The following is a 105,865-nucleotide window of genomic DNA, read 5'->3' as shown; positions in this document are numbered from 1 at the left end:
TATTGAGTTCTCAAACATCATCCGCACACCCGTCACATCGAATTCATCTATTCTCTGCTCTGAGCGGCTGGCGTTCATACTCTAGCTAACAAGTTTATCCCTTGTCAACTAGGAGTTAATCTCCGTGTCACCAGCGTCTCGCGGCGACTTCGATAAATATACGCACAGCCCCAAGCTTCAACAAATCGCCTGGTTAACAGCACTTTCCTTAACCTCCGGCGGCCGGTGCAGATACTCTGTCCCAGAAACGACGAATCCCGCCGCACAAGGCGACGGGATTCGCATGCAGTCATCTAGCGAAGTCGAGAGCTCTAATTAGTTCAGCTTGGCACCGGCAAAGTTCTTCTTACCGCGACGAAGCACCAGCCACTTACCGTGAAGCAAGTCTTCGTCCGCCGGCTCCCAGTCATCGGCTTCAATACGCTGGTTATTGACGTAGGCGCCACCTTCCTTGATGGTGCGTCGAGCCGCGCCCTTGGACTCTGCCAGACCAGAAGCAACCAACAGATCAACGATGGAGCGCGGTTCACCGGCAGCCACCTCGGCCACGGTGGTTTCAGAAAGCGCACCCGCCAGCGTCTGCTCATCAAGGTCAGCAAGCTCTGCTTTACCGAACAGCGCTTGAGCAGCAAGTTCGACAGCCTTGGTGGCTTCCGCGCCGTGGACCAGCGTGGTCATCTCCTGGGCGAGACGGCGTTGTGCCTCGCGACGGAAAGGTTCATTAGCAACCTTCTCCTCGTATTCAGCGATCTCTTCCTTCGACAGGAAGCTAAACCACCGGAGGTAGTCAATAACCACGGAGTCACCGGCATTGAGGAAGTACTGGTACCACGAGTAAGGCGACGTCTTTTCCGGATCGAGCCAGAGCTTTCCGCCGCCGGTAGACTTGCCAAACTTTTGCCCCTGGGCATCCGTCACCAACGGGACGGTGAGTCCGTGAACCTTGACGCCCTTAACGCGGCGATTGAGGTCGACGCCAGACACGATGTTGCCCCACTGATCGCCACCGCCAATCTGCAGGACGCAGTCGTACTCCTCGTTGAGGTGAACGTAGTCATTGGACTGGAGGAGCATGTAGGAGAACTCGGTGTAGGAAATACCGTCGGACTCCAAGCGGCGCTTGACGGTATCACGGTCCAACATGGTATTCAGCGAGAAATTCTTGCCGACATCACGCAGGAAATCAATGACGGTCATCTGCGAGGTCCAGTCAGCATTGTTGACCATGGTGGCTGCGTTCTCGCCCTCAAAGTCAATAAACTGGCGCAGCTGCTTCTTGATAGCCACCATGTTCTCGTTGATGGTCTCCTGCGACAGCATGGTGCGCTCCCCTACGTCGCGTGGGTCACCGATTTGGCCCGTCGCGCCACCGGCCAAAGCAATCGGGTGGTGGCCAGCTTTTTGGAAGCGGCGCAGCATAATCATCGGAACGAGGTGACCAGCATGGAGGGAGTCACCGGTTGGATCAAAACCGCAGTACAAGGTAATGGGCTCTTCGCAAGCCTCGCGCAGTGCGTCAAGGTCGGTGGACTGGTTAATGAGGCCGCGCCACTGCAGCTCATCGATGATGTTCATGAATGCTCCTTGGAAAGTCGATTCGGTGCTGTGAGAATTAGTTCTGGGGTGGCCACGGTACTGCGTGGTCTACCAGCATGACGGGAATGTCGTTCTCAATGGGATAGGCCACGCCGAGGCGTTCGTTGACCAAAACCTGTTCTTCGGCCAGATAGTTCAGCGGACCTTTATCCTGCGGACATACCAAGATGTCGAGCAGCTTCGAATCGAGACTCATAACCGCTAACCCTACACCTCCTTGGATTCGATGGATGGAAGGGTCCCGCCGTATTCGAGTTTGAGAGCCATGGAATGGTTGCGCAGGTTGCGTACTGAGTTTTGGGCAATGGCGTCTCGAATCTCGCCCATCTCTCGGCCTAGGATCCCCAGCGATTCGCTCATTTCCTCGACAGCCACTGGATTCTTCAAGTCCGTGACGTCGAGGTAAGAATTCACCAGCTCCTTAGAGTGTTCTTCAATCATGTCCCGCACGAGGGCTTGCTGGTGTGGGGCATCGTCGAGGCGGTGCCAATTGTCTAGGACCCACACGGCCGAGTCATCGAACGAGTCCCACGCTTTCTTAACAGGTCCGGGCACTTTGGACTGCTTCAGGTTGTATCGGACGCCCTCCAATGAGCTAATCAGTTGACCTGCACCCGAGGTGGGGGCCTCAATAGCTTTCTCCTGCTTTGGCGGCGTCACGAATCCCGCAGCCGCACCTGTGCAGACCGCGACCAGTGGCCACAAGAAACCTAAACCGCCACCAGTCAACACGTGAAGGACGATAACGAGCGCCGTTACCGCAACGCCGACGACGATCTTCCGCGAGTTCAGTGTGTTCATAAGGTGTAGGTCCTCCTGGGGATAGGTGGAGATTTTTACTGGTAAGCGCGGATTTCCTCGAAGGCCGCGGCGAGGTCACCGTTGAGCGCATCGAATGTCTTGCCGCCCGTGAGCTGAGCAAGCTCCTCCATCTCTTGAATGTTGGCTTCACCATACAAGATGACAAAGACCGGGATCTCCTTTTTCTCTGGGGGAAGCTGCTCATAGGCCTCCTTAAATTGTGCAAAAGTACGCCCACGCGTCACTTCGCCATCAGTCATGAGCACCACGGTCCCAATCTCGCCGCTGCTGGTGTCTACCTCGTTGAAGGCATTGAGCACAGCCTCGAACGTCGCCGTATCGCCATCCGCCACGAGTCGATCTACGCGATCAGCAAGCTCTTTTGTGGTTGCCGGGTTCTGCAAATCGACTCGCGCGCGAGTCGGCTGCTGCGGCTCAGAAGAATATGGGATGAGCTTGATCTGCTCACGGTTACGGAAGGCTACCTGGCCTTCGCCGTCTGGAGAGCCGTCAGCTGAGCCGTCGATCAGCGGGCGCAGACTATTCTTGAGCAAATCAATGCGCTCGCCCTCCATGGAGCCCGAGGTATCCAAGACCAGCGCCGTGTTGCCAGGGTTACGCAGCTCGTGAGCAAAGGCATCCTCCAGTGCGCTTACGGTTTGTTCATTGGCCGGGTACGGCAGCTCGAAGATGGTCCCGGGCATGTCAGAATCGTCCACACGCAGGTGGTAGCTCCTCAGCTTCTCTGGGTGTTCAGCAAACCATTCGGCAAGTGCCTGCACCTTACCTTCAGCCTCCTGGTCCGGGGAGCTGGCGAGAGCCGACAAAGGGTAGTCCGCCGAAATCACGCCGTCGGAGGGGATGACCACCTCAAGATCGACGCCCTCATCCTTGAGCTGGTACAGCACTGATTCATAGTTAAGGATGGCGTCGGCCTGCTCCGGATGCTCGCGGAACCTATCAGCCAGCCAACCCGACGATCCCGACGTTAAAGTCTGGTTACTGAAGAGTTTCTGGACCTTGCCCGTGGCCTGGCGGATATCCTTCTCCGTAAGCGCGCGCCCGGTGTCCGCGAAAGCAGTGGTCGCAGCCGATAGCGCGGAGAAGCCCGAGTTTGAGGTCGAAGGATCGGTCATACCGAAGGTAATCCCCGAGTCAGCAATCTCCTGCCACGTTGGTTGCTTCGTGGTCCAGCCCTTTTCCTTAGCCACGGAAGGCTGCACACCGAGTACTACGGGGGATCGCGCCACACTGTGTTCTTTGCGCAGCTTCTCATCGGCACCAATGATGCGCGCATAACGATTGGTGGCAAACCACGTGGCATCATAGGATCCGTCGAAACCGCCTTGTTTCAGGCTGCGGGAATTCGCCAGCGTCCCATCCTCGGTGGTCATGGTGATATCGAAGCCGAGGTCCTGGGAGGCGTCGTCAAGCACCGGCGCCAGAGGCTTAAGCTCCGTGGCCGCCACAATGTTGAGGCCACCGCTGAAGGACGAGCCGGAACCCGGCATATCCACATCATCGAACAAGTCACCTGCCGAACAAGCCGTCAGCGCCATGGCGCTCAGCATGACGAGCAGGACTTTTAAAGACCGAAACATTCCCTTGTACCTTCCTGATGCTTTCCTTGCGGGGCCTTAGCCAACCACTCGCAAAATCTCTTCATAATCCGCCCACCGCAGTGGGGTGGTATCGCCACCATCCACCGGGATCTGGTAGTTATCTGAAGGCTCAATTTTGGCAATGAAGTCCGAATTCTGCGAGCCCAAACCTAAGCTCTCCGCGACCGCTGGGATTGCGTCATTCATTGCTGTGACGAACAATGCGCCCTCCTCAGTGAGTGGAAGAACGATGCTGCTTAGTTTCGTCGCCGGTTTCAACGCCAACAGCGTATAGCCGGATAGGTCCTTGCCCGCACGTTCTAGGTACACGTACTGCTCCGCGGTGGTCAATACCATAGGCATTTCGCCCTTATCCACACGGAGGAAAGCATCGAGGATGCCCTGATCAGTGGTTTCGCCATACCCCTGATCAGCAACGAGGCGGCGCATGATGTCATCCGCCTGCGCGTTGATCTTCTCCTTGTTATCGCTGCCCAGGTCCTTTTCCGCATAGTTCGCGGCCGCGGTGTGTACGACCCGGGCATAGCGCAGTGCGGCAAAGGACTGGTCCACCTGTGGCACGGCCACATCCACCACGCGCGGCGAGCTGAAGGACGGACTGATGTCCCGCCAGCGAGTGTCTTTCTGGGACATCTCCACCAGCGTCTCCATGTCCAAAGCCGCCTGGTTGTCGTATCCCGCAACCAAGCCGTGGTCCCTCATGTCCTCGACAAGCTCGCTATGTACCAGCACCAACAGCGGCTTACCAAAAAACATCGGGGATAGGTCATCCCTTCCGGCTAGTTCCGGATGGGCATCGCGCACATCGGAGGTCCATGTAGCGCCGTTAGGATCCGCGAGCACAAAGTCATAATCTTTGTCCAAGCTACTGCTTCCTTCAACGAAGTTCCGTGCCGGCAGGATATCGAGCTCGAGTTCGATATTGTGCTTTTCCATCGCCTTCGTTGTGGCCGGGTCCTTAAAAACAGCCTCCAGCTCCGGGCTAATGGCGCCCTTAACGTGGTGCGTAGTTGTGGAAAAGCCAAAGCTCGGAAGGGAACTACCTCCGCGACCTATCACGACGGATACCACAGCGAGCGCAAGGAAAACCGCGGCGATCACGAAGGACTTGGTGCGCTTCTTCGATGATGAGCTGCTCATGTTCTAAATCATAAAGTGATTTTCTTCTCACCGCTGGATTCGCGGCGGGGTAAGGGGAGAAACAGGCTCCCCCCTTTCCGTGCGCTCTGGTTAAAGAAGAGAAGGTACGTTCGCGACCAACGAGAAAAGGTCCTTCGGGTCGTCGGGGTTCGCGATGATGTCGATTTCGGATTCCAAATCTGTACCCTTGACGGAATCACGCAGGTAGCGCAGTGCAGAAAAATCATTGATGGCAAATCCGACATCATCGAAGAGCGTAATCTGCTCATCATTATCGCGCCCGGTGGCCTGGCCGGTGAGTACCTGATAGAACTCGACAACCGGGAAGTCCTCCGGCTTCTGCTGAATCTCTCCTTCGATGCGTGTCTGCTCTGGGAATTCAACAAAGACCTTGGATTTATCCAGGATGGAGCTTTCGAGCTCGGTCTTGCCCGGGCAATCACCACCGACGGCATTGAGGTGCACGCCCGGTGCAACGTGGCGCTCGGCCAGAATCTGGTTTTGAGCCTTGTCCGCAGTGCAGGTGGTAATGATATCCGCGCCCACAACGACCTCGTCAACGCTCGAAACGGCCGTAATGTTGAAGCCCAGCGGTTCCAGATTGCGTCGGAATTTCTCTACGGCCTCAGGGTCAATATCGTAGATGGCAATGTCATCGATTCCCATCACTCCGCGGAAGGCAAGGGCCTGGAACTCGGACTGGGAGCCGGCACCCACCATGGCCATGCGCTTAGAATCCTTGCGGGCTAGGTACTTGGCCACCATGGCGGAGGTCGCGGCCGTGCGTAGTGCAGTAAGAAGCGTCATTTCAGCTTCGAAGGTGGGGTATCCATTGTCGACGTCTGCCAACACGCCGAAGGCAGTAACCGTTTGAAAGCCGCGGGCGGGGTTGGACGGGTGACCGTTAACGTATTTGAAGGAGTACTCCTTGCCATTGGAGGTCGGCATGAGCTCGATAACACCAAAGGGGGTGTGGGAGGCAACGCGCGCAACCTTGTCGAAGCGCTCCCATTCGCGGTAGTCGGCTTCAAGGTAGTCCACCATCCCGGTGATGATGTTCTCGACGCCTTCGCGCTGAATCCAGCGCGCCATATTCTCTACATCAACAAACTTAACTACAGGCTTCATCAAAGTCTCCATTCTTAGTTCTTGTCTTGGTTCTTGCTGTTCTGTGCGTTTCGGTTCCTGGGGTGAAGGTCCGTTTGCGGTGCGGCCGGGAAGCGCGAGGTCGGCAGGTGCTTGGCCTTCCTCTCCGCCGCAATCGCGTAGATCCGCTCACGCCAGGCAAACCACATTGCCGCAAACACTGGGATGAGAAGTAGCGTTGAGGCCAAAGCGAAGGTTCCGATGGGGTAATCGAAAGCCATGAGGATGATGACCACGCCGATGAAAGCGAGAACGGACCAGTCACCAGCTTGGCCGAATGGCGAGCGGTAGTTCGGGCGGGTATAGCGCCCCTTCTTGGCCAGCTGCACGAACTTGATGTGTGACAAGGCCACTGCAGCCCACGACGCCAGTGTGCCCAGCGCCGCCAAGTTCAGCACGATTTCGAAGGCCATTTCAGGCACAACATAGTTGAGGAACACACCGGCAAGGCCGACGAAGGCGGCCATCACGATGCCACCATAGGGCACACCGGACTTGGACATACGCGCGCCGAACTTCGGCCCGGAGCCGGCAGTAGACATGTTGTACATGATGCGGCCCGTCGAATACAGTCCAGCGTTCAGCGAGGAAATTGCCGCGGTGATGACAACCAGCTGGAAGATCGGTGCGGCATAACCAACGCCGAGGGATTCGAAGAAGGTCACGAACGGCGATACTTCCGCAACGTAGCTGGTGTACGGCAGCACCAGGGTCAGCAGCAGCACACTACCGAAGTAGAAGACCACGATGCGGAACAGGACGCTGTTGACCGCGCGTGGGATGTGCTTCTCCACGTCCTTGGTCTCACCGGAGGTGGTGCCCACCAGCTCGATACCGGCGTAAGCGAAGACCACACCCTGGATGACGATGACTGCGGGAAGCAGGCCATTGGGCAGCCAGCCACCGGCATCGGATATCAGGCTAAAGCCCGTCGGGTCACCATTCGGGTGACCCATAATCACCACGCCGATAGCCACGACCATGAAAATCAACAGCGCGATGATCTTGATCATGGAGAACCAATACTCCAGTTCACCGAAGATCTTCACCGACAACATGTTGAACAACAGGATGCTGCACACCACGCCGAGAGCGAGCAACCACTGCGGGACAGCGTCGAGCCAGGAAGTGTACTGGCCAAACCACTTGATGTAGATGGCCACGGCTGTGCCGTCGGCCACCAAGGTCGCAGCCCAGTTGCCCCAGTAGAGCCATCCGGTAACGAAGGCAGTCTTCTCGCCGTAAAACTCACGCGCATAGGACACGAAAGAACCCGAACTTGGGCGGTAGACAATGAGCTCTCCGAGCGAGCGCAAGATAATGTAACCGAAGAAACCGCAGACCAAATACAAAACTGCGAGAAATGGTCCAGCGGTTTGCAAACGGCTGCCGGTACCGAGCAACAAACCGGTACCGATCGCAGAGCCGATGGCAATCATCTGGAGCTGGCGATTGCCCATCCCCTTCTGAAGTCCGTGGTCTTCCGAAGCATAGACCGCTTTCTCCTTCTCGTGAGACTCCGTGTTGGGCGGGCGAAGTGTATCAGCCATTAGGAAGGTAGTCCTTTCAAAGTTGCGAACGTGCCTTTCTTCACATTCCCTAAGAAAACGTTATAACAACCTAATGAGACTTCCGTCACTTCAACACCCCCACAGTGCAACCCAGCACATCGCTGCCCAGTAGTAATAGGTTCGTTTTCTACCCCCACACACAAAAGAACCGCATGGCCTGAAAAGACCATGCGGTTACTCATTCTCTGTGCGGACTAGCGCAGGGAAGTTTTGGCCCACTCCCGCGCGGCGCCAGCGCGCTCGCGAACCTTTTCGCGCTGCTCCACCACGCGAACGCCAGCGGTGCCACCCTTGGTTGAGCGGGATGCCACTGCCCCATCAATGGTCAGCACCTCACGAACTTCCGGAAGCAGGCGCTTGTCGACGCCCGCCAGTTCCTCGTCCGTGAGATCCACCAGATCCACACCGCGAGACTCCGCGATCTGCACGCAGGCACCGGAAGCCTCATGCGCCTCACGGAACGGCACACCCTGGCGCACCATCCATTCGGCCAGGTCGGTGGCCAAAGTAAAGCCACGCGGGGCCAGCTCACGCATGCGGTCTTCATGGAAGGTCAGGGTTTCCACCAGCCCAGTCATGGCAGGCAGCAAGAGGTTCAGCTGCGCCACCGAGTCGACGATGGGCTCCTTATCCTCCTGCAGGTCACGGTTATAGGCCAAAGGCTGCGCCTTGAGCGTTGCCAACAGGCCGGTGAGGTTACCGATGAGTCGGCCGGTCTTACCGCGGGTCAGCTCCGGAACGTCCGGGTTCTTCTTCTGCGGCATGATCGAGGAACCAGTCGACCAGGCATCATCCAGGGTGACGTAGCCGTACTCCGGGGTGCACCAGTAGATGATCTCTTCCGACAGCCGGGACATGTCCACCGCGATCTGGGTGAGCACGAAGGCCGTCTCGGAGGCAAAGTCACGCGCCGCCGTACCATCCAGCGAGTTCTCCGCGGAAGAATCGAAGCCCAGCTCCTCGGCAATCGCCTCCGGATCCAGGTGCAGCGAGGAGCCCGCGAGCGCACCAGAACCATAAGGGGACACCGCCAAGCGCTTATCCAGATCTTGCAGGCGCTCGATATCGCGCAGCAGCGGCTGGGCATGAGCGAGCAGCTCGTGTGCCAGCAGCACCGGCTGCGCCGCCTGGGAGTGGGTCTTGCCCGGCATAATGGCATCCGGGTGGGCCTCGGCCTGGCTAGCCAGAGCCTCCACCAAATCCGTGACCTGAAGTGCGATATCGCGAATGGCATCGCGAATCCACATCCGGAACAGCGTTGCCACCTGGTCATTGCGGGAGCGCCCAGCGCGCAGGCGGCCGCCGACCTCAGGTCCTACGATGTCGATAAGCCCTCGCTCCATCGCACCGTGGACGTCTTCATCCGTCGGCAGCGGGGTGAATTCACCAGAAGCGACCTTCTCCCCCAGTTCACTCAGGCCGTTAAGCATGGTGTCCAAGTCAGCGTCAGATAGCAATCCGGCCTTGTGCAGGACCTTGGCGTGAGCCTTGGAGGCCAGCACGTCATAGGGGGCGAGGACCCAGTCGAAGTGGGTGGATACGGACAGGGCAAACATCGCCTCGGAGGGGCCGCCCGAAAAGCGGCCACCCCACAGCGCACCCTCGTTAGTCTTATGCATCGATTCCTTACCTTGACCTTGGCTGTGCTGGTTTACTTACCGGTGGGGAAACCGCCGTCGCGGTCACGCTGGTTCGAGATCTGCGTCGACAGACCGTGCAGCTGGACAAAGCCCTTGGCCGCGGTTTGATCGAAGGTATCGCCGGTGTCGTAGGTAGCCAGGTCGAAGGAGTACAGCGACTGGCCAGAGCGACGGCCATTGACGGTGGCGGTGCCAGCATGCAGAACCATGCGGATATCGCCGGTGACGTTCTCCTGGGTGGACTCGGTGAAAGCATCCAGGGAGCGCTTCAGCGGCGAGAACCAGAGGCCATCGTAGACCTCCTCGGACCAGCGAGCGTCCGTGAGGCGCTTGTAACGGGCCAGCTCGCGTTCCACGGTGACGTCTTCCAGCGCCTCGTGAGCCTTGATGAGCACCATGGCACCAGGGGCCTCGTAGACCTCGCGAGACTTGATGCCTACCAAGCGGTCCTCCACCATGTCGAGGCGGCCAATGCCCTGGGCACCAGCGCGGCGGTTAAGCTCCTCGATAGCCTGGAGGACGGTCACCGGCTTGCCGTCAATAGCAGTGGGAACACCCTTGTCAAAAGTGATGGTCACCTCGTCCGGGGCATTGCCCAGGTCCGGCTGCTCGGTGTAGGCGTACAGGTCCTTTGTCGGCGGGTTCCACAGGTCCTCTAGGAAGCCGGTCTCTACCGCGCGGCCCCAGACGTTCTGGTCAATGGAGAACGGGGATGCTGCGGACTGCTCAATCGGCAGGTTAATTTCCTCAGCGAAGGCAATGGCCTTATCGCGGGTCCAGGCGTAGTCACGCGCCGGGGCGATGATCTCCAGAGCCGGATCCAACGCGCGGAAAGAGACCTCAAAGCGCACCTGATCGTTACCCTTGCCGGTGCAACCGTGGGAGACGTGGGTGCCGCCGTGTGTCTGAGCAGCCTCAACGAGGTGCTTGACAATGAGCGGGCGGGAGATGGCCGATACCAGCGGGTACTGCTTCATGTACATGCCGTTTGCCTTGATGGTGGGCAGACAGTACTCCTCTGCGAACTCATCCTTGGCATCAACGACGATGGACTCGACCGCACCGCAGTCGAGGGCGCGCTGGCGCACGGACTCCATGTCCTCGCCACCCTGGCCGAGGTCAAGAGAGACGGCGATGACTTCGCCGCCGGTCATCTTGGCCAGGTAAGGAATGGCGACAGAGGTATCGAGACCGCCAGAGTAGGCAAGCACAACGCGTGCAGTCATAGTAATTTGCTCCTTTAAGACAAACAGGTGCTAAAAAATCGAACTTATTTATATTATACAGACTTACGTATAAATGTTAAATGCTGCGGTTGGTGAGTTTCTCACCAAGCTCGCGGCCGGTCAACCCTTCGCGCGCGAGGACGAAGATCGTGTCATCGCCCGCGATACAGCCGACCACGTCTGGAAGTCCCACGCGGTCGATGAAGGAGGCCAAGTACTGCGCAGCGCCCGCCGGGGTGCGCAGCATGGCGATGTTGCCAGAGAAGTCATGGGACACCACCAGTTCATCAAGCATGCGCCGGAGCTTCTCTCGCGGGCCGTTGAGCTGATCTTCGAATTGCTCCAACTCACCGCCCACCACGTAGAAGGACCGCCCGCCATCGCGCTTGACCTTCTTGGCTCCCAGCTCATCGAGATCACGCGACAACGTAGCCTGCGTGATATCAATCCCCTCATCGAGCAGGAGCTCTGAGAGCTGAACTTGGCTGGTGACCCGGGTGCGATCCAAGATCTCCAAGATCTTGGCTTGGCGGGCGTTGCGTGTAGTTGGGGTCGTAGTCATTCGTTTAGTTCTCCTTTTGAGCCGCAAGGAGCCAGACCAGCAGCGCCTTCTGCGCATGGAGGCGGTTTTCTGCCTCGTCGAAAACGCGCGACTGGGGCCCATCAATTACCTCAGCAGTTACTTCGTTGCCGCGGTAGGCCGGCAAACAGTGCAGGAAGATTGCCTCGTCCTTAGCGCGGGACATCACATCCGCGGTCACCTGATAGGGCAAGAACGGTGTGCGGCGGTCCTTGCCGTCATCCTCCTGGCCCATGGACACCCACGTGTCTGTAATGACAACATCAGCGCCGTCCACGCCGTCAAGGGAATCGGTCACCGTCACCGTACCGCGCTTTCGGGCACGCTCAACAAACTCCGCCTGCGGCTGGAAACCCTCCGGGGCAACAATGGTCATCTCCATGCCAGCGGTAGCAAACCCCAGCATGTAGGAATTTGCCATGTTGTTGTTGCCATCCCCTAGGTAGACGGCCTTCAGTCTAGTAAGGTCCCCGAAGTTCTCACGGCAGGTCACCAAGTCCGCCAAGATCTGGCAGGGATGGAGGTCATCGGACAAGGCGTTGACAATTGGTACCGTCGCAGTCTCCGCCATGTCCAGAAGGTTTTGATGCGCATATGTGCGCCACACGATCGCCTCAACGAAACGGGAGAGCACCGCTGCGGTGTCCTGGTAGGTCTCCCCTTTGCCCATCTGCGTCGACTTAGTTTCCGTCACGATGGCGTGGCCGCCCAGGTGAGCAATTCCCGCCTCAAAGGAGAAACGCGTGCGCGTCGACGTCTTGTCAAAGAGCACCGCCACCGACTTCGGCCCCTCTAACGGGCGCTCGGAGAAGGGATCCTTCTTGAGCCTTAGAGCCAGGTCGAGAACCTCGGCTTGCTCCTGCGGCGTGAGGTCATCATCGGCCAAGAAATGGCGCACACTCATGCAACTTCCTCCAGTACCTTATGCAGGCGTTCCACCGCCTGGGTGAGTTCTTCATCGGTGATCACCAGCGGCGGGGTCAAGCGTACGACCTCGCTACTTGGGGCGTTGAGGATTAGTCCATGCTGCAAACCTGCAGCCACGACTTCCTTGGCCACCGACTTATTTAATACAACACCTAGCATAAGCCCTCGGCCCCTCACCGACTGCACCGCAGGGGATTTTCCAATCTCCTGCCGCAACCACTCGCCCTTGCGGGTGACTTCGGCGAGGAAGGGGACGTCGACAAGCTCCAGCACCGTTGACGCCGCCGCACACGAGACAGGATTGCCGCCAAACGTCGTGCCGTGGGAGCCCGGAGTGAAAAGGTCTGCGGCCTGACCACGCGCAATGGTGGCACCGATAGGCATGCCAGCACCCAGCCCCTTCGCCATGGTGATGACATCCGGGAGGATGCCTTCATGCTGGAAGGCGAAGAAGTCACCGGTACGCCCCACACCCGTTTGCACCTCATCCACGACCATGAGGATGCCGTGCTTGGTGCAGAGCTCACGCACCGCCGTCAGGAAACCTTCAGGTGCCGGGATGACACCCGTCTCCCCCTGGATGGGCTCCAAGATAATGGCGGCGGTGTCCTCCGGATCTTGCTCCACCAAAGCGGTCAGGTAGTCGATGTCGCCATAGGTATAAAACTCCACTCCGCCCGGGAAAGGTTCAAAGGCTTTGCGTTTGCTGGGCTGCCCAGTCATGGCCAAAGAACCCATTGTCCGGCCATGGAAACCATGGTGCGCCGCAAGGATGCGGCGGCGGCCGGTCAGACGAGCCAGTTTAAAGGCCGCCTCATTCGCTTCCGCGCCGGAGTTAGAGAAGAAGACGCGAGCCTCGCTATCTCCCACCTTGTCCAGGAGTTTCCCGGCGGCTTCAACCACGGGCTCGCTGGCAAAAAGATTGGACACGTGGCCTACGGTGGCCACCTGGGCGCTCACCGCTTCGACGATCGCCGGGTGGGCGTAGCCCAGCGAGTTCACCGCGATACCGGCGAGCATGTCGATGTAGTCTTTACCGTCTTCATCGGTCACCGTGGCCCCCTTACCGGACACGATGGCAACGGGTGGGGTTCCATAGGTGTTGCTGAGCACCTGACCCCAACGCTCTGTCAACTTGGTCTGCGCGGTCACTTGTTATCGTCCTTCCTGAAGACCGTTCCCTCCGGGTAGTCCTCGCGGTTATAGTCATTGGGCAGCACCATCGTGCCGATTCCTCCCATAGTCAACAGCTCCAGCAGCACGGCGTGGGCGATGCGCCCGTCGATGACGTGCGCGGCACTGACTCCGCCTTCCACGGCCATGAGGCAGGACTCCATCTTCGGGATCATTCCGGAATCCAGGCCTGGGAGGAGCGCGCTGAGCTTGTCAATCTCGATCTTCGACACCAAGGAGTCGCGGTTCGGCCAATCGGTGTACAGGCCCTCCACATTTGTGAGAATCACCAAGCGCTCGGCGCCCAACGCTCGCGCCAAGGCCCCGGCCGCGATATCTGCGTTGATGTTGTACACCTCGCCTTCATCACCGGGCGCGATAGTAGACACAACCGGGATACGCCCGGCCTCAATAATGTCCATGACGGCGGTGGGATCGACGCTGACGATCTCTCCCACCATGCCGATATCAGTCGGCTCACCATCGACCTGGACGAGCCGCTTGCGCGCCTTAAACAACCCAGCGTCCTCACCCGAGGTACCCACGGCATACGGGCCATGTGAATTAATGAGGTTGACCAAGCCACGCCCCACCTGACCAAAGAGGACCATGCGAACCACGTCCATGATCTCCGGAGTGGTCACACGGAAACCGCCCTTGAATTCGCCTTCAATTCCCAGCTTGCCCAGCATGTCGTTGATCTGCGGCCCACCGCCATGGACCACCACGGGCTTGGCGCCCACGGTGCGCAGAAAAACCATATCGGCAGCGAAGGCGGCCTTAAGGGAATCATCCACCATCGCATTGCCGCCATATTTTACGACCACAATCTTGTCGCGGTAGTGCTGCAGCCATGGCAAGGCCTCCGCGAGCACAGTGGCGCGGTCAGCATTACTTAGTCCCTGAAGCATTGTTCCTCCTCGCGCGTTCTTAAGAGCTGTACGCGGAGTTAATCTCCACGTAGTCATGAGACAGGTCGGTGGTGCGGACAAAAGCTGTGCCGGTTCCCCCGGTGCCCAAGTCCACGCGCACATCAATGTCGGCACCGGAAAGATCAACGTCGCGCGCGCCGGGCGCGCCAGTGGAACCGACGCACACTGCTTGGTCATTGAAGAACACGGAGATGTTGTCCGGATCCATCTCGGCATCCGCCATTCCGACAGCGGCGAGGACGCGGCCCCAGTTGGGGTCCGATCCGAACATGGCGCACTTGAACAGGTTGTCGCGGCCCAAAGTGCGCGCGGCGTTGAGCGCCTGCTCATCGGTAGCGGTGCCTTCCACGATGATCTTCACGCGCTTGGTCACGCCCTCGGCGTCGGCTTGAAGCTGATCCGCGATATCGGCGCACACCGCGAGAACCGCAGCATCCAACTCCTCCTGGCTAGGTTCTTTCCCGGAAGCACCGGAAGCCATGATAATGACCGTGTCATTCGTCGATGTGGAGCCGTCCACATCGAGCGTATTGAAAGTCTGAGCACTCGCTGCCTGCAGCGCCGAGTGCAAGGCTTCGGAGGAGGCAACAGCGTCGGTGGTGATGCACACCAACATGGTGGCCAGTGACGGCGCCATCATGCCTACGCCCTTGCCCATCGCACCCATGCTCCAGCCCTCGGCCTCAATGAGTGCTTCTTTAGCTACGGTATCGGTGGTCATGATGGCCTCCGCCGCGGACTTACCGTGAGCTGCATCCGCGCCAAGGTCTCCGGCAACCACTTCGACGCCAGCCAATGCCTTATCCATGGGAAGGAGCTCTCCAATAAGTCCCGTCGAGCACGCCGCGATGTTGGCGGCAGGGATACCCGTGTGCTCAGCGGTGGCTTCCACAATCGCCGCGGCATCCTTGTCTCCTTGTTCGCCGTTGCAGGCATTCGCGTTGCCGGAGTTATAAATGACGGCCTGAACAGTGCCGTCCGCAACTGCTTCGCGGGAAAGCTTTACGGGTGCGGCCACCACGCGGTTGCGCGTGAAGACCGCAGCGGCGTCGAAATTAGGACCCTGGTTAACCACGAGGGCCATGTCGGGTTTTCCGGAGGGCTTGATTCCGGCTGTCGTGGCGCCAGCCAGGAATCCTGCAGGGGCGGTAATCATGTCGAGTTTCTCCTAGTTCGTGTGGAAGTGAGTTGAGGAAGGCGGCGCGGAACGCTTGGGAAAGTAGGGGTGCCCCTTAAGGGGCAACTGCTGCCTGTGGAAGGCCCAGGGTTTCTTCCCATCCGAAAGTCAGGTTCATGCACTGGACAGCAGCGCCGGCGGTGCCCTTGCACAGGTTGTCCAGAGCCGCGGTAATCACGAGACGGCGGGCGCGCTCATCCACGTGTGCTTGGATATGGACCATGTTGCTGCCCACCACGTTTTGCGTTTCTGGCTGTTGGCCCTCAGGCAGGACGAGGCAGAATGGTTCATCAGCATAAAAGTCACGGAAGGCCTCGGCGACTGTGCGCTTGTCGACGCCCCCCTTCAACGGCGCCGTAATCGTCGCCAGAATGCCACGAGGCAGCGGCGCCAGCACCGGAGTGAAACTCACAGACACCGGTTGCTGCGTAAAAGGCTGTAGGTTTTGCAGGACCTCCGGGGTATGCCGGTGTGTCCCGCCTGGCTTATAGGCTTTGAGGTTGCCCATAGTTTCCGCACCTAGCTGTGCCACGGAGGCCTTCTTGCCTGCCCCGGACACCCCGGTGATTGCTATCACCGACAGATCTGGCTCAATCAGATCCTGCGCCACGGCCGGCAGCGCACCCAGGGTAATCGTGGTGGGAAAACAACCAGGAACGGCAACGCGGTTGCTGCCTTTAAGCTGCTCACGGTTGCCGGGAACCTCCGGAATTCCATAAGGCCAAGCACCGGCGTACTCACCACCATAAAACTCGTCCCAGTCATCCTTGCTGCGTAGGCGGAAGTCAGCCGCACAGTCAATCACCGTGACGGACTCCCCCAGCTGGCGGCCGATCTCCGCGGAGTGCCCGTGCGGCAAACCGAGGAACACGATGTCATGGCCAGCTAGAATCTCCGGCGTGGTGTCCTCGATGACGCGGTCCGCCAACTGCGGCAGGTGCGGCATGAGCTCAGATACTCGCTGACCTGCGTTGGAGTGCCCGGTGAGCGCGCCGATGCGCAACTCACCCGAGAGGTATGCTGGGTGCGACAGTAGGAGGCGGAGGATTTCGCCGCCTGCATAGCCCGTAGCTCCGGCGATCGCTACTGAGATAGTCATGCGGCCACTTTAGCAGATAATGCAGTCAGCCGTATGTTATTCAGAAAAAATGCGCCGAAGAGCTCGGCGCACAGATGAGGAAAGTAGGGTTCAGGAAGGTTTACATGACGCGGGACGAGACGTTCCCCAGTCCCTCCGCACCCGATACGGCGGTCTTTCCTGCATAGCCTAGGTAGCCATGCGGGCCGACGAAGTGGATACCGCCCTGGGCATCCGCGATGGCTACAACCTCATTGAACTGGTGAACCTGGCCGGGCTGCAGGCGCTTGAAGCTCGTGGTTGTCAGCCCCTGGTTGAAGCAGTCAGCCTTGGAGCGACCTGCGTGGTAGATAAAGCGCGGCGCCAACTGGCCTGGCGGGTTGCACTGCGGGCTAGTGGCACGTGCCCCTTCGGACAGGCACGCGACGTAGGTTCCTTCGATGTTCGAAGCTTCACAGTTGACGGTGCCATCGGCGTTGGAGAAACCTTGGGACAAGTCAGCGGAGGCGTGTGGGGCGATGGTCAATGCGCCGACAACGGCGGCGGTGGCTGTGAGACGAGAAATAAGACGCATGGTGTGAACAATCCTTTCGGTGTGGCTTGGTCTGGAAACTCAGCACCCTTGCTGCACCCTCGAGGTTATGAGGCAGAGCACACCCCTTCCAGCGCTAGGGGATCTCTCCCCACATCAGCACCTGCCCCAACGCGCGCAAACCCGGCAAAACAAAAGCCCGGCTAACCTCCCACAGGGCTAACCGGGCTTGGAGCACTAACGAAGCACTAGCGAAGCAACAGAGTCTTAGGCGCGCATCTGTGCGCCAAGGCGCTGCTTGGCCAACTCCGCAGCGGCGAGGCGGTGCTCGTTGGCCTCTTCATCAGTCAGAGTGCGGTCACCAGCACGGAAGAGAAGCTGGAAGGCTAGGGACTTCTTTCCTTCGCCGAGCTGCTCGCCACGGAAGACATCGAAAAGCTCCACGGACTCGAGGAGATCACCAGCACCCTCCTCGACCACACGGCGAACCATCTCCGCCGGGGTTTCCTCGTCCACCACCAAAGCGATGTCCTGGTGCAAAGCCGGGAAGGAAGACAGCACGGGTGCGGGGAACTTCTCATCCAGCGGCAGGGCTGACACATCGAGCTCCATCGCACACGTGCGTGCTGGCAGCTCCAAGGCCTCAAGGACCTGCGGGTGCAGCTCACCCGCATAGCCGACGACCGTCTCCTCATCGCTTGCGAGAACGATTGCAGCACAGCGGCCCGGGTGCCACGGTAGCTGCTCAGCTGCCTTCACTGCGATGTCCACGCCAGCGGAACGAGCAACCTGGCGCGCAGACTCAATAGCATCCGCGTAGCTGTAGGCGCGGCCCGCTCCCCACGGCCCTTCGTGTTCAATGTTTCCTGTGGCCACCGTGGCTACGTGCAACGGCTGCAGCGGCAAAGAATCCAACAAGTCGGTGACCACGGAGTCCTCCGGGCGCGACTCCACCGACGGCATGGGAGAAGAATCAGCGCGCTTGAAGGCCACCTGCTGGAGGCCGAACAGGGCCAGATCACTGCGGCCACGGGCAACGTTGCGGGCGATAGCCTCAAGGAGATTGGGCAGCAACGTCGTGGACAGGATCGCCTTGTCTGACTCGAGCGGATTCTGCACGGCCACGGTCTGGCGGCGCGCATCCTCCTTGTCCAAGCCCCAGGTATCAAAGGTGTCGTTCGCGATGAATGGCGACGGGAGAACCTCGGCGTAGCCCGCATAGGCCAACCCATGTCCGATCGCACGGCGACGCTTCTGCGCCGGAGTTAGGCCGCGACCGCCCACCGGGGTGGGCAGGATGGTCGGAATGTCTTCCAGCCCTTCCAGGCGCAGGATCTCCTCAATGAGATCAACGTCCATTTCGATGTCCGTGCGCCAGGAGGCGGGGATGACGGAGAGCTCCTCCTCACCGGAGACCTCGCAGCCGACCTCCGTGAGGCGCTTCACCACGGTCTCCTGGGAGTAGTCCACGCCGGCGTACTCGCTGGGCTTGGCAGCGCGCAGGGAGATGGACTCGCGCTTGGCGACGTCTCCCACGAGCGTCCGCCCAGCCTCGATCGTGCCGCCAGCAATCTGCTGAAGCAGCACGCACGCCACGTCCAGCGCTACCTCAACGATGGCCGGATCTACTCCGCGCTCGAAACGGCGAGAAGCCTCCGAGGAGAGCTTGTGGCGGCGGGATGTGCGGGCCACGGTGATCGGATCCCAAATGGCCGACTCGAAGTAGACATCAGTCGTCTCGTCAGAAATTTCGGAGGTGGTGCCACCCATGACGCCCGCCAAGGATTGGATACCGTTGTCATCGCAGATGACCACGTCGCCCTCCGAAAGCTCCCGCTTGACGTGGTCGAGGGTCTCGAACTTCTCGCCCTCGTTGGCATTGCGCACAACGAGGTTGCCCTTGATCACGTCGGCGTCAAAGGCGTGCATCGGCGCGCCCAGAAGCAGCATGACGTAGTTCGTGACGTCGGTAGCCACGTTGACGGCGCGCTGACCGGAGAGCATGAGCTCGCGCTCCATCCAGAACGGGGTACGCGCTGCCGGGTCAATACCGGTCACCTTGCGCAGACCAAATCGCTGCGCCTTGGTTTCCTCCCTCAGGTCAACGTCGATAAGCGTGCCCTCCGGAGCCGGCACGACGGAGGTGTCGATGCCAGCCACGCTCGGATCCTGCGCCACGTCGGGGAAAGTGAGATCAAATGCGGAGGCAATTTCACGCGTCAGGCCACGCGCAGACAAGGCATAGCCACGATCCGGGGTGATGTTGACGTCGAAGACGGTATCGGACAGCCCAATAAGGGGGCGGGCGTCCTCACCAATCTTGTCGGCAACCTCCTCCCCTAGCACGATGATGCCGTCTGCCTTGGGGCCGAAGCCCAGCTCAGCTGCGGAGCACATCATTCCGTTGGAGATATGGTCGTAGGTCTCGCGGGCGGCAATCTTGAATCCTCCCGGCAGCTCAGCACCCGGAAGGGAGACCACGACGTAGTCGTTGAGGCGGAAGTTGCGGGCGCCGCAGATAATGCCCTGCAGCTCCCCCGTCCCATTGGCCTGGCCAACGTTGACCTGGCAATAGCGAATTGGTTTCTTGAACTGGGTGAGCTCTTCGATCTCTACAACCTGACCGATAACCAGCGGGCCCGTGGTTTCCGGAAGGGCCTCGTAGCCCTCGGTTTCAAAACCTACGCGGACAAAGCCAGAGTCCAGTTCCTCAGAGGACACGGTCCAGCCGGAATTAGCGTTGCCCAGAATTCGGGTAACCCAGTCTTGGGAAATAAGCATTTTTCTTTCTATCCTTTCTCTGGGTTCCTATGCCTGCACGCCAAATGGCAGGGTGAAGCGGACATCGCCTTCGACCATGTCGCGCATATCGGTCAGACCATTGCGGAACTGCAGGGTGCGCTCGAGGCCCATGCCGAAAGCGAAACCGGTGTATTCCTCGGGGTCAATGCCTACCGCACGCAGGACGTTGGGGTTGACCATGCCGCAGCCTCCCCACTCGATCCAGCCGGCGCCGCCCTTCTTGTTGGGGAACCAGACATCGACCTCAGCGGAGGGCTCGGTAAACGGGAAGTAGTTCACGCGCATGCGGGTGGTAGTCTCCGGGCCGAAGAGAACCTTGGCCAAGTGCTCCAAGGTGCCGCGAAGATGAGCCATGGTCAGCCCCTTGTCCACGGCAAGGCCTTCCACCTGGTGGAAGACAGGAGTGTGGGTGGCATCGAGCTCATCGGTACGGAAAACACGGCCCGGGCAGGCAATGTAGAGCGGGACATCGCGGTCGAGCATCGTGCGCACCTGCACCGGGGATGTATGGGTACGCAGCACCTGCTTGGAACCTTCCTTGCCCACGTGGAACGTGTCCTGCAAGGTGCGGGCTGGGTGGTCGGGCTTGAAGTTCAGAGCGTCGAAGTTAAAGTACTCCGCCTCTACCTCTGGTCCTTCGGCGATTTCCCATCCCATGCCCACAAAGATGTCCGCGATGCGCTCCGACAGCGCTGTGATGGGGTGCAGGGCACCGGTCTGCGCGCGGGTGGTAGGGACGGTGACATCGACCTTCTCCGCCTTCAGCTGCGCGGCGCGGGCCTCCTGCTCCAGCACTTCACGAATCTGGGCAAAGCGCTTTTCCACCTTGCCGCGGGCCATGTTCACTGCGCGTCCAGCATCCTTGCGCTGATTCTTCGGCAGCTGTCCGAGCGATTGGCGGGCCTGCGGGATATAGCCGCTATCACCAAGGTGCTCGCGACGGGCGGAGGTGAGCTCGTCGAGGCTGGTTGCAGCTTCGAAGGCGGCGATGGCCTTCTGCGCGGCGGCCTCGAGGGCCTCTTCGGTCAATTCGATCTGAGGTGTATCGGACACGTGCCTTGATTACCTTCTTCTCGCACAAAAACTAACGCGAGCTATCTTACCGTGCCGCCTGACTTCTGTGGCCACCAACCCTGGCACGTCGGCGGCGCTAGCTGCTCTGCTGCTTCGCAGACTCATAGAGGCAAATGCTGGCGGCCGTAGCAAGGTTCAGAGATTCCGCTCGGCCAAGAATCGGGATGCGCACACGCATGTCCGCCTCATCCTGCAAATCACCCAGGCCGTGCGCCTCATTGCCAAAAAGCCACGCGGTGGGCTGGGACAGGTCCGCATCGGCGAGGTCCACCTCGCCGTCGGCTGCCGTAGCCAACACTTGCAGACCAGAGGAGCGCAGCTTGCCCAGTACATCCTTGATGTTGGGGTCTCGGGCTACGGGCACATGGAAAAGCGATCCGGCCGACGCGCGCGCCACCTTACAGCCCAAGGGATCCACGGTTTCCCCGGCAAAGATGACGCCATCGGCGCCCATGGCATCCGAGGTCCTGATCAGTGTTCCCGCGTTGCCCGGCTCCGCCGTCAAGACAGGAACCGACACCAGCTTCGGCTTGCCGGCCAAAATCTTCCCGGCGGTCCACAACACTGGGCGGCACACGGCAAAGAGCCCGGTGCTCGTGGCGGTGTCAGACAGGTGCTTTGCCGCCTTATCCGTAATGGGATGCACATACACGTCCATGTAGCCGCAGGCTTGAACAATGTGTGCAAAGCGCTCGGCGGCCTTCTCCGTCACGAAAACATCCGTAGCGGCACCGGTGGACACGGCCGCGTCCACGGCGTTTTCGCCCTCAATGATGAAACGCTCCGCCTTTCGGCGGCTGGCCGCCCGGTGCAATTTGGCGGCATTAACCACGCGCGGCGTGCGTTCAGTAAAGGCAGAGGAAAAATCCAGATTCATGCATTTGACGGTACCCACCGAACCAGACATTGAAAAGTCCCGCTCCCCCAGCAAGTTTGAGTGGGTAGCGGGACGGTTGGTCTCCACGTCATCTACGCGGATACGGGTGGGCTTTATTTCTTTAGCGGAACTCCGTCGGCGTCCTTATCAAAGCCAGATAAACCACCGGCGATGAATACGAGCTCGACCCACTTCCAGATCACTAAGGCACCGATGAGGATAAAGCCAATGAGGATAAAAGAGGTAACGAATCCTACGATTGCAAGGCCCAACTGCCACATGCCGCGCTGCGTGCGACCAATATAGAAGTTATGAACCCCCAATTCGCCCAAGAAGAAGCACAGGAGCAGCGCTACCAACCATGACTTCTGCTCGCCGCCCGGGTGTGGCTGCTGGCCATAGTTTGACTGGTATGCATCCTGCTGTGCGGGCAGATTCTGGGACTGCTGCGAACCGCCATACGGAGCCGAGCTGTAACCGTACTGATCACTGGATGATCCGAAGGGGTTCGACTGCTGCGACTGTCCGCCATAAGAGCCACCGCCATAAGCATCGCCATTGGGCTGATACGCGCTATTCGGGTTGGTCATAACTATCTCTCCTTCGCACCATGTGCCCCTAGGGCAGGCCCAGAAGCCAACGGCTACCTTGATTTACACAACAACGAGCAATGTAACACAAACCACAAAGAGGAGCAGTACGCCCGCCGACCTAGCGGGTGCTACTCCCCACAACAAGAAACCCACCGGTCCTCCATAAGAGGGCGGTGGGTTCGTGACGTTTCTACGCTCGACGCTTACGCAGCCTTCGGTGCGTTAACGTCCTCCGGCAGTGCGGCCTTGGCGGCCTCGCACAGTGCGGAGAAAGCCTCGAAGTCGTTGACGGCAAGTTCAGCGAGAATCTTGCGGTCGACCTCGATCTCAGCCAGGCGCAGGCCGTGGATGAGGCGGTTGTAGGTGATGTCGTTCATACGAGCGGCAGCATTGATGCGCTGGATCCACAACTTGCGGAATTCAGACTTACGGGCGCGACGGTCGCGGTAAGCGTAAGTCATGGAGTGCAGCCACTGCTCCTTGGCCTTACGGTAGAGGCGGGAGCGCTGGCCGCGGTAGCCCTTAGCGGACTTCAGGATCGCGCGACGCTTCTTCTTGGCGTTAACTGAGCGCTTTACTCGTGCCACAGTAATACTTCCTTATCTTGATTGTGAGTGTGTGGGGATGGGAGTTTCGGCGCTGACTATGCGCGGCCGAGAAGGCGTTTGACGCGCTTGGTGTCTGCCTTGGCGACGTCCTCGGTGCCCTTCAGGCGACGGGTGCGCTTGGAAGGCTTGCCTTCCAGGAGGTGGCGGCGGTTAGCCTGCTCGCGACGCAGCTTGCCGGAGCCGGTCACCTTGATGCGCTTGGCGGTGCCCTTGTGAGTCTTCTGCTTCATGAGAATTAAATCCTTAAATCCTAAGTGGAGCGTGGTCTACTTCTTGCCTTTGCGGACGGGCCCAAGGACCATGGTCATATTGCGACCATCCTGCTTGGGGCGCGACTCCACGACGCCGACCTCTGCGACATCGTCAGCCAAACGCTCCAGCAGGCGGAAACCCAGCTCCGGACGCGATTGCTCGCGGCCACGGAACATGATGGTCACCTTGACCTTGGAGCCCTTCTCCAGGAAGCGCACCACGTTGCCCTTTTTGGTCTCGTAATCGTGATCATCAATCTTCGGACGGAGCTTCTGCTCCTTCACCACGGTTTGCTGCTGGTTCTTACGGGACTCGCGGGCCTTCTGAGCCTGTTCGTACTTAAACTTGCCGTAATCCATGATCTTGGCTACGGGCGGCTTAGCGTTCGGGGCAACCTCGACCAGGTCAAGATCGGCTTCGTACGCAAGCTTGCGAGCATCGTCTGTACGGACAATGCCCACCTGTTCACCACCGGGGCCAACAAGACGGACCTCGGGTACTCGGATGCGCTCATTAATGCGAGCTTCAGCGCTGATTGTGGTTCTCCTCGATTGTGGGGGCTAGTAGTGTGCCTACCGTGACCACAAACGAATAAATCCCGGTGCCAAAGGCATCCGGGAGTTTCTTTTCAAGCACGCGCCAACGTATGGCGCCTACTCTTAACCTTTATCCTGCGGCGGAACTAGTGTCCGGCGCGGCTTCGGGTGGGAGAAACTCCGCTTGCGGCCCAAGTACCTCCTGGAGGAGGCGCTACGGGCGGTAGTGCGCACTACTTTAACACCTGATTTTTCAGGAACCAAATCGGCGTGCCGATGTCGTTCCTGCAGTCTGCGTTGCCGTGGGCGGTGCGCAGGCCTCCACCGGTTTAAGCGCGCCAGCCTCCAAGGCCTCAGTTACGACTCGGTCCACTCCAGCAGCAAGAACGTTGAGCGCAGGAATTGCTTCTTCGGCATACTCACCCGGCATGGTGACTTCAATGGCCAATCCCACCGTGGACTCTTTACTCGAGCCCGATGGGGTGGTTTCCCGCACACCAATTTGGCGGTGGGTATAACCGTCGTCGTACTCGGATAGTCCCCACCCGCCCTTGGCGCGGGTGTTCGGGAGCTTGTCCAATCCGTTGTCTTGCCACTCCACAATGTCATCCATTGCGTCATAGACCTGTTCTGCTTCCGGAATACACGGTAAGTGTGCGCCAAACTCTGCCTGGTCTTCCAGCAGCCACGTGGAGTAGCCAAAAGGTTCCTCGAACTCGCCGGTCGAACCATACTCTTCCAAGAGCGCCGTTACTGCGCTCCCAGCATCGCCCTCAGTCCATCGCACGTGGGACCACAACGCGTAGGCAGCATCATTGTCGGATTCCTTAATCGCAAGGTCGACGAGCTCCGGGCTAGCGCCGTCGCGCAGCGCGGCAATCGCGATAGGAACCTTCACCGTCGACCACGCAGGCTCTTCACCGCGTAATCCGGCGTTGACAGTCCCTTCCCTATCCGCCACCGCCACGCCGGCGCGGACATTGAACTCCTTCTCAACTTCAGAGACGACATCGCGTAATTCGGCGCGCACGTCATAGCTGGCGGGTGCTTCCACGCCTGGTGATTCTTCGGGAGCCGGCGGCGATGTGTCTTCCGCTGGGCCGGAACACCCCGTCATGGTGGCTGTCGCAGCAATGCTGATGGCTAGTGCTGCCGTGCGGGTACTTCTGTGGCCCAACATCACACCAGCTCCTTGAGGAACCCTCCCGTATAGGAGCCTTCCACCTGCGCCACGTCTTCTGGCGTGCCTTGGGCCACGACGGTGCCGCCGCCCGAGCCGCCTTCCGGGCCCATGTCCACGATCCAATCGGCGGCCTTAATGACGTCGAGGTTGTGCTCGATGATGATCACCGAGTTGCCCTTATCAACCAGGCCTTGAATGACGAGCATGAGCTTTCGGATGTCCTCGAAATGCAGTCCGGTCGTCGGCTCATCCAAGATGTAGACCGTGCGCCCATTCGTGCGCTTTTGGAGTTCGGAGGCCAGCTTCACGCGCTGCGCCTCACCACCGGAAAGCGTCGTGGCGGCCTGACCCAAGCGGACATATCCCAGGCCCACCTCCACCAAGGTGTTGAGGTAGCGGTGGATCGACGTGATGGGTTCGAAGAACTCGGCTGCCTCCGAGATCGGCATGTCGAGAACCTCGGCAATGTTCTTTCCCTTATAGAGGACCTCCAGGGTCTCGCGGTTATAACGGGCACCGTCGCAGACCTCGCACGGCACGTAAACATCGGGCAGGAAGTTCATCTCGATCTTGATGGTGCCGTCACCCTGGCACGCCTCACAGCGTCCGCCCTTGACGTTGAAGGAGAACCGGCCCGGCTTGTAGCCGCGAACCTTGGCCTCCTGGGTTTCAGCGAAGAGGTTGCGGATTTTGTCGAAGACCCCTGTGTAGGTTGCCGGATTCGAGCGCGGGGTGCGCCCGATGGGGCTCTGATCGACCTGCACCAGCTTGTCCAGGTGTTCCACGCCCTCCACGCGCTTGGCGCGACCGGGTACTTGACGGGCTCGGTTGAGTTTGTTGGCCAAGGTCTTGGCCAGGATTTGGTTGACCACGGTGGACTTACCGGAGCCGGACACACCAGTGACGCAGACGAGGACGCCCAGCGGAATCTCCACGTCAATGCCCTTGAGATTATTCTCGCGCGCGCCGACCACCTTGAGCATGCGCTCAGGGTCAATCTCACGGCGCGTATCCGGGACCGCAAGCTTCTTCTTTCCTGACAGATACTGCCCCGTCAGGGACTCCTCCACAGATTCGATGCCGGCGGGCTCGCCCTGATAGACCACCGTTCCTCCGAATTCGCCGGCGCGCGGTCCAACGTCGACAAGCCAGTCCGCCTCCCGGATGGTGTCCTCATCATGTTCCACCACAATCAAGGTGTTTCCGATATCGCGCAGGCGCTTCAACGTGGCGATGAGGCGCTGGTTATCGCGCTGGTGCAGACCAATGGAGGGCTCATCCAGCACGTAGAGGACTCCCGCCAGGCCGGAGCCAATCTGGGTGGCGAGGCGAATACGCTGTGCTTCGCCGCCAGACAACGTGGAGGCGCCGCGGTCAAGGGTGAGGTAGTTCAGGCCGACGTCGAGAAGGAAGCGCAGGCGGGCCTGGATCTCCTTGAGCACAGCACCAGCAATGATCTCCTCGCGGTGGCCCAACACGAGAGAGTCGAGGAACTCCGCCGCCTCCTCGATGGACAGTGCCGTCAAGCCAGCGATGGACTGCTCGCCATGCGCGGTAGAGGCCAAACGCACCGCCAAGATTTCCGGCTTCAGGCGGGTACCGCCACAAGCGTTACACGGCACACGGCGGGTGTACTGAAGAAGACGGTCCTTCTGCGACTCGGAATCCGCCTGATCGAGCTTGCGCTCCAAAAAGCCGATAGCTCCCTCGAACGGCGCGGACCAGTTACGCTGGCGGCCATAGCGGTTCTTGTAGCGCACACTGACTTCCACATCTGTGCCATAGATCAAGGCGTGGCGCTGCTCCTCGGTGAGCTCGGAAACCGGGGTGCGCGGATCAAAGTCCAGGGCTTTCGCCAGGCCTTCGACCAGCTTGACAAAGTACCGCGCATTGGGGCTCGACGTCCATGGTTGGATGGCCTCAACGGCCGGGGCATCCGGGTCCGGGATCAACAGATCCACATCCACCTCAAGGCGCGTGCCCAAGCCATCACACACCGGGCAGGAACCGAAAGGCGCGTTGAACGAGAACGCGCGGGGCTCGTATTCCTCAATGGTCAGCGTGTGGCCGTTAGGGCAGGCAGCCTTTTCCGAGTAGGTGTGCGTGAGCTCTTCGCGGTCTACGAAATCCAGGGTGACTAGGCCGTCTGCCAAGCGTAGCGCCGTCTCGACAGAATCCGTCAGCCGCTGCTTTTGGGAAGCTTTCACCTGCAGGCGGTCCACGACGACATCGATGTCGTGCTTGATCTGCTTCTTCAGCTTCGGCGGGTCACTGAGCTGGTAAAGCTCCCCATCTACCCGAACACGGGAGTAACCCTGGGCCGCGAGGTCAGCAAAGAGGTCAACGAACTCGCCCTTACGTCGGCGAACGACCGGTGCGAGGACCTGGAATTTCAGCTTCTCCTCGTGGCTTAAGACTTCATCAACAATCTGCTGCGGGGTTTGGCGCTCAATGACGGCGTCACACTCAGGACAGTGCGGCGTGCCCGCGCGGGAGAAGAGCAAGCGCAGGTAGTCATAGATTTCGGTGATGGTTCCCACCGTCGAGCGGGGGTTGTGGTTCGTGGACTTTTGGTCAATGGACACCGCTGGGGATAGACCGTCGATGAACTCGACGTCCGGCTTATCCATTTGGCCAAGGAACATGCGCGCATAGGAGCTCAAAGACTCCACGTAGCGCCGCTGGCCCTCGGCGAAGATGGTGTCAAAGGCGAGTGAGGACTTGCCTGAGCCCGATAGGCCGGTAAACACCACCAGGTTATCGCGCGGAATATCGATATCCACGCCCTTGAGGTTGTGCTCACGCGCACCACGTACGACCAAACGATCAGCCACTAGTTGCTGCCTTCCTACACAAATGAATGTGCGTTCAGAGAGTTCTCAATCAGAATGTACCCGTATGGTTGGACTTATGAACAACGCCCTCAAGCTTCAGAAAATTTCCGTGTCCGAGATGGACAACAATTGCTATCTGCTGTGCGCGGGTGACGAGGCGCTGCTTATCGACGCCTCCGCTGACGCCCCTGCACTGCTCTCCTTGGCCGCCGACCACGGAGTAAAGATCACCGCGGTGCTGACCACACACCGCCACTGGGATCACGTACGTGCACTCAAGGAAGTCTTGAATGAAACCGGTGCCGTTCACTATTCCTCTTTCCTGGACGCCCCTGCTTTGCCCGCGCCCGTCGACGTGGAGCTGGAGCACGGCGATACGCTGTCTTTCGCTGGCCACGACTTCCCGGTCATCATCCTGCGCGGGCACACCCCGGGCGGTGCAGCCATTGCAGCAGACATCGACGGGGTGACCAACCTTTTCGTCGGCGATTCCCTCTTCCCCGGTGGTGTGGGCAAGACCACCTCAGAGGGTGATTTCGTACGCCTCTACAAGGATGTCACACAGCGGCTCTTTGATGTCTATCCGGACGAAGCCATTGTCCGCCCCGGGCACGGTGCCCCCACCACGCTCGGCGCAGAACGCCCACACATGGACGAATGGTGGGAGCGCCGCTGGTAGCTACGTGTTAACTGCTGCCCTCACGGCAGCAGTTATTTAACGCGCGTACTATGGTGTGACGAACGTCTTTACAGATCTATCGAATGGAGCACGTCATGATTCGTAAATTTGCCCGTCCTATGCTGGCCTCCGTGTTTGTCTGGGATGGTGTGGATACGCTCCGCAACACCTCGGAGCACGTCGCGGACACCGAGTCCGTGCTTAAGCGCCTGCGCAAGGTGCTGCCCCGCGAATATGCAGGCTACATCCCCAATGACCCAGAGCTCGTTACCCGCGCGCTCGGCGGCGCGAAGACCGCTGCGGGCACGAGCCTCGCGCTGGGCAAGGCTCCGCGCACCTCGGCTGCAGTGCTCGCGCTGACGCACGTCCCTAACCTGGTCGGCAATGCTTTCTGGACCGCGGATTCCCAAAAGGACAAGGAAGCTCAGCGCAACAGCTTCATCACCAACACTGCCCTACTTGGTGCCCTGGCCATTGTTACGCAGGACACCGAAGGAAAGCCCTCCGTACGCTGGCGCGCCGCCAAGGCGTCGGAGCGTGCCAACAAGAAGATCCAGCAGGCACTGCCAGGTAAGTCCGAGCAGCAGAAGTTTGCGGAGGACTTCTCCAGCCGCGCAAACGAGATTTCTTCCGACGTCACGGCCAAGGCCAATGACTGGTTCGAGACTGCCAAGGACTACGTAGAGGATAACCGCGATGACTGGGAGTCCACCGGCCGGGACTTCATCGACTCCGCTCGCTCCTTCGTCGAGGATACCGCTGAGACTGCACGCGAGTTCTTTGAGGACAACAAGGATGACTGGCTCGACGCTGCCCGTGACAACACCGAGACCGCCCGCAAGAGCCTCGTCAAGGCAGCCGGCAAGGCACAGGACCGCGCTGACGAGGCCCTAGCCAAGGCAGACTCGCTCGACGGAAAGCGCGCCCAGAAGAAGGCTCGCAAGCGCGCCGAGAAGCTGCAGAAGGAAGCGACTAAGAAGCTGGATAAGGCTTTCAAGAAGTTCGGTGACCGCTTCTAAGCTCTCCGTCTTACGCTGCGGATAACTCCGCAACGCACCGCGATAATCACCGCGGTGGAGAGAACAACGGCTCAGCTAGTATGCTGGGCCGTTGTTCTTTTTCCTGTCCACTCTTCCCCATCTCCCTTACTTCCCGTCTGTCCACGAGAAGCCTTCATACGCACCCAAGGAGCCTTGTGTCTGAATCTTCACCCGCGACTCATACCGGGAAACCCGGCGCCCACGCGAACGAGCAGAGCGCGGAAATAGCTAGCGAGCAAGCATATGTCGATGGCCTCTTCGAGCGTCTGGACAACGAGGTTCAAGCGGCCAACGAGCGCTTGAACGAAGTGCAAGCTGCCGTCGATCCACATACCCCGGACGCCGATGCACTCGTTCGGCGAGAGACCGAGTACCACGGCCTGCAGGCTAAATTGGATCGCCTCAACGTCGCCCAACTCGGCTTAGTTTTTGGGCGCATCGACATCGATGCACCCGGTGATAACCCCACCCCGGAAGGCCTGGACCGGCGCTACATCGGCCGCATGGGACTCGACGCCAGGGAGGAGAACTACCGGACACTCCTTCTGGATTGGCGTGCGCCGATGGCGCGCCCCTTCTACCTCGCCACTACAGCGCACCCTGAAGGCGTCCATGTCCGTCGGCATATCCGGACCACTGGGCGCACGGTTATTGGAATCAGCGACGAGGTCTTGGAGGGAGAATCCTCTGCTGACAGCAGCGATGTCGCAAGCGAGTCCGCCCTCCACCACGTGATGCAGCGCGCCCGCACCGGGCACATGCCCTCCATCGTGGAGACCATTCAGCGCGAACAGGACGAAATCATCCGTGACAGCACGCGGGGCGTCATGGTGGTCGAAGGTGGCCCGGGAACCGGCAAGACCGCTGTTGCACTGCACCGCGTGGCCTACTTGCTCTACACCTACCGCGAACAATTAGCCGCTACGGGCGTGCTCATCGTCGGACCCAATTCCACCTTCCTGGAATACATTTCCCGAGTACTCCCGGAACTTGGTGAAACCGGCGTCGTGCTTTCCACCATCTCTTCCCTCTTCCCCGGCATCGAGGCTACTCACTCGGAGTCCTTGCTCGCCCGCGAGATCAAGGGCTCCGCTGCCATGGTGGAAATCCTCGGCAACGCGGTCAAGGATTATCAGCGCCTACCGGAGCAGCCGCGCACGGTGGAGATCGATCGGCTCGAGCTCACCGTCACCCCAGCTATGGTCAAAGCGGCGCGTACCCGCGCGCGGCGCTCACGCAAGCCGCACAACGACGCTCAAGCGGCATTTGCGGAACACCTCATCGAGTCTCTGGCCCAGCAGATGGCCGAACGCATCGGTTCTGACCCGCTGGGAGGTGCCAACCTGCTCTCCCGCGCGGACGTGGATCAGCTCCACGATGACCTCGCCGAAGAACCACAGGTCACAGAACTCATCGACGAGTTCTGGCCCCATCTCACGCCTACCGAGGTACTCGCCAATCTCCTGAGTAGCGCCGAACGAATCGATACGGCAGCCTACGCTTATGATGACGAAACCCGCGGTGCCCTCTACCGCGAAGACGGTACGTCATGGGCGGCCTCCGACGCCGCGCTTCTCGACGAGCTCGCGGTCCTCATCGGCATGCCCGACCCCGAAGCAGAGCGCGCCGCCGAGGAGAAAGAATGGCGCGAACAGGTCGCGGAGGCAGAAGACGCCCTCGATATTCTGAGCTCCTCTGATTCCACTGACAACGATGATGACATGTTCGAAGCCGAGATCCTCTCTGCGCACGATGTCATCGACGCCGAGCACCTCGCTCGCCGTCACGAGGTTCGGGATTCTCGCACCACCGCCCAGCGGGCCCGGGAAGACTACACGTGGGCCTACGGGCACGTCATCGTTGACGAAGCCCAAGAACTTACCCCCATGGAATGGCGCATGATTTTCCGGCGTAGCCCCTCGCGATGGATGACGCTCGTGGGCGATACGTCCCAGACTGGAGCGCCCGCCGGTGTGGATGACTGGGGCGAGACGCTCGAGCCTTTTGTTGGAGAGCGCTTCCGACTGCACGGGTTGACGGTCAACTACCGCACCCCACGCCCGGTTACGGAATTAGCCAATCGGCTGTTGGAAGAAATCAACCCTGAGGCCACGCCGAGCATCGCGGTGCGCGATGGTGTTGACGTTGTCTGGCACGACGACGCCACCGATGCGGAGCCGAGGACATTTGAGGATGAGGACGGGCGCCTGCGCGCCGTGATCACGGCTGCCAACGTCGAGGAGATCAAAGGCCTCGAGTTTGATCACGTCACGGTGGTCAACCCCGATGACATCGTGGCAGCCTCCCCACAGGGTTTGCACAACCTCTATGTTGCGCTCACGCGTGCGACGCAGTCCTTGACCATCACCGGCCGTTATGCGGAGGTTTTCGGATAGTCTGGTGCCCATGGCTCTTTCCGATATCGCCCGCAAAGTCGAATTCACTGTAAATTCCCTCTCGCTCAAGCGCTCGGCGCGCAAAGGGTGGCAACCCAGCATCACTGGCTATGCCGGTTACGGCAATGAAGAATTCGTCCGTGTTCTGGGCCGTGTCCTCATGCATGACCCGACGGCTGAAGAAACGGATACCTGGGCGCAGCGTGGCTACCGCCAGTTCTTCACCATTCAGGTCACAGACCACGAGGTCGAAGTCACGGTTGGTGGGAAGACGGTATCGGGAACCACGAACGACAACGGCTACATCGATATCCTCGTCTACAACCACGGCCTAGAGCCCGGCTGGCACGAGGTCACCATCCGTGCCAAAGGCGCGGACGCGGTGACCTCGGAAGTGCTCATCGTGGACAAGGACACCACGTTCGGCGTGGTCAGCGACATAGATGACACCATCATGGTGACGTGGCTCCCGCGCGCAATGATTGCAGCATGGAACTCGTGGGTTAAACGCACCAATACCCGCACCCCCGTCGAAGGTATGGCACGGTTCTACCGGGAAATCGCCCAACATCACCCCGATATCCCCTTCATTTACCTCTCCACCGGCGCCTGGAACACCTACGACACCTTGGTTAACTTCATGGCGGAGAAGGGCTTCCCGCGTGGTCCCCTGCTGCTGACAGACTGGGGCCCTACCCCCACCGGCCTCTTCCGCAATGGTCAGGAGCACAAGCGCGTGCAGCTCCGCAACCTCTTCATTGCTTTCCCGAAGCTCCGCTGGCTGCTCATCGGCGACGACGGTCAGCACGATCCTCTTACCTATGCAGACGCGGCGGCGGAGCACCCCAACCACGTAGCGGCCGTGGCGATCCGCAACCTCAGCCCACAGGAGCAGCTGCTCGCACACGGTTCGCTCGCGCCTTTGGTGAAGGTCAACGAGCAGACCTCCTTCGATATCCCACTCATTCAGGGGACGGATGGCAACGTTCTTGCCCGCGCTTACCGCGAGCTGCGATTGAGCGACTAAAGCTCGTTAGAAACAAAACGGCGCGCAGGCCCAGAGACTTCCTCAATGCTAAGGACTTCTCCGGAGCATGCGCGCCGTGACGACTAGCGTCCTAGCTCACAGTGTGAACAATCATAACGTCACAGTCAGACTGACGTGCGACATCCGCCGGAACCGAACCGAGGAGGCGGCCGGTCAGGGAGTTAATTCCGCGGTTACCGACGACGAGCAGGTCTGCCTTGTTGTCGTTGACGATGGACATCAGGGCCTGAACCGGGGTTCCCGGGCGCACAGCGGTCTCCACCTTCGTCACGCCGAATTTCTCTGCGTGTTCCTTGCCGGAAGCGAGGTTGGCCTGGGCCTTCTCATCACCGAGAATCGTCACGGAATCCTGGCGCAGCGTCTTGGAAGCCTGCTCCTGATTCTCGTAGTAGGCGCAACCGATGATGAGGGTGGCATCGAAGGCTGCGGCGATCTTGGCGGCACGCTCCACTGCGAGCAAGGAGGACTTGGAACCGTCGGTACCGACCACGATCTTGTTGTAATCGCTCATGATGACCTTTCTTCGCTGGCCCCAACCGTGGGGCCACCGCTTGACAAAATTTTAAAGCTTTTGCGCACCAGCTAGTCTAACAACGCTGGCGCGTTCACGTCGATCAGCGCGCACGAGGATACGCGCGCGGTGCACTGCCCTAGTCAGTGGTGTTGACCACCACGACGTCGGCGTGGGCCTTGCGCGTGAGCTCCGTCGCTACGGAGCCAAACACTCGACCGCGCACCGAGTGAATTCCCTTGTTGCCCACGACGAACATATCCACGTCGTAGTCCTTGCCCACCTCGAGGAGCGAATTCACGGGGTCACCAGACTTAGCAATGATTTCAATGCGCTTCGCACCCTCACCGTGCGCGATCTCCGCAGCATTGCTGAGGAAGCTTTCCGACATCTCCTCGCTCACCACCGGTACTCGTGCGTCCTCCGAGTTCGGGGCGCCGAGCATCGAACCAGAGTGGTTGTAGAAAGCGGACACGATAATCAGCGTCGCGTCATAGGCGCGCGCCATGGATGCGGCAGAACGGACAGCGCGCATGGAAGTCTGAGAGCCATCGGTTCCGACGGCGATGACGTTGTAGCTCAGCATGATTCTCCTTATAAGTAGCGATTAATCCTTAACAGTATGACACGGCCTTCTACGCAGAGATTGGTTTTACCCGCATATTGAGTAGGCAAATTTCAGCACTGGGCGCGCCATTAGATCCCGGCCTCCTTAAGACCGCGTTGCTCCTTTTTCAGATCAGCGATCTCATCGCGCAAACGCCCCGCCAACTCGAACTTGAGCTCTCGGGCAGCCTCTCGCATTTGGGTCGTCAGGTCGTCGATAAGCGCCTGCACCTCGTCGGCTGCCATGGAGGACACATCCGGCTTGTCGACGATGGCCGTGGGATCCGCGTCTTGCCCCTGCTCATCGGCGTTCTCATAGACCTGGTCCAAAATGTCGGCGATCTTTTTGCGCAGCGGCTGCGGGTCAATGCCGTGCTCCTTGTTATACGCAATCTGCTTCTCTCGGCGACGCTCGGTCTCCTCGATCGCCTCCTGCATCGAGTCCGTAATTTTATCCGCGTACATGATGACCTCACCGGAGACGTTTCGGGCGGCGCGGCCAATCGTCTGAATAAGCGAGGTGGTGGAGCGCAGGAAACCTTCCTTATCGGCATCCAAGATCGCAACGAGTGAAACTTCAGGAAGGTCGAGGCCCTCACGCAGCAGGTTGATGCCCACGAGGACATCGAACTCACCCAAGCGCAGCTGGCGCAACAGCTCCACGCGCTGGAGCGTGTCAATATCCGAGTGGAGGTAGCGCACCTTGATGCCGTGTTCCAGCAAGTAATCTGTGAGGTCCTCCGCCATACGTTTGGTCAAGGTCGTGACTAGGACGCGCTCCTGCTTCGCGGTACGGGCGCGAACCTCATCGATGAGATCATCAATCTGGCCCTTGGTGGGCTTGACCGTCACCTTGGGGTCTACGAGGCCGGTGGGGCGAATAACCTGTTCCACGAACTCGCCGCCGGAAGCCGTCATTTCGAAATCGCCCGGTGTGGCCGACATGTAGACGGTTTGGCCGACGCGCTCCTCAAACTCATCGAAGGTCAACGGCCGGTTGTCTACGGCAGAAGGAAGACGGAAGCCAAACTCCACGAGGTTGCGCTTGCGCGCCATATCGCCCTCAAACATGCCGCCGATCTGCGGGACGGTCACGTGAGACTCATCGATGATGGTGAGGAAGTCCTCTGGGAAATAATCCAAGAGCGTCGCCGGCGCGGAACCGGCGGGGCGGCCATCAACGTGGCGCGAGTAGTTCTCAATGCCGGAGCAAAAGCCCACCTGCTCAATCATCTCGAGGTCGTATTCGGTACGCATGCGCAGGCGCTGCGCTTCGAGCAACTTGCCGCGGTTCTCCAGCTCGGCGAGGCGCTCCGCGAGCTCCTCCTTGATGTCCTCAATGGCACGGGCCATACGCTCTGGGCCTGCTACGTAGTGGGTCGCGGGAAAAATCCGCACCTCATCGACCCGCTCCAGAACATCACCCGTGAGCGGATGGATGTAATAGAGCTCGTCCACGTCATCACCAAAGAACTCGATGCGTACCGCACGCTCTTCGTAGGCGGGGATGATATCCACGGTATCGCCCTTGGCGCGGAAGGTTCCGCGCGTAAAGCCCACGTCATTGCGCTCATACTGAATATCGACGAGCAGACGCAGGAAGCGATCGCGGTCAATTTCCTCCCCTTCCTCGAGCACGACGGAGCGGTCAAGGTAGGACTGCGGGGTGCCAAGGCCATAGATGCAGGACACTGAGGAGACGACGACGACATCACGGCGAGAGAGCAGGGCCGACGTTGCCGAGTGGCGCAGGCGCTCCACGTCCTCGTTGATAGAGGAATCCTTCTCAATGTAGGTGTCCGTCTGCGCGATATAGGCCTCCGGTTGGTAGTAGTCGTAATAGGATACGAAATACTCAACCGCGTTGTGTGGCAGGAGTTGGCGCAGCTCATTTGCCAGCTGTGCTGCCAGTGTTTTATTTGGTGCCATCACCAGTGTCGGGCGCTGCTGCTGTTCAATGAGCCACGCAGCGGTCGCTGACTTACCGGTGCCCGTGGCACCCATGAGGACGACGTCGCGCTCTCCGCGGTTGAGGCGTTCGTTGAGTTCCGCGATCGCCGCAGGTTGGTCACCGGCGGGCTGGTACTCGGACTCAACACGAAACTCGGCCGAGCGGCGCTCAACTTCGCCGACTGGGCGGTGTTCAGAGACCGGCAGGATAGGGTGTTCAGCAGCAAAAGCCATGCCGACCAGTCTAACGCGGCGCGGACGAAACCGGCTAGGACAGCGGCTTAGGGCAGCGCCGCACGCGTGGTGCGCAGCCACAGCTCGAGCTCACCGGTGGTCTCCCAGAGCGCATAGATTGCGGATTTGTCCGGCTCCATCGCCGTGTTGATCCGCTTGCGCAACCACGCCCGAGTCTGCGGTGTGCGCAGCGCCTTGACAGCGTCAGCGCTGATCCCCGGGGGCAGCTTGTCGGTCGGCGCCGTGGCCAGCGCTCCCAAGGCGATGACAATCTCGGCGTCGTCGATATCAATGGGCGAATCCACGCAGCTCTTTTTGAATGCATCGAGGTCGAAGGAACCGTCACGAATATCCGCGAGCACTTCGCACGCGGCATGATTATCAAAAGGCCCAACGTCCCAGGTTCCCATGAAGGGGGAGAATAAACCGCTTACATGAACGGGATGAGAGCAGCAGGTAAATTTTACCCGCCATATCCTTTAAAAGTTCCTGCCTTCCTTTAGAATCGGCTGGCATGAAGTTCCGTTCCCTTGCCAGCACCCTGACGATTGCCGGGCTGCTCCCCCTCGCCGTACTAACCCAGACACCCTCGGCCTTCGCCGCGCCGTGCACACCCTACTCGAAGTCTGGTAGCTTTACCTCCACTCCGAAGGCTTCCGGTCCAGCCGGTGGATCCTCTCTCGGTGGGCTCGATGCACTCTTCGGCAGCTCCTCCCGTTCGGGAAAGCCGGGAGAGTCTGCGAATGGGCAGCGCAGCAACTATAACCAGCGCCAAATCACTGACGGGCCCACCCAGATCATGCAGCTGATCACCGGTTCCGGTTCACCCAACCGCACGGATCAAAAGTTTGGCATCTCCGGGACCGATCTGGGCATCGCCTACTCTGATGACGCAGGTCATTCCTACTACGTCTTCGGTGACTCCATGGACTGCGTCGGCCAGGGCGATGGTTGGCGTTCTAACCTCCTGTTGCGCACGACGGACCACGATTATGGCGACGGCCTACGTCTCGAGGAGGCACTGACTACTGGCGGCTGGTCCGACAATGGCCGGGCAAAGGAGTTCATTCCTTCACAAAAGGTTGGGGATGCCGATACCAACGGTGAGCGCACCACGATCCCCACCGCGGGCATCGTTGTTGACGGCGTGCATTACGTTGACTACATGTCCGTGCGCTCGTGGCACGACCCGAACACAGGCTGGTCCACCAACTATGCCGCGACGGTGAAGTCCACCGATGGCGGAGTCACGTGGCGCGCGGTTCCGGAGGCCACACGCACCAACGCTAGCCACGGTGCGAACGCGCCCATCCCTGGCGGGGCCAACTATCGCGCCGGTTTTGAGAAACTACAGCAATCGGCCTACATCGAGCACGGGGACTATGTCTACCGCTTCACCACGGGCAACGGCCGCCGCGGCCCCGCTTACCTATCGCGCGCACCAAAGTCGGAATTCCCCAACGAACGTGCCTTCAGCTACTACTCTGATGGCTCCTGGGTAAAGGACCCCGCACAAGCTAGCGAAGTGCTTGACGGTAAGGTCTCAGAGCTCTCCGTCGCCTACAACCAGTACTTGGGCAAGTTCGTCACCATGTACGGGGTGGAAGGTGAAGGCATCGTCATGCGCACTGCGGATAGTCCGGAGGGACCGTGGTCGCCACGCCGCATGCTAGTCAGCGCCGAGACCACAAAGGTCGTCAGCGGCCAACCTCTCAACGACACCTACGCGCCCTTCGTGCTGCCAAACCAGGATGATCAGCACCTGTATTACACGCTAACGTCGTGGCGCGACTACAACACCATGCTTATGCGCACGGACCTCGATTTTGTGGGTGAAGACATGGAAAATAATGACCACATCGCCGTCTCAGACGTCGTAGCAACGCGATAGTTAGAAAGAGATTCTTAGCTATCGGGTGGGCCTAGGAGTGCATGCAGCTTCTCGACGACCCCCGCGACCTGCCCATCGAGCGCTTCGCGGGGGCCGTTATTATCAATGACGAAGTCGGCGGCGGCGCGGCGCACATCATCCGGGATCTGCGCGGCTATCCGGCGACGTGCATCGTCCTCATCCAGCCCGCGGTACTCGACAAGTCGGCGCACCCGCTCCTCTGCGTCGACGTCGACGACGATGGTGGCGTCCATGTCCTTGTGCAGGCCCTTATCAACTAGAAGCGGCATGTCATAAACCACGAACTCGGCACCACCTTGGCGAGCTGCCTCGAAGCGTTCCTGGGTTTCTTCCTGGATACGCGGGTGGGTAATGGAGTTGAGAACAGCGGTTTTCTCGGCGCTGGCAAAAGCGCGGGAGGCCAATCGACCGCGATCAAGGCTCCCATCGGGGAGCAGAACGTCCTGACCGAAGGCCTCCGCCAGCTCAGTGAGTGCCGGCTGGCCTGGCTCAACGATGTCACGGGCGATGCGGTCTGCATCGACCAGTACCCAGCCTTCCTGCACGAGGAGTTCCGCTACGGTGGATTTTCCGCTGCCGATTCCGCCGGTAAGTCCAATCAGTTTCATACCGGCTTAGGATACGCGAAAGGCCGTCTCTCCCCCAGCGGGGAAAGACGGCCTTTCCTAAGAAGCAATGTCCTTAGTTGCCAGCGAGCTTGTCGCGAAGAGCAGCGAGCTGCTCGTCGGATGCGAGGGAGCCGCCAACCTCTGCCTGAGAATCGGATGCCGGAGCTGCATCCTGGGACTCAGAAGAGTAGTTGGAGTTGGCAGCGGACTCGGCGGCCTCAGCAGCTGCAGCACGGTTGCGCTCGATCTGAGCGGTGTGCAGGTTGAAGCGACGCTCGGACTCGGCGTAGCGAGCCTCCCAAGCCTGACGCTGCTCGTCGTAGCCCTCGAGCCACTCGTTGGTCTCCGGGTCGAAGCCCTCCGGGAACACGTAGTTGCCCTGCTCGTCGTAGGAGTCAGCCATGCCGTACTTGGACGGATCGAACTCGTCGGTGTAGTCCTCATCTGCCTGCTTAACGGACAGGGAGATGCGGCGACGCTCGAGATCGATGTCGATGACCTTGACCATGACTTCCTGGCCAACGTTGACAACCTGGTCCGGAACCTCCACGTGGCGCTGAGCCAGCTCGGAGATGTGGACGAGGCCCTCGATGCCCTCCTCGACGCGAACGAAGGCGCCGAACGGAACGAGCTTGGTGACCTTGCCCGGGACGATCTGGCCCACAGCGTGGGTGCGGGCGAAGACGCGCCACGGATCCTCCTGGGTTGCCTTCAGGGACAGGGACACGCGCTCGCGGTCCAGGTCGACGTCGAGAACCTCGACGGTAACCTCGTCGCCCACGGTGACAACCTCGGACGGGTGGTCGATGTGCTTCCAGGACAGCTCGGAAACGTGAACCAGGCCGTCGACACCGCCGAGATCGACGAAGGCGCCGAAGTTGACGATGGAGGAGACAACGCCCTTGCGGACCTGGCCCTTCTGCAGCTGGTGCAGGAACTCGGAGCGGACCTCGGACTGGGTCTGCTCGAGGTATGCGCGGCGAGACAGGACAACGTTGTTGCGCTGCTTGTCCAGCTCGATGATCTTGGCCTCGAGCTCCTGGCCGATGTACGGCTCCAGGTCGCGAACGCGGCGCATCTCAACGAGGGAAGCCGGGAGGAAGCCACGGAGGCCGATGTCCAGGATGAGACCACCCTTGACAACCTCGATGACGGTACCGGTAACCGGCTCTTCCTTGGCGTGCAGCTCTTCGACGGCGCCCCAAGCGCGCTCGTACTGTGCGCGCTTCTTGGACAGGATCAGACGGCCTTCCTTGTCCTCCTTGGTGAGAACAAGAGCGTCGATCTCGTCGCCGACCTCGACAACCTCATCCGGGTTGACGTCGTGCTTGATGGAGAGCTCGCGGGACGGGATGACGCCTTCGGTCTTGTAACCGATGTCGAGCAGGACCTCGTCGTGGTCAACCTTGACCACGGTGCCCTCGACGATGTCACCATCGTTGAAGTACTTGATGGTGGCGTCGACAGCTGCGAGGAAGTCCTCTGCGGTTCCGATGTCGTTGATCGCAACCTGAGGGGTGTTAGAAGTTGGCATGTAGTTATGCTCCGAATAAACGTAGGAGATCGTAATTGGACAGTTACGCATCTCTTGAAAAGCGTCATTAAGCAGCGCACATACGCAAGACTTAAGATGGATTTCAATCCCGACTCGCAGCCGTGCCAAGCTCTCCTACAGTAGCCCAGCGCGTCCCGAGTCATAGACACGCCCGTACAACCCTACATCCTCGCAGCTAAAACGGCAAATACGACACGAAAAAGAAATTGGGGGAGGAACAATGTCTTCAGCATCGTTTTCTGCATCCGCAGCCAATCGTGATTTTTGGGATGATGACGCCGACTCCTACCACGCGGAACACCCCGAGTATCTATCCTCTTTCTTTTGGTGCCCGGAGATGCTGCATGAGGCTGACGCGCAGCTGCTTGGCGACGTCTCCTCCGCTACCGTCCTCGAGCTCGGCTGCGGCTCCGCGCCGTGCACGCGGTGGCTGCAAGGACGCGCGCGCTTTGCGACGGGCTTCGATCTCTCGTCTGGAATGCTCTCCCATGCCGAGACTGGTCTACCACTCGTTCAAGCAGATGCCCTCGCACTTCCCTATCGCGATGAAGTCTTTGACATCGCTTTTTCTGCCTTCGGGGCCCTTCCCTTCGTAGCCGACCTAGACCTAGCTCTGCGCGAGGTCCACCGGGTCCTGCGCCCACGTGGCCGCTTCGTCTTTTCTGTGCCACACCCGATGCGCTGGGTCTTCCCCGACGATCCCCAGGTCCTCACCGCAGCGCTGTCCTATTTCGAGCGCGCCTACCTCGAGCAGGATGCCAACGGCGAGCTCACCTATGCTGAGTTTCACCGCACGATGGGCGATTGGGTGCGAGCGCTCCAGGTGCGCGGTTCATTTGAAATTCACAACCTCATCGAGCCCGAGTGGCCAGAGGGCCTCGACATCACTTGGGGCCAGTGGTCTCCTGAAAGGGGAGCCATTTTCCCCGGTACCGCCATCTTCGTCTGCGACGCGCGCTAAGCCGGATACCGCCCACCCTGTTGCCGAGTCTGCCGGTCGCAGCGAACTAAGCTGGCAGTCATGCTTCAAGAACGCCTCGGGATCTTTCTGCGCCGCACGGTGGCGTGGTGGATCGACGCCTTCCTTGCCGCCGCCGTGATCGTGGTGCTCAAGTGGCTCATCAACCTCAGCACCGATGGCGCCCTCACAGGCAGGGCGGGCGCCATATATGACATCGTCGCCCTCGCCCTCGTCTTCTACGTCTACCGTGTGTGGGCGGAGGCGACAAAGCAGACCTCCCTGGGCAAGTGGTCGCTGAAGCTGGAGGTCATCGCCGAGCGTCCCGGCATCGCCAGCGCTGCAATTCGCAACAGCTGGCTACTCCTCACCCTTGTTGCACTGACAGGACTCCCCTATGTTGAGGCAACCATTTTGGCCATCCTCGGATTGAGCGTCCTACTGCTGGGACAAACTCCCTTCGATCTCCTCGCCGGGTGCTTGGTGGAGCGCCGCACGCCCACCGAGGACGAGCGCGCGGTGGGCTTGACTTAAATCCCTAAAGCGCTCCCTAGTGCGCTGCGGCATCCCAGTTCTTGCCCACGCCCACGGAGACTTCGAGGGGCACGGTCAACTCGATAGCCTTGTCCATCTCGTGTTCGAGGATGCGCTGGACTTCCTCGGTTTCACCTGTCGCCACCTCCACGACGAGTTCGTCGTGAACTTGGAGGAGCACGCGCGAAGCCATGCCTTCCAAAGCCTTGTCCACGCGGATCATGGCGACCTTGATGATGTCTGCCGCTGTGCCCTGGATGGGCGCATTGAGGGCCGCACGCTCGGCGTTTTCGCGCGCCACACGGTTATCGGAGTTGAGCTCCGGTAGATAGCGGCGGCGCCCGAAGACCGTGGAGGTGTAGCCATCCTTGCGGGCCTGCACGACAACCTCATCGAGATAGCGCTTCACGCCACCGAAGCGTTCGAAATAGCTCTCCATGATCTCCTTGGCTTCACGTGCCGGGATACCTAGCTGCTGCGACAGACCATAAGCGGAAAGACCATACACAAGGCCATAGGACATGGCTTTGACGCGGCGGCGCAGCTCCGGCGTGACCTCATCCACCGGAACGTCAAAGACCTTGGAGCCGACGTAGTTGTGCAGATCCTCGCCCTCACGGTAGGCCTCGATAAGGCCCGGATCAGCAGACAGGTGCGCCATAACGCGCATCTCGATCTGCGAGTAGTCCGCCGTAATCAGGGTTTCATAGCCTTCCCCCACCACAAAGGCCGAGCGAATCTGGCGCCCCGCCTCCGTGCGCACCGGAATGTTTTGCAGGTTCGGCTCCGTGGAGGACAACCGGCCCGTTGAGGTCACAGTCTGGTTGAACGTGGTGTGGATGCGGCCATCCGGCTGGATGGTCTTGATGAGCCCCTCCAGCGTCGTTTTCATCTTCTGATACTCGCGGTGCGCCAGCAGGTGGTCCAAGAAGGGGTGCGGGTGGGTAGCAGCGAGCTGCTCGATTTCCTTGGCCGCGGTGGAATAGCCGGTCTTGGTCTTCTTCGTCTTTGGCATATCGAAGGTCTCAAAAAGCACTGCCTGCAGCTGCTTCGGGGAGTTCAGATTGAGGGAATCGTCACCAGCGAGCTCGCGGGCAGCGCGCTCTTGCTCGTTAACCTGCTCGATGAAGGCATCGCGCTGCGTCTCCAGGACGTCTCGGTCCACCGCGATGCCGGCGGCTTCCATACGCGCCAGGATGCTCACCAGAGGCAGCTCGAGGTCGGTATACAGCTCGAAGGAATCAATCTCCTGGAGTTGACTCGTCAATTCTGCCGCCAGCTCCATGATGGCGCCGGCCTGTTCCACAAGCTGATTGTCATCCAAGAGGGAGAGCTGCTCCGTGGCAGCCCCGAGGGACTTCTGCAGATGGCGCTGGTACACATCCGTCAAGGCGTAGGTGCGCTGGCCCGGCCGCAAGAGATAGGCGGCGAGAGCGGTGTCGTGGGCAATTCCTTGCAGCTCGATTCCCCGGCCGGACAACATATGCCATGCCGCCTTTGCCTCGTGGAGGTACTTCGGCGCATCCGATTCCAACCAAGCAGCCAGTGCGGCGTCATCGGCCGCGTCCAGGTCCGCCAATTCAATCTGGAGTCCCTCGAAGGAGGAATCGACGAGTGCTAGTGCGGCGGCATCACCCGCGCCCGGTGTTCCGTCGCCTTGCACGAAGACCGCTACGTGTTCTTTGTCTTCGAGCCACTCAGCCAGCGGAGTGTCTACCACGGTCACCGATACGTCTGGTGCCTCCTCAGCCGCCGCGGCTTCAGCTGCTGCGTCATGCGGTACGGCGTTGAGAACCCGCTCGCGCAGATTCGTGCCGAATTCCAATTCATCAAAGCGAGCTGCCACCTCGCTAGCCACGGCACCCTTAAAGCCGAGGTCCGCCGGGCCGACCTCGAGGTCCATATCCGTCACCATTTGCGTGAGCTGTCGGTTGAGCTTGACCTGTTCGATGCGATCGCGGAAGTTTTGCCCCGCCACGCCCTTTATCTCCTCGGCGTGCTCGATGAGGCCATCCAAAGAGCCGTACTGCGTGATCCACTTCGTGGCGGTCTTCTCCCCCACCTTCGGGACAGACGGCAGGTTATCGGAGGGGTCCCCGCGCAGGGCTGCGAAATCTGGGTATTGCTCGGGGCTGAGGCCATACTTCTCTTCTACTGCCTCCGGGGTAAAGCGGTGCAGCTTGGAGACTCCGCGCATGGGATAGAGGACGGTCGTGGAGTCGTCGACAAGCTGCAAATAGTCGCGGTCACCAGTGACCAGGAAGGTCTCATAATCCGCGCCGGCCTGAGTGGACAACGTAGCCACGATGTCGTCAGCTTCGAAGTTATCGCGCGACAGCGTAGTGATTCCAAGCGTCTCCAAAACCTCACGGATGAGCTCGACCTGGCCGCGGAACTCTTCGGGGGCGGCTTCACGCTGCGCCTTATACTCCGGGAACATCTCCGTGCGGAAGGTCTTTCGCCCCACATCGAAGGCCACCGCGACAAAGTCCGGCTTTTCCTCAGTCAGAATGTTCGCCAACATGGAAAGAAAGCCATACACCGCATTAGTGTGCTGACCGCCCGAGGTGGAGAAGTTCTCTGCGGGCAGTGCATAAAATGCGCGAAAGGCCATGGAGTGGCCATCAATGAGCAGGAGTCGAGGCTGAGAAGTAGTCACCCGGCCCATCCTAACGTGTTGCGCTCAATGACACCGTCGAGGGCCACAGGCAGGCAATTAGGTTCGAATTGGTCCGCTGCGCTAGTATCGTTGCTTGTGCGCCCCTGTAGCCCAATTGGCAGAGGCAACGGATTCAAAACCCGTGTAGTGTGAGTTCGAGTCTCACCAGGGGCACAATTCCACCCCACAACAGAGCTTGTTGTGGGGTGTTAGCGTTTTCAACGGAAAGGAACCCGTCGCCATGCGTCGCACTATCATCGCTGTGAGCACCGCCATTGCCCTCACCGTAGGCGGCACCGCCGCTGCTACTGCTGCCGAATCTAGCGCGGACAAGCAGATATCCACCAAGGTTGAAGGATCTTCTTACTATCAAGAACTGCGCAAGTCCACGGCTTCCTCCAACGATCCTCAGCTGAATAATTTCTACGCAGTGCTTCTCGACGGCCTCGTCGGCCTCACTGTCTTCGCCATCCTGGGATCGATCTACGGCGAAGTATCCAAGCGCCTGCCGATGTAAAAGGCGTATATCCTTCTACTGATTGAATAGTTTGCATAAGCCTGCGTTGAGGTGAGAGAATAAAAAGTCATCTGCTCACCCGCTCTTCCCGGCACGGCAATCCCACCGGGTAGACAGTCAAGGTTACTTTCGGTTTATGCATTATCTTTTCAACGCCATTCGCGGCGCCCTTATTGGCATGGCCGAGTTAGTCCCCGGAATCTCCGGCGGCACCGTTGCGCTCATCGTCGGCATCTATGAGCGCGCTTTGCATAACGCCAATGATCTCATCTCCGGCCGTTTCAAGAAGGTCGAATGGGGCTTCCTCGTCTCCGTTGCCGTCGGCATGTTCGTCGCCGTTTTCGGCTTCTCCACGATCCTCCATAACTTTGTGGAGGGCCAGGTTTCGCTATCCAGCGCGCTCTTCCTCGGCATGGTCGCCGTGTCTATCATCGTGCCGCTGAGCATGATGTCGCGCGTTTCACCCGCGTCCATCGCCGCGCTTGTTATCGCCGCCGTCGCAATCTTCTTCGTCACCGGCTTCACCTCCACCCCAGTGGAAGACCCCAACCTGCTCGTGGTTTTCCTAGCGGCCATGGTGGCTGTGTGCGCGCTCGTTCTTCCCGGTGTGTCAGGCTCCCTCATTTTGCTGACCATGGGCCTCTACGCGCCGATTATCGGTGCGGTCTCAGACCGCAACATGGTCGTCGTGGGTGTCTTCGCACTCGGCGCGGTGTGTGGCCTCGCAGCTTTCGTCAAGGTGTTGAACTACCTGCTGGATAATCACCGCGATGTCACCCTTGCAGCCATGGCTGGTTTCATGCTCGGCTCCCTGCGTGCGTTGTGGCCGTGGGGCGCTGACCAAGACGCCTCCACACCACTGATCCTGCTTATGTTCGCGATTGGTGGCATTATCGTGGCCATTTTCATCGTTGTGGACCGGCGCAAAGCCGCTAGCTACCAAGAGAGTTAAAGCATGAGAAAGAAAACGGCCATCATCGTGGGCGCTGCCGGGTTGCTAGCATCCGCAACCCTCTCCGGCTGTGTTACCAACGTGGAGCCGGCGCTGCCGGAAGGCTGGTCTGCGCCCAACGTGGACGAAGTTCCCGAGATTGCCGCGATGTACGAGGATGCCGATGGCGTCCTTACAGTAGGCACGAACCCGCCTTTTGCGCCTTTCGAATTCAAGGATTCCGACGGCTCGATCATCGGCCTAGAGATGGACTTGGCCAATGCCGTCGCCCAAGTATTGGGGCTTGAATTTCAGCCGGTGGAGCAAGACTTCTCTATGATTCTGCCGGCGGTCCAAGCCGGACAAATCGATCTGGGCGGTTCCGGATTCACCGATACCGATGAGCGGCGCGAGAACTTCGATTTCGTCGATATTCTTTATGCCGGCATTCAGTGGGCGAAACTCACCGATGGCCCCAATGACGTGGACCCATCCAACCCCTGTGGCCTCACCGTCGCGGTGCAGCGCACCACGGTATCGGAGACCGACGATCTGCGCCCCAAGCAGGAAGCCTGCGACGGCGACCTGACCATTCTTCCCTATGACACGAGCGATAATGCCGCCCTAGCGGTCCTGATGGGGCGCGCTGATGCTCTCTCAGCGGACTCCCCCGTTTCTGCCTGGGCTGTTAACCGCTCAGATGGACGTATGTCCATGGTCGGCGAAATGTTCGACGCGGCACCCTACGGCTTCGCCGTGCCCAAGGATTCTGACCTCGGACCCGCCGTGGCCGCGGCACTCCAACACCTCATCGACACCGGAGCCTATGCAGAGATACTCAATAAGTGGGGCGTCGACGAGGGCCTCGTCGAGCACGCAATGATTAATGAAAGGCCGATCAATGACTAACTCCTCTCTCCCGGCAGCGTCGGAGTCGTCGGCTTCGACTACCCCAGAAAAGATCGAAGCCCGCCCACTGCGCCACCCCTGGCGCTGGGTCTTCGCTACCCTCCTCGCGCTGCTTGCAGTGTGGTTCATCATCTCCTCGGCGCGCAATGAGGCCTTCGGGTGGGGCACGTATTTCCAGTATCTCTTCGATACTCGGATTGCCACCGCTGCGCTGCACACCATTGCCATTACGATCCTGGCGATGATCATCGGCGTCGTGGGCGGCGCTGCCCTCGCGGTGATGCGCATGTCCCCCAACCCTGTGCTGGGAGGCGTGTCGTGGGTCTTCCTGTGGCTCTTCCGTGGCACGCCAATCTACGTACAGCTAGTTTTCTGGGGTCTACTTTCAGCCCTCTACCAATCCATCAACCTAGGATTCGCGGAGATTTCCCTCACCGAGGTTCTCAATAACGCATTCCTTCTTTCCGTTTTGGGCTTGGGCCTCAACGAAGCCGCATACATGGCGGAGATTGTCCGCTCCGGTATCTCCTCCGTTCCGGAAGGCCAGAAGGAAGCCAGCAAGGCCCTGGGAATGGGCTGGTGGATGACCATGCGCCGCACGGTGCTGCCGCAGGCTATGCGCATCATCATCCCGCCGACCGGCAATGAGTTCATTTCTCTGCTCAAGACTTCCTCCCTTGTGGTTGCCATTCCCTACACCGCCGAAATCTTTGGCCGCGCTACGGATATCTCCGCTGCGCTCTTCGAGCCCATTCCGCTTCTGATGGTGGCCGCGACGTGGTACCTGGCCATCACCTCTCTGCTCATGGTGGGCCAGTACTTCCTGGAGCGCCGCTTTGAGCGCGGCGCCACCCGCGAGCTCACCGGCCGCCAGCTGGCCGCGCTAGCGGATGCCGAAGGAACTATCCCCCGCAACGTCTCTGTCATCCCGGAGGTAAAGAACTAATGACCACCCCCATGATCTCCGCGCAGAATGTGCACAAATCCTTCGGCCAGCTCGAGGTTCTTAAAGGAATCGACCTCACCGTCATGCCCGGCGAGGTCACCTGTCTCTTGGGTCCCTCCGGTTCCGGCAAGTCCACCTTCCTGCGCTGCTGCAATCACTTAGAGAAGGTCACGGCCGGCCGACTCTACATCGACGGCGAGCTCATCGGTTTCCGCGAGCGCAACGGCGTCCTCTATGAGATCTCCGAGAAGGAAGCCGCCGCCCAGCGCCAGGATATCGGCATGGTCTTCCAACAGTTCAACCTGTTTAGCCACCGCACCGTGCTGGAAAACATCATCGAGGCACCGGTCCAGGTAAAGAAGCAGAGCCCAGAGCAAGCCAAGAAGAAGGCCATGGAGCTGCTGGAAAAGGTTGGCCTCGCGCACAAGGCGGAGGCCTACCCGGTGCAACTGTCTGGTGGTCAGCAGCAGCGTGTCGCCATTGCCCGTGCGGTTGCCATGGACCCGAAGCTGATGCTTTTCGACGAGCCCACTTCCGCCCTCGACCCCGAGCTCGTCGGTGAGGTTCTCCGCGTCATGAAGGAGCTTGCCGCCGATGGCATGACCATGCTCGTTGTTACCCACGAGATGGGCTTTGCCCGAGAGGTCGCCGACACCATTGTCTTCATGGATGGCGGCAGCGTCGTCGAAACCGGCACCCCGGAGCAGGTCTTGGACAACCCGCAGCACCAGCGCACGAAGGATTTCCTCTCTTCGCTGCTCTAGCGCGCTGCACTGCAACCACCGACGCACGCGCGGCACCACCGCCGCAACTGCCCTAGTTGCCAAAGTTATGCGCCGCCATCGCGGCGAGAGCAATGGTTTTGGCAACTAGGGCAGTTTATTTTGCTCAAGAACCGTTCCAACGTGGCGAAAGCCAGCTAAAAAGCGAAACCCCGACCAGTCCGAAAAGGATAGCTGGCCGGAGTTTAGGGCTTTAGGGAAAGACGTAGGCTCTACTCGGAGACGCCTTCGTCTTCCGCAGTCTCAGCGGGCTCCTCAGAGTCCTCGGCAGAGGCCGAGGCCATCGGGCTATCCGCGGACTGGGCTTGGATGACGTCATCCAGCACCGCGTGGATGTAGGGCGCGGCCTTGTCATTGGAGTACTCCGAGGCAAGCTCTACGCCTTCGACGAGCGCAGTCGCGTTGGGAACATCCGCGTTGAAGAGGATTTCCCATACCGCTACGCGCATGATCGCGCGGTCAACAGCAGGGATGCGCTCGAGGGACCATTCGCTTGAAAGGTACCGGGCGATGGCGTCATCGATAGCGTCCAACTCTTCAGCTGCGCCGCTGACGATCTCGCGGGTGTACTCAGCGATCGGCGCCACACCATTTTCCGGATCGCGGGCAAGCTCGACGCGGTCCTCCACGATTGCTACCGGATCAACATCGCGAGACTCTGCCTCGAAGAGGATATCTGCGGCTCGGCGGCGCGCACGGTAGCGCGCCGTGTGACGCTTATAATTAGGCTCTGGCTGGGTCATCTTAGTTGTTAACGCGAGACAGGTACTCGCCAGTACGGGTATCGATCTTGAGGGTGTTACCGGTCTCAATGAACAACGGAACTTGGATCTCAGCACCGGTCTCGAGCGTCGCCGGCTTAGTGCCGCCGCTGGAGCGGTCACCCTGCAGGCCCGGCTCAGTGTGCTCCACCTTCAGGTCAACGGAGATCGGCAGCTCACCGAACAGAGCCTCACCGTCGTGGAAGGAGACCTGGACGCGCATGTTTTCCAAAAGGAACTTGCCGGCGTCGCCGAACTTGTCAAATGGCAGCTCGTACTGCTCGTAGGTCTTATCATCCATGACCACGTAGTTCTGGCCATCGTTGTACAGGTAGGTCATGTCGCGGCGGTCGACGTTAGCGGTCTCCACCTTCACGCCAGCGTTGAAAGTCTTGTCCGTTACCTTGCCAGAGACCACGTCCTTGAGCTTGGTACGCACAAAAGCTGGGCCCTTGCCCGGCTTCACATGCTGAAACTCGACAATCTGCTGCAGCTTGTTGTCGATCTTCAGAACGAGACCGTTCTTGAAATCAGTGGTATCTGCCATGAAATGACTCTCCCAAATTACTTGTAGTCGAAACTATGAAAACAGTGTCTAAGCATACCGTACGCACGGCACCAGCGGAGCGAAGGGGTGCTGGCTACAGCACCTGAAGTTCCTTCGGGTAGGGCGTAATGATCTTCGGCGCACCGGAGGTAATGAAGAGGCTGTCCTCGATACGAACACCGCCCTTGCCCGGAACGTAGATGCCTGGCTCGATGGTCAGCGTCATACCTTCAGCCAACTCGCCCTTCCCGGTCTTTGCTGCGGAGGGGCCTTCGTGCACGTCAAGCCCGATGCCGTGGCCGGTGGAGTGGACGAAGTACTCGCCATAGCCGGCCTCGGTAATGATATCGCGGCAGGCCGCGTCGACGTCGACAAGCTTCGCGCCCGGCACCGCAGCCTCGACGCCTGCTTCCTGGGCTCGCAGGACGATGTCGTAGATTTCACGGGCAAAGTCAGTGACCTCACCGATGACAAAGGTGCGTGTGCAGTCGGAGTTAAAACCGCGCAGGTGAGCGCCGAAATCAATCGTGACCAAGTCACCCTTGCGCAGCTCACGGTCATCTGCACCATGGTGCGGCTTAGCGGAGTTTTCGCCGGAGGCCACGATGGTGTCAAAGCTCACGCGCTCCGAACCGAGCATGCGCATGCGGTATTCCAGGTCAGCAGCGACCTGTCGCTCCGTGCGGCCAGCAGCTACCTCACCAGCCTCGATGAGCTCGGTGAGCGCCTGGTTTGCCAAAGCGGCAATTTCTTCCAGTTTCTGGAGTTCAATGTTGTCCTTGACCAGGCGAATCTTCTCAATCACCCCGGTGACGGGTACCAGCGTTACGCCTTCGGGCTTTGCCTTCTCCAGACGCTCGAGCTGTGCGACAGTGACATAGTCCGCCTCGTAGCCAACCCGCAGATCATCGGATGCCTTCTCCAACAGGTGCGGGCCCACATCGCGGCCAAGGCTGGCTTCGATATCCGGGACTTCCTGTGCAATCTGGGTTGTGTAGCGACCATCAGTTGCCATGAGTGCGGAGAGATCTTTGCGGAGCAACAAACCGCCATTCGAGCCGGAAAAACCTGTCAGGTAGCGCACGTGCGTCAAGTGGGTAACAATAATGGCGTCAATACGCTGGCCGGACAGCTCGGTCATAAGCTTGCGGCGACGGTTGCTATAACGAGTATCGGCTAATGCCATGAGAGAACCACTCCATTCATTTTCAAGCGATACTCCATGATAGCTAATTTGCCAGTAGGTACCCCAGTGCCGCGACGTAGCCATACGAGCCCAGCCCTGCGATAACACCGCGCGCGAGTGGACTGAGGTAAGAGTGTTGGCGGAAAGCCTCGCGTGCATGCACGTTGGAGAGGTGAACCTCGACGAAACCGGCGCCATCGGCTACCTCCGCCAAGGCATCTCGTAGCGCCACCGACGTGTGGGTAAAGCCGCCTGGGTTGATGATCACGGGCCAGCCTTCGTCGGCGGCTCGATGCACTTGCTCGATGAGTTCACCCTCATGGTTGGACTGGAAGAAGACGATCTCTTCCTCCCCCGCCGCGGCGCGCACTTGGCTTTCGATATCCGCTAGGCTTTCGCTGCCGTAAATCTCCGGCTGGCGCTTCCCCAAACGGTTCAGGTTGGGACCGTTGAGAACGAGGATGGTCATGGTGTGCGCTCCTTAAGCTTTAGGGGGTCAGCTGAAACTCTACGAGGCCAGTTGCGTGTAAGCTGCGCGCAACTCCTCTTCTGTTGCGTCTTCGAGGCGGGTTGTTTGCCCAATACCAGTGAGCGCGACGAAGCGGATGCGACCCTCGCGGTTCTTCTTGTCGTGCCGCATGCCGTCGAGCAACTCCTCGAAGTGGCCCTGCTCATAGGTGGTGGGCAGCCCGATCCGGGTGAGGATGTCTCGGTGGGTGGCGACGAGGCTGGCGTCGATAAGCCCCCGAGCGTGGGACAGGTGCGCAATAAACATCATGCCCACCGCCACAGCACGGCCGTGGCGCCACGAGTAATTTTCGCGGCGTTCCACAGCGTGGCCGAAGGTATGGCCGTAATTGAGGGTTTCGCGCAGACCGGACTCCTTCAAGTCCTGGCCCACCACGTGCGCCTTGACGGCAATGGACCGCTCGATGAGTTCAGGAAGCAGGCCTTCCGGTTTGAGGCAAGCGGCGGGGTCCGCTAGATAGTGCTCGATGATGCGTGGATCGTGGATGAAACCAGTCTTGATGATTTCTGCGGAGCCAGCGATGATCTCGTCTTCGGGCAGCGTGCGCAGGTGATCCAGGTCTACGAAGACTGAATCCGGCTCGTGGAACGCCCCAACGAGGTTCTTTCCTGCGGCTGTGTTGATACCTGTCTTCCCGCCCACGGCAGCATCAACCATCGCCAGCAGCGTCGTCGGAGCCTGAATAACCGGGATGCCGCGCATCCACGTTGCCGCAGCAAAACCCGCCAAATCTGTGACGGCACCGCCGCCGAGGCCGATGACTGCATCGCGGCGGCTAAACTCAGCGTCACCGAACACATCCCACAGACGTGCCAATACATCAAGCTGCTTGGCAGCCTCGGCATCGGGAACCTCGACCGGGGTGGCCTCGAGGCCCTGTGCGCTGGCTTGCTCAGCGAGTTTGCGGGCAGCTTGGGACAGCGGCGGCTGGTGGATAATCGCCACCTTCGCCGCACCAATACTGGCGGCGCGCTCAATCATCGCAGCACTGAGCCCACTGCCGATCGTGACCTCGTAGGGGGATGGTCCGTTAACCGGAATGGTGTGCATGGGAGCGGCTCCTTCAGCAGCGCTAGTAGTCGTCTTCATTAGTCGTCGCGGGGGTGGAGTGACAATAAGCCGGTGTCTTAGAGAGTCTCGAGGAAGCTCAAAATATCGCCCACCACCTGCTGCGGGGAGCGCACGCCTGTGCGTACCTTTAAATCCGCAACCTTGGTGTAGAGCGGCCGTCGCTCCTCCAAGAGTTGGGAATAACGCGCGAGGGGATCCGCCGACTCGAGAATCGGGCGGCTGGTACCCCCCATCGTGCGGGTGACGCCTTCTTCGGGTGTGATGTCGAGGTAGACGACGGTCAGGCTATCGAGCAAGTCCCGCGTCGATTCTGTCAGCACGGCACCGCCACCTAGGCTCACCACCCCGGTGGTAGCCAGCGCCTCGCGCACGACCTCGGCTTCCACTTCGCGGAATTCCGGCTCACCCAGCTCGGAGAAAATCTCGCCGCACTTCTTTCCATAGCGCGCCTCAATGAGGCTATCGGTATCAACAACGTCGCAGTTCAGTGCCCGCGACAGGCGGCGACCAATCGTGGTTTTGCCGGCACCGGGAGGTCCTACAAGGACGACGTGTGGGGAGTTCATGCGTCACCCCACTCCAGTCGGCCTGCCACGTAGTCCTGGTAGGCAGCGATGTTGCGCTTGGTTTCGGCGAGGCTATCGCCGCCGAATTTCTCCAGCACCGCACGCGCGACAACGAGCGCCACCATCGCCTCTGCCACGACGCCGGCAGCCGGTACCGCGCAGACGTCGGAACGTTGGTGAATAGCGGTAGCCGCCCCACCTGTGGCCATGTCGACCGTCTTGAGCGCACGCGGGACCGTGGAAATCGGCTTCATCGCCGCGCGCACGCGCAGCGTCTGGCCGTTGGTCATGCCGCCTTCCAGACCACCAGCGCGGTTAGTCTCACGATCCACGCCATTGTCGGTGCGGACCATTTCATCGTGCGCTTCGCTCCCGCGGCGGCGGGCCTCAGCGAAGCCATCGCCGACCTCGACGCCCTTGATCGCCTGAATCCCCATCAAGGCGGCGGCGAGCTGTGCGTCGAGGCGGTCTTCACCCGAGGTGTGCGAGCCCAAGCCAATCGGCAGGCCTTCCACGATCACCTCGACAATGCCGCCCAGAGTGTCTCCCTGCTTTTTCGCGGTTTCGATCTCTGCGATCATGGACTCTTCCGCCGCCTTATCGCAGGCGCGTACCGGTGAAGCGTCGATAGCCTCAAGGTCCGCGAAGCTAGGATGCGGGCCCTCATAAGGTTCTGAGGCACCGATGGAGATGACGTGGGACAGCACCTCGACTCCCAGGGTTTCGCGGAGGAAGTTGCGCGCGACCGTGGCCGCGGCGACGCGAGCAGCGGTCTCGCGTGCAGAGGAGCGCTCCAAAATGGGACGGGCCTCCGCGTGATCAAACTTCACCATGCCGGCGAAATCGGCATGCCCCGGGCGAGGACGAGTGAGCGGGGCGCCGCGGCCGGAAGCCATCGCCTTAGCGGTCTCCGGGTCATCGAGATCGAGCGCGTCCGGGGACATGATGGTGGTCCACTTCGGCCACTCCGTGTTGCCGATCATGATGGCAATTGGGCTGCCCAGAGTCAGTCCGTGGCGAATGCCACTGAGCAAGGTGAGCTCATCGGCCTCGAACTTCATGCGGGCACCGCGGCCATAGCCGAGGCGGCGGCGAGAGAGCTGGAGAGCGATGTCGTCTTGGGAAACGGGAACCCCGGCGGGCATGTGCTCAATGAGTGCAACGAGTGCCTGGCCGTGAGATTCACCTGCGGTAGTCCAACGAAGCATGCGGACTATTATCACACGCTAGGGGTTCTTTCGGGGGCACTGGGCCGCCTATCACGCCGTGTCGGGGTTAAACAGCACGACAAGTGCTGCCGCAATGAGCATGCCGGGCCCGTGCGCGGGTTTCCGATCCTGCGTCATGAACCCCCAGAGCAGCGTGCTCAGCGACGCCCCTACCATCGCGAACGCAACCCCTAGTACTCCCGCCGCGTGGGCGGTCACCATGCCCAGTGGCAACGCCAGCTTAAGATCACCCCCGCCCACGCTTCCGGCGCGGCTCAGCAATGCAACCAGAATATAAAGCCCCGGCCATAGCAGCCCGGCTGGGTCGAACCACCACAGCGACAGCACGGCGGCAGGCAGGGTCAGATAGTTGGGCAGGCGTTTGAAACGCAGGTCATAAACGATTAAGGCGCACCCCCACGCCAGGAAAAGCACATCCCCCATGACTGCGCAGCCTACCGTGCGGGGTGCTGCCGCGCATGCTGTTGATTAAGGCAGCTTGAGCGCAGCGTTGAGAGCAGCCAGCATTTCTGCCCGCGGGGCGGTGTGCCCGGTAAACTGTTCAAACTGCGAATAAGCCTGGTTAGCCAGCATGATGTGCCCGCCGACCGTCGGATAGCCATCAGCAGCCGCATAGACAGTTAAAGGCGTAGGCCATGGATCGTAAATAACGTCGAACACTGGGGCCTTTGCCAACCGGGTCAGATGCTCTTGCACGGCGGCGGAGGGAACAGTGGAGACGATGAGGTCCACCGAGCGCGCTAACCCCGCGAGATCATCACCAAAAGATGCTGAGTGGAGGGAGAGGCCAAGGGCGTCCCCTAGCGGCCGTAGTTCAGCACGACGATCTGAGCGATTGAGCACGGTGACATCGTTAACACCACGCTGGGCTAGCCCCCACAGGACCGGCCGCGCGGTTCCACCAGCGCCGATGAGCAGCGCCGAAGACGGCTGGGAAGAGCCCAGCAGCTCATCGAGTGCGCCCAGCACGCCTTCCGTATCCGTGTTGTCCGCGCGCCACCCCTCCGCGGTGCGCACCAAGGTATTCGCAGAGCCGATGAGCTTGGCGCGCTCGCTCACGATGTCTGCGCAAGCCAAGGCGTCGAACTTCAATGGCATGGTCACCGAGAAACCTCGGTACTCTTCCCCTACCTCGGCGAGGAAGGCAGCCAAGTCGGTCACCTCGAACCTGGTGTAATCCCAGTCCTTCAGATTCAGCGCATCATAGCCGGCCTTATGGAGGACCGGGGATAACGAATGCTCGATGGGGCTGCCTAAAACTGCGGCGCGCGGCATCCTATTACTGCTCCTCTGCTGGTGGCTCGCCGGCGCCTTCGCGCTGGCTGTCCAGGATGCCAGAGCGCACCGCATCATCGACGTTGGCGAGGTGCTCATCATAGTTGTCGGTAAAGACCGTCGTGCCCTTGTCATCAACCGTGACGAAGAAGAGCCAATTGCCCTCTGCCGGGTTCTCCATAGCCTGGATGGCCTCCTCCGACGGCGAGGCGATCGGGGAATCCGGAAGACCATCCTTCGCATAGGTATTCCACGGGGTCTCGCGGTTACGGTCCTCATCGGTGGTGGCCAGCTCGACGTCCTCGAGCCCGTAGTTCACAGTGGAGTCCAACTCCAAGCGCATCGGCTCGTCGAGGCGGTTGAGGATGACGCGCGCAACCTTGTCGAATTCACCGGCCGGCGACTCACGCTCCACCAGGGATGCTGCGGTCAGAAGCTCATAGGGTTTCAGGCCAATGGCCTGGGCGCGGTCGACAATGTTGGTGTCGTTGTACTTCTTCGTCGAACGAGTGATGAGATCGGTCAGGATCTCCTGGGCATCCATGTTCGGGTCAAGCACGTACTGTCCCGGGGCGATAAGCCCCTCAATACGCTTGGGATCCTCGCCGCGGGCACGGACTTCCTCCACGGCCCAGTCCGGCGCACCCAGTTCGGCTGGGTCTACCGTGGCCGCGATCTTCTCTAGTTCCTCGGCGGATACGCAACCACCCTCCTTACAGGAGACCTGCGAGATCAGGGAGTAAATACCAAACCGGACATCGCCCCCCAGTACGTTGACGTCCAGCAACGTCGCTCCGCCGTGCACGTCGAGCAAGTCCACCATGTTGGCGTCATCAAGCAGTGCCTCCACGGCGGATTTGGCACTCATCTCCTCTTGGAGACGGTAAAACCCGGGCTTGATTTGGCTCGCGCGCGGATTGGAATTGGCCGCCGAAGAGAAAGCCTCAGGCGTCTTCACCACATTCTTTTCTGCTAGCTCAGGTGCCAGTTCTCCCATGGATGAGCCTTCCGGGACCTGAACGAGCTGTGTTACACCATTGCCTTGTCCCTCATAGTCCAAGGTATTGCCCCCTCCCAACAGGCGGAAACCGATGTAGCCGAGGCCGCCGATGATGAGGACAAGGCTGGCAATAAGCACGGCCATGCCGCGCTGGCGGCGCTTGACGTACTGGGGTTCCATCGAGCGTCCGATGCGTGAAGGTTTACGGCTCACGTACTTCGTCTCCTAGGTTTGAAGGGCTGTGGCCGTTCAACGCGAAATGGCGCGCATCCAGCCAGGATTGCAAAATTTCCACCGCGGCCGCTTGGTCGATAACCGAACGGCCGCGTCTCTCTGACACGCCAGAGGCTCGCAGTGCAGATGATGCCACCACTGTGGTGAGACGCTCATCCACCATGCGCACAGGCGGAGGTGTGTTTATCGTGTCATCTTTTGCCAAGCGGCGGCGGATACGAAACGCGATTTCTTTGGCATGTTTAACACTTGATGAGCCGTTGCCCTTGAGATCACGCGGCAAACCGACCGCCACCTCGACGACGTCATACTCGTGAATAAGCTCAAGCAGTCGGTCGATGTCACCCTTGTCGCGGTCCTTAAACCCGGTTTCGCGGCGGACGGTCTCGACCGGCATAGCCAGGCGGGCATCCCGATCGGAAACCGCCACGCCGATGCGGACAGTTCCGACGTCGAGACCCAACCGGCGCCCTGGTCCGGGATCGTCTACTCCTGGCTTATCGGGCTCTACGGCCATGGTGTTCCTCCTGGTCCTGAGAGTCAGCTACTTCTGCACACCTACTCGTGCGCATCCATTAGTGGGTTTCGAGCTCATCACGGACGGCGTCGAAGGCAGCTTGCAGGCCTTCGGCGTTTGCGCCGGAGCCTTGAGCCATATCCGGCTTGCCGCCGCCCTTGCCATCAACGTAGCCGGACACCAGCTTAACCAAGTCACCAGCCTTGACACCGCGCTCAATTGCTGCCCTGGTGGCACCCACGATGAATGGCAGCTTGCCGCCCTCATTCTCCGATGCCAAGACGACCACACCAGCGACATCACCGAGGCGGTTCTTAATGTCGGAAGCCAGCGTGCGCAGGTCACCGCCGTTCACACCCTTAGGGAGCTTGACGGCCACGATGGTGAAATCGTTGACGGTCTTCGCCGTAGAGATCATGTCCGCAGTCTGGGACATGAGCTGGGCCTTGTGCAGCTCTGCAATCTGCTTCTCTGCGGCCTTGAGCTTCTCCGTCAGCTGCGCGATGCGCTCCGGCAGGTCCTCGGTCTGGACCTTCAGCTCGCGAGACACACCTTCCACCAGGGCTGCTTCCTTGGAGTAGTAACGGAAGGCATCCAAGCCCGAATAGGCCTCGATGCGGCGCGCACCGGAACCCACGGAGGATTCACCAAGGACAGACACTGGACCGATCTCTGCGGTGTTCTTCACGTGCGTACCGCCGCACAGCTCGATGGAGAAGGGCCCTCCCATCTCCACGACGCGGACCTCGGAACCATAGTTCTCACCGAACAGGGCCATCGCGCCCATCTCCTTGGCCTTGTCCAAGGAAGTCTCGATGGTATTGACCGGGAAGTGCTGGTCTACCGCCTGGTTAGTCACCAAAGCGATCTCATCGAGCTGCTCCTGGGTGAGCTGGTCGGTGTAGTTAAAGTCAAAGCGCAAGTAACCCGGTCGGTTCAAGGAGCCAGCCTGGACAGCGGTCGGCCCCAGCACCTGGCGCAGCGCGGCGTGGATGAGGTGCGTGGCGGAGTGCGCCTGCACGGCACCGTGGCGCCACTGCTGGTCTACCTCGGCTGTTACGCCAGTGCCCAGTTCAAGGCCACCAGCGGTCACCGTAGCTTTGTGGACCCACAGCCTCTTGCCGATCTTCTGCACGTCATTGACCTCAAGGAGGGTTTCACCGGCAATGATCCGGCCTCGGTCGGCGGTCTGGCCACCGGCTTCGGCGTAGAGCGGCGACTGGTCCAGAATTACCTCGACGGTGTCGCCTGCTTGGACTTCAGAGACCTTCTCGCCATCGCGGACGAGGCCGAGTACCTTGGCTTCGGACTCCAAGGTCTCGTAGCCTGTGAACAGAGTCGGATGGTTATCCACCCACTCGCGGTAGAGCGACAAGTCGGCGTGACCATGCTTCTTAGCCTGGTTATCAGCTTTGGCACGGCGGCGCTGCTCGCCCATGGCGGCATCAAAGCCCTCCATGTCCACGCTAAGGCCAGCTTCTTGGGCCATCTCCAATGTCAAGTCGATGGGGAATCCATAGGTATCGTGCAGTTCAAACGCCTTCTCACCGGACAGCACCTTCGGGGTGGCCGCGCGGGAGGTGCTCTTTAGCTCGTCGACAGCTTCGTCGAAAAGCTTGGTGCCCGACTCCAGGGTCTTGAGGAAGGCCTTCTCCTCCGCCACGGCGACGCGCAGGATGCGCTCACGGTTCTCCGCAATCTCCGGGTAGGACGGAGTCATGGTGTCCATGATGGTGTTCATGAAGCGTTCCATGGTCTCACCCTTCGCACCCAGCAGCTTGGCGGAGCGGATGATACGGCGCAGCAGTCGGCGCAGGATATAGCCACGGCCCTCGTTACCGGGGGTAACGCCATCCAGGATGAGCATCATGCCGGTGCGCGAGTGGTCCGCCACCACGCGGAAGCGGATCAAGTCTTCCTTCGGCGCATCGGGCGTGTATTTCGCCCCGGTGAGTTCCTCGGCAACGTCAATGACCGGGCGCAGCAGATCCGTCTCGTAGACGTTGTCCACGCCCTGCAGGATGCAGGCAACGCGCTCGATGCCCATGCCGGTATCGATGTTCTTCTTAGGCAACGGGCCGAGAATCTCAAAGTTGCCCTTGCCGATGCCTTCGCCGCGCTCGTTCTGCATGAAGACCAGGTTCCAGATCTCCATGTAGCGGTTATCGTCCGCGACGGGGCCACCGTCCTGACCATATTCCGGACCACGGTCATAGTAAATCTCAGAGCACGGACCGCACGGGCCAGGAATACCCATGGACCAGTAATTATCCTCCATGCCGAGGCGCTGAATGCGCTCGCGGGGAACACCGATCTTGTTGTGCCAGATATCGGCTGCCTCATCATCATCGAGGTAGACCGTGACCCACAAACGCTCGGGATCTAGCCCCAAGCCGCCATCCTCTACCGAGTTCGTCAACAGGTTCCAGGCGTGGGTGATAGCACCCTCCTTGAAGTACTGGCCAAAGGAGAAGTTGCCTGCCATCTGGAAGAAGGTGTTGTGGCGGGTGGTGATGCCTACTTCCTCGATATCCAAGGTGCGCACGCACTTCTGGATGGAGGTCGCCGTACCGTTAGCAAAAGGCGGGTTCTGCTGGCCCAAGAAGTAGGGCTTGAAGGGAACCATGCCGGCGTTGACGAAGAGCAGGTTCGGGTCATCCAGGATCAGCGACGCGCTGGGGACGGCTTCGTGGCCGGCCTTGACGAAGTGCTGGGTAAAGCGTTCCCGGATCTCATGAGTCTTCACGAGCAAAAGTCCTTCACTGTTGAGAGGTTTCTAGTCAGCGCTCAACTTTACCCGTCCGGTGCTGTGCTTAGCGACGCCGCCCCCGGATGATGTCCCGCAACCTTCCCAGGTACTCGCGCACGCGCTTTTCCGCTCCGTGGTCGGTGGGCTGATAATACTCGGCATCGGCCAGCGTCTCCGGCAGATACTGCTGGGCTAGAACACCGCGTGGATCATCATGCGGGTACTGATAGCCGACGGCGTTACCTAGGCGCTTAGCACCCTCGTAGTGCCCGTCGCGCAAGTGCGGCGGGACGTAACCGCTCTTACCGGCCCGGACATCGGCCTGAGCAGAATTGATGGCATTAATAACGGAATTCGACTTCGGCGCAGTAGCCAGGTGGATCGTGGCCTGAGCCAGCGGGATGCGCGCCTCGGGCAGGCCGATCAGCGCAGCGGCCTCCGCGGCGGCCACGGCGGTGGGTAGCGCGGTGGGGTCGGCCATCCCAATGTCCTCTGAGGCGTGCACGATGAGCCGGCGCGCAATGAAGCGCGGGTCTTCGCCGGCCTCAATCATGCGGGCAAGGTAGTGCAATGCGGCGTCCACGTCGGAGCCGCGGATGGACTTGATGAACGCGGAAACGACGTCATAGTGCTGATCGCCGTCACGGTCATAGCGCACCACGGCGCGGTTGACGTTGTCTTTAAGGATGTCAACGGTCAGCTCGCCGCCATCCGGTACCGCCTCGGCCGCAGCCTCGAGGTAGGTCAGCGTTCGCCGCGCATCTCCCCCGGCGAGCAGCACCAGTTGGTCCAGAGCGTCTTCCGTTGCGGTGATCCGCCCGGCTAAGCCGCGCTCGCTCGTCAGCGCTCGCTCGGCGAGAGTGCGCAGGGAGGCGTCGTCAAGCGGCTCCAAGTGCAGCAGCAGCGAACGCGAGAGCAGAGGCGCCACCACGGAGAAGGAGGGGTTCTCGGTGGTAGCTGCCACGAGTAGCACCGTCCGGTTTTCCACCGCAGCCAGCAATGCGTCCTGCTGGGTTTTGGAAAAGCGGTGCACCTCATCGATAAAGAGCACTGTGCGGCGGCCCTCAATCAGCTCGCGGCGAGCATGCGTGATGACTTCCCGTACCTGCTTGACGCCGGAGTCGAGGGCGGACAGGCCGATGAAGTTATCCCCCAGAGAGGACGCGATCAGCGAAGCCAGGGTCGTCTTTCCGGTGCCTGGCGGGCCGTACAGGATGACGGAGGCCTCGCCGGAGCCCTCGACGAGGCGCCGCAGCGGAGTCCCGGGTTCCAGAAGGTGCTTTTGGCCCACTACTTCGTCGAGGCTTTGCGGCCGCATGCGCGCGGCCAGCGGTGACCCCGAATGAGTCGCAAAAATATCGGGGCCACCCGGCAGGCTTGGCGCTGATTGGTCGTCGCCGAAGAGTGACTCCTGCCCCATCAGGACTCCCGGAGACGGGAGGCCACAGCGCGACCGAAAGCGGCAACAGTCGAGCACCCATCGTGCTTACACTGCGCGGCAAAACGTGAGAGCGCTTCGAAAGTTTCATAAAGGTCGCGCCGAATCAAGAGCTCATCCTCGCTGAACGGGCCGTGATCGGAGCGGCGCAGCAGCGAGCGACGCGGGTCACGATAAATCTCGGCGTTACCCTCCGCCAGTGCTACTACCCCTTCAATCCCACCGGCATACATGGTGGTCACGCTCGACAAAGCCCAACCAATGAGACAAGCGACTATCAGCTCATGCAGTGTTTTCTCATCCGCCAGCTGCGGCCACACGTCGACGACCCGGCGCTGCCAGGCTTGGATGAAGACGTCCGCCTCAGAATCCGTAATCGGGCGGCTGAAGAGGAACTGTGGGAAGCCGGCGACAACGCAGGCTACATCAAAGCCCACGTTGCGAAAACCGGCCCACTCATAATCCAGGAAGGTCAGTGTTGTCCCCACGATGATGTTGTCTGGGGACAGATCGAAGGGCGTAAAAGCGCGGTTGCGGCCAGAACTAAAGCTCTGCATGGCGGTGCGGGCTAGTTCGCGGACGTGCTCTGGTGGCTCCAGTCCTGCTTCGCTGAGGATGTCCGCACCGATCAGGATGGAGCTTTTCAGAGACTCATCCCGCAGGGCTTGGTGCTCGGCGTATTCGGGATGCCGGCGCAACTGCCGGTTCAGCAGAGCCTCGTAATCCTCTTCGCGCCCAGCCGTGCCCGCGTGCATTTTGCCCAGCGCGCCGCCCAGGGACCTGAGCAGCTCTCCGCGTTCTTCGTCATTGCTGCGGGCAAGAGTGTCCGCCAGGGTGTCGCCATCGCCGGCGTCAGACAGCACCAAGATGCGCTTCTCGACGTCGTGTGCGAGCAGTACTGGGCCTGGGCGAACCTCTTCGGACAACGCTGTGGTGAACTGATAGGCCACCACCTCACGCAGAAGGGCGGCGTCATCAATGGTGTGCCCGGTGACTGGGTTGTACTTGATGACCACCGAACGATGCGGGAAAAAGGCACTCGGTGACGTGCGGGCACGAAGCACCACGGCGTTGCCCGAACCAGTGAGTTGCTCGACGTCACTAAGCTCAGGCTCCCCGCCAAAGCGGCGCGAGAGCATCTGTGAGGCTTCCGCCACCACGGCATCCGCCACAGATTTTTTCTTGGACTCGTGTCCCATCGGATTCACTTGCTTGCCTGCTTCCACATATCGAAGGCCCAACTACATCACCGAGTTGAGCGACCTAGGACTCCTTCCCTGCCTTGTCGCCCTGAGCGGCCTTGGCTGCCTTCTCCGGCTTGAAATCCACGCCGGTCTCCTTGCGCTGCTCGGCAGGAATGGTGCCCGGAGCATCGGTCAATGGATCCACGCCGCCACCGGACTTCGGGAAGGCGATGACGTCACGAATGGAGTCGAAACCGCCCAGCAGGGAGACAATGCGGTCCCAACCGAACGCGATACCACCGTGCGGCGGGGCACCAAACTGGAAAGCGTCGAGCAGGAAGCCGAACTTTTCCTGTGCTTCTTCCTCACCGATGCCCATAACGTCGAAGACACGCTTCTGCACGTCTTGGTCGTGGATACGGATAGATCCGCCGCCGATCTCGTTGCCGTTGCAGACGATGTCGTAGGCGTAGGCCAGCGCCTCACCCGGGTTCTCGTCGAAGTTGTCCAGATACTCCGGCTTCGGCGAAGTGAAGGCGTGGTGTACCGCAGTCCACTTGGAGTGGCCCAGAGCCACGTCGCCGGAGGCGGTGGCATCAGCGGCAGGCTCGAACAGTGGTGCGTCCACAACCCAGGTGAAGGCCCAGTCGCCGTCCTTGATGAGATCCAGCTTCTTTGCAATCTCGCCGCGTGCTGCACCCAGAAGAGCGCGAGAAGACTTGGTGTCACCAGCCGCGAAGAAGATGGCGTCACCCGGCTTGGCGCCGACGTGCTCAGCAATGCCCTCGCGCTCGGCATCAGTAATGTTCTTGGCCACTGGGCCGCCCAAGGTGCCGTCCTCAGCGATGGTGATGTAAGCCAGGCCCTTCGCACCGCGCTGCTTTGCCCATTCCTGCCACGCATCGAACTGACGGCGCGGCTGGGAAGCTCCGCCTTCCATGACGACGGCGCCAACGTACTCGTTCTGGAACACGCGGAAAGTGGTGTCCTTGAAGAACTCGGTGCATTCCACGATCTTGATGTCGAAGCGCAGGTCCGGCTTATCGGAACCGTAGTACTTCATAGCGTCTGCGTAGGTCATGCGCGGAATCGGTGTCTTGATCTCGTAGCCGATGAGCTTCCACAGGGCGGAGATGATTTCTTCCGCGAGAGCGATCACATCGTCCTGATCAACGAAGGACATCTCGACGTCGAGCTGTGTGAACTCCGGCTGACGGTCCGCGCGGAAGTCCTCATCGCGGTAGCAGCGAGCGATTTGGTAGTAACGCTCCATGCCGGCCACCATGAGCAGCTGCTTAAACAGCTGCGGCGACTGCGGGAGTGCGTACCAGCTGCCCGGCTTGAGGCGGGCGGGCACGAGGAAGTCACGAGCGCCCTCCGGGGTGGAACGGGTCAGGGTCGGGGTTTCGATTTCAGTGAAATCATGGCTATCCAGGACCTGGCGAGCGGCGCGGTTAGCTGCCGAGCGCAGGCGCAGAGCCTCGTGCTGGCGCTCCCGACGCAGATCGAGGTAGCGGTACTTCAGACGAGTCTCTTCGCCGACCTCACCGGAGGAAGAAGGATCATCGATCTGGAATGGCAGCGCTGCAGACTTGTTGAGCACTTCCAGATCCGTAACGTTGACCTCAATCTCACCGGAGGCCAGGTTCGCGTTAGCGGAACCCTCTGGACGGGGCTCCACCACGCCGGTGACCTTAACGCAGTACTCGGAGCGCAGATCGTGGGCGCGCTCAGCCACCTCGGATTCACGGAAAACCACCTGGGCAACGCCGGAGCGATCACGCAGGTCAATGAAGATAACACCGCCGTGGTCGCGACGGCGCGCCACCCAACCCGTCAGGGTGACGGTCTCCCCCGCCATCTCTTTGCGCAGTTCGCCTGCCAAATGTGTACGCAGCACTCTCGATCAATCCCTTCTCATCGTTGACGCTCGCACCCACACACGCCACGCGTAGACAGCACGCGCCGAGGGATGCAAGAACTTGAACGGCCCAAGTCTACCGCCCGCACCAGACTTGCTCAGCGCTGGGGTAAACACCGAGCGCCGCCGAACGTCGAGCACTGGTACCCCCGCTTGACGCAGCTCCCCTCATCACACGCACATCACCGCCCGCATATGGCAAAATCTGGACCATGACTTTCAAATCTGGCGCCAACTTTGATGGCAAGCGAGCAAGCTCCGGCGGCGGGGGCCGCGGCGGCATGATCGCTACCGGCGGCGGCATTGGCTCCCTCCTCCTCATTGGCCTCTATCTCTTGCTTGGCGGCGATCTTGGTGACATCACCGAAAGCAGCCCTCAGCCCGACCAAACCCAGGTCGGCCCAGAGGAAAGCGGAGAGGATGCCTTCGCACACTGCCAAACTGCCGAGGACGGCAATAAGTACGACGACTGCCGCGTCATGTTCGCCGCCCAGTCCGTCGACAAGGTCTGGGCCCAGCAGCTGCCGGATCAGGCAGGCATCGAGTACGTCGAACCCGGCCGCGTCATCTTTAACAACACCACTATGTCCGGCTGTGGCCAAGCCTCCGGCGCCACCGGGCCGTTCTACTGCCCGGCCGATGAGTCCGCCTATTTCGACACCGCGTTCTTCGATCAGCTCCGCAACTTCGGTGGGGATAATGCACCTCTGGCACAGATGTATATCGTCGCCCACGAATTTGGCCACCACATTCAGAAGCTAGAGGGCACACTCAGCTTGTCCAATTACAACGAACCCGGCGAGGACTCCAACGCAGTGAAGATTGAGCTGCAAGCGGATTGCTATGCCGGACTGTGGGCACACTACGCCGACAAGGGTGAGGATGCTTTGCTCGAAACGATCACCGAACAGCAGGTCACCGACGCCGTCAACACTGCCCGCGCCGTGGGCGACGACAACATCCAGCGCCGCTCTGGCGGCGAGGTACGCCCCGATACCTGGACACACGGCTCCTCTGAGGACCGAGCACAATCCTTCCTCGCCGGATATAACAGCGGAAAGATGGAGCAGTGCGACACTTTGGGTCGAGGCGTATATAAGTCTTAATACCGAGCGTCAAAAATGTTGGTGTGTCCACCGAAAGGCCACACCACCCCCAAATGTGCCACAAAATGTGCAGATTAAATTCAAATACATGAGGCGTTTACCTGCCGGCAATCTTGATGCTTTACCCTGATCAAGTTCCCGCCGGTTCGTGGTGGGATCCGCTCTGTCTTTAAAAACATAAAAGAACTGTGCGTGATGTCATCACCTGCACCGCAGCAGGTACGTTAATCCCCATCATTATTGACGCTTTTACCTTGCCCGCGGCAGCCCGCGCTTCCTCATCACGCAGCGTTCTCTTCATGAAAGGAACGACGTTTTGAGCACCGCCACGCCGACGATGCCTGATCTCGAAACGATGAATGGTAAGAACAAGGACTGGATTTGGCACTTGTTCTTCGGCGCCATCACCGCTGTTACTCTTGTCCTCTTCATCATTTGGGGCAACGGAGAGGTTGCTGAGGGCGCTAACAAGATCGTCCTTGTTACCGCGATCATCTTCGCCGTATTCATGGCCTTCAACATTGGTGGCAATGACGTCGCCAACTCTTTCGGTACCTCCGTGGGTGCGGGAACCCTCTCTATGAAGCAGGCCCTCGCTGTTGCGGCGGTTTTTGAGGTATCCGGCGCGATCCTCGCCGGCGGCGAGGTTACCGACACCGTCCGCTCCGGCATTGTGGACCTCGACGCCATTGACGGGCTCGACCCCATGGAGTTCGTCTACATCATGATGGCGTCGCTGCTCGGCGCTGCCATCTGGCTGCTCGTCGCTACCCGCATGGGCTGGCCGGTTTCTACGACCCACTCCATCGTCGGCGGTATCGTCGGCGCCGCGCTGACCGTCGGCTTCGTCACCGGCAAGGGCGGAATGGACATGGTGCAGTGGGGCGGCATTGGCACCATTGCTTTCTCCTGGGTACTTTCACCAGTTCTTGGCGGTGTTGCCGCTTACCTGCTGTTTAGGTGGATTAAGGCTTCCATCCTCGTCTACAACGACGCCGCAGACGAGCGTCTGCGCGACATCAAGGTTCGCCGCGCTGAGCTGCGCAAGGAGCACAAGACCCGCTTCGAGCGCATGAACGAGCTGCAGCAGATTTCCTACACCAACGCCATGGCCCGTGATGCCGCCCTCACCGCGGAAGATGATTACGATCCAGAGGCGCTCGAGTCCGACTACTACCGAGATTTGCACAACCTCAACAAGGATCTCGAGGACGTCAACGCGCACCGCGCACTAGAGAACTGGGTCCCGCTGCTGGCAGCATTGGGCGCTGTTATCATCTCCGCGATGATGCTCTTCAAGGGCCTCAAGAACACCGGCGTTGACTTCTCCACACTTGAGAACCTCCTTGTCATGGGCATGGTAGGTGCCGTGGTCTGGATGGCCGTCTTCATCTTCGCCCGCTCTCTGAAGAAGAAGTCCCTGTCCCGCTCCACCTTCCTCCTCTTCTCTTGGATGCAGGTCTTCACCGCCTCCGCCTTCGCGTTCTCGCACGGCTCGAACGACATCGCCAACGCCATCGGCCCCTTCGCCGCCGTCTTCGATGTCCTGCAGACCAACCGGATTTCTGACGAAGTCACCGTCCCGCTGCCGGTCATGGTGGCTATGGGCATTGCCCTCGTTTCTGGCCTGTGGTTCATCGGCCGCTTCGTTATCCAGACCGTCGGTTCCGGCCTGACCCAGATGCACCCCTCCTCCGGTTTCGCCGCTGAGCTGGCTGCCGCTGCCGTTGTCATGGCAGCCTCCCTCCTAGGCCTCCCGGTTTCCTCGACGCACATCCTCATCGGTGCTGTCCTTGGCGTCGGCATCGTCAACCGCGCTGCTAACTGGAACCTGATGAAGCCCATCGCCCTCGCATGGGTCATCACTCTCCCAGCCGCCGCTGCCATCGCAGCTGTGACGGTCTCCATCCTGCGCGTCGTGTTCTAGTCTCAACACAACACGCGCACAGGGCATCGTACCCAGTCGCCGCGAGTCTCCTGCCGCCTCGGGATACTCGCGGCTTCTTTGTTTTCTCTGTCCACCAGCGACCACTGGGGTTTGAGAGCACCCGTACACTGGGACGGCATGAGCGATAACTCCCTGGCCAGATTCTTTTCCGCATTCAACGACATTGAGCAGTTTCTCCGCCAGGCCGTCGGGGCCAAGAACTCCGACTCCTTCTGGTGGATTGTCGACCGCGCACACGACAAACACCTGCTCAGCAAGCGCCAGGCAGAGCAGCTCAAGGACTTAGGTAATCTGCGCAACGCCATCGCCCACGGCCGCTATTTCGACGGCGAGCCCATCGCTACCCCGCACCCACAGGTGCTGGCGCAGCTAGAGAACCTCCAGCGGCTTCTTACAGATCCGCCCACGGCACAGTCCTTACTCGCCAACCGTGAGGTCACCACACTTGGCCCCGATACCCCGATCATGGAGGCTCTCCGGCTCATTAATAGGACCGGCTATTCGCAGATCCCGATTTATGATTCCGGCGCTTACCAAGCCCTCCTCACGACCAATGTCATCGCCCGCTGGGTCGCAGCAGATTTGGGAGACGATGGTGTGGTCAACGCGGCGTCGATTAGCGCCGTTCTAGAGTTTGCAGAGAAGAAGGACAGGGCCGAGTTCCTTCCCCGCAACGCCAGTGCGCAAGAGGTCATCGATGCCCTCACCGAACCCGCGGCGGACGGCACGCATCCTAGTGCGGTTCTCCTTACCGAGCAGGGCAAGCCTTCGCAGCGCCCGCTCGCCATCGCAACGCCAGCGGATCTTGCAGTCTTGGTCGACGCCCTTGAGTGGGAATAATTACCCGGCTAAACTTTGTTGACATGTCACAGAGAGGAGTATGGCATGCAATTTAGAGTCTTTAGCATCGGTGATGTCACGCAAGATCCCACCACCGGTCGCACCCCCACCGAGGCCGAGCGCATCCGCGCTATGACAGAAATCGCCCTCAAGGCAGAGGAGGTGGGCCTCGACGTCTTCGCCACCGGCGAGCACCACAACCCACCCTTCGTCCCGTCCGCACCCACCACCCATCTGGCCTACATCGCGGCGCAGACGAAGAACCTGCACCTCTCCACTGCCACCACGCTGATCACCACCAACGACCCCGTCCGGCTTGCAGAGGACTACGCTTTTCTCCAGCACCTGGCTGACGGGCACATCGATCTCATGCTGGGCCGCGGTAACACCGGTCCGGTTTACCCGTGGTTTGGCAAAGATATCCGCGAAGGCATCCCTCTGGCGGTGGAGAACTATCACCTGTTGCGCCGCCTCTGGCGCGAACCTGTCGTGTCCTGGCAAGGAAAGTTCCGCACCCCACTGCAGGGATTCACCTCCACACCGGCGCCGCTTGACGGTATCCCGCCCTTTGTGTGGCACGGATCCATCCGCTCCCCGCAGATCGCTGAGCAGGCGGCCTATTACGGTGATGGTTTCTTCCACAACAACATCTTCTGGAACAAGGAACACACCGCGAAAATGGTGAACCTCTACCGCACCCGCTACGAATCCTACGGTCATGGTCGCGCGGATCAGGCCATCGTGGGCCTCGGCGGGCACGTCTTCATCGGGTCTACCGAGCAGGAGGCGAAGGATTTCTTCCGCCCCTACTTCGACAACGCTCCGGTCTACGGCCACGGCCCTTCCTTGGAAGAATTCACCGCACAAACCCCGCTGACGGTAGGCACGGTGGAGCAGGTGGTAGAACGAACCCTGCAGTTCGCCGACTGGGTGGGCGACTATCAGCGCCAGCTCTTCCTTATCGATCATGCCGGCCTCCCGCAAGAGGTGGTGCTGGAGCAGATTGAGATTCTAGGGACGCAGGTCGTCCCTGAGCTGCGCCGCCGCTTTGAGGAGCGCCGCCCGGATCATGTACCTTCTGACCCACCAACGCACGCCACGCTCGGTAGTTATGAGCCACACGCGTTGGTCAATCCTGGAGAGGAGAAGTAGATGCGGTCACTCGTTGTCGTTACGGCCGGGTTGTCATCGCCGTCCTCGACGCGCGCGCTTGCCGACGCCCTCTCGGCCGCCACCTCCGCCCACGTCACCGCGCGGGGCGAAGGCACCGACATCACCGTCGTGGAGCTCCGGGACCTCGCGAGCGAGCTAGCTGAAGCAATGACGAACTGGGTTTCGCCCACGCCCCGCCTTAACGCGGCTCAGTCCGCGGTGCTGGATGCCGACGGCCTCATCGCGGTCAGTCCCGTGTTCCAGGGCAGTTACTCGGGACTGTTCAAGATGTTCTTCGACACCTTGGAGCCGCATTCCTTGGAGGGGCTTCCTACCCTCATCGCGGCCACGGGCGGCTCCAGCCGTCACGCCCTAGTGTTGGATTATGCCCTGCGCCCACTACTCAATTACCTGCATGCCACGGTGGTCCCCACCGGGATCTTCCAGGCCACGGAGGACTTTGGCACTGCTGAGGGCGCGCGCAATGAAAAGCGCATCGAGCGCGCCACGGGCGAGCTCGCAGACCTCATGGTGCGCCCGCTCGACCGCGTAGCTGGCCTTGCCGGCTCTCTCGGCGAACCGCGCAACACGCACCAGGGTTCTACCGGGAAGGCACCTGATTCGGGCTCAGGGGGATTCCGCGAACTCCTGTCCCGCCACGACGGCCAACCGGGCTAAGCAACTACTGGGGGCGCTCGGTACTATCGTAAGGCGTAACTTATCTAACGCTTCTAAGGAGGTTTAACCCCCCATGACAATTAGCGTGACCGACATCTTCTCGATCGGTATCGGTCCCTCCTCCTCCCACACCGTGGGCCCGATGCGTGCTGCTAAGGCCTTCCTCGAGACCCTTGAGCAACACCCGGCAAAGGTCCACATCGAACTGCGTGGCTCTTTGTCCGCTACCGGCCGTGGACACGCTACGGACCGGGCCGTCATTCTAGGCCTCGCCGGGTGGGATCCGCTCTCCGTTCCGCTCGATGCTGAGCCACGCGCAGATGCCTTCATCCCCACCGAGGGCAGCATCAGCGGCCCAGCAGGTGAGGTGGACTACAGCATCGAATTCAACAACGAGCCGGTGCCCGAGCACCCGAACTGCCTCATTTTCACTGCTTGGGACGAAGACGGCTCCATCCTCGCCGAGAACGCGGAGTATTTCTCCGTCGGTGGCGGGTTCATCCTGTCCCGCGAGGAGTTTGATGCCCAGCTTCAAACCGACTCCGGCGTTCCAGCAGGTGTCGCCGCGGCGACTGCTGAGGACACCGTTCCTTATGAGTTCCAATCGGGTGAGCACCTGCTTCACCTGTGCGCTGCCAATGACATGGCCATTTGGGAGATCGTTGCGGCAAACGAGGCTGTGCTTCACCGCGACGAGGGCGGTCTCGACTACGTCTACCAACACCTCGACCTTGTGTGGGACATTATGCGCGAATGCGTGACCGAGGGAATCTCCACCAAGGGAATCTTGCCTGGTGGCCTGCGCGTCAACCGCCGCGCGCCGCAGATGTACCAACAGTTGTTGGCCAAGCAGGACGACGAATCCTGTGGCTTCTCTGCGATGGAGTGGGTAAACCTCTACGCGCTCGCCGTCAACGAGCAGAATGCCGCCGGCGGCCGCGTCATCACGGCGCCGACGAATGGTGCTTGTGGCATCATCCCGGCAGTGCTCCATTATGCCCGCGACTTCATGGCGGACTTCACGCGCGCCGATGCCCGCCGCTACCTGCTGACCGCGGGTGCCGTTGGCATCATCATCAAGTCCAATGCCTCCATTTCAGGCGCCGAGGTGGGCTGTCAGGGTGAGGTAGGCTCCGCCTCCTCTATGGCTGCGGCCGGCATGGCCGAACTGCTTGGGGGAACTCCGGCACAGGTAGAGAATGCTGCCGAGATCGCGCTTGAGCACAACCTCGGCTTGACCTGCGACCCGGTCGGCGGCCTCGTGCAGATTCCCTGCATCGAGCGCAACGCCATCGGTGCCGTCAAGTCCATTAACGCCGCACGCCTGGCCCGCATGGGCGAGGGAACGCACCACGTTACCCTCGATAACGCGGTGCGCACGATGGCCGAAACGGGGCGCGACATGCTCTCCAAGTACAAGGAGACCTCGCTCGGTGGTCTAGCGAAGACGATGGGCTTCACCGTCTCCCAGGTGGAGTGCTAGACCAGCTGACGAAGCTGCTTGACGACGTCCCCCACGGGGACGTCGTGCTGCTCGTGCGCGCGCAGATCCTTGAGCGCCACGGTGCCAGACTCTAGCTCTTGGTCACCGAGGACGAGGGCGAAACGCGCGTTGGCGCGGTCCGCGCCCTTCATCGCGCCTTTGAGGCCGCGGTCACCGAAGGACATGTCCGCGGAAATACCGGCCTTGCGCAAGTCATTAATGATGCTGACCATTTTCTTTTTTGCTGCAGCGCCCAAGGCCACGCCGTAGACGGCCACACGCTCGTCGACGTCATCGAGCTCCACGCCCTCGGCTTCCAGGGCCAAAACCGTGCGGTCCACGCCGAGGCCATAGCCGATGCCGGACAGCTCCTGCCCGCCGAGCTGGGCCATGAGGCCGTCATAACGGCCGCCGCCACCAATGCCAGACTGCGCGCCTAGACCATCGTGGACGAATTCGAAACAGGTCTTCGTGTAATAGTCGAGGCCGCGGACCATGCGCGGGTTGATGGTGTAGGACACGCCCATGTCATCGAGCAGGCCGGTGACCGTCTCGAAGTGCTCGCGGCATTCGGCGTTGAGGTGGTCGAGCATGAGGGGGGCGTCGACAAGCTGCTCCTGGACCTCCGGGCGCTTGTCATCGAGAACGCGCAAGGGGTTCAGCTCCGCGCGGGCCTTGGTTTCCTCATCCAAGTCGAGCTTGAACAGGAACTCCTGCAGCTTCTCACGATAAGCGGGGCGGCACTCGTGGTCTCCCAAGCTCGTAAGCTCGAGGCGGAACTGGCTCAGTCCCAGGCTGCGGTAGGAGCGATCCGCCAAGGCAATGATCTCTGCGTCCAGCGCCGGATCATCCACGCCGATGGCCTCCACTCCGACCTGCTGCAGCTGGCGATAGCGGCCCGCCTGCGGGCGCTCGTAGCGGAAGAAAGGACCATAGTAGTTCAGCTTGACCGGCAGTTGGCCGCGGTCGAGGTTGTGTTCAATGACCGCACGCATGACACCAGCGGTGCCTTCTGGGCGCAGTGTCACGGAACGATCGCCACGATCGGCAAAGGTGTACATTTCCTTGGACACGACATCCGTGGACTCCCCCACTCCGCGGGCGAACAACGAGGTGTCCTCGAAGATTGGGAGTTCGATGTGTTGGAAGCCGGACAGGTGTGCCTGGTGCACGAAGGTGTCGCGCACCTTGGCAAAGATGGCCGATTGCGGCGGGACGTAGTCCGGCACACCTTTAGGCGCGGACAGGGCTTTGAACTGCTTCTTATCACTCACGCCCTTTAGAGTACATCCCCCGCTGCGCGTAGAAACGGATTAGTCGCGCGTTCACGACGCATAGTCGTGGTCGGGCCATGGCCCGGCAAGATAGCGAGGGAGTCATCGAGGCCCCACACCGGGCCGCGCAAGGAACGCTGCATCGCGGCGTGGTCGGAGTGCGGCAAGTCGGTGCGCCCGATGGAGCCCTTAAACAGCACGTCGCCCGTTAGGGCAACCCCCTCAGCCACGAGAATGACGCATCCGGGCGAGTGACCTGGTGCATGGAGCAGCTTGAGCTCAAGGCCAACCAGATTCAACGTTTCTCCACCGATCAAGTCGCGGCGGTCCGCTACCTGCTTCATGGAGGCGGCAGCAAAGAGCATCTGCGATTCGGGAGACACACCGGAGCCATCCACGAGCATGAACGCGTCATCCGGGTGGATGTAGACCGGTAGATCGAACTCGGCAGCATCTCGTGTGTGGTCAATGTGACCGTGAGTGAGCACGACGGCCTCAAACTCCAAGGACTTCTCACGCGCGAGCTGCTCGAGCTTCTCGCGCGTGTGCATCCCTGGGTCCACGATGAACGCCCGGGATCCGTTAGCCACCACATAAGTGTTGGTTTTATAGGGCCCGGCGGCGAAACCGTAGATTTCGGGAGCGCTCATTACTTGAGGGCTGCCAAAGCTGCGTCGTAGTCCGGCTCAGTCGTGACCTCCGGAACCAGCTCGGTGTAGGTCACCTTGTGGTCCTCGTCGGTGACGATGACCGCGCGGGCGAACAGGCCCTTGAGTGGGGACCCCTCTAGCACGAGGCCCAGCTTATCCGCGAAGTCAGAGCGGAAGTCAGAGGCGCTGACGACATTCTCAATGCCCTCAGCTGCGCAGAAACGCTCCTGTGCGAACGGCAGGTCACGAGAGACAGACAGAACAACAGTGTTCTCCAGTCCAGCCGCCTCCTCGTTGAACTTGCGCAGCTGCGCCGCGCACACACCAGTGTCGACGGATGGGAAGCATGAAACGACGAGGCGCTTGCCGGCGAAGTCTGCCTTGGTCAGCTCTGCCAGATCGGTACCGACAAGGGTGAAGTCCGGCAGGACCTCACCAACCTTGGGCAGCTCGGCGTTGGTTTCGACGGGTTCATTCTGAAAATTCGTTGTAGCCATGGCACCCAAGCGTACTGACGCGCGGGGCGTCGCGCCATGATGTAGGACGGTGCGGTTAGGATAGGTGAGTCGAAAGTTGTGAACCACCACTGTGGAGGAAACATAGGTGTCTACTAACAGCCAGCGCTTGGATGATGCGCTCAACCAGCTCGATCGCGAGCTGAAGTCCCGCGACCGTAAACAGAAGAGCCGCCCACTTGGCGTTGTTGTGATGGCAGCCGTCGTCATTATTGCCCTCGTCGGCGGAATCTGGTTCTTGGCTACCCGCTCGTCGGAGGAAGAGGAGATTCAGGCCGAGGAGAGCTCGGCCGCGGAGACCACAACCGAAGCCCCCACCGCCGAGCCTTTGACCGGCAAGCGTGCCACACCGCTGGGTGACACCGTAACGTGTGAATACCCAGAAGCAGGTGACGCCTCCCGTGAGGTGCCTACGCCTAACGGCAAGGACATTCCAGCCAAGGGTGAGGTGACCGTCAACTTCGCCACCAAGCAGGGCGACATCGAGATGACCCTCGACCGCTCCCTGGCTCCGTGTACCGTCAACGCAATCACGGACATGATTTCGGCGAAGTACTATGACGACACCGTGTGCCACCGCATGACCGATGGCACCATCTTCGTTCTGCAGTGTGGCGACCCGACCGGCCAGGGCGCCGGTGGACCGGGCTTCCAGTTTGCCAACGAGTACCCCACCGATGAGTCTGACGATGCCGCCAAGGCACAGCCTGCCCTGTACCCGAAGGGCTCCATCGCGATGGCCAACGCCGGCGAAGATACCAACGGTTCGCAGTTCTTCATTAACTACAAGGACTCGACGCTTCCTCCCTCCTACACCTACTTTGGTGATTTGACGGAGAAGGGTCAGAAGACCATCGACGCTATCGCTGCTAAGGGCGTCAAGGATGGACAGTCTGACGGAGAGCCCGCCGAAGAGGTGCGCATCACCAAGGCAACCATCGAGGGATAAGTTTTACCCCCTTTACGGTGATTAGCCCCACTCGCGTTCAGCGAGCGGGGCCATTTCTTTATCACTCCGCCCCACCCCATCCAGTACTAAGAATTTCTTAGCCTTGAGCAGTTCATTTGGCAAACCACTCACCCACCACGGGCACCTCTGTTTAATATCCCCAGCTCACATACGGCGGCCAGCAGATACACAGACTCACCAACTAATTGCCAAATCTCTTGCAAATCGCACAATGTCTCAGTAGCATCTGTGAGGTCTTTGAAATTCCCGAGATCTTAAGGAACGAGAATGAAGTTCTTCTCCCGTAAGGCCCTTGTTGCTGCCGCTACCGCTGCAACCGTTTCCCTGTCCGGCGTGTCCGTTGCTTCCGCTGAGGACACCGCTGAGGACACCACAGTCGTAACCAACGAGTCCGCAGACTCCGAGACCACCACGGACAACGACAAGGAGACCGACAACTCCGAGTCCACCACGGACAACAACAAGGAGACCGACAACTCCGAGTCCGAGAACGACAAGGAGAAGGAAGAGGAGTCCTCTTCTTCCTCCTCCAACGACTCTGAGGGTTCCTCCATCACCGACATGAAGCCGTCTGAGATCCGCGACTGGATCGCAGTCTTCACCGCCATCATCGGCGCTCTGGGCACCGTCTTCGCCTTCTACCAGAAGAACTTCGCTCCTAACGCGAAGTAATTCGGTTTCTCTTTCCACCCTCTCCAAAGATTAGGACACTCCACCATGAAGTTCTTCTCCCGTAAGTCCCTCGTTGCCGTCGCTACCGCTGCAACCATCACCTTCTCCGGCACCGCTGTTGCTTCCGCTGCTCCGGTCGAGAACGATAGCTCCTCCGCTGCTTTCTTCGCTCTCTCCTCCGACGATGAGGGCAACGTCAGCCCGAAGGAGATCCGCGAGTGGATCAAGGTTATCACCTCCATCATCGGCGCCATGGATGACGCATTGCGTCTCGGCGACAAGCTCGCTGGCAACTAAGCCGCAAGCACGTAAGTCTCCTCCCGCGTTCAACGCGCCGGAGGAGATTTTTCGTTTTGCGGGCTGGCCATCCCCCGTTTGACCGTTACTGCCCTAGACACTGCTGCCCTGGACGTGCTGCCTTAGTTGCCAAAGTTTTCCCTCCCGCCCCGGGGATCGGGCTATGTTTTCGTCACGTAGGGCAGTCTGGTCCCCACCCCATGAGGCTCGCGCTCTCGTGTGGAATGGAGAAAGGTGTCTCGGCACGTCCTTCAGGACTCCAACCCTCACAGTGGTTAGCAGGTCTAACAGCTGGCGAGAATCTATTCGCTATCCTTTTGCGAGTCTTCTTCGACTTCTTCGATGCGCTCGGCGCCGAGGATATCCTTAAACACTGAAGCGTCGACAAGCTGGCCACGGCGGATGACCGAAATCTGACCAGTCGGTTCCAGAATCATAAGCTGGACGTCGCTACGCCGTCCGAGCCCCGCCTTGCGCACAGCGGAATTGATATCCCTCTCGGTGATGTGCGCAAAATGCATGTTGTCCTCTTGCAGTTCCCCCTTGTACACCAAAAGGACCGGTTTTCGGTCAATGAACCTCGACCACCTCACCAGCTGTCTGAAGGTGCCGAAAGCGGCCTCCAACAACATGAGCGTAAACAATCCGATGATGCCGGCGGCAAGCGTGGGCGGGTTGCCTACGATGACGCGTCCCGAAACCGCACCAAACATAATGATGATGACAGCATCTGAGGCCGTGATAGACGTCAGCACCCGACTACCGAAAAGCTTGACCAAGAGCATGAAAGCCAAGTAGATGCCCAGCGTTGCGAACATCACCACCGGGATGCGGTGAGGCTCGATGCCGAGCTGATACATTGCCTCGCGTCCAAATAGCCTCAGTGTATCCACAGCTTCCCACCATACCTTCCGCATGCGAAAAGCCCGCACCTCAGTGCGGGCTTTAGGAACGAGACTGACTAGATGTTGAACTGCTTGCGCAGCTGCTCAATCATCTGCTGTACCGGAGCCGGTAGCGCGCCTGCCGGCAGGTTAATAGCGCCAATCACAGCGGCAATGGCAGCAGCAATGGCCACGGTGATCCCCACGCCCAGGCCGACGGAGGACGCTACATCCTTGTTGGAGCCGTTATCCTTCGGATCCTTCGGGTTCTCTGGGTCCTTCGGGTCCTCGTCGTTACCCGCGCCCTCAAGGGTGATAGGCAGGACAGCCTTAGTACCAGCATCCGTGGTGATGGACAGCTTCTGCTCGCCCTCTAGGCCCTCCGGGATGGTGAGCTTGACGGTTGCGCGGCCACGCTCGCCAAACTGCTCATCACCCGGCTGTGCTGCGTTATCAATGTCTTCCTCAGCCTTAGCGTCACCCAGTGCAACGGTGACCTTCTTAGCCTGCGGCTCCTCAGCGTTGGAGTAGTTCAGGGAAGACAGGTCAATGGTAATCTCGCTGCCCGGCTTCAGGTCCCCCTCAATGTGAGCACCGATCTGACCCTGGCCGGTGCGGACCTTGGACTCTCCGGACGCAATGTAGTCAATCATCGCCTGGGTGTCCATGTGGCCAACGTCATTGCGGTTCTTGATGGAACCGGGCTCGAAGAAGCCATCGCCGCCTGCTTCCGTATCGCTGGATGCGAGGAAGGAGGACAGAGCAATGCTGTAATTCTTGTTCGGGTCAATCGGTTCACCGTTAATGGTGACGGACTTAACGCGCTTGCCTTGCTCAGCCTTCTGGTCGTAGACAACGGTGACGTTGTTGGACAGGCCTAGAGCCAGACGTGGGCGGGACTGGCCAGGCTTCCACTGGTTTTCCAGTGCGGTGATGAAGTCAGCTCCGCTGACCTCAGCGGTAATCACGGAGTTTCCGAAAGGCTGAACAGCAAAGATGTCCTGGTATGTAACGTCACCTTCCTTGAGGTCGGCGCGCACACCGCCCGCGTTCATGACGCCAATTTCGATGTCCTTGCCCGCCGGCTTGGCTAGAGCGTAGCGCTGACCTTCCGCAATGAAGTTGTTAAGGGTGGACTCCACACCGCGGTTGGAACCGGTGTCCTTGCCCTCATCAGAACCGCGGTACATGGCCTTCTCAGTGGTACCAGCAGTCTTAGCACCCTCAATCTCCGCTACCTTCTTTGCTTCCTCGACGACCTTAGCTACCTCGGGGTCGTCTTCGAGGCCCTGCAGCTGGGAGAAGACCTCTGCGTCGGCCACATCGTACTGCTTGAGATCAATCTTGGTGATCTTCTTCTCGGCCTTGTCGTAGGTGATGTCGGCGTCGTTAAGCACCTTGCCGTACTCGTAGCCCTGTGCCCAGTACAGCGGCAATGCGCCGTCACGGGCAATTTCGCCCTGGGTCTTGACGTGAGTATCACCGCCGAAGAGGATGTCCACGTCCTTGCTGAAGCCCTCAGCGAACTGCTGGGCGTCCTCGTGCATGAGCGCCACAACCACCTCTGCCTCGCCGGACTCTTTCAGACGGGCGGCTTCCTTATTGGTGGCCTCGACCGGGTCGGAGAATTCGACGCCCGGGATGGACGCAGCGGACACCTTGTACTTGGTGTTCTCGGTGACGGTACCAACGAAGCCCACCTTCACACCGTCTACCTCCTTGACGAAGGAAGCATCGAGCAGGGGCTTGCCATCTTTGGTGACGTTGGCGCCCAGGATCGGGAAGTTGGACTGGTCCTTGATACGGCCCATCAGGTCATCGGTGCCCTTGTCGAACTCGTGGTTGCCCACGGCCGTGACATCGAGATTCATAGCATTGAGGGCCTCGTTGGTGTACTTGTCCCCAGAAATCGCAGACACGAAAGCGGAACCGCCAACGTTATCACCGGAGGAGGTCAAGGCGTACTCCTGGTCCTTGTTGACGGCCTTAATGAGCGCAGCCATGCGAGCAGCACCCATCTCGGAGTAACCAACCAGTTCCTCGGTTTCTTTATCAAAGTTTTCGGCCAGCTCAAGGTGGCCGTGGAAATCGGTGAAGTTGGTGACGGAGAAGGTCACCTGGTCGGCCTCAGCGGCGAAGGCAGGTGCGCCGGAGACGGCAACGGCGGTGACTGTGGTGGCGGCCAACAGCTGGCCAAAGCGGCGGAAATTCACGTGGTACTCCTGAAGATGAGAGGAATCTTGTCCACGCGTTTATAACGCATCCATCACGGTGGCGCAGGGCTCGCTAACGCTGCCACCTGCAGGTTCACCTAGTGTCTTCCCCGTTTTCATCCCTGCGCAACCCAGTGTTCAACCACACACCCCCCGGTTGAGGGGTGGTGGTTTAGCCGTGGGCCTCAGTTCGCCTAGGCGGTGACGCGGTAAACGTCGAAGACTCCCTCGGTGTTGCGCAGCGTCGTCATGAGCTGCCCCAGCTGCTTGGTATCGGACACCGAGAAGGTAAAGCGAACGGTCGCGATGTGGTCATCGCCGCGGTTGGACGTCATCGATAGCACGTTGAGGCTCTGCTCGCTGAAGATACGAGTCAGCTCAAAGAGCAGGCCCTGGCGGTCGATGGCCTCAAGTTGCAGCGTTGCGGAGAAAGCACCAGAAGACTTCGGCCCACCGGCCCACTCCACCTGCATCATGCGCTCCGGCTCGGACTTCAGCTTTTCAGCGTTGGTGCAGTCAGCACGGTGCACAGACACCCCACCGCCGCGGGTAACGAAGCCAAAGATGGCGTCTCCTGGCACGGGCTGGCAGCACTTCGCCAACTTGGCCATGACGTCTGGGCTTCCCTCCACCAGAATGCCGGTGCCGGATGCGGAATCCTTCGTATGCTGCGCGCGGGAGTTCTCCAGCTCACTCAGCGGGGTGCGCGAAGCCAAGGCATCGACAGCGTCATCTTGATCCCCAAAGAGAGCCATGAGCTGATTAGCAACGTGCTGCGCCGATACGTGGCCCGCGCCGATAGCGGTGTACAACGCATCCACGTCGGGATAGTGCAGCTGCTCGGCCACCTGCTTCATCGAGCTGGCGGTGAACAAGCGGTGCATGGGCAAACCACCGCGCTGAACCTCAGCGGCCAGGGCATCGCGCCCGGCTTCAAGATGCTCCTCACGGCGCTCTTTGGCAAACCACTGCCGCACCTTCGTCTTCGCCCGGGGCGACACCAAGAACTCCTGCCAATCCCGCGACGGTCCTGCGTTCGGATCCTTCGAAGTGAAAATTTCCACCTTGTCGCCGGACTTGAGCTCAGACTCCAAAGCCACGAGTTTGCCATTGACCTTGGCGCCGATACACCTGTGCCCCACCTCGGTGTGCACAGCGTAGGCAAAGTCAACGGGGGTGGAACCGGCAGGCAGGTTAACCACGTCGCCCTTCGGCGTAAACGCAAAGATCTGCTTAGCGGTCAGGTCATAGCGCAAGGAGTCGAGGAACTCGTTGGGATCTGCTGCTTCCTTTTGCCAATCCAGCAGCTGGCGCATCCACGCCATCTGGTCGACTTCTTCCTGGTGGCCGGAATTCTTGCCTTTGGTTTCCTTGTAGCGCCAATGCGCCGCCACGCCGAACTCAGCGTTGTAGTGCATCTCGTGCGTGCGCACCTGCACTTCAAGAGTGGAGCCACCGGCCGCAATCACGGTGGTATGCAGCGATTGGTACACGCCGAAGCGTGGTGAGGAGATGTAGTCCTTGAAGCGCCCCGGAAGAGCCTGGTACAGCGAGTGCACTACACCGATCGCCGCGTAGCAAGAATTAATGTCATCGACAAGGATGCGAATACCGACGAGATCAAAAATCTCAGCGAAGTCACGTCCGCGCACAATCATCTTCTGGTAAATCGACCAGTAGTGCTTCGGGCGGCCCATCACCTCGGCCTCGATGCCGTTGGCCTTCAGCGCCTGGCTAACCTGAGCCTTGATCTCTTTGAGCGCTCGATCGCGCGAGGGCGCACGGTCGGCCACCATGCGTACGATTTCGTCATACTTCTTCGGGTACAGGATGGCGAAGGCCAAATCCTCAAGTTCCCATTTGACGCTGGCCATTCCGAGGCGGTGAGCCAGCGGCGCGATGACGTCGAGAGTCTGGCGTGCCTTCTTCGCCTGCTTTTCCGGCGGGAGGAAGCGCATCGTGCGCATGTTGTGGAGACGGTCGCACACCTTGATAACCAACACGCGCGGATCAGTAGCCATTGCCACAATCATCTTGCGGATCGTTTCCGCTTCCGCAGCGGCGCCGAGTGCAACCTTGTCGAGCTTCGTAACACCATCGACGAGTCGGGCCACCTCAGGACCAAAATCACGAGTCAGATCCTCGAGCGAGTAGTCGGTATCCTCCACCGTGTCATGCAGCAACGCTGCTGCGACGGTCGTGGTGTCCATACCTATCTCCGCGGCGATGGTGGCTACCGCCAGCGGGTGCGTGATGTATGGCTCACCGGACTTGCGGAAAACGCCTTCGTGCAGACGCTGTGCCGTGGTGTAGGCGTTGTTGAGTAGTTCCGCGTCGGCCTTCGGATGAAACTCCCGGTGAATGGACATCAGAGGGTCGAGCGCCGGATTGATCTTTACTCTGCCGCCCGTGAGCGAACGAGCCAGGCGGGCGGACATGCCGCGGACGCCGCCTGGCCGCCATGCAGTCTTGTCCTGCTTTTCAGTCGTCATGTCTGCCTCCGCGAAGTAGCTTAGGCATACAACCTTAGTCCTTTGTCCCCATCTGGTTGAGCACAATCAGCGGAGAACCTTCCAGGCGCTCGCGGCCCTCCAGTCCCTGAACCTCGAGAACCACGACATTGCCCACGACCTCTGCTCCTGCGGACTCCAGGAGCAAGGTGGCGCCGTGGAGAGTGCCGCCGGTGGCGAGGACGTCGTCGACAAGCACAATGCGCTTGCCCTTGATGTCGATGCCGCTGTTGGGGATTTCCAGCGCGGCGGTACCGTACTCCAGCTCGTACTCTTGGGTCAGCACCGGTGGCGGCAGCTTGCCTTTCTTGCGAATGGCCAAAATACCTACCCCCAACTTGTACGCTACGGCTGAACCCAGCAGGAATCCGCGCGCATCGAGGCCGCCGATCATGTCAGCACCGAGCTCCTTGCAGGCCTCAGCCAAGCCATCGACAACGGCGGCGAAAGATTCAGCATCGGCCAACACCGGAGTCAGGTCCTCGAAAAGGATTCCTTCCTCCGGGAAATCCGGGACAAGGCGAACCTTGTCCTTCAGGGCTTGTGCTGCTGCGACGTAAATCTCGCTCACGACTCTTCCTTTGTTTCGGTTGCTTCATTTCGGGTATAGCCCCAGCGGTCGAGATTCCACCCGATACCCGCAGGGCCAGTGTAGGGCACCACGCCAGTCACAGCGCGATCAACGATGAAGGTTCGGGGCTGCGCGGCGATGGGAATAGACGGCAGCTCCTCCCAAAGCTCTTGTTCCAGTGTGCGCAAAGCCGCAGCGTTCTTCACGCTGGCGGTGGGCGCGGAATACTCCCGCATCGGGTCGACGGCTCCAAGGTAGACGTCGATCTCCGGCAACCCCGTCGAGGGGTCGGCGTCCAATTGGGCACGGGATACACGCTCCCCGGAGCGATCCTCCACAGTGATCCCGGCTGGCTCGCAGGCTGCGCGTAGCTCCTCCACCATCGCTTTATAGCGCGGGTTAGGTGCCAAGTATCCGACGCCGACCGTATAGCCGGCGAGGCCGGAAGCAGTGGCGGTGTCTACAGGGACTGTGGTGAGCGACGCCATTTGTGATGCCACCGAATCACTGGTGCTCACTGTACGCACGGAGACAGCGGGTACCTCCACGCCGGATTCCTTTGCGGAAACATCTGCCATGCGTTGTGCATCGACACAGGCAGCGAAAGCGGCGCGTGCCCACGGCTGCGCAAAGGTGCCGGCTTCGGAGAAGACCAGAGTATCGGTCATGCTTCCCGCAACGGAGTTAACGTCGACCGGTTTTCCTTCTGCGTCCCGATTCAGCCACGACGGTGCCGCGGTAGGTGACTCGGCCACGCGCAGCTCGTCCGAGGTCACAAATGCAGCCGCATCCGCCGTGTTCGGCAGCATGACGATCTCCTTCAGCGACGGTTTGTCGCCGTAGTAGTTGTCGTTGGCGGTGAGTACGATGGCGCCGTCGTCCTCGACGCGATCAATGCTGTAAGGACCAAAGGAAATCTGTAGCTCGGGATCGAAACGGCCTGGTTCGGTAGAAAACCCCTCGCGCCACGCCTCCGCCACAGGCTGCAAGGTCGTCACGTCGTAGGCGTGAAGCGCCGCGTTGAGCTCCTCCATGCTAAGCCCTGCTCGCTTAGCTAACGCGTGGGCGGGCACCACCGTGCCCGTCCCAAACAGGTAGCGCCAGCGCGAACCAGCATCTGGGTTAAACCAGACGGTGAACTTCTTGCTATGCGGTGCACACTCCATCTCGGCTATGTCTTCCGCCAGCGGGAGGTGAGAGCCAAAGGTTTCGCTCAACTGCCCGGCGGTATATGCCAAAAGGTAGTCATCGCACGTCACCGGTTCGCCGTCGGCAAAGCGTGCCTGTTCCGTGAGCGTGAAGTCCACACGAGCGCCAACGCCCTCGCTCTCGGCCGGAACGTACTCAGCATCTGCCAGATCCGAGTTCGGAACCATTTGCCCAGCTGGGCCTGGCACGTACAACGCAGGGAACACGCGGCTGGCAAGCTGTGCGGCGCCCGCAGCTTCGCCCCAGGCAGAAGCCGCATTGCTGGTAGCGATTCGGGCGTCGCTTAGTACTGCAAAGCGCGGCGGCGGGACATCCTTGCCTGCCTTGTCCTCCTTCGCTCCGCACGCGGAAACGGTAAGAGCAACAGCGAGCAGTGCCGCGATTGATGAGGCGCGCACGATTTAGCGCCCAGGGCGCCAGGACGCGCCACCGGACTCTTCGCCGCGCGGCTTCGTTGCTTGCTCGGAGGCCGTGGATGGGGAAACTGCTGCCGGGGATACCACAGTGCGCGCGGGCTTCGGAGAATCATCGTCGGCGTCGTCTGCGTCCCCGCCTTCCGCCCGATAAGCGGCGACCTCAGCGTTATGCTTCTTGACGCTCTTGCGCTGGTTCGACAATGTCACCAGCAGCGTCGTTGCGAGGAAGATGGAAGAAAAGACGCCCTCGATAACGCCGATGAACTGGACTAAGGCCAGATCGCGCAGGGTACCGATACCCATCAGCCACACAGCGACGATGAACAAGGCGATAATCGGCAGCGCGGAAATGACCGAGGTAGAGATAGAACGCATCACGGTCTGGTTGATGGCTAGGTTGGTGAGATCGGCATAGGTCTTCTTGCGCTGGCCCTCCAGCCCAGTCGTGTTTTCGTCGACCTTGTCAAAGACAATGACGGAGTCGTAGAGGGAGAAAGTAAGCACGGTCAGCAGGCCGATAATGACCGCCGGTGAAACCTCAATTCCGAAGAGGGCGTAGATACCCGAAATGAAAACACCGTCAAAGATAAGGGCGAGGATGGCGGCAAAAGCCATATCACGCTGCAGGCGAACCGCCACGTAGATAGTGGCGAGCACCAGGAAGACCGCCATGGCGATGACCATTCGCTTGGTAATCGACGCACCCCACGATTCCGAGACCGTCGAAGAACCGATCGCGTCCGGGCTGGGCTTGCCGTTTTCATCCTTGACTTGGAACTCTTCAAAGATGGCCTGGCGTGCCTGATTCACCTGATCCTGGGACAGGCGCTCGGAGGTGATTTCCAATGTCTCCGAGGAACCGGCGCCCACAATCTGCACCAGCTCCGGTGTGACACCGGTGGCATCCGTAAAGGTTTCCTCCACCTGCTCGGTGGTGAGGTCCCCTGCCGGCATGTTGAGCTTGGTACCGCCCTCAAAGTCGAGGGACAAGTTAAAGCCGCGAAGCGCAATGGCCAAAATGGACGCGATGAGCAGCACGCCGGCGATGGTGTACCAGGTTTTAGCCCTGCCCACGAAGTCGAATCCGCTTCCGTCCACGTAGAGACGGTCGAAGCGGGAAATCTTGCGGTTAGTGGTTTCGACAGCCATGTTTACTTCTCCTCATCCGCAGCAGTGGCAACGGGTTTCTTGGCCGGTTTGGCATAAAAGCCGCGTTCGCGACGCTCCTCCACAAGGTTGTAGATGCCACCAAGGCCATTCATCGAAGGTCTAGCGAAGGCCGGGCGGCTGCCGAGGAGCTGCATGAGCGGTGCCATGATCAGGAAGGATACGACGAGGTCGAAGATCGTGGTCAGTCCCATGGTGAAGGCAAATCCCTTGACCGCACCGATGGACAGGAAGTAGACCACGACGGAACCGATCAGGGTAACGGCCTTACCCGTGACGATCGTTGCACGGGAGCGTTGCCAACCTGTGCGGGTGGCGGAGCGGAATGTGCGGCCGCCCAAGAGCTCATCCTTCATACGCTCGTAGTAGACCACGAACGAGTCAGCCGTGGCGCCAATACCGATGACCAAGCCCGCCATGCCGGACAGGTCCAGCGAGTAGCCAATCCAGCGGCCCAGCAGAACCAGAGCACCATAGAGCAGGACACAGGTGGCGATGAGCACCAGCAAGGCCACAGCGGACAGTGCGCGGAAGTAGTACATGGAGTACAGGGAGACCAAGATCAGGCCGACGATACCCGCAATAAGCGCTGCCTCAAGAGCCGCCTTACCCAGTGACGGAGGCACGGTTTCCACCGTTCCGCCCGGCTCGCCGTTAGCGCCCGTAAAGGACAACGGGAGCGCACCGTAGCGCAGGTTGTTGGCCAAGTTCTGGGCTTCTTCCTGCGTGAAATCACCCGTGATGGACGTAGCAGAACCCACCGGAGTCGCGCCCTGGATAACCGGTGCGGAAATAACGGCCGAGTCAAGAGTGATGGCCACCTGCTTCTGCAGGTACTCCTGGGTCAGGGTAGACCACGTCTGAGAGCCGTTGGGGCCGTCGCCAGTCTTGAACGCGAAGCTGATCTCCATCTGGCCGGTTTGGCCGTTGAGACCGCCCTGAATTGGGGATTGGGTATCGATTTCGTTACCGGTCAGGCGGGTACCGTGTGGATCCTCAATCCCGTCCAGCAGCGGAGCCGGCATCAGGATATAGGGCTGCTGATTCGAGTAGTCACACGCCACGAGCGGCTTTGCCGGATCGTCAGTGCCGGCCAGCGGATCGGAATCAGCATCGCACCGCATCAGGCCCAGGGCCGCGGTTTGAACGGTGGGGTCCTCGGACTGGCGGTCCTTGAGGAGAACCTCGTTAACCTGGTCGCGACGTTCGGTTTCCTCCAGAGAGTTTGCCGGTTCCGGAAGCGGCTTTTCGCTCACGGTCGGGGCCGGGGACTTCTTCGCGTCCTTGTTTTCTTCCTTCTTGTCCTCACCCTGGGCAACATCAGCACTCTGGTTGAGCGCGTCGTGGATAGAGGCCAGTGCGTCATTCGCCTGCTCCGGTGCCACGATGCCATACTTGACCCAGCGGTTCGCCATATCCGTCATGGTCTTTTCAAGCTTGTCCAAGTCCGGCATCGGCTGTTCACCCACTGGGCGGAACAGCAGCTGCGAGGTTTGGCCTACAGCCTGCGCCTGGGAAGCGTCTTCGCCCGGCACCGTAATGACCAGGCTAGAGCCGCTGATAACGACCTCAGAGCCGGAGACGCCCATACCGTTGACACGCTGCTCCAGGATGTTGCGTGCCTGCTGCAGCTGATCCTGGGTGGGGTCTTCGCCCTGCGGAACGAGGGTTACTCGCGTACCGCCCTGCAAATCAATGCCGAGCTTGGGAGTCGGCGATTTATCGCCGGTGAAGAAGATAAGGGCGTAAACCACAATGACGATGAGCGCAAAGAGCGCCATTGCTCGTCTGGGCCACTGCCGTTGACGGCTGCTAACGCCACCACGTTTCGAAGCGGACACAAAGATCTCCTGTGTTGTGAGGAACAGGGCTAAAAATCATGGGTCATGGCAGCCACTGCCACGCACGTGCTGAGTGTCGCGGCGCCACCATGACTAAAGCACAGTCCATCATCGTACGTCATGGACCGGCATAATCCTTAACAGGTTTAAGGTGAGGCACCCGCAGTGTGACGAGTGCAACTTGTTTTAGAGCTTCGGAAAGCGTTCGTCCTCACCCTCCTCCGGCTCAGCCGCTGCTTCGTTCTGGGAAGCAATCGGCTCCGCGGAGCGCACGATGGCCATGGTGTCGAAGGTCATCACCGTGCCGTCCTTGACTCGCAAATCAACCTGTTCACCGCGGGCCTCCACCACGGTTCCGTGCAGGCCACCGGCCGTAATCACGTCTGAGCCTGGTCGCAACGAGGCTTGGAGCTCCTTCATCTGCGCTTGGCGCTTGCGCTGCGCGCGCATGGACATAAAGCTCGGCAAAATGACGAGGACGGCCAGAACAAGGAGAAGAATAAGTTGGGTTCCGTTCATAAAAGGCCAGTGTGCCAGACCTGCCCGTCTCCCGGCCAATTGCCGGGAGGATTAAAAGAGCGTGCCGCCGACAGTTCCTTCGGGCGCCTCAAGCCCTAGGTGTTGCCAGGCCGCTGCCGTGGCAACACGGCCACGCCCGGTGCGGGAGATCATTCCGGCCCGCACAAGGTAGGGTTCGCAGACCTCTTCCACGGTTGACGGTTCCTCACCCACTGCAATGGCCAACGTATTGACTCCCACGGGGCCACCACCGTGTCCTTTAATGAGTGCCTCGAGCACCGCGCGGTCAAGACGGTCCAGCCCACGTTCATCAACGTCGAAGACCCGCAGCGCTGCCTGGGCAGCTGCCACATTAATGTGCCCATCTCCGTTGACCTCGGCATAGTCGCGCACACGACGCAACAGCCGGTTGGCAATACGCGGCGTCCCGCGCGATCGGGAGCCAATCTCCACCGCGGCATCCTGGTCGATATCAACCTCCAAGATTCGCGCTGCTCGGGTAATCACCCGGGTGAGATCCTCGGTATCGTAATACTCCATTTGCGCAGTGAAACCGAAGCGATCACGCAACGGACCAGTCAGCATGCCCGCGCGCGTCGTCGCTCCCACCAGAGTAAAAGGTGGGATTTCCAGCGGGATGGAGGTCGCCCCCGGGCCCTTGCCCACGATGACATCGATGCGGAAATCCTCCATTGCCATGTACAGCATTTCTTCCGCGGGACGGGCGATGCGGTGAATCTCGTCGATGAAGAGCACGTCACCTTCCATGAGGTTCGACAGCATCGCGGCCAGGTCTCCGGCCCGCTCCAGTGCGGGGCCGGACGTCATTCGCAGGGAACTTCCCAGCTCTTGAGCGATAATCATCGCCATCGTGGTCTTACCAAGTCCAGGCGGTCCAGATAGCAACACGTGGTCCGGGGTTACCCCGCGGTTCTTCGCACCATTGAGCACGAGCGATAGCTGTTCGCGCACCTTGGGCTGGCCGATGAATTCATCAAGGGATTTCGGGCGCAGCGAGCGCTCAATATCGTGCTCGCCTTGCTGTTCGGTGGCGTCCACATCCTGGTTTCGCTGCGGAGGCGAGCTCAGATCCATCCCCTCCGGCAGCTTAAACTCAGTGCGTTCTACGTCTGACATGTCACCCACTCTCCCCTATTTTTTCGCGCCCAGTTGGCTCAGCGCTGCCCGCAGCACCACCGGCGTCGCTGCATCGGGCTGTTCAGCCACTACCGATTCCACCACCGGACGAGCCATCTTGTCTGTAAAGCCCAGCCCAATGAGCGCCTCAACGACATCCTCCACCACGGGGCCGGCAGCCGCAGGGGCGGAGGCCGCAGGATCAGCACCGTCCGTGGGCGCAAACGCCTGCACCTTGTCCTTGAGTTCTAGGATCAAGCGCTGCGCCACGCGCTTTCCTACCCCCGGAATCTTCTGCAGCCGTGCAGCCTCCTCCCCCGCGATTGCTTGGGCTAAATCACCTGCGCTCATCACGGACAACGCGGCCAGCGCCAGTTTGGGCCCCAACCCAGAGACCGTCTGGAGGACGTGAAACATGTCGCGGTCATCCTGGCTGGTGAACCCGTACAGCGTCATCGAATCTTCTTTCACCACGAGCGTGGTCATGACTCGGGCTTCCTCACCACGCTGGAGCGTGCCCAGCGTGGCTGGGGTGGCCAGCACCTTGTATCCCACGCCGGCGCATTCGAGCACGGCATGGTCAAGCTGGATGTCGAGGACAGTTCCGCGCAAAGATGCAATCATTACTTAGGTTCCTTGGTTCGAGTGGATGTACCACATAGCTTAAGAGGTCGTCTTCGCCGCCCGAGAGACGGACGCGGTGCGTGGTGAGGTGCCGCGCACACCGCTCGTTCGTGCCCCAGCCCCCACGCCAGCACTCGGATCACCCCCGCTCATCCATGCCAGGGCCGGCGCACGCCAGCAGTGGCAGACGGCAAGGGCCAAGGCATCCGCAGCGTCCGCTGGCTTAGGCGACTCGCTGAGCCCCAGAATTCGGGTGATCATGGCGGTCATCTGCTTCTTATCAGCGCGCCCGTTGCCCGACACCGCCTTCTTCACCTCCGAAGGGGTGTACATGTGTACTGGGATGTCGCGCTCTGCGGCTGCAAGCACCAAGACCCCGACTGCGTGCGCGGTCTGCATCACGGTTGACACCTGACCGCGTTCGAATACGCGCTCGAGCGCCACGACATCCGGCTTATAGTCATCCATCCATTCCCGGACCGCGACTGACAGCCGCTTAAGGCGCTCTCCCAGATCCTTGTCACTGGGCGTACGGACGACGCCCACGGCGATGGGAATGACCGCGCGCCCACGTCCGGCTTGGACAACAGACAGGCCACAACGCGTCAGACCGGGATCAATACCCATGACACGCAACCCCTCCAAGTTCACGGCTGCCTCCTCGCCCTTTTTATTCTCACCCTATACAACCACTCGTTTATCTAGAAACAGTGTACACACATGTGTTCTAGTGCAGGCAGTCCCCCGAGCCGAATACACTCCCTCAGATTGTGGGGCGTAGAGTGGCGCGCATGTCTCAACATCCTAATGGCTTTTCTGAGTTCATTCGTTCCCGCCATTCCGCGCGCGCGTTCCTTCCGGACCCCATCCCCGCAGAGGTTATAGAACAGGTGCTGATCGACGCCCAATCCGCCCCCTCCAACTCCAATACCCAACCCTGGAATGTGCACCTGGTTGGCGGTACGGCATTGCAGGACTTGAGCGCCGCTCTCATTGCTGAGTTCGATAAGAATGGAATCAACCCGGACTTCACGATTGACTACGGTCAGGGCGTCCACCCGCAGCGCTCGCAGGCGTTAGCAGCCAAGATGTACGGTCTCCTCGGTATTGCGCGCGAGGATAAGGAAGCGCGCACGGAATTTGTCCGTGAGAACCTTCGCTTCTTCGGCGCCCCACACACGGCTTTGCTCTTCATTCCCCCAATGGGCGACCGTATCCGCGCTGCCTTTGATCAAGGTACCTATGCGGAGAATTTCTTGCTCTCGCTTCAAGCGCACGGCTACCGCGGTGTCCCGCAAGGCATGATTTCGCTCCTCGCCCCGACCGTCCGTGAATTCCTCGGAGTGGACGAGGAGCACAAGCTTGTCACCGCCCTGACCTTCGGCATTGCAGACGAGTCCAGCCCTGTGTTCAACACATCCCCGGGCCGTGCCCCGCTGTCAGAGACGGTAACTGCTCATGGCATGGAAGGCCTCAAGCTCGACTAGCCGCGTTAGTCCTCGTCCAGCTGGGCGAGGACCTCTTCGCTCAAGTCCATGTTGGTGTAAACGTTCTGGACATCGTCCGAATCCTCAAGAGCGTCGATGAGGCGGAAGATCTTGCGGGCATCATCTGCCTGCAGCGGCACCTCGACCGAGGCGCGGAAATCGGTATCGGTGTCATCGACCTCGATATCGGCAGCAACGAGCGCCTCGCGCACGGCGGGGATATCACCCGGTGCACAGGTAATCTCAAACTTCTCGCCGTTGTCGTTGACCTCCTCAGCGCCAGCCTCCAGCACAGCGAGCAGGATGTCGTCTTCGCTAAGCTCTCCCTTTTCCACCAACACCAAGCCGGTGCGGGCGAACATGTACGCCACGGAGCCGGACTCTCCGAGGTTGCCGCCGTTCTTGGTCATGGCGGTGCGCACGTCCGTCGCCGCGCGGTTGCGGTTATCCGTCAAGCACTCGATGAGCATGGCAACACCGTTCGGGCCATAGCCCTCGTACATCACGGTTTCCCAATCGGCACCGCCGGCTTCTTCGCCGGAGCCGCGCTTGCGGGCGCGCTCAATGTTGTCGTTAGGAACAGAGGCCTTCTTGGCCTTCCTAATCATGTCATCAAGGGTTGGGTTTGCGGCGGGATCACCGCCACCGGTGCGGGCGGCCACCTCGATATTCTTAATCAGCTTGGCAAATTCCTTGCCACGCTTGGCATCGTTCGCCGCCTTCTTGTGCTTCGTTGTTGCCCATTTAGAGTGGCCTGCCATGTCATCCCTTTCGATGTGGCTATATAAAAAGCTTGTAGAAACTGCTGCAATTATACGGCCTTGTCCTGGATCCACCGGAACAGGGGTCCGCGCGTGCGTCTCGCACGCCGTGGTGCTGACCCCCGGTGGCTAAACGTTTTGCCAATTCCCGTTGGCGCTTGAGCCTTCGGCGTCCGGATGCAGGATGCGCGTCAGGCCCTCCTGCATCGCCACGGCCAGTAGCTCGCCGCGCTGATTGAAGATCTTGCCCTCTGCTAGCCCCGTCCCGGTTTGTGCTGACGGGCTAGACTGCGAATACAACATCCACTCATCCACTCGAACTGGCCGCAAGAACCACAGAGAATGGTCCAGGCTGGCTAGCTGAATCCTCTCGCCCTGGTGCGGAAGCAATGCTGTACGAATCAGCGTCATGTCCGACATATACAGCAGCGCCGCCTGGTGGAGAGACTGGTCGGCAGTGGTAAGAAAGTCACCAGTGTTACGGAACCAAATATTCCTAAACCCGGCACCGGTGGTTTCCGCGGCAATCGCGTCGCGGTCCGCATCCGGGACAAGCCGCACGTCCCAGTCTTCCCACTCTTTCAAGATGATTCGGGTGGAATAGGGCGAGTCCTTAATACTCTCCGGTGGCGGCACCTGCGGCATGTCTGCTTGGTGCTCTGGACCACTGTCCCCTGGCGCTTGGAAACCAGCGCTGAGCATGAAGATCAAGCGTTCGTTTTGAAAGACCCGTACGTGTCGGTGCGCAAAAGAGCGGCCATCCCTAATCCGCTCGACCCGAATGGTGGTGGGAGCGCCAGAATCGCCCGGCCCCACGAAGTAGCAGTGCATGGAGTGGGCAAACTTGTCGTCAACGGTGAGCTGCGCCGCGCGGAGCGCCTGCGCCATGGTTTGCCCGCCAAAGGTGCGCGTAATAAGCGATGGAACCACAGGGCCGCGGAACTCGTCGTCGCCGATTCGCTCGAGGTCGACCGCCTGGGCCACCGTTGCCATGTCTTGCTCCCTTCCTTGTGCGTTGTGGCGTTCGCCGCGATATGGCGCCCGCCACACTAACCCCGACTATCCTACTCACGTGCTGATCCACCCCCGGAGGTTGCGTACTATATTCCGCATGACTTCAACCACGCCGCACAGCGTGCACCGCGTAGCCGCTTACCTGGAAATGGTCACGTGGGGATTGCTTATCCTCTCGATGATCCTCAAGTACTCGGGCACCACCGCAGCACTCACCCCACTTGCGGGAGGTATCCACGGCTTCGGCTTCCTGTGCTTTTTGCTCATGACGGCCCTGGTGTGGATCAACAACCGGTGGCCAATGGGCATCGGGATCCTGGGCCTGGTCGTCACCGTGATTCCCTTCGCAGCATTGCCTTTTGCGCTGTGGGTTTCGCGGCGCGGGCTCGTTGCTGGTCCGTGGCGGTTTAGCGATGACGCGGAGCCGCAGAGTTTCTTCGACAAGCTCTTAGCCCAGGCCGTGCGCCACCCCGTCCGCACCGCGCTTATCGCGCTGCTCGTCGTTGCCGTAGTGTTTAGCATCCTTCTCATGTTGGGCCCACCCGTCGACGTCGAATCCGCCATTGAAGATAATCGCTAAAGTCCCGACTATCTGGGCTGGATGGGTGCTGGCGCGCCTTTTCCTTATCTACCTACTCGTCAACGAAACGGGTCCGCTCGGGGATGTCCGGTACTACCTCGCGGGCGTATACGGGGATAACCCCCGTGACATGACGGAATATCCCCAGGTGGGCACCTGGCCCAGCGTCCTCCTTGCGTGGATTACCGGCGACGACTTCGAGGCCTATGCCATCGGCTTTACGGCAATGGTGCTGCTTGCCGACGGCGCCTTCCTCGCCCTTCTCCTACGCCATCACCGTTCCAACCCCGGGGCATATAGCGCCGGATGGTTTTGGGTGTTCTTTGGCACGGCGGCGGGCCACGTTTTCGCGTGGCGGCTCGATCTCTATCCTGCCTTGCTGGTTGCCGGCGCGGGCGCGCTTCTGGCTACCCGCCCGCGGCTCGCCTCAGCTTTGTTGGCGTGGGCCACCGCCGCGAAGCTGTGGCCGGGAGTCCTCGCTGCCGGGCTTGTCGGGAGAGCAAACTCCCGCGATACCTGGCAGCGGCTCGCCGCATTCTTTGGAAGCCTTCTTGCCCTGTGCCTCGGTGTAGCAGCGATGACCAGCGTGGATAGGGTTCTATCCCCGTTGACGTATCAAGGTGAGCGCGGTCTCCAGATTGAGTCTCTAGCCGCTACGTGGTTCGTGTACCAGGCGCATCGCCATCCTAATGTGTGGACGATGGGATACGCGGCCTCGAAGAGCTATGAGATCTCCGGTCCCGGCGTCGACACGGCACTCGCTATCAGCACCATCGCGACGGGCGCGGCCCTCGTGTGGATCGTGGGCGTAGCATTCGTGCACTTTCTACGGGGGTTCTGGAGCCCACATTCCACCGTGGTCTTTTTCATCGCGGCGATTCTGCTTCTCATCGCAACGAATAAGGTCTTCTCCCCGCAGTACATCGTGTGGCTCGGGCCGATACTAGCGGTGGCGCTTCGCTCCCCCGTCCCCAAGTCACCCGCCGGGCAACGGCAGAGGGCCGCCGATATCACAGGGGTACGCACCATCATGGCCGTCCTCGCCGTGGGAACAGCGGCTTTGGGAACCGTCATCTACCCCTATGGCTATGACTACATCTGGTTCTATGTCGGTAAGGACCCCAACCCGGTGTATGCCCTCGTACTGCGCAACCAGCTCATCCTCGTCATGGCTGTTCTGGCTCTCTACTGGCACCGCCTCGAGTATCGCGCAGCGCGAGCAGCTCACATGTCGATCTGACTTAGTTCGAAAAACTCAGGCAGCTTCGCTGTTCCCCCCAAGCGCAGCAGCTTGACAGCGGGGCGCAACCGCAACGCACGAGTATCGCTGACTGCTTCGTTGTAGAAGCGGTGAGCTAGGTGAATGCGCCCTTCGGCGTCGGCAAGCAAGGCCGGGCGTGATTCAAAGCGCTGCTGGATGGCTGCGGACAACTCCCGCTCCCGGGTGGCACGCTCATCGAAATTCCCCTGTGCTAACTCGGTAGACTCCGCCCGCGCCGCAATGCCCTCGAGCTCCGGCGCCAGCGCGCTCACGACCGTCGCACGGCGGTCGAGCGTGGACTCCAACTGCGCTAACGCTGCATCGGTGCGGATGTGGAGGGAGTTGAGCCGCTGTGCTGTGTACAGGGCCCACATTCCGAGCACAATCGCCAGAGCAAGGATGATGACAACTTCGATCGGCATTTAAGACACACGCACCTTTGTTCCGTCCGCTACCGTTTCATAGACGCGCATTACGGCTGCGGCCACATGGTCCCAATCGTAGTCGCGAGCCCTCTCCATTCCCGCTGCGGTCAAGGCGTGCCGCTTGCCGGAATCGCTCACCACATCGTGCAGCACGCGGGCTAGATCCGTGGCATCACCGTTACGGAACAAAGCACCGGCGGGTGTGTCCGAATCGACGTTGCACACCGCGGCGAAGGCCTCCAAATCTGAAGCCACGACCGCGCAGCCGGCGGCCATCGCCTCGACGAGGACGATGCCGAAACTTTCGCCTCCAGTATTGGGCGCCACATAGATATCGGCACGCCCGAGGATGGCTGCTTTCTCGGCATCGCTGACCCGGCCCACGAATTCAACCCCTGGGGCGCTTCGCGGATGCCCTCCTCCCATGACCGTCACGCGGACGGGCTCTGGGAGAAGCGTCAGGGCCTCGAGAAGAATGTCCAACCCCTTGCGCGGTTCATCGAGGCGTCCCAAAAACACAATTTCAATCTCCGAATCGCGTCGCTCACGCTCAGCTCGCTCCCGCTCGAGGGCATACACGGAGGTATCCACGCCATTGGGGATAAGCACGGGGTCACCGCCAAGCTGCTCCACCTGCCAGCGCCGCGCCATCTCCGAGACCGCGATCCCGCCCCGGACCTTTTCCAGATATGGGCGCAGGAAAGGCTTGGCCAGAGTCAGCGCGAGAGAACTGGAGGCGGATGCATGGTACGTCGCCACGATCGGCCCGCGCGCCAGTGCCAAGGCTGCCATGGAATAGCTTGGGGAGTTCGGTTCGTGAATGTGGAGGATATCGAAGTTGCCCTCGCGGATGAAGCGCTTGATGTTGCGGCGCACGTGCGGGCCGATGGACAGGCGGGCCACGGATCCGTTATAGGTGATCGGCACCGCCCAGCCTCCCTTGCGCACGAAGCTGGGGACCTGCGTGCTTGCCGACGCCGGCCCCAGCACCTCCACAAAATGGCCCTGTTCAATAAAAACAGTAGCTAGGTCAAGGATGTGGGCCTGAACGCCGCCAGGTTCGTCGAAGGAATAGGGGCAGATGATACCGATCCGCATGATGTGTTCTGCCTTTCTATTTCTTCGCGCGCGCCGCCCGCCGGCGTTCTACGTCGGCGTTCCAATGCGGCTGCAGCATGTGCCAATCCTCTGGATGCGCTCGGATGTTTTCTGCGAAGCCTTCTGCGAGCCGCTGGCAGGTCTCGTGAAGAGTGGTAACTTCCACCTCGGGGCTGACGGACAAGCCCCATTCCTTACCATCGAACCATGAGTGCACCACGTGGAGGGCCGCTCCCGTCTCGATGGCGAGTTGGGCGGGGCCTGCGGCAACGTTGGCTTCTTCGCCCATGAAGTCTACCGGCACACCAGTGCGTGTGAGGTCACGCTCGGACAACAAACACACCACGCCACCGCGCTCCAGGGTGTCTTTCAAACGCGGAAAAGGCGAGGAACTTCCGCCGGTCAGCGGCAAGACGGTAAAGCCAAGGCTCTCGCGGTAGTCCACAAAAGCGTCGAAAAGCGCCTCGGGTTTTAGGCGCTCGGCCACGGTGGTGAATCCGCCATAATGACCCACGCAGAAAACACCCGCCATGTCCCAATTGCCGGAGTGTGGAAGGGCGAAGATCACCCCGCGGCCCGATGCCACGGAGGCGTCCGCGTGCTCCTTGCCGCGCAGCCCTGCCAATAGGCGTTTCTGCAGCTCGGGGTCCGAGTGGATGGCAGGCAAGCGAAAGGCCTCGAGCCAGTAACGCATGTAGGAACGCATCGAGTCACACACCAGCTCGCGCGTCACGTTTTCGGCGCCCACCACGCGGCTGAGGTTGCGGCGCAGCTGCTCCATGCCCTTGCCATTGTCGCTGGCCAGATCCGCGCCGCGCTCAAACAGCCAGGCAGCCAGTGGCTGTGGGAGAAAACGTACAACTTTCCAACACGCGATGTACGCGGCGGCCGTCAGGCGTTCACGATCCACTAGAGCCACGGTTGAGAAGCCTTTCTGTGCGGGCCGGGGTCGGGTGCCGGCTGAGCGGAGCGATTACTTAGGCTAAAGATCCTTCTTGAAACGCGCTTTAGTGTCCTGGCGCGCCGCTTGGCGCATGCGCTGGTAAATGGTGAAGACAGAACCGACAGCTAGGAGCCAGAGCGAGACTTCTAGGGCATAAGGAACCCCCAGTCCCTCCAGACCCACGCCGCCGAGGCCCAGAATCAGGCGCTCGGGGCGCTCGACGAGTCCGCCGACCATCTTAAAGCCGGAGGCCTCACCGCGCGCCTTGACATAGGAAATGACCTGGGAGCTCACGAGCACCACCATGCAGGCGGCGAAGTTAAGCGGGTGAGCATTGTCGACGTACACCATCCAAAAGGCAATCGCTGCGAACAATGCGCCGTCGGTAATGCGGTCACAGGAGGCGTCGAGAGTAGCTCCGAAGTTGGAACCGCCCGTAGTCAGGCGTGCCATGGTGCCGTCGAGCATGTCGAAGGCTGCGAAAAGCCCCGAGAGTAGCGCTGCGGCGAAAAGGTGGTCGAGCGGGATGAGGATGACCGAGATAGCAATGGTGACAATCGTCCCCACGATGGTGACGATATTGGGGGTCAGGCCCATCTTGAGGAAGAGCTTGGCCACTGGGACCACAACCACGGCGGCGGGCTTGCGCCCATGAACACTAAGCATGCGCTTCTCCTAAGATGATTCCCTCGGCGGCGAGCTCCGCCCACCCCTGCGCCAGCAGGGAGCGGGTGTCCTTGAGGAGCTGCGGCAGCACTTTGACGCCGTCCACGATAGTCATGAAATTAGAGTCCCCGCTCCAGCGCGGAACAATGTGCATGTGCAGGTGCTGCCCCACCGATCCACCGGAGGCGCGCCCCAGATTGAATCCAGCGTTGACGGCATCGGGGCCGGAGACCTTCTTGAGAACCCGGATAGCTGCTTGGGCAAACTGGAAGAGCTCACGGGATTCCTCCTCGGTGAGGTTTTCCAGCTCAGATTCTTGACGGTACGGAATGACCATCATGTGCCCAGCGTTATAGGGATAGAGGTTGAGCACACAGTAGACAAGCTCGCCGCGGGCCACGATGAGCCCGTCCTCGTCCGACATCTGCGGAATCTCCACGAACGGATTGTGGGCTTTCTTCGGCACGTCGCCGGCGCCGCCCTCACGCTTGATGTAGCTCATGCGGTACGGCGCCCATAGGCGCTCTAAGCGGTCGGGCGTTCCCAGGCCGGTATCGACGTACTCTCCCACTCTGTATGTTCTCCCTTTCTAGCCTCTGCCTAGATGCATATGCATCTAGACGCGCTCGGCGATGCTGTCCTTGGTCGGTTGTTCGTTATTGCGCTCACGAACCCACGCCTCGATGACGTTGATTGCCGCCTCGACCGGCACACCGTTGACCTGGGTGCCGTCGAGGAAGCGGAAGGAGACCGCACCCGCTTCGACGTCACGCTCACCGGCCAGAAGCATGAATGGCACCTTGCCGGTGGTGTGGTTACGGATCTTCTTCTGCATGCGGTCATCGGAGGTATCCACGTCAGCGCGCAGGCCGCGTGCGCGCAGCTGTGCACAAACTTCCTCGAGGTGCGGGGCAAAGGTATCAGCGACTGGAATGCCCACCACCTGGTGCGGGGCCAGCCACGCCGGGAATGCACCCGCGTAGTGCTCTAGGAGCACGCCAAAGAAACGCTCGATGGAGCCGAAGAGCGCACGGTGAATCATGATTGGGCGCTGCTTGGTGCCATCCGACGCCGTGTACTCGAGCTCGAAACGCTCGGGCAGGTTGAAGTCCAGCTGCACGGTGGACATCTGCCAGGTACGGCCGATGGCATCGCGAGCCTGAACGGAAATCTTCGGGCCATAGAAGGCCGCGCCTGCCGGGTCCGGGACCAGCTCAAGGCCGGACTTCTCCGCCACCGACTGCAGGATCTTCGTCGAGCGCTCCCAGATCTCATCCGAGCCAACGTACTTGTTCGGGTCCTTGGTGGACAGCTCAAGGTAGAAGTCATCCAGGCCGTAGTCCTTGAGCAAGGAAATGATGAACTCCAGAACCTTGGTCAACTCTTCTTCGAGCTGCTCCGGGGTGCAGTAAATATGCGAGTCATCCTGGGTAAAGCCGCGAGCGCGGGTCAGGCCGTGGATAACGCCAGATTTCTCGTATCGGTAGACCGTTCCGAACTCAAAGAGGCGCAGCGGCAACTCGCGGTAGGAACGGCCGCGGGAGGCGAAGATGAGGTTGTGCATTGGGCAGTTCATCGGCTTGGCGTAGTAGTCCTGCGGCTGCTTGGTGCAGTTGCCATCCTCGTCCCACTCACCGTCGAGCTGCATCGGCGGGAACATGCCATCCGCGTAGAAATCCAGGTGACCGGACTTCTTGAACAGGTCTCCCTTGGTCAGGTGCGGGGTGGACACGAAGGAGTAGCCGTCAGCGATGTGGCGGCGGCGGGAGTGTTCTTCCATCTCCATGCGCACGGTAGCGCCATTGGGGTGGAAGACGGGGAAACCGGAACCAATCTCATCCGGGAAGGAGAACAGGTCCAGCTCAGCACCCAGGCGGCGGTGGTCACGCTTTTCAGCTTCTTCCACCATGGTCTTGTAGGACTCCAGGGCCTCCTTGGATTCGAAGGCGGTGCCATAAATGCGCTGCAAACCAGCCTTGGACTGGTCACCGCGCCAGTAGGCAGCAGAGGAACGCGTCAGGGCAAATGCCGGGATGTACTTGGTGGTCGGCACGTGCGGGCCGCGGCAGAGATCGAACCACTCCACCTCGCCGGTGCGCGGGTTGACGTTGTCATAGTGGGTCAGATCTCCGGCGCCCACCTCGGCGGCCTCATCGGAATCTGGGTCCACGTTGCCCTTGTCCTGGACCAGCTCCAGCTTGAAGGGCTCGTTGGCCAATGCCGCCTCAGCCTCCTCGGTGGTGGCATAGACGTGGCGCTCGAAGCGCTGGCCGCCCTTGATGATCTTCTTCATACGCTTCTCAATGGCCTTGAGGTCCTCTGGGGTGAAGGGCTCAGCGGTCTGGAAGTCGAAGTAGAAGCCATTCTCGATGGCCGGGCCAATGCCCAGCTTGGTGCCGGGGAATTCCGCCTGTACTGCCTGGGCCATGACGTGTCCGCAGGAGTGGCGGATAACGGCGCGGCCATCTTCCTCGCAGGCAGCAACCGGGGTGAACTCGGCGTCCGTGTCCGGGGTGTGGGAAAGGTCGTAGAGGGTGCCGTCGGCGCCGCGGACGACGACAACTGCTTCGGGGCCCTTGTTGGGCAGCTCATGCTCGCGCATCGCTGCTCCCACGGCAGTCCCGGCCGGGACCGTGATCGGGTCGTAGTTCACCGGGACTGCTGGAATCATTTCCGCCATGACTTGGTGCGCTCCTTTGCGCTCACGCGCCACTCGACATACCTGGCCGAGCAGCACTCATCGAGAAAGTTACAGCGGCTTAGTCTACCCCTCTTAACTGCGTATGAGCGACTCGCCCCAGAAGGTTTCGCCTTCAGTTCCGGCTGGCATGAAGTACACGGCCGAACCAATGTGGGTGATCCACTCGTTGAGCCGATCAGCTTCGTCAAGGCGCGCCTGAATAGGCTCGAACTGGGTCGTAGGGTCCTTCTGGTAGCAAATAAAGATCAACCCGGCGTTGCTGAGCTCACCGCGCTGGGTGGTCTCCGGAGTCGGCGGCAGGTTGTAGTTATACGGGCGACGCAACAGTTTTTGCTCTGGATGCTCCGCCGGCGGATGCGCTCTGGCGACATGAGAGTTCTCATCAATGGCTTTGAGCCCAAACTCATTGCGGGCGTCCAAATCCACCGGGTCGAACTCGCCCTTAGCACCTATAGGAGCTCCGGTATCGAGAGTGCGCCCAGTCGAGTTCTCACGTGCTGCGCGATCAAGCTGCTCCCATGTGTCCAGGTTCATGTGGATGCGGCGTACCACCATGGCGCTGCCGCCGGCGAAGGGGCCGTCTTCGATCCACACCTGCTCGTTGAAGTCTTCCTCGCTTCGGGGATTAACCGTTCCGTCCTTTTGCCCGAAGAGGTTGCGGGGAGTAACACCCTTCGGTGCAGATCCATAGGCATGGCTGAATCCCTGCTGGATCCACGCAACGTCGGCGTAATCTTTGCCCGCACGGGTCATATGCCGCAACACGAAGGCGGCAGTGAAAGGATCATCGCTGCAGATCTGCAGGACGATATCCGTTTGGCCCCATTCCGGGCGGAGGTCATCATGGTCAAAAGCCTGGATATCGCGCAGCCAGCTGGGCTTGGCGACGTCCACCGTGTCGAAGAATCCCTCTCCCCAACCGCACGTGACGGTGAGGTTTGCTGGGGTGGTAGACAATTCGGGTTCGAGGCTGCCCAACGGGTTCTCACCGGTGCAGAGGCGACGGGCATCCTCCGTCCACAGGCGCATCAACGCGGCCGCGCCGCGAGCGGTGGTGTCCTTCTTGAGGTTAAAGCCCACCAGCTCCACGTGCGCCTGGACCGGAGTTTGGATGCCTGCTTGGTGCTTGCCGTCGAAGGCGACGATATCGCCACCCATGGTCTCCTCGCGATTTTCCGGGCCTGTGCTGCCGGCGTCCCCAGCCTGCGCTGCGCGAGAGGCATCCGCGGAGGCATCCGCAGACGCCTGTCCAGGTTCATCCCCTTTCGCACAGCTTGCAAGCGCTACCGCGCTTGCCGCCACAGCGCTTCCGGCGAGCAGTCCACGCCGACTGACAGGTTCCTCGAACCCGCTCATCTTTGATATCTCCCTATCTCGTGAGAACCGATTTCTTGCCTACCTTGGCCCGGAACACGCTGGTTTCTAGTGCGCGTGCTCTTCCTTCTTCATGTCAGACATGTCTGCGGAGTCCGAGTGGTCCATGTGCTCACCATGATCCATGGATCCGTGGTCCATATCGCCGTGGTTCATGTGGCCCATGTCGCCGTAGTCTTCATCGCCGGCGCCAATGGTGCGCACCGGGATATCGCCGAGCTCGATCGTGGAGCCGTCGGCAAGCTCCAGCGTCAGGGTTGCGGTCTCACCGGCCATGACGGGCTCGGTTACTCCCATCAGCATGAAGTGGAAACCTCCCGGCGCGAGCTCGAGGGATTCGCCAGCGGGGATGTCGAAGCCTTCTTCCTTCTCCTTCATCACGCCGTCTACGACCTCGTGGATCTCATAGTGCTTAGCCTTCACCGAAGAGCTGAAGCCAACTACGTTGATGTCCTTGTCCGTGTTGTTGTGGAGCGTGCCGAAGATAGCGGTCATATCGGAGTCCTTCTCCATGGCGCGCACGACAGCATCCTCGAAAGTTACGCCAGACTCAGCGGAGGAAGAAGCCGACGTGCTGGTTTCCGCACCCTTCTCTGCGCTGCTGTCAGCGCTGGCCGCGGTGCTCGTCGCGGTAGCTGTCGAGTCCTCCTCGCTCGGCGAGCAACCAGCCAAGGTGAGGCTGACAGCCGCGATAGCAACTACGGAGGTACGGAAGAAAGAACGGGATTTCAGCATGGAACATGCCTTTCTGGAGTAATTACCTGAAGGGGATGAGGTGGATTGGCTCGCGCGTCATCGAGGCCCTGTGTGGCCTAGCCTGCGCCATCGGAGCGACGTGTTTTCGCCCCGAAGGCGAAGACTGCCGCACCGACGACGAGAACTGCCCCGATACCAATGATCCATTTAGCAGCTGCGGGCAGGGAGCTCAGGGGGTCCTGGGAGTCCTCTGCACCGCCGTCTTCCGCGGCAGCATCCGCGTCACTTTGGCCAGAGGCTCCAGACGACCCATTGCCTGCCTCCCCTCCGGCAGCACCGGAAGCTACGCTGAACGGCACCGAGCCGAGTGTGGAGTGACCATCGGAGGAGGTAATGCGAAAACCTACTTGGTATTCGCCGTCACCAGGTTCGATGTCCTGGGGAACCTCAATGGTGAGGTTTCGTCCGTCAATGGTGGGTGTGGCATCAAAGAGCACGTCGCCGGAGGTTGTGTCGCTCACGGCGAAAGTGTTGAAGTCATCCCGAGGAATGCCAGAGAACTCCAGCGTGATTTCACGGGGGAATTCTTCCAGCGGTGCGTCACCCACCACGTTGCCGCCAATGACTGAGTCATGTGCCGCGGCTAGTGGCGCGGACAGCCCAATCACGAGGCTCACGGCCCCAGCGGCGACTACTGTGGTGACCTGACGCAACTGCATTTCTTGGATGACTCCTTGATGGCGTGATGAAACTTTTGATTGAAGGTTCCCTCATCCTATCGCTGGGAGGGATCTCCTAGCCAATCCTTAACCCCACGTGGAGTGCGTGGGGTTATCAAGTAGTCGTTGCACGCGACAGAAAAGTTCCCTATGCCTACGCAAGCGTGGATTCTGCCGCAGTTCCCGCAGGTAGCACTAGTGTCTACGCCCGCGAAGAAGGATGACCACCAAGATGATGACGGCAAGCGCAATGATGCCCAAGGCTGCGGCCAAGAGAAATCCTAGGGTGCCAAGACCCAAGCCTTTATCCTCGTCGGCGCTTGCTGCTTGGTCCACATTTCCTTCGTCACCATCACTCTTCGGTGCCTCAGTCTTGTCCTTGACAGGCTCATAGATGGGCCCTTGGATTGGATCCCCCAACACCTTGGTGGTGAGGGCATATTTCGCCGTGTCTCGCTTGCCATCGAATACCTCATCTTCCTTTTCGGTATCCGTGCCCGCATCTAGGGTGACCAAGATGTAATAGTCACCCTCCAACCAGTTAGCTTGGGCTCCTTGCCCGTTTGCCTGACTTTGACCGAAACGGTTGGCGAAGGCCGTCGGTATAACTGAGTGTGCTGCAACTTCTTGGCCCTCGTTCAACGCCGACATATAATCGTTGTCACCAGCTCGCTCGCGCGCGGGGTTAAGAATCTCCAAATTCAGGGACGAGTACTTCAAGGCATTCTCATCAGACATCTCGCCTACTTTCAAGGCAGCAGCAAGCTGCTGTCCTTCCTTCATGGGAACCTTGAAGACTTGCGCCTCGCCCCGCACAATGTCGGTCTCGATGGTGTCTCCGCTTTCCAGCTCAATGGCATCGCTGAACCAGCTAGCCGCGCGAACCTTTTCAGCGCCTTCAAAATTGGCATGAAGCTCACCCTCTACCTCGCTGTCCAGCCCGCTCACCAGCTCATCCATGTTGGACACAGGGTCAATGCGGTGGAGGAGGATTTCTACGTCTAGGGGTTCCTCAGCCTTATGGGTCATCGCTCGCTTCGCGGTCAAGACAAGTTCGTCACTTGGACACTTTTCGGAGCCCATTTCTCGGGTAAAGGCACTCGCGCTGGGCAAAGCGTCTGTGCGAATGGAGGTATGGAACTCGTCCTGATCAGCAGTGCACTCAATGGAGCCTTGTTCACCTCCATGATTACCGGTCGGTGGCTCGGAACCGTCACCGAAGAAAACCGACATTCCGAGACTTCGCGGCTTAACCACCGCGCCGTCCAAAGTCTTGTACATCGTCGCTACATAGCGCTCCCCAGGCTTGACGGGAATAGACCATGACTCAGCGTGAAAATCCTTGTGAGTATCCTCGCCGCCGTTAGTCGGCGGCTCCAGTTGCGCACGGAAGATGAAGTCCTCTCCGGATTCCCAGCGAGGAAGCTGCGTTGGTTGGCTAATATCTTCGCTGCCTTCAATCTGCTCGACATCGGATTTGTAAATGTCTGCGGCGCGCCCTGCTGCCTTCTTAATCATCGCTGCCAGTGAATCTGCGTCCCCGGCGTCGAGATACTCGCCGCCTGCGGCACCTGCGATACAGGAAAGCTCCTTGCGGGCTTCTTCGTCAACATTGAAGCCAATCGTGTTGATGACAAGATCAACCCCCTGCTCGTGAAGCTCTTTGGCTACTTCACATACTGGCGGCGGCGCACAGGTATCAATGCCGTCCGATACCAAGACGATCGTCCCGTGCTGACCGCCCAGCTCTTCGGCGGCCTTCTTCAGGGAATCACCAATCGGGGTATAGCCCTTAGCTTGAAGGTCATCGATTGGCCCAGTGAAAGAATCCCCCACGTCCTCCTTAGGCCCACTCACCACGTGGATATCACGGCATCCGGCTTCCTGATTCTCAGGGGCTTCGTCGACCGTGCCACCATACGTGACGAGTCCCAACGGGATGGTGCCGCCGAGTTCGGAGATAAAACTCTTGGTCGCGTCCTTAGCGGCGTCAAGGCGGGTCTGCCCGCCAGCATCCTGGACATTCATAGAGCCCGAAGAGTCGAGCACAAGCATCGTCGCACCGCTCTGTGCCTCTGCTGAATCTCCACTCGGTGCAGACTCGGAGTCAGCCGCGGACGCCGAACTAGGCTCTTCACTGCGCGTGACGCCCGTGGGATTCTGTGCAAACGCTGGCACGGCTATCGCACTGAGAAGTGCGAGAAGCGCAACGGCGAAAACGGCGAAAAAGGTGCGTACTGCGCTCTGCCTGGAAGTCAAAAACGGGGCGAATGCTCTCATGATGTCCATTTCTTTGAGATGACAAGTCTGTGAGAAACATCATAAATGGCTGGCGAAAAGCTCGGCCACCGACGGGGAAAAGTCCCCTTCCAACACGCCCCCACCTCAAACCTGGACATCTCCCAGGCAACCTCCCGGGCAAACTTATCCAACCTGAGCGCTCACGGTAAACAAGGCATCAAAAATCTGCGATTTTGTGCCACTATCTACCGTGAATGAGGCAAGGGCGAAGAAAATAAAAAAGTGCCCCTCCGTCATGGGGGGACACTTTCGCCGGAGCGGATGACGAGACTCGAACTCGC

At 60.2% G+C, this 105,865-nt stretch carries 97 protein-coding genes and 1 tRNA gene; 25 read left to right on the top strand and 73 right to left on the bottom strand.

Annotated features, from left to right (window positions below; all coding sequences use genetic code 11):
• Positions 1-315: 315 nt before the first annotated feature.
• The 25 genes from tyrS to uvrA all read right to left on the bottom strand — a co-directional run bounded on the left by tyrS (position 316) and on the right by uvrA (position 27,900).
• Positions 316-1,575 carry a tyrosine--tRNA ligase gene (gene tyrS, locus HMPREF3056_RS02410; protein WP_070754024.1) on the bottom strand — a complete coding sequence of 420 codons (1,260 nt, stop codon included), beginning with the start codon at positions 1,573-1,575 and terminating at the stop codon, positions 316-318.
• Between the two features lie 37 nt (positions 1,576-1,612).
• A complete protein-coding gene (locus tag HMPREF3056_RS02405) occupies positions 1,613-1,792 on the bottom strand; it encodes a Trm112 family protein (RefSeq protein ID WP_049154615.1) in 180 nt (59 codons plus the stop codon).
• Between the two features lie 11 nt (positions 1,793-1,803).
• Positions 1,804-2,397 carry a hypothetical protein gene (locus HMPREF3056_RS02400; RefSeq protein ID WP_046648514.1) on the bottom strand — a complete coding sequence of 198 codons (594 nt, stop codon included), beginning with the start codon at positions 2,395-2,397 and terminating at the stop codon, positions 1,804-1,806.
• Positions 2,398-2,432: 35 nt separating this feature from the next.
• Positions 2,433-3,998 (bottom strand): vWA domain-containing protein, encoded by a 1,566-nt coding sequence (locus HMPREF3056_RS02395; RefSeq protein WP_070754023.1) that lies wholly within the window; start codon positions 3,996-3,998, stop codon positions 2,433-2,435.
• Positions 3,999-4,034: 36 nt separating this feature from the next.
• Positions 4,035-5,159: a hypothetical protein gene (locus tag HMPREF3056_RS02390; protein ID WP_070754022.1), complete on the bottom strand. Its 1,125-nt coding sequence runs from the start codon at positions 5,157-5,159 to the stop codon at positions 4,035-4,037.
• Between the two features lie 90 nt (positions 5,160-5,249).
• Entirely contained in the window at positions 5,250-6,287 is a 1,038-nt protein-coding gene (locus tag HMPREF3056_RS02385; RefSeq protein ID WP_049154619.1) for an ornithine cyclodeaminase, read from the bottom strand.
• Between the two features lie 14 nt (positions 6,288-6,301).
• Entirely contained in the window at positions 6,302-7,855 is a 1,554-nt protein-coding gene (locus HMPREF3056_RS02380) for an amino acid permease (protein WP_070679817.1), read from the bottom strand.
• Positions 7,856-8,070: 215 nt separating this feature from the next.
• Positions 8,071-9,495 (bottom strand): argininosuccinate lyase, encoded by a 1,425-nt coding sequence (gene argH, locus HMPREF3056_RS02375; protein ID WP_046648519.1) that lies wholly within the window; start codon positions 9,493-9,495, stop codon positions 8,071-8,073.
• 32 nt (positions 9,496-9,527) lie between these two features.
• Complete coding sequence (locus tag HMPREF3056_RS02370) at positions 9,528-10,742, bottom strand: argininosuccinate synthase (RefSeq protein WP_046648520.1); 1,215 nt, start codon at positions 10,740-10,742, stop codon at positions 9,528-9,530.
• A gap of 76 nt (positions 10,743-10,818) precedes the next feature.
• On the bottom strand, positions 10,819-11,304 hold the full coding sequence (locus tag HMPREF3056_RS02365) for an arginine repressor (RefSeq protein WP_046648521.1): 486 nt from the start codon (positions 11,302-11,304) through the stop codon (positions 10,819-10,821).
• Positions 11,305-11,308: 4 nt separating this feature from the next.
• On the bottom strand, positions 11,309-12,226 hold the full coding sequence (gene argF, locus HMPREF3056_RS02360; RefSeq protein ID WP_046648522.1) for an ornithine carbamoyltransferase: 918 nt from the start codon (positions 12,224-12,226) through the stop codon (positions 11,309-11,311).
• On the bottom strand, positions 12,223-13,401 hold the full coding sequence (locus HMPREF3056_RS02355; RefSeq protein ID WP_070700332.1) for an acetylornithine transaminase: 1,179 nt from the start codon (positions 13,399-13,401) through the stop codon (positions 12,223-12,225). Before HMPREF3056_RS02355 ends, argF begins: the two co-directional genes overlap by 4 nt.
• Positions 13,398-14,333: an acetylglutamate kinase gene (argB, locus tag HMPREF3056_RS02350; RefSeq protein WP_070679811.1), complete on the bottom strand. Its 936-nt coding sequence runs from the start codon at positions 14,331-14,333 to the stop codon at positions 13,398-13,400. Before argB ends, HMPREF3056_RS02355 begins: the two co-directional genes overlap by 4 nt.
• 19 nt (positions 14,334-14,352) lie before the next feature.
• Complete coding sequence (argJ, locus tag HMPREF3056_RS02345) at positions 14,353-15,510, bottom strand: bifunctional glutamate N-acetyltransferase/amino-acid acetyltransferase ArgJ (protein WP_070754021.1); 1,158 nt, start codon at positions 15,508-15,510, stop codon at positions 14,353-14,355.
• 76 nt (positions 15,511-15,586) lie between these two features.
• On the bottom strand, positions 15,587-16,630 hold the full coding sequence (gene argC / locus HMPREF3056_RS02340; RefSeq protein ID WP_070754020.1) for an N-acetyl-gamma-glutamyl-phosphate reductase: 1,044 nt from the start codon (positions 16,628-16,630) through the stop codon (positions 15,587-15,589).
• Between the two features lie 100 nt (positions 16,631-16,730).
• Positions 16,731-17,183 carry a hypothetical protein gene (locus tag HMPREF3056_RS02335; RefSeq protein WP_049154605.1) on the bottom strand — a complete coding sequence of 151 codons (453 nt, stop codon included), beginning with the start codon at positions 17,181-17,183 and terminating at the stop codon, positions 16,731-16,733.
• 225 nt (positions 17,184-17,408) lie between these two features.
• A complete protein-coding gene (gene pheT, locus HMPREF3056_RS02330; RefSeq protein ID WP_070754019.1) occupies positions 17,409-19,922 on the bottom strand; it encodes a phenylalanine--tRNA ligase subunit beta in 2,514 nt (837 codons plus the stop codon).
• 27 nt (positions 19,923-19,949) lie between these two features.
• A complete protein-coding gene (pheS, locus tag HMPREF3056_RS02325; protein ID WP_070545670.1) occupies positions 19,950-20,996 on the bottom strand; it encodes a phenylalanine--tRNA ligase subunit alpha in 1,047 nt (348 codons plus the stop codon).
• 97 nt (positions 20,997-21,093) lie between these two features.
• Positions 21,094-21,894, bottom strand: a complete 801-nt coding sequence (locus HMPREF3056_RS02320) for a TrmH family RNA methyltransferase (RefSeq protein WP_046648591.1) — start codon at positions 21,892-21,894, stop codon at positions 21,094-21,096.
• 113 nt (positions 21,895-22,007) lie between these two features.
• Positions 22,008-22,484 (bottom strand): TM2 domain-containing protein, encoded by a 477-nt coding sequence (locus HMPREF3056_RS02315; protein ID WP_053089068.1) that lies wholly within the window; start codon positions 22,482-22,484, stop codon positions 22,008-22,010.
• Positions 22,485-22,690: 206 nt separating this feature from the next.
• Positions 22,691-23,074 (bottom strand): 50S ribosomal protein L20, encoded by a 384-nt coding sequence (rplT, locus tag HMPREF3056_RS02310; RefSeq protein ID WP_005323264.1) that lies wholly within the window; start codon positions 23,072-23,074, stop codon positions 22,691-22,693.
• 56 nt (positions 23,075-23,130) lie between these two features.
• Positions 23,131-23,325, bottom strand: a complete 195-nt coding sequence (gene rpmI, locus HMPREF3056_RS02305) for a 50S ribosomal protein L35 (protein ID WP_010190075.1) — start codon at positions 23,323-23,325, stop codon at positions 23,131-23,133.
• A 36-nt stretch (positions 23,326-23,361) separates the two neighbouring features.
• Positions 23,362-23,883, bottom strand: a complete 522-nt coding sequence (infC, locus tag HMPREF3056_RS02300) for a translation initiation factor IF-3 (RefSeq protein WP_080975058.1) — start codon at positions 23,881-23,883, stop codon at positions 23,362-23,364.
• Positions 23,884-24,136: 253 nt separating this feature from the next.
• Entirely contained in the window at positions 24,137-25,063 is a 927-nt protein-coding gene (locus HMPREF3056_RS02295) for a serine hydrolase (protein ID WP_232745328.1), read from the bottom strand.
• Positions 25,063-27,900 carry an excinuclease ABC subunit UvrA gene (gene uvrA, locus HMPREF3056_RS02290; protein ID WP_070513285.1) on the bottom strand — a complete coding sequence of 946 codons (2,838 nt, stop codon included), beginning with the start codon at positions 27,898-27,900 and terminating at the stop codon, positions 25,063-25,065. Before uvrA ends, HMPREF3056_RS02295 begins: the two co-directional genes overlap by 1 nt.
• Positions 27,901-27,976: 76 nt before the next feature.
• On the opposite strand from uvrA, the gene HMPREF3056_RS02285 reads away from it, so the two are divergent.
• The 4 genes from HMPREF3056_RS02285 (at position 27,977) to HMPREF3056_RS02270 (ending at position 33,042) form a co-directional block, all read left to right on the top strand.
• A complete protein-coding gene (locus HMPREF3056_RS02285) occupies positions 27,977-28,579 on the top strand; it encodes an MBL fold metallo-hydrolase (protein ID WP_070754018.1) in 603 nt (200 codons plus the stop codon).
• Between the two features lie 95 nt (positions 28,580-28,674).
• Positions 28,675-29,598, top strand: coding sequence for a DoxX family protein (locus HMPREF3056_RS02280; protein ID WP_070513283.1), 924 nt, complete (start codon positions 28,675-28,677; stop codon positions 29,596-29,598).
• 176 nt (positions 29,599-29,774) lie between these two features.
• Entirely contained in the window at positions 29,775-32,015 is a 2,241-nt protein-coding gene (locus tag HMPREF3056_RS02275; RefSeq protein ID WP_070513281.1) for a HelD family protein, read from the top strand.
• A gap of 10 nt (positions 32,016-32,025) precedes the next feature.
• Positions 32,026-33,042, top strand: a complete 1,017-nt coding sequence (locus HMPREF3056_RS02270; RefSeq protein ID WP_070513280.1) for an App1 family protein — start codon at positions 32,026-32,028, stop codon at positions 33,040-33,042.
• Between the two features lie 91 nt (positions 33,043-33,133).
• On the opposite strand, the gene HMPREF3056_RS02265 is transcribed toward HMPREF3056_RS02270, so the two are convergent.
• The 4 genes from HMPREF3056_RS02265 to HMPREF3056_RS02250 form a co-directional block, all read right to left on the bottom strand.
• Positions 33,134-33,574 (bottom strand): universal stress protein, encoded by a 441-nt coding sequence (locus HMPREF3056_RS02265; RefSeq protein ID WP_046648537.1) that lies wholly within the window; start codon positions 33,572-33,574, stop codon positions 33,134-33,136.
• Positions 33,575-33,713: 139 nt separating this feature from the next.
• Positions 33,714-34,160 carry a universal stress protein gene (locus HMPREF3056_RS02260; RefSeq protein ID WP_010190093.1) on the bottom strand — a complete coding sequence of 149 codons (447 nt, stop codon included), beginning with the start codon at positions 34,158-34,160 and terminating at the stop codon, positions 33,714-33,716.
• Between the two features lie 110 nt (positions 34,161-34,270).
• On the bottom strand, positions 34,271-36,364 hold the full coding sequence (uvrB, locus tag HMPREF3056_RS02255) for an excinuclease ABC subunit UvrB (protein ID WP_070513278.1): 2,094 nt from the start codon (positions 36,362-36,364) through the stop codon (positions 34,271-34,273).
• Between the two features lie 47 nt (positions 36,365-36,411).
• Positions 36,412-36,774, bottom strand: a complete 363-nt coding sequence (locus tag HMPREF3056_RS02250) for a DUF4259 domain-containing protein (RefSeq protein WP_070513277.1) — start codon at positions 36,772-36,774, stop codon at positions 36,412-36,414.
• Positions 36,775-36,878: 104 nt separating this feature from the next.
• Here HMPREF3056_RS02250 and HMPREF3056_RS02245 point away from each other — a divergent pair, with 104 nt between their 5' ends.
• Positions 36,879-38,255 (top strand): DUF4185 domain-containing protein, encoded by a 1,377-nt coding sequence (locus tag HMPREF3056_RS02245; RefSeq protein WP_070754017.1) that lies wholly within the window; start codon positions 36,879-36,881, stop codon positions 38,253-38,255.
• A gap of 14 nt (positions 38,256-38,269) precedes the next feature.
• Here the strand turns inward: HMPREF3056_RS02245 and coaE are convergent, their stop codons facing one another.
• Together coaE and rpsA are read right to left on the bottom strand one after the other, a co-directional pair.
• Complete coding sequence (gene coaE / locus HMPREF3056_RS02240) at positions 38,270-38,884, bottom strand: dephospho-CoA kinase (protein WP_070513270.1); 615 nt, start codon at positions 38,882-38,884, stop codon at positions 38,270-38,272.
• Positions 38,885-38,957: 73 nt separating this feature from the next.
• On the bottom strand, positions 38,958-40,418 hold the full coding sequence (gene rpsA / locus HMPREF3056_RS02235; protein WP_010190105.1) for a 30S ribosomal protein S1: 1,461 nt from the start codon (positions 40,416-40,418) through the stop codon (positions 38,958-38,960).
• Positions 40,419-40,659: 241 nt separating this feature from the next.
• Between rpsA and HMPREF3056_RS02230 the strand changes: the two genes are divergently transcribed.
• The gene (locus HMPREF3056_RS02230) at positions 40,660-41,400 is read left to right on the top strand and encodes a class I SAM-dependent methyltransferase (protein WP_070754016.1); all 741 of its coding nucleotides are present in this window, start codon (positions 40,660-40,662) and stop codon (positions 41,398-41,400) included.
• Between the two features lie 60 nt (positions 41,401-41,460).
• Positions 41,461-41,931: an RDD family protein gene (locus HMPREF3056_RS02225; RefSeq protein ID WP_070754015.1), complete on the top strand. Its 471-nt coding sequence runs from the start codon at positions 41,461-41,463 to the stop codon at positions 41,929-41,931.
• A gap of 16 nt (positions 41,932-41,947) precedes the next feature.
• Here HMPREF3056_RS02225 and polA read toward each other — a convergent pair whose 3' ends face one another.
• A complete protein-coding gene (gene polA / locus HMPREF3056_RS02220) occupies positions 41,948-44,599 on the bottom strand; it encodes a DNA polymerase I (RefSeq protein WP_070545655.1) in 2,652 nt (883 codons plus the stop codon).
• 91 nt (positions 44,600-44,690) lie between these two features.
• Here polA and HMPREF3056_RS02215 point away from each other — a divergent pair.
• From HMPREF3056_RS02215 to HMPREF3056_RS02190, 6 genes are all read left to right on the top strand, one after another.
• Positions 44,691-44,764: transfer RNA gene (locus tag HMPREF3056_RS02215), tRNA-Leu, on the top strand.
• Between the two features lie 67 nt (positions 44,765-44,831).
• The gene (locus tag HMPREF3056_RS02210) at positions 44,832-45,107 is read left to right on the top strand and encodes a hypothetical protein (protein WP_046648545.1); all 276 of its coding nucleotides are present in this window, start codon (positions 44,832-44,834) and stop codon (positions 45,105-45,107) included.
• Positions 45,108-45,243: 136 nt separating this feature from the next.
• On the top strand, positions 45,244-46,059 hold the full coding sequence (locus HMPREF3056_RS02205; RefSeq protein ID WP_070545652.1) for a DUF368 domain-containing protein: 816 nt from the start codon (positions 45,244-45,246) through the stop codon (positions 46,057-46,059).
• 3 nt (positions 46,060-46,062) lie between these two features.
• On the top strand, positions 46,063-46,947 hold the full coding sequence (locus HMPREF3056_RS02200; protein WP_049154587.1) for an ABC transporter substrate-binding protein: 885 nt from the start codon (positions 46,063-46,065) through the stop codon (positions 46,945-46,947).
• On the top strand, positions 46,940-47,893 hold the full coding sequence (locus HMPREF3056_RS02195; RefSeq protein ID WP_046648548.1) for an amino acid ABC transporter permease: 954 nt from the start codon (positions 46,940-46,942) through the stop codon (positions 47,891-47,893). The genes HMPREF3056_RS02200 and HMPREF3056_RS02195 overlap by 8 nt, the downstream gene beginning before the upstream one ends.
• Complete coding sequence (locus HMPREF3056_RS02190; RefSeq protein WP_049154586.1) at positions 47,893-48,657, top strand: amino acid ABC transporter ATP-binding protein; 765 nt, start codon at positions 47,893-47,895, stop codon at positions 48,655-48,657. The genes HMPREF3056_RS02195 and HMPREF3056_RS02190 overlap by 1 nt, the downstream gene beginning before the upstream one ends.
• Positions 48,658-48,887: 230 nt before the next feature.
• On the opposite strand, the gene nusB is transcribed toward HMPREF3056_RS02190, so the two are convergent.
• From nusB to aspS, 15 genes are all read right to left on the bottom strand, one after another.
• Positions 48,888-49,418 carry a transcription antitermination factor NusB gene (gene nusB / locus HMPREF3056_RS02185; protein ID WP_049154585.1) on the bottom strand — a complete coding sequence of 177 codons (531 nt, stop codon included), beginning with the start codon at positions 49,416-49,418 and terminating at the stop codon, positions 48,888-48,890.
• Position 49,419: 1 nt separating this feature from the next.
• A complete protein-coding gene (gene efp / locus HMPREF3056_RS02180) occupies positions 49,420-49,983 on the bottom strand; it encodes an elongation factor P (RefSeq protein WP_046648551.1) in 564 nt (187 codons plus the stop codon).
• Positions 49,984-50,077: 94 nt separating this feature from the next.
• Positions 50,078-51,169: a M24 family metallopeptidase gene (locus HMPREF3056_RS02175; RefSeq protein WP_070516956.1), complete on the bottom strand. Its 1,092-nt coding sequence runs from the start codon at positions 51,167-51,169 to the stop codon at positions 50,078-50,080.
• 43 nt (positions 51,170-51,212) lie between these two features.
• The gene (gene aroQ / locus HMPREF3056_RS02170) at positions 51,213-51,638 is read right to left on the bottom strand and encodes a type II 3-dehydroquinate dehydratase (protein ID WP_070516954.1); all 426 of its coding nucleotides are present in this window, start codon (positions 51,636-51,638) and stop codon (positions 51,213-51,215) included.
• 39 nt (positions 51,639-51,677) lie between these two features.
• A complete protein-coding gene (gene aroB, locus HMPREF3056_RS02165) occupies positions 51,678-52,748 on the bottom strand; it encodes a 3-dehydroquinate synthase (RefSeq protein WP_049154583.1) in 1,071 nt (356 codons plus the stop codon).
• A gap of 77 nt (positions 52,749-52,825) precedes the next feature.
• Positions 52,826-53,335 carry a shikimate kinase gene (locus HMPREF3056_RS02160; protein ID WP_070516947.1) on the bottom strand — a complete coding sequence of 170 codons (510 nt, stop codon included), beginning with the start codon at positions 53,333-53,335 and terminating at the stop codon, positions 52,826-52,828.
• Positions 53,332-54,543, bottom strand: coding sequence for a chorismate synthase (gene aroC, locus HMPREF3056_RS02155; RefSeq protein WP_070516945.1), 1,212 nt, complete (start codon positions 54,541-54,543; stop codon positions 53,332-53,334). Before aroC ends, HMPREF3056_RS02160 begins: the two co-directional genes overlap by 4 nt.
• A gap of 51 nt (positions 54,544-54,594) precedes the next feature.
• Positions 54,595-54,987 (bottom strand): prepilin peptidase, encoded by a 393-nt coding sequence (locus HMPREF3056_RS02150; protein WP_070516942.1) that lies wholly within the window; start codon positions 54,985-54,987, stop codon positions 54,595-54,597.
• Positions 54,988-55,032: 45 nt separating this feature from the next.
• Positions 55,033-55,839 (bottom strand): shikimate dehydrogenase, encoded by an 807-nt coding sequence (locus tag HMPREF3056_RS02145; RefSeq protein ID WP_070516939.1) that lies wholly within the window; start codon positions 55,837-55,839, stop codon positions 55,033-55,035.
• A gap of 4 nt (positions 55,840-55,843) precedes the next feature.
• Positions 55,844-57,019, bottom strand: a complete 1,176-nt coding sequence (mltG, locus tag HMPREF3056_RS02140; protein ID WP_070513327.1) for an endolytic transglycosylase MltG — start codon at positions 57,017-57,019, stop codon at positions 55,844-55,846.
• 22 nt (positions 57,020-57,041) lie between these two features.
• Positions 57,042-57,590: a Holliday junction resolvase RuvX gene (gene ruvX, locus HMPREF3056_RS02135; protein ID WP_070516938.1), complete on the bottom strand. Its 549-nt coding sequence runs from the start codon at positions 57,588-57,590 to the stop codon at positions 57,042-57,044.
• A 58-nt stretch (positions 57,591-57,648) separates the two neighbouring features.
• Positions 57,649-60,336 (bottom strand): alanine--tRNA ligase, encoded by a 2,688-nt coding sequence (alaS, locus tag HMPREF3056_RS02130; RefSeq protein WP_070516936.1) that lies wholly within the window; start codon positions 60,334-60,336, stop codon positions 57,649-57,651.
• A 67-nt stretch (positions 60,337-60,403) separates the two neighbouring features.
• The gene (locus HMPREF3056_RS02125) at positions 60,404-61,759 is read right to left on the bottom strand and encodes a replication-associated recombination protein A (protein WP_049154576.1); all 1,356 of its coding nucleotides are present in this window, start codon (positions 61,757-61,759) and stop codon (positions 60,404-60,406) included.
• Entirely contained in the window at positions 61,759-62,976 is a 1,218-nt protein-coding gene (locus tag HMPREF3056_RS02120) for a phosphotransferase family protein (RefSeq protein ID WP_070516934.1), read from the bottom strand. Before HMPREF3056_RS02120 ends, HMPREF3056_RS02125 begins: the two co-directional genes overlap by 1 nt.
• 64 nt (positions 62,977-63,040) lie before the next feature.
• Entirely contained in the window at positions 63,041-64,861 is a 1,821-nt protein-coding gene (gene aspS / locus HMPREF3056_RS02115) for an aspartate--tRNA ligase (RefSeq protein WP_049154574.1), read from the bottom strand.
• Between the two features lie 233 nt (positions 64,862-65,094).
• On the opposite strand from aspS, the gene HMPREF3056_RS02110 reads away from it, so the two are divergent.
• The 6 genes from HMPREF3056_RS02110 (at position 65,095) to HMPREF3056_RS02085 (ending at position 72,089) form a co-directional block, all read left to right on the top strand.
• Positions 65,095-65,988: a KPN_02809 family neutral zinc metallopeptidase gene (locus tag HMPREF3056_RS02110; RefSeq protein WP_049154573.1), complete on the top strand. Its 894-nt coding sequence runs from the start codon at positions 65,095-65,097 to the stop codon at positions 65,986-65,988.
• A 337-nt stretch (positions 65,989-66,325) separates the two neighbouring features.
• A complete protein-coding gene (locus tag HMPREF3056_RS02105; RefSeq protein ID WP_198525934.1) occupies positions 66,326-67,915 on the top strand; it encodes an inorganic phosphate transporter in 1,590 nt (529 codons plus the stop codon).
• Between the two features lie 138 nt (positions 67,916-68,053).
• Positions 68,054-68,776 carry a CBS domain-containing protein gene (locus tag HMPREF3056_RS02100; protein WP_070545636.1) on the top strand — a complete coding sequence of 241 codons (723 nt, stop codon included), beginning with the start codon at positions 68,054-68,056 and terminating at the stop codon, positions 68,774-68,776.
• Positions 68,777-68,821: 45 nt separating this feature from the next.
• Entirely contained in the window at positions 68,822-69,928 is a 1,107-nt protein-coding gene (locus tag HMPREF3056_RS02095) for an LLM class flavin-dependent oxidoreductase (protein ID WP_070545634.1), read from the top strand.
• Positions 69,929-70,606 (top strand): FMN reductase, encoded by a 678-nt coding sequence (locus HMPREF3056_RS02090; protein WP_049154570.1) that lies wholly within the window; start codon positions 69,929-69,931, stop codon positions 70,604-70,606.
• Positions 70,607-70,679: 73 nt separating this feature from the next.
• Positions 70,680-72,089: an L-serine ammonia-lyase gene (locus tag HMPREF3056_RS02085; RefSeq protein WP_070754014.1), complete on the top strand. Its 1,410-nt coding sequence runs from the start codon at positions 70,680-70,682 to the stop codon at positions 72,087-72,089.
• Here the strand turns inward: HMPREF3056_RS02085 and hisS are convergent.
• From hisS to tpx, 3 genes are read right to left on the bottom strand one after another with little or no spacing between them, the layout of a single operon-like run.
• Complete coding sequence (hisS, locus tag HMPREF3056_RS02080) at positions 72,086-73,363, bottom strand: histidine--tRNA ligase (RefSeq protein WP_070545625.1); 1,278 nt, start codon at positions 73,361-73,363, stop codon at positions 72,086-72,088. The two genes, HMPREF3056_RS02085 and hisS, sit on opposite strands and share 4 nt — an antisense overlap.
• A 5-nt stretch (positions 73,364-73,368) precedes the next feature.
• Positions 73,369-74,013 (bottom strand): MBL fold metallo-hydrolase, encoded by a 645-nt coding sequence (locus HMPREF3056_RS02075; protein WP_046648577.1) that lies wholly within the window; start codon positions 74,011-74,013, stop codon positions 73,369-73,371.
• Positions 74,013-74,510 (bottom strand): thiol peroxidase, encoded by a 498-nt coding sequence (tpx, locus tag HMPREF3056_RS02070; RefSeq protein WP_070754013.1) that lies wholly within the window; start codon positions 74,508-74,510, stop codon positions 74,013-74,015. The genes HMPREF3056_RS02075 and tpx overlap by 1 nt, the downstream gene beginning before the upstream one ends.
• 106 nt (positions 74,511-74,616) lie before the next feature.
• Here tpx and HMPREF3056_RS02065 point away from each other — a divergent pair, with 106 nt between their 5' ends.
• The 3 genes from HMPREF3056_RS02065 to HMPREF3056_RS02055 all read left to right on the top strand — a co-directional run bounded on the left by HMPREF3056_RS02065 (position 74,617) and on the right by HMPREF3056_RS02055 (position 76,467).
• Positions 74,617-75,477, top strand: a complete 861-nt coding sequence (locus HMPREF3056_RS02065) for a peptidylprolyl isomerase (protein ID WP_070679737.1) — start codon at positions 74,617-74,619, stop codon at positions 75,475-75,477.
• A gap of 288 nt (positions 75,478-75,765) precedes the next feature.
• Positions 75,766-76,170: a hypothetical protein gene (locus tag HMPREF3056_RS02060; protein WP_070679734.1), complete on the top strand. Its 405-nt coding sequence runs from the start codon at positions 75,766-75,768 to the stop codon at positions 76,168-76,170.
• A gap of 45 nt (positions 76,171-76,215) precedes the next feature.
• Positions 76,216-76,467, top strand: a complete 252-nt coding sequence (locus HMPREF3056_RS02055) for a hypothetical protein (protein ID WP_046648585.1) — start codon at positions 76,216-76,218, stop codon at positions 76,465-76,467.
• A 302-nt stretch (positions 76,468-76,769) separates the two neighbouring features.
• On the opposite strand, the gene HMPREF3056_RS02050 is transcribed toward HMPREF3056_RS02055, so the two are convergent.
• From HMPREF3056_RS02050 to ruvC, 11 genes are all read right to left on the bottom strand, one after another.
• Positions 76,770-77,327, bottom strand: coding sequence for a DUF421 domain-containing protein (locus HMPREF3056_RS02050; RefSeq protein WP_180963910.1), 558 nt, complete (start codon positions 77,325-77,327; stop codon positions 76,770-76,772).
• Between the two features lie 101 nt (positions 77,328-77,428).
• Complete coding sequence (locus HMPREF3056_RS02045; protein WP_070679732.1) at positions 77,429-79,564, bottom strand: bifunctional metallophosphatase/5'-nucleotidase; 2,136 nt, start codon at positions 79,562-79,564, stop codon at positions 77,429-77,431.
• Between the two features lie 194 nt (positions 79,565-79,758).
• Positions 79,759-82,056 carry a RelA/SpoT family protein gene (locus tag HMPREF3056_RS02040; RefSeq protein ID WP_049154885.1) on the bottom strand — a complete coding sequence of 766 codons (2,298 nt, stop codon included), beginning with the start codon at positions 82,054-82,056 and terminating at the stop codon, positions 79,759-79,761.
• A gap of 34 nt (positions 82,057-82,090) precedes the next feature.
• Complete coding sequence (locus tag HMPREF3056_RS02035) at positions 82,091-82,645, bottom strand: adenine phosphoribosyltransferase (RefSeq protein WP_046648146.1); 555 nt, start codon at positions 82,643-82,645, stop codon at positions 82,091-82,093.
• The gene (locus tag HMPREF3056_RS02030; protein WP_083312700.1) at positions 82,642-84,252 is read right to left on the bottom strand and encodes an ABC transporter substrate-binding protein; all 1,611 of its coding nucleotides are present in this window, start codon (positions 84,250-84,252) and stop codon (positions 82,642-82,644) included. The genes HMPREF3056_RS02035 and HMPREF3056_RS02030 overlap by 4 nt, the downstream gene beginning before the upstream one ends.
• Before the next feature lie 3 nt (positions 84,253-84,255).
• Positions 84,256-85,419, bottom strand: coding sequence for a protein translocase subunit SecF (gene secF, locus HMPREF3056_RS02025; RefSeq protein ID WP_070679730.1), 1,164 nt, complete (start codon positions 85,417-85,419; stop codon positions 84,256-84,258).
• A gap of 2 nt (positions 85,420-85,421) precedes the next feature.
• Entirely contained in the window at positions 85,422-87,218 is a 1,797-nt protein-coding gene (gene secD / locus HMPREF3056_RS02020; RefSeq protein ID WP_210401770.1) for a protein translocase subunit SecD, read from the bottom strand.
• 246 nt (positions 87,219-87,464) lie between these two features.
• Complete coding sequence (yajC, locus tag HMPREF3056_RS02015) at positions 87,465-87,797, bottom strand: preprotein translocase subunit YajC (RefSeq protein WP_070679724.1); 333 nt, start codon at positions 87,795-87,797, stop codon at positions 87,465-87,467.
• A gap of 51 nt (positions 87,798-87,848) precedes the next feature.
• Positions 87,849-88,934: a Holliday junction branch migration DNA helicase RuvB gene (gene ruvB / locus HMPREF3056_RS02010; protein WP_049154902.1), complete on the bottom strand. Its 1,086-nt coding sequence runs from the start codon at positions 88,932-88,934 to the stop codon at positions 87,849-87,851.
• Positions 88,935-88,949: 15 nt separating this feature from the next.
• A complete protein-coding gene (gene ruvA, locus HMPREF3056_RS02005) occupies positions 88,950-89,558 on the bottom strand; it encodes a Holliday junction branch migration protein RuvA (RefSeq protein ID WP_049154891.1) in 609 nt (202 codons plus the stop codon).
• A 39-nt stretch (positions 89,559-89,597) separates the two neighbouring features.
• Positions 89,598-90,209 (bottom strand): crossover junction endodeoxyribonuclease RuvC, encoded by a 612-nt coding sequence (ruvC, locus tag HMPREF3056_RS02000; protein WP_046648152.1) that lies wholly within the window; start codon positions 90,207-90,209, stop codon positions 89,598-89,600.
• Between the two features lie 140 nt (positions 90,210-90,349).
• Between ruvC and HMPREF3056_RS01995 the strand changes: the two genes are divergently transcribed.
• Positions 90,350-91,045, top strand: coding sequence for a nitroreductase (locus tag HMPREF3056_RS01995; protein ID WP_083306523.1), 696 nt, complete (start codon positions 90,350-90,352; stop codon positions 91,043-91,045).
• 5 nt (positions 91,046-91,050) lie between these two features.
• Here the strand turns inward: HMPREF3056_RS01995 and HMPREF3056_RS01990 are convergent, their stop codons facing one another.
• Both HMPREF3056_RS01990 and HMPREF3056_RS01985 read right to left on the bottom strand, forming a co-directional pair.
• Positions 91,051-91,806 (bottom strand): YebC/PmpR family DNA-binding transcriptional regulator, encoded by a 756-nt coding sequence (locus tag HMPREF3056_RS01990; protein WP_070516926.1) that lies wholly within the window; start codon positions 91,804-91,806, stop codon positions 91,051-91,053.
• A 129-nt stretch (positions 91,807-91,935) separates the two neighbouring features.
• Positions 91,936-92,799, bottom strand: a complete 864-nt coding sequence (locus tag HMPREF3056_RS01985; protein WP_070516924.1) for an acyl-CoA thioesterase — start codon at positions 92,797-92,799, stop codon at positions 91,936-91,938.
• A gap of 118 nt (positions 92,800-92,917) precedes the next feature.
• Between HMPREF3056_RS01985 and HMPREF3056_RS01980 the strand changes: the two genes are divergently transcribed.
• Together HMPREF3056_RS01980 and HMPREF3056_RS01975 are read left to right on the top strand one after the other, a co-directional pair.
• Positions 92,918-93,400 carry a DUF3817 domain-containing protein gene (locus HMPREF3056_RS01980; RefSeq protein WP_070679721.1) on the top strand — a complete coding sequence of 161 codons (483 nt, stop codon included), beginning with the start codon at positions 92,918-92,920 and terminating at the stop codon, positions 93,398-93,400.
• 130 nt (positions 93,401-93,530) lie between these two features.
• Positions 93,531-94,640, top strand: a complete 1,110-nt coding sequence (locus tag HMPREF3056_RS01975; RefSeq protein WP_246822455.1) for a DUF2029 domain-containing protein — start codon at positions 93,531-93,533, stop codon at positions 94,638-94,640.
• On the opposite strand, the gene HMPREF3056_RS01970 is transcribed toward HMPREF3056_RS01975, so the two are convergent.
• The 10 genes from HMPREF3056_RS01970 to HMPREF3056_RS01925 form a co-directional block, all read right to left on the bottom strand.
• Positions 94,625-95,083 carry a LemA family protein gene (locus HMPREF3056_RS01970; RefSeq protein WP_070513198.1) on the bottom strand — a complete coding sequence of 153 codons (459 nt, stop codon included), beginning with the start codon at positions 95,081-95,083 and terminating at the stop codon, positions 94,625-94,627. The two genes, HMPREF3056_RS01975 and HMPREF3056_RS01970, sit on opposite strands and share 16 nt — an antisense overlap.
• Entirely contained in the window at positions 95,084-96,184 is a 1,101-nt protein-coding gene (locus tag HMPREF3056_RS01965; RefSeq protein ID WP_070754010.1) for a glycosyltransferase family 4 protein, read from the bottom strand.
• A 16-nt stretch (positions 96,185-96,200) separates the two neighbouring features.
• Positions 96,201-97,103 carry a phosphatidylinositol mannoside acyltransferase gene (locus HMPREF3056_RS01960; RefSeq protein WP_070754009.1) on the bottom strand — a complete coding sequence of 301 codons (903 nt, stop codon included), beginning with the start codon at positions 97,101-97,103 and terminating at the stop codon, positions 96,201-96,203.
• Positions 97,104-97,166: 63 nt separating this feature from the next.
• Complete coding sequence (gene pgsA, locus HMPREF3056_RS01955) at positions 97,167-97,793, bottom strand: phosphatidylinositol phosphate synthase (protein ID WP_046648162.1); 627 nt, start codon at positions 97,791-97,793, stop codon at positions 97,167-97,169.
• The gene (locus HMPREF3056_RS01950; protein ID WP_046648163.1) at positions 97,786-98,364 is read right to left on the bottom strand and encodes an ATP adenylyltransferase; all 579 of its coding nucleotides are present in this window, start codon (positions 98,362-98,364) and stop codon (positions 97,786-97,788) included. Before HMPREF3056_RS01950 ends, pgsA begins: the two co-directional genes overlap by 8 nt.
• A 45-nt stretch (positions 98,365-98,409) precedes the next feature.
• Positions 98,410-100,473 (bottom strand): threonine--tRNA ligase, encoded by a 2,064-nt coding sequence (gene thrS, locus HMPREF3056_RS01945; protein WP_070700423.1) that lies wholly within the window; start codon positions 100,471-100,473, stop codon positions 98,410-98,412.
• A gap of 93 nt (positions 100,474-100,566) precedes the next feature.
• On the bottom strand, positions 100,567-101,850 hold the full coding sequence (locus HMPREF3056_RS01940; protein ID WP_070754008.1) for a Dyp-type peroxidase: 1,284 nt from the start codon (positions 101,848-101,850) through the stop codon (positions 100,567-100,569).
• A gap of 66 nt (positions 101,851-101,916) precedes the next feature.
• The gene (locus HMPREF3056_RS01935) at positions 101,917-102,603 is read right to left on the bottom strand and encodes a copper chaperone PCu(A)C (protein WP_046648166.1); all 687 of its coding nucleotides are present in this window, start codon (positions 102,601-102,603) and stop codon (positions 101,917-101,919) included.
• 77 nt (positions 102,604-102,680) lie between these two features.
• Entirely contained in the window at positions 102,681-103,283 is a 603-nt protein-coding gene (locus HMPREF3056_RS01930) for a copper resistance CopC family protein (protein ID WP_046648167.1), read from the bottom strand.
• Positions 103,284-103,478: 195 nt separating this feature from the next.
• Complete coding sequence (locus HMPREF3056_RS01925) at positions 103,479-105,461, bottom strand: vWA domain-containing protein (protein ID WP_246822454.1); 1,983 nt, start codon at positions 105,459-105,461, stop codon at positions 103,479-103,481.
• Positions 105,462-105,865: the final 404 nt, after the last annotated feature.

Origin of the sequence: Corynebacterium sp. HMSC056F09, assembly GCF_001815785.1 — a bacterium.
GTDB classification, from domain to species: Bacteria; Actinomycetota; Actinomycetes; order Mycobacteriales; family Mycobacteriaceae; genus Corynebacterium; species Corynebacterium hiratae.
This window is presented reverse-complemented; position numbering and strand designations above follow the sequence as displayed.

Coding starts and splice junctions, on each gene's coding strand:
- tyrS (WP_070754024.1), bottom strand. CDS start 1,575: ATGAACATCATCGATGAGCTGCAGTGGCGCGGCCTCATTAACCAGTCC.
- HMPREF3056_RS02405 (WP_049154615.1), bottom strand. CDS start 1,792: ATGAGTCTCGATTCGAAGCTGCTCGACATCTTGGTATGTCCGCAGGAT.
- HMPREF3056_RS02400 (WP_046648514.1), bottom strand. CDS start 2,397: ATGAACACACTGAACTCGCGGAAGATCGTCGTCGGCGTTGCGGTAACG.
- HMPREF3056_RS02395 (WP_070754023.1), bottom strand. CDS start 3,998: ATGTTTCGGTCTTTAAAAGTCCTGCTCGTCATGCTGAGCGCCATGGCG.
- HMPREF3056_RS02390 (WP_070754022.1), bottom strand. CDS start 5,159: ATGAGCAGCTCATCATCGAAGAAGCGCACCAAGTCCTTCGTGATCGCC.
- HMPREF3056_RS02385 (WP_049154619.1), bottom strand. CDS start 6,287: ATGAAGCCTGTAGTTAAGTTTGTTGATGTAGAGAATATGGCGCGCTGG.
- HMPREF3056_RS02380 (WP_070679817.1), bottom strand. CDS start 7,855: ATGGCTGATACACTTCGCCCGCCCAACACGGAGTCTCACGAGAAGGAG.
- argH (WP_046648519.1), bottom strand. CDS start 9,495: ATGCATAAGACTAACGAGGGTGCGCTGTGGGGTGGCCGCTTTTCGGGC.
- HMPREF3056_RS02370 (WP_046648520.1), bottom strand. CDS start 10,742: ATGACTGCACGCGTTGTGCTTGCCTACTCTGGCGGTCTCGATACCTCT.
- HMPREF3056_RS02365 (WP_046648521.1), bottom strand. CDS start 11,304: ATGACTACGACCCCAACTACACGCAACGCCCGCCAAGCCAAGATCTTG.
- argF (WP_046648522.1), bottom strand. CDS start 12,226: ATGAGTGTGCGCCATTTCTTGGCCGATGATGACCTCACGCCGCAGGAG.
- argB (WP_070679811.1), bottom strand. CDS start 14,333: ATGCTTCAGGGACTAAGTAATGCTGACCGCGCCACTGTGCTCGCGGAG.
- argJ (WP_070754021.1), bottom strand. CDS start 15,510: ATGATTACCGCCCCTGCAGGATTCCTGGCTGGCGCCACGACAGCCGGA.
- argC (WP_070754020.1), bottom strand. CDS start 16,630: ATGACTATCTCAGTAGCGATCGCCGGAGCTACGGGCTATGCAGGCGGC.
- HMPREF3056_RS02335 (WP_049154605.1), bottom strand. CDS start 17,183: ATGCGTCTTATTTCTCGTCTCACAGCCACCGCCGCCGTTGTCGGCGCA.
- pheT (WP_070754019.1), bottom strand. CDS start 19,922: ATGCTTATTTCCCAAGACTGGGTTACCCGAATTCTGGGCAACGCTAAT.
- HMPREF3056_RS02320 (WP_046648591.1), bottom strand. CDS start 21,894: ATGAATCTGGATTTTTCCTCTGCCTTTACTGAACGCACGCCGCGCGTG.
- HMPREF3056_RS02315 (WP_053089068.1), bottom strand. CDS start 22,484: ATGACCAACCCGAATAGCGCGTATCAGCCCAATGGCGATGCTTATGGC.
- rpmI (WP_010190075.1), bottom strand. CDS start 23,325: ATGAAGCAGAAGACTCACAAGGGCACCGCCAAGCGCATCAAGGTGACC.
- HMPREF3056_RS02295 (WP_232745328.1), bottom strand. CDS start 25,063: ATGTTGGGCCACAGAAGTACCCGCACGGCAGCACTAGCCATCAGCATT.
- HMPREF3056_RS02285 (WP_070754018.1), top strand. CDS start 27,977: ATGAACAACGCCCTCAAGCTTCAGAAAATTTCCGTGTCCGAGATGGAC.
- HMPREF3056_RS02280 (WP_070513283.1), top strand. CDS start 28,675: ATGATTCGTAAATTTGCCCGTCCTATGCTGGCCTCCGTGTTTGTCTGG.
- HMPREF3056_RS02270 (WP_070513280.1), top strand. CDS start 32,026: ATGGCTCTTTCCGATATCGCCCGCAAAGTCGAATTCACTGTAAATTCC.
- HMPREF3056_RS02265 (WP_046648537.1), bottom strand. CDS start 33,574: ATGAGCGATTACAACAAGATCGTGGTCGGTACCGACGGTTCCAAGTCC.
- HMPREF3056_RS02260 (WP_010190093.1), bottom strand. CDS start 34,160: ATGCTGAGCTACAACGTCATCGCCGTCGGAACCGATGGCTCTCAGACT.
- uvrB (WP_070513278.1), bottom strand. CDS start 36,364: ATGGCTTTTGCTGCTGAACACCCTATCCTGCCGGTCTCTGAACACCGC.
- HMPREF3056_RS02250 (WP_070513277.1), bottom strand. CDS start 36,774: ATGGGAACCTGGGACGTTGGGCCTTTTGATAATCATGCCGCGTGCGAA.
- HMPREF3056_RS02245 (WP_070754017.1), top strand. CDS start 36,879: ATGAAGTTCCGTTCCCTTGCCAGCACCCTGACGATTGCCGGGCTGCTC.
- coaE (WP_070513270.1), bottom strand. CDS start 38,884: ATGAAACTGATTGGACTTACCGGCGGAATCGGCAGCGGAAAATCCACC.
- rpsA (WP_010190105.1), bottom strand. CDS start 40,418: ATGCCAACTTCTAACACCCCTCAGGTTGCGATCAACGACATCGGAACC.
- HMPREF3056_RS02230 (WP_070754016.1), top strand. CDS start 40,660: ATGTCTTCAGCATCGTTTTCTGCATCCGCAGCCAATCGTGATTTTTGG.
- HMPREF3056_RS02225 (WP_070754015.1), top strand. CDS start 41,461: ATGCTTCAAGAACGCCTCGGGATCTTTCTGCGCCGCACGGTGGCGTGG.
- polA (WP_070545655.1), bottom strand. CDS start 44,599: ATGGGCCGGGTGACTACTTCTCAGCCTCGACTCCTGCTCATTGATGGC.
- HMPREF3056_RS02210 (WP_046648545.1), top strand. CDS start 44,832: ATGCGTCGCACTATCATCGCTGTGAGCACCGCCATTGCCCTCACCGTA.
- HMPREF3056_RS02205 (WP_070545652.1), top strand. CDS start 45,244: ATGCATTATCTTTTCAACGCCATTCGCGGCGCCCTTATTGGCATGGCC.
- HMPREF3056_RS02200 (WP_049154587.1), top strand. CDS start 46,063: ATGAGAAAGAAAACGGCCATCATCGTGGGCGCTGCCGGGTTGCTAGCA.
- HMPREF3056_RS02195 (WP_046648548.1), top strand. CDS start 46,940: ATGACTAACTCCTCTCTCCCGGCAGCGTCGGAGTCGTCGGCTTCGACT.
- HMPREF3056_RS02190 (WP_049154586.1), top strand. CDS start 47,893: ATGACCACCCCCATGATCTCCGCGCAGAATGTGCACAAATCCTTCGGC.
- nusB (WP_049154585.1), bottom strand. CDS start 49,418: ATGACCCAGCCAGAGCCTAATTATAAGCGTCACACGGCGCGCTACCGT.
- efp (WP_046648551.1), bottom strand. CDS start 49,983: ATGGCAGATACCACTGATTTCAAGAACGGTCTCGTTCTGAAGATCGAC.
- HMPREF3056_RS02175 (WP_070516956.1), bottom strand. CDS start 51,169: ATGGCATTAGCCGATACTCGTTATAGCAACCGTCGCCGCAAGCTTATG.
- aroQ (WP_070516954.1), bottom strand. CDS start 51,638: ATGACCATCCTCGTTCTCAACGGTCCCAACCTGAACCGTTTGGGGAAG.
- aroB (WP_049154583.1), bottom strand. CDS start 52,748: ATGCACACCATTCCGGTTAACGGACCATCCCCCTACGAGGTCACGATC.
- HMPREF3056_RS02160 (WP_070516947.1), bottom strand. CDS start 53,335: ATGAACTCCCCACACGTCGTCCTTGTAGGACCTCCCGGTGCCGGCAAA.
- aroC (WP_070516945.1), bottom strand. CDS start 54,543: ATGCTTCGTTGGACTACCGCAGGTGAATCTCACGGCCAGGCACTCGTT.
- HMPREF3056_RS02150 (WP_070516942.1), bottom strand. CDS start 54,987: ATGGGGGATGTGCTTTTCCTGGCGTGGGGGTGCGCCTTAATCGTTTAT.
- HMPREF3056_RS02145 (WP_070516939.1), bottom strand. CDS start 55,839: ATGCCGCGCGCCGCAGTTTTAGGCAGCCCCATCGAGCATTCGTTATCC.
- mltG (WP_070513327.1), bottom strand. CDS start 57,019: ATGGAACCCCAGTACGTCAAGCGCCGCCAGCGCGGCATGGCCGTGCTT.
- ruvX (WP_070516938.1), bottom strand. CDS start 57,590: ATGGCCGTAGAGCCCGATAAGCCAGGAGTAGACGATCCCGGACCAGGG.
- HMPREF3056_RS02125 (WP_049154576.1), bottom strand. CDS start 61,759: ATGGGGCAGGAGTCACTCTTCGGCGACGACCAATCAGCGCCAAGCCTG.
- HMPREF3056_RS02120 (WP_070516934.1), bottom strand. CDS start 62,976: ATGGGACACGAGTCCAAGAAAAAATCTGTGGCGGATGCCGTGGTGGCG.
- HMPREF3056_RS02110 (WP_049154573.1), top strand. CDS start 65,095: ATGACTTTCAAATCTGGCGCCAACTTTGATGGCAAGCGAGCAAGCTCC.
- HMPREF3056_RS02105 (WP_198525934.1), top strand. CDS start 66,326: ATGCCTGATCTCGAAACGATGAATGGTAAGAACAAGGACTGGATTTGG.
- HMPREF3056_RS02100 (WP_070545636.1), top strand. CDS start 68,054: ATGAGCGATAACTCCCTGGCCAGATTCTTTTCCGCATTCAACGACATT.
- HMPREF3056_RS02095 (WP_070545634.1), top strand. CDS start 68,822: ATGCAATTTAGAGTCTTTAGCATCGGTGATGTCACGCAAGATCCCACC.
- HMPREF3056_RS02090 (WP_049154570.1), top strand. CDS start 69,929: ATGCGGTCACTCGTTGTCGTTACGGCCGGGTTGTCATCGCCGTCCTCG.
- HMPREF3056_RS02085 (WP_070754014.1), top strand. CDS start 70,680: ATGACAATTAGCGTGACCGACATCTTCTCGATCGGTATCGGTCCCTCC.
- HMPREF3056_RS02075 (WP_046648577.1), bottom strand. CDS start 74,013: ATGAGCGCTCCCGAAATCTACGGTTTCGCCGCCGGGCCCTATAAAACC.
- tpx (WP_070754013.1), bottom strand. CDS start 74,510: ATGGCTACAACGAATTTTCAGAATGAACCCGTCGAAACCAACGCCGAG.
- HMPREF3056_RS02060 (WP_070679734.1), top strand. CDS start 75,766: ATGAAGTTCTTCTCCCGTAAGGCCCTTGTTGCTGCCGCTACCGCTGCA.
- HMPREF3056_RS02055 (WP_046648585.1), top strand. CDS start 76,216: ATGAAGTTCTTCTCCCGTAAGTCCCTCGTTGCCGTCGCTACCGCTGCA.
- HMPREF3056_RS02050 (WP_180963910.1), bottom strand. CDS start 77,327: ATGTATCAGCTCGGCATCGAGCCTCACCGCATCCCGGTGGTGATGTTC.
- HMPREF3056_RS02040 (WP_049154885.1), bottom strand. CDS start 82,056: ATGACGACTGAAAAGCAGGACAAGACTGCATGGCGGCCAGGCGGCGTC.
- secF (WP_070679730.1), bottom strand. CDS start 85,419: ATGGCTGTCGAAACCACTAACCGCAAGATTTCCCGCTTCGACCGTCTC.
- secD (WP_210401770.1), bottom strand. CDS start 87,218: ATGGCGCTCTTTGCGCTCATCGTCATTGTGGTTTACGCCCTTATCTTC.
- yajC (WP_070679724.1), bottom strand. CDS start 87,797: ATGAACGGAACCCAACTTATTCTTCTCCTTGTTCTGGCCGTCCTCGTC.
- ruvB (WP_049154902.1), bottom strand. CDS start 88,934: ATGTCAGACGTAGAACGCACTGAGTTTAAGCTGCCGGAGGGGATGGAT.
- ruvA (WP_049154891.1), bottom strand. CDS start 89,558: ATGATTGCATCTTTGCGCGGAACTGTCCTCGACATCCAGCTTGACCAT.
- HMPREF3056_RS01995 (WP_083306523.1), top strand. CDS start 90,350: ATGTCTCAACATCCTAATGGCTTTTCTGAGTTCATTCGTTCCCGCCAT.
- HMPREF3056_RS01990 (WP_070516926.1), bottom strand. CDS start 91,806: ATGGCAGGCCACTCTAAATGGGCAACAACGAAGCACAAGAAGGCGGCG.
- HMPREF3056_RS01985 (WP_070516924.1), bottom strand. CDS start 92,799: ATGGCAACGGTGGCCCAGGCGGTCGACCTCGAGCGAATCGGCGACGAC.
- HMPREF3056_RS01980 (WP_070679721.1), top strand. CDS start 92,918: ATGACTTCAACCACGCCGCACAGCGTGCACCGCGTAGCCGCTTACCTG.
- HMPREF3056_RS01975 (WP_246822455.1), top strand. CDS start 93,531: ATGACGGAATATCCCCAGGTGGGCACCTGGCCCAGCGTCCTCCTTGCG.
- HMPREF3056_RS01970 (WP_070513198.1), bottom strand. CDS start 95,083: ATGCCGATCGAAGTTGTCATCATCCTTGCTCTGGCGATTGTGCTCGGA.
- HMPREF3056_RS01965 (WP_070754010.1), bottom strand. CDS start 96,184: ATGCGGATCGGTATCATCTGCCCCTATTCCTTCGACGAACCTGGCGGC.
- pgsA (WP_046648162.1), bottom strand. CDS start 97,793: ATGCTTAGTGTTCATGGGCGCAAGCCCGCCGCCGTGGTTGTGGTCCCA.
- thrS (WP_070700423.1), bottom strand. CDS start 100,473: ATGGCGGAAATGATTCCAGCAGTCCCGGTGAACTACGACCCGATCACG.
- HMPREF3056_RS01940 (WP_070754008.1), bottom strand. CDS start 101,850: ATGAGCGGGTTCGAGGAACCTGTCAGTCGGCGTGGACTGCTCGCCGGA.
- HMPREF3056_RS01935 (WP_046648166.1), bottom strand. CDS start 102,603: ATGCTGAAATCCCGTTCTTTCTTCCGTACCTCCGTAGTTGCTATCGCG.
- HMPREF3056_RS01930 (WP_046648167.1), bottom strand. CDS start 103,283: ATGCAGTTGCGTCAGGTCACCACAGTAGTCGCCGCTGGGGCCGTGAGC.